The organism is Pseudanabaena sp. PCC 6802 (assembly GCF_000332175.1).
GTDB lineage: Bacteria > Cyanobacteriota > Cyanobacteriia > Pseudanabaenales > Pseudanabaenaceae > PCC-6802.
The window spans coordinates 69966-184947 of the sequence record NZ_KB235914.1; the positions used below are offsets into that span (position 1 = coordinate 69966).

A 114982-nucleotide genomic window follows, 5' to 3' on the forward strand; every position below is an offset into this window, starting at 1 on the left:
CGGGCTGAGATCTGATACTTGCAACCTGTTCGACAGCTGATTTCAGCCAGCGCTGCTTGCGATGAATTAGATCTGGAACTCGATCGAGATCGTAACCCACTGGTACTACGACTTCGATCGCGCCCAAGGTGTTTACATTCAGGCTGACATTTTTGGCTCTATGGCTAACGCGAACTGAATAATTTGGTAAAGACATAAGTCAATCGTGTCATATTCCTGGTTGCCCCAATTAAATCTGAAATTCCGCAGGAACTTCTGCCATTGCCATTTGATGCATGACCTTAGCTAGTTCGGCTGCTACTTCGGGGCGAGAAAACTCGGGTGGCGGACATTCGCCGCGGCGGAGCATTTCGCGAACTTTTGTCCCCGATAAGTGAATCCGCTCTTCTGGAAGGCTAGGACTGGTTTTGGTTGTCGCCATGCCTTTGGTACGGGTGCAGTAAAAAGCGTGCTCGAACATGAGCGGTGTAATGCCTAGTTCGCCAGGTTCAAATTCGTCGAAAATATACTGGGCATCGTAGGTGCCGTAGTAGTCGCCCACCCCCGCATGATCGCGCCCTACAATAAAGTGGGTGCAGCCGTAGTTTTTGCGGAGAATGGCGTGGAATATGGCTTCGCGGGGGCCAGCATAACGCATGGCAGCGGGGTTAATTGCCAGGATCACCCGATCCTGGGGATAGTAATGCTCCAGCATGATTTCATAGCAGCGCATCCTGACATCGGCGGGGACATCGTCGCTTTTAGTGGCTCCGACGAGGGGATGAAGAAATAGACCATCGACTATTTCTAGGGCGCATTTCTGGATGTACTCGTGGGCGCGGTGGATGGGGTTGCGGGTTTGGAAGCCCACGATCGTGCGCCAACCTTTTTCGGCGAATAGTTCGCGCGACTCGGCGGGATCGATTTGGTAAGTGGGGAAATTGGGATGGGGGCGGCGTTCCAGCAACCAGATATCTCCGGCCAGGTAGGTATTGCCTTGGGTATAGACCACTTTGACACCTGGGTGGCGGTCTTCGTTAGTGCGATAGACGTGCAGCGCTTCTTTGAGTTTGTCGTAGGTATATTTTTGGCTCAGTTCCAGCACGCCGATGAAGAGGCCGTTGGGGTCGTCGAGCCTGACTAAACTACCAATTTGCAGGGGGGCAGCGATCGCTTCATCCACGGGCAAGGTAATTGGAATTGCCCAGGGTAGCCCGTTAGCCAGTCGCATATTCATTACGACTGACTCGTAGTCCTCTTGATTCATAAATCCGGTGAGGGGACTAAAGCCGCCGATCGCAATGAGTTCGAGGTCGGATAGCGATCGCTCTGTGAGTTGGACTCTGGGCAAGAATTCAGCTTTGCTGAGGAATTCTTGCCGCTGGGCCTCCGATACCAAGCGGTTAACGAGATGTCCACCATGTGGTGCAATTGCTTTAGATGAGCGAACCATAAATTTTTATTAACTAGCTACCTTTTAGTATTTAAACCTAATAAGCGATCGCCAACTCAATTTAGTGCGAGTTTGTTAGTTCGTTCGCTCTAGCCGCTAAGGTAGCTTCTACAATTTCCACTACATTTTGGCTGGTCAGATCTGGACGATTTAAAATTTGTTTGAGTTCTTCTAGGGCTAGATCGTACTCTTTCTCAAATTTTGCCAGTGGCAGGGGAGGTTTGGCATGTTTAGGCGATCTCCCTACCTTGAGAATTGCTTGGCGTACCTGTGCTGTAATTTCTTTAGTAAGTTCAACCTGGGCGCGTTGCCGCAGTAATTGATAACCGCGAGCGCTAGTTGCGTACATGGGTGGTAGTCGATTTAGTGCATAGGCAGCAATTTCTGTCATATCAATCTGGCTGCTTACCTCTGGTGGAACATCACGCATTAAGTGTTGAGCGACCAGGACAACTAACTTTTCTAAAACGTTACTAAAGCCAAGTTGCGCTTTCAAAACGTATGACCCAAGTTCTTCATATTCAATTGCAGTACTGTCAACTGCTTTGATGGCATCCGTCCAACTGGCATCGCGAAGTTGGATCAGTCCCATTCGACGCTTGGATCTTTGTAGGTAGCCCTTAATATCGATTACTGCGCTGCGCTTGCCCCTGCTAAGATGTTTGATACTTTCTTGCAGAGTAGTTTCGTCCTCGATTACAGGTTCTTCCTTTTCTGTCTGCATAACTGCGAGCAAAGCACTGGGAACATCTCGCCAACGTAGTTGCTCTCGCTCTAGAATTTTGCCCAATTTAACTAGAGATCTAGCTTTACAGAACAACTCGTCTTCGGGCAGTGGGGTATGGTCATGTAAAGGATCTCCTATTTGTAAGACCGCGATCGCACGACGCACATTATTAAAGATCTCCTCTTCTAAGTCATTCAGGGCACGATTGTGCTGGTGCGCCCACCCAATTTCAGTGGTGACATATAGGGGTGGCAGGCGATTCAGTGCAAATGCTGCTATTTCGCTAATGCTTATCTGCTGCTTGATGTCTGCACGCAAATTATCAAGTTGCGCAGTTGCATTTTTGACAACTATATCCTCTATGACATTTTTAAAGCCTGACATATACCCACCAACCTCAGTCTAATCAGGTAATTACAGTCTACAATCTGGGCATAAGCATTGTGCAGATGGAAAAGCTCGGAAAAAGCAAGTAGTTTTATAGCTGTATACAGATTCTGATAGTTCAGGAGGGTGTGACGGCTGTGCCCCCACCCAGGGGTTTCCCCCCTGCACCCATTCTGAGCCTGTCAGCTATAGCCATGACCTAGATATGCAAAGTTAATGACAGCTCATCTTTAATTTGTCTGTATCTTACCCAGGCGGGGAACAAATATATCACTTATGGGCGTGGCGCAAAGGGATTGCTAAGATTAGCACGAAAAGGGGTTGCATCTAAGTTAGCAGGCTCCATTGCCCAAGTGCCAGACTCGTTGGAAAATTCAGCTAGTGTCCTTTGCCTGCGATCTTTCAGGACAATACCGTAATTACGATCTATTGCGCTATTACCAAGCCTTTGCATGAACGAGTAGCGCTTTATGTAATCAGCCGCATCCCAAACACTAAGATTGACGACGATCCTCACTACCCGCAGATTAGGATCGATGGTGAGGCCCTCAACTAAACCTTCATCAACTCGCTCGCTCGCCCACCACAGGCTGGGTTGAACTGGCTCTATGGGAACTGTAACTGACTTAACTTGAGCCTGCGCGCCAAAGGCAATTATTGGCGATAGCAATAAGCATACAAATAACCCCAGAGGATATCTGTGCTTCTGCCCCGATTGCCGATCGCTTGTTGTTTCTAAACCTCGATCTATTCCCATAATCGCTTGCCCTCTTGGGTATATAAACGTTGATGCGTATCGCGCAATAGTGTGGGGATATCTAACTTTTCCGGACAGCGGGGTAAACAATCGCCGCAGTCGGTACATTTAATAGCTTTGCTACCTGGAAACCAGTGCCCAGCGTTTTCAAACATTTTATAGCGATATTTGCCAAATTCTTGCATATCGAAGGCGATCGCCATATTCCGCAGTCGCAACACCTCTGGAATATTAATATTTTCAGGACAGGGCAAGCACTCGAAACACTGGGAGCAGCGATCGCTACCCAATCGATCGTACTGACGATCTAGTTTCGCTAGTAGGGATGCTTCCAAGTCGGATAGCGGCTCGTCGCAATCCCAAGCAACTCGATGAGCCTCGAATTCTTGGGGATTGGCCGCACCGAGACTGAGCGTGTGCACGCGCGGATCGGCAAGCAAAAAGCGATCGTTTAGCTGCACGGGCGTGTAGGGATGGCACAGTTGCCGCAGTTTATTTGAGGGGTTGTACAGCATACCGCCTTTATCAGAGGGGGAGATGATAAATACGCCCATATCTTTTGCGTGCGCTAGTTGCACGGCGGGCTGATTGCGCTGGTTGAAATAGTAGTAATGCAGGTTAACAGACTCGAATAGATCGGTATCGATCGCTGCCAGGATTACTTCTAGGGGTCCATGGGTGGAAAAACCGACGTGACGAATAATTTTCCGATCTAAGGCTTCTCGTACAGCTTGCATGCAACCGTTGGGACGCTGCACCATCTCCAGGTGCTCCCAGGTATTGATGCCGTGCAGATCGAAGTTGTCGATGTAGTCCAGATGCATTTTTTGCAGGGACTGCTGGATATACTGGCGCATCGTATCGGCATCCGGCATGGGTGGAATTTTAGTGGTGACATAGAGGCGATCGCGCTGCTCGTGCAATCCAGTCCGAAATGCGGCACCAATAAATTGCTCGCTTTTGCCATATCCCTTAGCGGTTTCAATGTGGTTAATGCCCAGTTCAACAGCCTTGAAAGTGGTAGCGACGGCATTTGACTCCGATTGCAAGTAACGCATGGTGCCAAAGGAAAACACCGACAGGAGCATCTCAGTTTTGCCAAAGCGTCGATAGCGCATAGTTGATTTAACAGTTAATATTTGTAAGCATCATCCAGATTGTCAAATTCCTGAATTATTACCTCTACTTTTATGTTTATGCGCTGGGGTTATGTTTCTACGATCGCTATCCTGGTGGCGATCGCACTGCCTGTAACTAATGTAGCTTGGGGCAAGCCTGATGATTCAAGCATTGCGCAAAAAGCACAAAAACTTGACTGCTCTAAGGCGATAACTCAGCAAGACTTGAACGAATGCGCGGCACGAGACGCTAAAGTTGCGGATCGCAAGCTCAACCAAGTCTATCAAAGGTTAATTGCCAAGCAGAGCGGATCGCAAAAAGCAAAGCTCGTAGAGGCACAGCTAGCCTGGATTAAATTTAGAGATAAAGCCTGCGACTTTGCTTACGGTAGGTCTGGCGGCGGCTCGATCGCTCCTCTCCATTACTCTGGTTGCCTGCGCAGCCTGACCATACAACGCACCAAAGATTTGGAAAGCTATTTGGAAGATTAGCTAGGAATTAGCTTGCAGATAAAAATCAAATCCAAGATTGCGCTATTTTCCAGCTAATTTGGGTAGGCTAATGAAACAAGTCTAGATACGCAAGTCTGGGCAAAAGCAATGCTAGTCATACTTAAATTAGGGGAATTAAAATAAATTAGGGGAATTAAAATGTTCAAGAAAAATCATGTCTTTGCGTCTATTGCACTGCTGGCGCTGAGTACCGTAGCGCTGCCCAATGCTGCTTCAGCAGAACAATGGTATTTCTACGTCCGTAATAATTCGAGTGCTGCCATTAAACAACTTCTGGTTTCTGAAAATGGTAGTAGCTGGGGCTACTTTGACATTGGTTCGGGGGTTGGAGTCGGTGCCCAAGCAAAAATGATTTGGGATAGCTCGACAAACAATCAAGGTTGCAGCCAATTGATTAAAGCTGTATTTAGCGACGGCAGCGAAAGTCAGCCAAGTCGGATCGATTTTTGTAAAAATCTAGACGATCCGATCGTGTTCCAATAAAACCGCTGATACCCACAAGCAACTTTTCAAGAAATAAAATGGGGACTGTCGCTGAAATGGCAGCCCCCATTTTTTGATGCGAGTTGCCAATTCGCACAGATCGCAACCCCGAGCGATTGCTTAAAATTGTGATGCGATCGCTAATTTATTTTGAGAGGAAATATCTATGGCTAATTGGGACACAGACAACGGTAACGGCAAGCGCAAATCTTTTCAGATGCCCGGAGCCAAGCCCCACTACAATCCCGATCGCCCAGGGCAAGTAGAACATATCAGTCTGGATCTCAGCGTCGATATTCCGAATAAAACATTGCGGGGAGTTTGCCAAATTCGCCTGAACCCCGTGCGCAATGGCATTACCGATCTCGAACTCGACGCGGTCAATCTGGAAATTGCATCGGTGCAGGTTGGTAATATCGCCCAGCAATTTGACTACGATGGTGAATGCTTAAAAGTAAAGCTGGCTAAGCCGACGGCGATCGGCGATCGCGTCGCGCTAGAAATTAACTATGCTGCCGTGCAACCGCAACGGGGGATCTATTTTGTCACGCCCACGGAGCATTACCCCAAGAAACCCACGCAAGTATGGACGCAGGGAGAAGATGAGGATTCCCGCTATTGGTTCCCCTGCTTTGACTATCCCGGCCAGCTTGCCACCTCCGAAATTAAAGTGCGCGTGCCCGGTCATCTCATGGCAATTTCCAACGGCGAGCTAGTCAGTACCTCTCAAGATGGTAATGACAAGATTTACCATTGGGTGCAGCGCGAAGTACATCCTAGCTATCTGGTGACCTTAGCGATCGGGGATTTTATCGAGGTCAAAGATAATTGGCGCGGCATCCCTGTTACCTACTATGTCGATCGCTCGCGCACGGCAGCCGAAGCCGTCTTGAGCATGGGCAAAACGCCGCGCATGATCGAGTTTTTCAGCCAGAAATACGGCTACGACTATGCTTTCCCCAAATACGCGCAGGTATGCGTAGCCGACTTTATCTTTGGTGGCATGGAGAATACCTCCACCACATTGCTAACCGATCGCTGCGTTTTAGACGAACGCGCCGCTCTGGACAATCGCGGTACGGAAAGTCTGGTGGCGCACGAACTGGCGCACCAGTGGTTTGGCGATCTGGTTGTAATCAAACATTGGTCCCATGCCTGGGTAAAAGAAGGTGCTGCTACTTACGCTGAGGTGCTGTGGACGGAGCACGAATATGGTGCCGAAGAAGCCGCCTATTATCGCCTGGGCGAAGCGAGTCGCTACTTCACCGAAGATGCCGAGCGCTATCGCCGTCCGATGGTTACCCATGTCTATCGCGAAGCGATCGAGCTATACGATCGCCACATTTACGAAAAGGGCGGCTGCGTCTATCACATGCTGCGCACCGAGTTGGGCGACGACTTGTTTTGGCAATCCATCCATACTTTCGTGCGGCAGAACGCCCACAAAACCGTGGAGACGATTGACTTGATCAGAGCGATCGAGCAAACGACTGGGAGAAACGTTCTCTTTCTTTTCGATCAATATGTCTTCCGGGGCGGACATCCCGAATATAAAGTTGGCTACAGTTGGGATGAGGATAACAAGCTAGCCAAAGTCACGGTCGCGCAAACCCAAGAGGAACTATTCGACCTCAAAATTCCGATCGCTTTCGGATTTGAAGTACAGAACGGACAGCAAGCAGTGACTCAAAAGACATTTACGGTGAGAGTATTTGAGAAAGAACAGGCTTTCTACTTCCCATTGGAGACTAAGCCCAGCTTTATCAGCTTCGATCGCGGCAACAACTATCTCAAACAAGTGACTTTGGAGTATGGACTTGCAGAGTTGAAAGCAGGATTGCAGTTCGATCCCGATCCGCTGGCAAAGATTCAGTGCGCGCAGGCATTGGCAAAGAAAGGCAACCTGGAAGCCGTGAAAGCGCTGGAGAAAGCCCTGCTGGAGGAGTCATTCTGGGGCGTGCGCGTGGAGGTAGCTGACGCTCTCGCTGCGATTAATTTAGATCAAGCCTGTGCCGCTCTGGTTAAGGGATTGGGAGATAAAGATGCCAGGGTGCGCAAGGCGGTAATTAGCGGCCTGAGCAAGTTCAAAACCGAATCCAGCTTGCAAGCGATTAAGCCCTTCGTGCGCAAAGGCGATCCCAGCTATTTAGTGGAGGCAGCCGCTGCTACCAGTATCGGCGAAATTGCTGCCGCGCTGCCTGACTACGAACCGGATAAGGTCATCAAATGGCTGCGCGAAGTTCTCAAAGAGGAGGAAGGATGGAACGAAGTGGTTCGTTCCGGCGCGATCGCGGGTTTAGCCAAGTTAAAAGAATCCGACGAAGCCCTGGATATCGTCATGAAATATACGGCACCCGACGTACCGCAACCGCTGCGTTTGGCATCGATTCGCGCCCTAGGAGCGATGGGTAAGTCTCAGACGAAACCCAAAACCGACAAAATCTTGAACCGCTTGCAGGTATTGGCGAGCGAAACCTTCTTTCTCACCCAAGTTTCCGTCGTCAGTGCTTTGGGACAGGTGGACAGTCCGGCGGCGATTGGGATATTGCAGGCTCTAGCCGATGGCACGCCAGACGGTCGAGTGCGCCGCATGGCGGATGAAGCGATCGCAAAAGTACAGAAAGCGATCGGAGCCGATGCAGGTATCAAGCAATTGCGCGAGGAAATGGATAAGTTAAAGAAAGAGAATCAGGAGTTAAAGAGTCGGTTGGAAGCGATCGAGGCAAAGACGGTTAAGGGCTGACGAGTAATCTTATGCTGCAAGTCCTCGATGGGGAAAGCACTAGCATCAAGTCGATTTGAAGATGCCAGTTAGACAAGCCTCATCGACAAGCGATCGCGGGCAGATCGTTAAATTTACACGACTTGGAAGGTTATTTTGAAAACCTTGCCAAATAAGGGACTTAGAGGATGAGCATTTTAGCCTTTTCAACGAGGATACTGGGTTTCAGCCCTGTAACTGAGTGCTAACCTTCCAAGTCGTGAAATTTACCCTATTCGGTGGAGAACGAGCGATCGCTTGGATAAGCCAGCAATTTGAAATTGCGCCAACCTTCAACCAAAACCTACGGAGAACAGAAAAATGACGAACAGAGAGTTTTATGTTGTGATTGAAAGAGATGAAGATGGAATATATGTTGGTGAAGTCCCCCAACTCAAAGCTTGCTATAGCCAGGGAGAAACTATTGATGAGCTAATGCAAAATATCCGCGAAGTCATTGAAATGTGCCTTGAGGAACTTGAAGAACGATCGACTACTGAATTCATTGGCATTCAGAGGGTGGTGGTCTAGTGGCAAAACTCCCAAACCTAACCGGAGAAGAACTGATTGCTGCACTTCAAAAGATTGGTTTCTATATAGTGAGGCAAAAGGGTAGCCATGTTCGGATGAAGCACGAAGATAATAGAGTTGTCTCTATTCCCGTTCACGTCGGTAAGACAATTGGTAAGGGGCTACTTTTGAAGATTCTTCGAGACAGCGATTTAACTAAAGATGAATTGCTAAATTTGCTAGAATAATCCAACATTTGCTGGAAATTCCCAAAAGCCAGAGTAGAACGTGCGATCGCCCAGATAAACCAACAACTTGCAGCGATCGAGCGTAAATTAATCTCATGGAGGCACAATGTCTGAAATTACCCTCAACCCAGAGCAACTGAAGGAAATTTTAAAAAGTGCGATCGTGGAACGGCTGCACGAGAACCGAGAAGAAGTTTCCGATTTTCTGGCAGAAATTATCGAAGACGTGGCGATGGAACGAGCGAGCGCCGAAGGTGAAACAATCGAAATTTTTAGCCGCGAGCCGATATTTTGCGATCGCTGCAGCAATTTAAAAATTTACCAAAGAGCGATCGCAACTCTTCACCCCAAGCAGAATGACTATAATCTAAAAAAATGCAAACGTTGAAATAAGAGATGAAAGAAATTCGCTTTAGCGAACATGCTCAATTAAAAATGGAGGTTTTAGCGAGTCATGAAATAATCATCGATACAAACTTTGTAATGGAAACGGTGCGATCGCCAGACAAACTGGAAACAGGGGGAAGCGGATAAAACAATCGCACAAAAACGTTTAGACGAAAATTTAGTGCTTCGAGTCATTTATCGAGAATTCAATGCTTTTATTTTAATCGTCACCCTTTATCCTGGCAGGAGGTCTAGATATGAAAAAGATTAGTTATAGCAAAGATGTTGATGCTCTCTTAATTGAACTTTCCAACGAGCCAATTGCCTATGCTGAAGATGAAGGACAAGTGATTTTGCATTATTCTCAAGATGACAAGCTAGTTCTGGTTGAAATCCTGGATTTTCGACGCTTTATGTCAAATGAAACTGTGACTGCATTATTAGCCTCCTGACAAAATTGCTAAAACAGATATAGCGGTTTTCACTTGAGAACGGGTTTTATTTTTGGGGTGAAGGGGTTCCACCCCTTCTTGGGGGCAACGCCCCCAAACCCCCTACTTTTTCTGATCTGAAAACCGCTATATGTAACGACAATAGAAACCGATCGAGCAACGGCAACTGCTTGGATAGATCGGCAACTCGAAGCTTTAGGGTTAAAACTGACATGACTATTGCGGCGATCGATTAGATATTTACCTGGTGACATCGGGGCTGCACAAACTAAAGTCTAGCAGCGCGGACTCCGAGAAAAGCAATGAATAAATCAGGATTTGGCATAACCCAGAACCACTTAAGTTTCAAGAGGATGGCTGCAAGCTCCTGCTCAGGCAAAAATTCACAACAATTAACAAAGTCGCTTTTCGGTTGCAGTTTGCAAGCTGGGATCGCTAACCAATCAACGAAAAAGCGTCACCAGACAATCGCCTGTATATTATTAAAACCCTTACATTACAAGAGATAAGGTTAATTTGTCTTTTGTTTTTATTTTATTAAAATTAAATACACAAAACCAATTAAAGTGATATTAAAGATTTCTAGAGGGGGTTTGAAACCTATGGGGACTTAATAAAAAAATATATTGACTAATTAAGCTGATTTAGAGCCACATATCTTTTGCGATGCTCTTTTAATTGGGTCTGCGATCGTCAATAATGCTGACAAGTGCATATCAAATTTTTTTGACTGTTTTGGATTAATTGGAGAATATAAAGTGAAACTAGCAGTATATGGAAAGGGTGGCATTGGTAAGTCCACCACTAGTTGCAATATCTCGGTTGCTCTAGCCAAGCGTGGCAAAAAGGTTTTACAAATTGGCTGCGATCCAAAACACGACAGTACCTTTACCCTCACTGGTTACCTAATTCCAACGATCATCGACACCCTGGCTGAAAAGGACTATCACTACGAAGATGTGTGGCCGGAAGATGTAATCTACAAAGGATATGGTGGTGTGGATTGCGTCGAAGCAGGCGGGCCGCCAGCAGGGGCAGGTTGCGGCGGCTATGTTGTTGGAGAAACCGTCAAGCTCTTAAAGGAATTAAATGCCTTCGATGAATATGACGTAATTTTGTTTGACGTATTGGGTGACGTAGTTTGCGGTGGATTTGCCGCACCGCTCAACTATGCTGACTACTGCTTGATCGTAACCGACAACGGTTTTGATGCTCTATTCGCTGCCAATCGCATTGCTGCTTCTGTCCGCGAAAAATCTCGCACGCACTCTTTGCGGCTGGCTGGCTTAATTGGCAATCGCACCAGCAAACGCGATCTAATTGATAAGTACATCAACCACGTACCCATGCCAGTTCTGGAAATTTTGCCCCTGATTGAAGATATCCGCGTATCGCGGGTTAAAGGCAAGACTTTGTTTGAAATGGCAGAGACCGATCCGGATCTCAACTACGTTTGCGATTACTATCTCAATATTGCCGATCAGCTATTATCGCTACCTGAAGGCGTAATTCCCAAGGATGCTGCCGATCGCGATCTATTTACCCTACTCTCTGACTTCTACCTCAATCCCACCACTCCCAAGGTAGAAGAATTAGATCTAATGATGGTTTAGGTCGAGAGCATTTGATTGGCGATCGGTTGATGGATTTTTGATGGGCGATTCGGTAGGGGCAGGTTTGGCTAGAGTTCTTTGATTTTCATCAATAAATCTCGCGCAAAACCTGCCCCCTACATTAAATCTACCCCTACATCAATGGATTATTCTCAGAAACAATTTCAGCAACAATTAACTTAAAAAATAGATAAAGACTATGACAATGACTGCTGAACCTCAAGCTTTGAGCTTTGAGTGCGAAACTGGTAACTATCACACCTTTTGTCCGATTAGCTGCGTGGCCTGGCTGTATCAGAAGATTGAAGATAGCTTCTTCTTAGTGATCGGCACTAAGACCTGCGGTTACTTCCTCCAAAACGCTATGGGCGTGATGATTTTTGCCGAACCACGCTATGCTATGGCAGAACTCGAAGAGGGCGATATCTCTGCCCAATTGAACGATTACGAAGAGCTGAAGCGTCTGTGCTTGCAGATTAAGCGCGATCGCAACCCCAGCGTAATTGTCTGGATCGGCACCTGCACTACTGAAATTATCAAGATGGATCTAGAAGGTCTGGCTCCCAAGCTGGAAGCTGAAATTGGCATTCCCATCGTGGTTGCTCGCGCCAACGGATTGGACTATGCCTTTACGCAAGGTGAAGACACCGTGTTGGCCGCAATGGCAGCGCGTTGCCCAGATAAAGCCCCCGAAGAAGAAAAGAAAGAGCGCAATGCCATCACTTCGTTGCTTAACTTCGGTAAGAAAAAAGAAGAAGTAGAAGCAGAAGAGGAAGGCTATGCCAATCATCCACCACTCGTAATGTTTGGTTCGCTCCCAGATCCAGTCGTGACAAATCTCACGATGGAGCTAAAGAAACAGGGAATTAAGGTGTCTGGCTGGTTGCCAGCCAAGCGTTTTACGGAATTGCCTGTAATTGCCGAGGGCTACTACGTTTGCGGCGTGAACCCTTTCCTCAGTCGGACGGCGACCACACTGATGCGCCGCCGCAAGTGCAAGCTAATTGGCGCTCCCTTTCCGATCGGCCCCGATGGAACTCGCGCCTGGATTGAGAAGATCTGTTCGGTGATGGGAGTCACGCCTAAAGGTTTGGCAGAAAGGGAACAACAAATCTGGGAAAGCATGGAAGACTATCTGAAACTGATTCGGGGCAAATCAGTGTTCTTCATGGGCGATAACCTGTTGGAAGTTTCGCTCGCTCGCTTCCTGGTACGCTGCGGCATGACCGTGCAGGAAATTGGGATTCCCTATATGGATCAGCGCTATCAAGCGGCTGAGTTAGAGTTACTAAAGCAAACCTGCATCGACATGGGAGTGCCACTGCCCAAGATTATCGAGAAGCCCGACAACTACAATCAGGTGGAACGCATTTACGAGCTAAATCCCGATCTAGTGATTACGGGTATGGCTCATGCCAATCCCTTAGAAGCGCGTGGCATCAATACCAAGTGGTCGGTGGAATTCACCTTCGCTCAAATGCATGGGTTCTCCAACGCTCGCGACATTTTGGAATTGGTTACTCGTCCGCTGCGCCGCAACGACAATCTCAAAAACCTGGGCTGGGATAAACTCGTGCGCGAGGAAGCTAAAGTCTAGCGTTGCTCGCAAAATAACCCTAAATCATGAGGGCATTCTCAGTGGGGGATGTCCTTTTTTTATTAATGTGGTGAGGAGATTTCGGCAAACAGGAACTATCGCCGCCTATGCACAAGGAGGGTGCCGTTGATGCAAAGTGTCCTCTTTTAAGTGAAAAACGCAATAGCGCAACGGAGCCGTGAGAGTACGTCAAAAAATAGGCAAACCATAGACCGTAGGCGTTAACATAATAATTAAGTAATTTTAACTTCTGTAACCCTTTGCCATGTCTAGCTTTCCTGCTCTCACTGGTGCTGAAATTCGCGATCGCTTCCTCAAGTTCTTTGCCAAGCGCGACCACAAAGTTTTGCCTAGTGCATCTCTAGTACCCGAAGATCCGACGGTGCTGCTGACGATCGCGGGGATGCTACCATTCAAGCCCATATTTCTAGGACAAAAGGAGGCAGAGGTTCCGCGCGCTACCACTTCACAGAAATGCGTGCGTACCAATGACATCGAGAATGTCGGGCGCACGGCGCGGCACCATACCTTTTTTGAAATGCTCGGTAACTTTAGCTTTGGCGATTATTTCAAAAAAGAAGCGATCGCCTGGGGCTGGGAGTTAGTTACTAAGGTTTACAAGTTGCCTAGCGATCGCCTGGTGGTGAGCGTCTTTTACGAAGACGACGATGCCTTTGCCATTTGGCGCGATGTTATTGGCATTCCCGCCCACCGCATTCAGCGCATGGGCGAGGATAACTTCTGGGCATCAGGCCCAACTGGCCCCTGCGGGCCGTGTTCTGAAATCTTCTTTGATTTCAAGCCCGAGGAAGGCGATGACAAGATCGATCTAGAAGACGATTCGCGCTTTCTGGAAATCTACAATCTCGTATTTATGGAATTAAATCGAGATGCTAACGGTCATCTCACACCGCTCAAAAAGCAGAATATCGATACGGGTATGGGCTTAGAGCGCATGGCGCAAGTATTGCAGCGCGTTCCCAATAACTACGAAACCGATCTGATTTTCCCCATCATCAAAACCGCTGCTGATATTGCTGGCATCGACTATCACAAGAGTAATGAGAAAGTTAAAACTTCGCTGAAGGTGATTGGCGATCACGTTCGCGCTGTCGTGCACATGGTTGCCGATGGTATTACTGCCTCGAATGTTGGCAGAGGTTACGTACTGCGTCGCCTCCTGCGGCGGGTCGTGCGGCACGGTCGTCTAATCGGCATCGAACGGGAATTTACCACCGAGGTAGCCGAAACCGCGATCGCTCTATCCGAGGCAATCTATCCTAACGTCCGCGATCGCGAAACTGCGATTAAAGCAGAGTTGCAGCGAGAAGAAAACCGCTTCCTCCAAACCCTGGAACGCGGTGAGAAGTTATTGGCAGAAATCCTGGAGCGCCCTGACACCCAGAGCAGCAAGACGATCGGCGGTCAAGATGCATTTACGCTCTACGACACCTATGGATTTCCATTAGAGCTGACCCAAGAGATAGCCGAAGAGCAAGGTTTAACTGTGGATACCGAGGGCTTTGATGCGGCAATGCTAGAGCAGCAAGAGCGTTCTAAAGAAGCTCACGTCGATATCGATCTGATGACGCAGGTAAATTGGTCAGATCTGGTTAAGGAAGTAGGTAAGACAGAATTTCTGGGCTATACCCACCTCAGCAGCGATGCCCAGATTAAACTGATGCTAGTGAATGGCATCAGGGCTGAGTCTGCCCATCCTGGCGATCGCGTTCGCCTGATTCTGGATCGCACGCCTTTCTATGCCGAATCAGGCGGACAAGTAGGCGATCGCGGGTTTATTTCCAGCGAGAACGCCATTATTCGCGTTGACGACGTGCAAAAAGAGTCGGATTTATTCTTGCACGTCGGGCATGTCGAACGCGGTACGGTTTGTGTTGGCGAGCAGATAAACGCCCAGGTGGGAGTTTCCCAGCGCCGCCGCATCCAGTCTCATCACACAGCAACACATTTGCTGCAAGCGGCACTCAAAAAAATTGTCGATCCTAACGTCTCGCAAGCAGGTTCGTTAGTGGCGGCAGATCGGCTGCGCTTTGACTTCAATCTACCGCGTCCCGTCACCGCCGACGAACTGCAACAGATCGAGGCTCAAATCAACAATTGGATTGCCGAAGCCCATACTTCCCACATTGCCGTGATGCCGATCGCCGAAGCCAAAGCCAAGGGTGCGATCGCCATGTTCGGCGAAAAATACGGCGCAGAGGTGCGCGTAATCGACATCCCAGATGTGTCGATGGAACTATGCGGCGGCACGCACGTTACAAATACGGCGGAAATCGGTTTGTTTAAAATAATGTCTGAAGCTGGAGTTGCTTCTGGTATCAGGCGCATTGAGGCGGTGGCAGGACAGGCCGTACTCGATTACCTGGCAGTGCGCGATAGCGTCACGCGGGATCTAAGCGATCGCTTCAAGGTCAAGCCAGAAGAAATCTCGGATCGCATTACCAACTTACAGAACGATCTAAAAACTGCCCAAAAACAAATCGAGAGCTTGCAGCAGGAACTCGCTTTAACTAAAGCTGAAAGCCTACTAGCCCAGGCAGAACCGATTGGCAAGCATAAAATCCTCGTGGCTCAGCTAGATAATGTCGATGCCGAATCCCTCAAAACCGCTGCTGAAAATCTCCTGGCTAAGATCGGCAGTGGCGGTGTAGTACTCGGCTCCGTTCCCGAATCGGGCAAAGTTAGTTTAGTCGCGGCATTCAGTGGCGAGTTAAACAAGCAGGGCTTGCAGGCCGGAAAGTTTATCGGCGCGATCGCCAAAATCTGCGGTGGTGGCGGCGGCGGTCGTCCCAACCTGGCACAAGCAGGTGGCAAAGAGCCTGATAAACTGCCAGAGGCTTTAAAAGTCGCGCTCGAACAACTAAAAAAAGCCTTAACCAGTTAGGAAATACCAAGATACAGACTCAAGGGTGGGCAATGCCCACCCTACTATAACTGCTAGCGATAGTTGGTAAATTGCAAGGCGACTGGGAAATCCTCGGATTTTAGGGCTTGAATTACGGCTTGCAAGTCGTCTTTGGATTTAGCTGAAACCCGCAGAGCGTCGCCCTGGATCGATACCTGTACCTTACTAAAGCGATCGCGCACTAATTTTGATATTTTTTTGGCGAGATCCTGCTCGATACCTTTCCTGAGTTTAATTGATTGCGTTACGCGGTTACCGCTGACAGAATTTACCTCACCGTAGTCGAAAATTTTGAGCGACAGGTTGCGCTTGAGCGCTTTCGTTTGCATGACATCAACTACAGATGTCAGCGTAAATTCGCTGTCGGTGTTAATAGAGATCGCGTCTGCTTCAAGTGAAATTTCGGTGTCAGTACTTTTTAGATCGTATCTGCTGGCAACTTCACGCCTTGTTTGGTCTAAGGCATTGACCAATTCCTGACGGTCAAATTCACTTACGATGTCAAAGGAAAAACTAGATGCCATAGTTATTGTTTTTTAGTGCTATAAGAGCCAAGCACCCGAGTGGGTCAAAACTCAGTTGAGTTATTCAAAATCCAGTTGATAGATTTTAAAGGTTTTTGGGTATACTCTTGACTAAACTAGAAGTAATGTAGCCTTTGAATTTTAATAATTGAAGCATACTACAATATCAAACTACCCCCTAATCTGTAAGTTTTAATGCTTGAGATATCTACGAATGCGCCATAATCTTAATCAATAGCTAGGTGAGCGCGCAGTAAGGATTTCTGAGTCAAAGCTCCAATGTAGTAGCGATCGCAGCTTGATTTTTTACCAAGATTACTCGTACTTTGAATTTAATTGATGAACACAAACACAACTGATACTAGTAAAGCCTTTGCTAGCCAGAGTTTGGCAATGGGTTCGCCCATCGAAGTCTTAGAACAGTTTTGCGGTCGTCAAGTCACCGGTCGTCTGTTTTTTAAAACCGATCGAATTAGCTGGATCGTGCGACTTGAGTCAGGGAAGGTGACCTATGCCAGCCACTCAGTAGAGCCATTCGATCGATTGGTTTGTCATATGCGTTACATGAGTCAAAATGTACCAGCTTTGACCAAAGAGTTTCGGTCTCAGGTCTGCGTTATGTTTGAGGATGCCAAAGATCCTGCTGATAGCGACACTGGTGGGTTTGCCGAAGATGACCCCTTTAGAGCAAATGAATATGCAGCTCTGTGCTGGCTAGTAAATCAGCAACACCTTAACTACGAGCAAGCTGCCAAGATGGTAGAAGATATGACCAAAGAGGCGATCGAACCTCTGTTCTGGTTAGATGAGGTGGATTACACGTTTACTAAGAGTATTGGCAATCCAGTGACACTGTGCAGGCTGGAGTTTGAAAATGTTGCCAACCACTGCTTGCAAAGGCTCAGGCTTTGGCAATTGTTTGCACCGCAAACCTGGTCGCCATATCAGCGCCCCTACTTTTTTGGTCAAACCGATCAGCAAAAAAAGCTTTTGCCCGAGTTACAACTACATCAGAAATTTGCCACTATCCTTAAGGGGTTTAGCTTCAGGCATCTAGCCGTTTTATTAAACAAAGACGAACTAAAAGTCGTTGGTAGTTTAATGCCATACGTATGCGAAGAGGTTGTGATGCTTAGAGATCCACAACCACCCTTCGATCTCCTGCCCAAGATACCGACAACCATACCAACGGCTTTTCAGCGCCTAGCCCCGCAAAATAGCCCTGCCGCAGTCGAGTCAACTACTGACGATACGGCGGGTATGAGTGGAGCGCTGGAAGCTCCTATCAATCAAACGGTATATAAAATTGCCTGCGTCGATGATAGCCCCACAGTTTTGAGCGAGATTGGTAGATTCTTGGATGATGGCAGTTTTGAGGTGTTTGCCATTAACGATCCCTTAAAGGCGTTAGTTCAAATGCTCAAGATCAAACCCGATCTGATTTTGCTAGATGTCACCATGCCGAAAGTGAGTGGATACGATCTTTGTAAACTGTTACGCAACAGCGCTGCTTTTAAACAAACTCCTATCATTATGGTCACTGGTAATACGGGCTTAATCGATCGCGCCAAAGCCAAACTCTCAGGTTCTACTGACTATCTGACCAAGCCGTTTACCCAAGATGGATTGTTAAAAATGATCTTCCGCTATCTTTCCTAAAGATAGCAGTAGAAGGCTCGGTTAATGCAGGGGGTGTGAGGACTGCATCCCACGCAGAAGTTTTATCCCTCCGCCCCCTCCTCAGCCTTATGGTAGGCGTACTTTATCTTTGAATTTTGGTCATCAAGCACAATGGGAACCCGCGATCGAAGCAGCTCTCTCTCTGCTGCTAAATCTACCAAAGTAGCCGATCCTCCCACCGATCGCTACCTAGAGATTCAAGCCAACTCTGATACCACGCTTGCTCTCCCAATGGCAAGCGTGCAGGAGGTACTGACTATTGAGGCAACCAACATCGTCCCAATCCCTAATATGCCCGCATGTATTTTAGGGATATTGAACCGCCATAGCCGAGTTTATTGGGCGATCGATCTGGCAACACTACTGGCATGTCAGTCTGTGGATATGGTTACTCATAATTTCAATGTGGTCATCGCGATCGCAGGAGGTATGCCGATCGCGATCGTCGTGCATAAAGTAATCGGGATGGTTACTGCCGATCGCCTGGAATCTACTGTCAGTCATTTCCCCGCACATCTGCAACCATACCTGCAAGGTCGCGCCCTACAGGCCAACCGCGAGTTGGCTGTAATCAAGGTAGAAGCAATTTTGCAAACACCAGGCTTATTTTAGCCACCGCGCACTAAAATCTTGTCTCAAATTCGATTGAAGCACCGTTGTTACCCTTGAAGTCGCTGTTGGTGCGCACTAGAGTATTGGGGTTGATGCGGTAGCGCAGGGTATAGCTCGTGGGCTGGCTGGGATCGTTGAGCACGCCCCGCACGGATACAGAAAAACTGCGGCTGATATCTATGGCTGCCTCCGCCGCTAAGCCCAGGGTACTACCCCGATTGCCCACTGGGGTTGTGGTGGTAGGGCTGAGGTTGAATTCAGAGAGGTTGAGGGCATCCCCGATCGCATCCTGGAGGAAGGTAATTACCGTGCCACCTGCTAGATTGGCTAAGGCTGCTGCCGGATCGCCACCTACCTGCTGGAGCAAGCCGCCGCCAATTAAAGCCAGCAACTCGGCTCGGGTACGAGGCGGGCTGCTGCGCAGGTCGAGATCTTCTGGTCTGATATTGAGCGCAAAGCCAGTCAAGGTTGCCTGCACCTGTAAAGTGCGCTGCGATCCAAAAATACTAACTGGCGTGCTGGCGGGATTGGCAAAGGCATCGAGGGGTGTATTAGCGGCGGAAATGGGGGCGCGGGTAATCTCAGAAATAGAACCGAGCATGCGGACGTTGAGTTTGGGGTTGAGTCCTTGATCGGGAATGAACTCAGCGTAGTTGTCAAAGGCGCGATCTAAGCGAAAGCGAGCGGCGATCGCGTTCAGTTGACCGCGCAGAATGTTGATTTTGCCCGACGGTTGAATATTCGCCAGAGTACCATTCACGCGGACATCGCCTTCCACCAAAAAGTTCATGAGTGGGGCGCGGGTAATCTGGACGTTATCCCTTAGTTTGACAATTAATTGGTTGAAGCCAACATCAAAGTTGCTATCGCCATTAGTTTTTGGTGCTTCATCTGTGGGGCTAGTACCAGCTAAGTTATCGCCTCCTCCAATCGTAATGCGTCCGTTCGAGAGCGCGATTTCACCGCTCAGCACTGGCGCAAGGGCTGCACCTCGTACCACTACAAATCCATTGGTAGCTCCAGCATACAGATCTTTAAGTTCCAGATTTAAGCGCTCCGCATAGAGAGTGAGGGGATTATTAAACTCCGGCTTATCCTCGGTAAAGAGATCGGGATTGGAAATCGCTAAAATGCCCTTAGCGGTTAATTTACCATCGCTAAAGTTACCAGTGATGTTAGATTCCAGTCGATCCAACCCAAAATCAATAGTTCCTTTTAAGTCCGTGACGTTACCTGGCAGACCGGCTACCTGCACAGAAGCTCCCTCCAGGACGATCTGTCCCGTTACCTGCGGTCGGCGGGTGGTGCCGCTAATCGCTAGCATCGCCTTCCCTTTCCCATCTAACCAGCGCACGGGTTGGTTGAGGATGTTGATAAATGCTAAACCTTCATTTTTGACATCAATATCTAACTTGAGAGAATTTCCACCACTGACCAGGGCGAATGGGAGTCGATAGGGAATATCACCGGAGATATTTAAAGGTTCGGTACCGTCAACCTGCATCAAACTCTTAAACTTAAACCGACCGTTGCTATAGTCAAAGGTGCTGCTCACGGATTTGAGCGCCTGACGATTGATCGTCGGATCGCTCAGAGCGATCTTGCCTTCAGCTTTCGGATTGAAGAGACTGCCGCCGATTGTAGCCGTCCCGTTGGCATTACCAGTTACGTCTACGGGAATGTTCGTAAAGATGGGCAGCGATCGCAGCGATTCAATTGGGAAATTCGACAGTTCGATCTTACCAGTTTGCTCTAACAGACCTAGCCTTGCGTCAACAATTTGACCAAAACTGTCACCGGACTGGAGGCGCAACCGATCTAGCTTGAGCGTGTTATTGCGGAATTGCCCCTTACCGCTGACATCATCCACTGCCAGTTTGCCATACTCCCATTGTTTTCCGCTGATGTCAAAACTGAGTCCAAAACCACTGCTTTTCGTGCTGGTGAAGTTAATCGTGCCATCGAGCGAGCCCTTAATTTCGGATAATGGCGGCATGGGATTATTGGCGGCAGCGATCTCTTCCTGCTGTGCGATGCGAGCGTCGATCTGCGAGAAATACTCCAGTTGCCTGTACAGTGGCGAATCGCTCAGTCCAATTGTTTTTAGTGGTTGCAGAGAAGCCGCTTTACCCAGCTTGGGTGCCTCTAAGCCCTGTGCCAGGCTATTGAAATCGAACCACTGTAGTGCCGTAAAGATATCCTGAATTTTGCCATTCGTAGCTTTGACCTGACCCTGGATCTGAGTTTCCGCGCTTGGGGTATAGGCAAGTCTAAACGTATATTCCCCCTGGCTGCTAAGTTCGTCGTTGGTAAGCAGCACCCTACCATTCGTAATATTGGCATTACCATTGGCATAGGACACTTTCGCTACGAGGCGATCGGCCTGGGCGCGACCGAAGCGGGGGCGATCGATCGCTACGTCGCCCACCGCACTAGGATTCTTACCCAGACTCACAGCTAGTCGGCTAGATAATTTGCCATCCAAATTGGACTGGCCTGTAAAACTGCCCAGCACCGCCAGTGGGAAGTTCGCGATCGCCACATCCAGTAAATCGCTGCGTCCGCCGGAGCGCTTGCCCGTCGCCGTTGCCTCCGCCAGTTTCACGTCGAAGTCAATCGGTTGAAAGCGGCTGTCCAGTCTGGCCGCAATGCGATCGCTATTACCCTGCAAGTCCATTTTTAGACCTTGCTTGAGATCGAAAGTTAACGGCCCCGCCAAACGGGATTCAAATGCCACGCGATCGAGCTTGAGATCGTCTAATTGCAAATTGCCTTCGAGACGCGGCGATGTTACGGCACCGCGCACGCTACCGTTAAAATTCGCCACGCCAGTCGGTAATTTCGCGTTACCTGGGGCAAGACCAGCCGCTAACTGGGCAATCTGGACATCGCGAACACCAAGTTTGCCTGAAACATTAAGCTGTTCGGGTGCTCCAGACAGGTTGCCATCGAAATTGAGAATGCCTGCCGTACTGGCTGAAAGTGCTGGCACAAAAGCTCGCAACTGACTGAGGCGCAGATCGCGGGAAGTCAGATCGAGATCGATGTTACTGACCCCAGTGGGCAGCTTTTGCTCGTTAAAAGCCAGATCCACCCTACCCTTAGCCGAGAGGTAGTCACCCACCTGCACGCTAGGCACGAATAAGCTTTTGCCGTCCCACCGCAAGCGCGTTGTAATGGCATCGGGGACGGCAGCAATGGCATTGTCAAAATTCAGATCCGCCTCAGCCACAATCCGATCTAGATCGAAGCTGCCGGAAGCACTATCGAGGAGCACTATGCCAGAAACCCGCCCTCTTTGGTCGGGGGCGAGGGCGGCGAGCGGGATGTTATCGCCAGCTAATCGTGCTTGCCATGCCCGATTCCCCGTAAGGTTAAGACTACCAGATGCTGCCACCAGACCTGCGGGGAATTGAACGGTGGTATTGCGCACCGTCAAGACATTGTTGGCAAGCAGCAATTCACCCGTGGCGGGATAGGCGGCATTGGGCGCGTCAAACTGCGTCAACACCTGAAGGTTGTCCGTTGAACCGTAAACCTGCACGGCGGCATTCACGATCCCGATCGCGGCGGGTAATTTCGCCTCGTAGAGTTGCGCTACCTTTTCGGCATTTATCCCAGTTACGTTAAAGGCAAACAAGGTGGAGGTAGGCTGTTTACCTGTGGGTAATTTGAGTTGCCCTTCGCCCTGAATCTTGGCATCGACCGCCGATGTTGCCTCAATGCGACTAAACTCTATGGTAGTGAAGTCTTTGGTGCCGATCCTGCCTTTTACCTGGTTCAAAGTGAGGCGATCGACCGTAACGGGCTTAGTCGAGGCAAATGTGGCATTCATCACGGGCTGCTTGCCCGTAACCTTGATATTGGCTTTCATTTCACCCGCGATCGCAACAGGAGTTTTGACTCCAAAAGACTGGATCGCTTTAGCAATGTCAGTTGGCATCAGATCCGCATCCAGGTTAAAGCCCTTCTTGCCGATCGTGCCATTGGCGCGTGCCTCTAAGGCTCCATAGTGAGCTGATATGGCTTGTAAAGTTGTGGTACCGCCATCAAACTGAACGGTACCAGACAATTTAGTTACTAACTGCGGCAAGTTGGCGATTTTCAGGCTGAGATCTTTGAGCTTTACCGTGCCCTGCAAGGCGATCGCATCCTCTGGCTTGCCTCCAGGACGAACGATCGCGTTGAGATTGCTATCGATCCTGCCCTGTACGGGCTTAACCGGGATATTAGGTAATATTCCTTTCAGGGATGTGGCGATCAAATCTTGCGATCGCAGTTGCACGTTCCCCTCACTATTGGAAAGGTTCCAATCGGTGGATACGTTAATATCGCCGCCATTTTCGCGCTGCGACTCAATCGCTCTGGCTAGCTGGGCGGGATCGGGCGTGGCATTGCCAACGGTAAGTTGTGGTAGTACTACCCTGCCGCCACCATTAGCCCGCACGGTTTGATTATTAGGATTGGTAATTTGCCAGTTACTCTGGATCTGCAACCGATCTAGCGTCACCAGGCGATCGGCATGGCTAGGCTGGAGCGTAATTCTGCCGTCTTCGATCTTGACCGTTTTGAGGTCGATCGGCGACTCTGCGGGTTTTCCATCGGTTTCTGGCGGAGAAAAATATAGACCCGTCGCTATATCCTGTTTTAGAAATACCTGTGGCTTTTTTACCGTGACATCAACACCGAGCTTTGATGTCTGGATATACCGCAGCGCGTCAATTTGAACGTCTATGGCATCAACGGTCAGGAAATTCTGAAATTTATCTGTAGCGGGGATTTCAGAACGACCGAACTGCACGCCACTCAGACTAACCCGTTCCACCTTACCTAACTTAACGGGGCGTTTTAGCGTCTTTTGTAATTCCGCTTCGACCAGGGGCGACAGGCGCTCGTTGAGGAAATGCCTCCCGTACCAAAATGTACCCAGGCTTGCAGCAGTCAGACCAAGGGTTACACCCACTCCAACGCGACCAAGAGTTTTAGTGCGCGTACTTGATGGCGTTGATGGCGGCAGCATTGGTGCTTGTCCCACAACTTTTCTCCTGCAACTCCCACATAGATTGCTATTTCGATCGGATTCGGTGCCAAATTAAAACTATTGGCTCTGCTGTATCGATGTACTGTAAGACATAAAGCCCAAGTGCCCAGCTAACTGAATCTTGCTATAAATAGCGTTCTCACCTGACCCACTGTAACATTGTTGAAGCTAGAGTTAAAGGAAAAAAACAATGAATCGAGAGCAGCGGCGCAAAGCTATGAAAAAACAATCGGTGTCACCTCTCGGTAATTTAGTACCCGATCCGGCTACAGATCCAGCCACAGATCGCGGCGATCCCCTGGAGGCTGCCCTGTCTCTGCACAAAAGCGGTCAACTCCAGCAGGCTCAGGTACTCTACGAGAAAATTTTGAAATCTCAACCCCGTAATTCCAAATTATTAAATTATTTGGGCGTGCTCAAAACCCAAATTGGCGATCGCGCTGGGGCAATAGATTTATTGGAAAAAGCCGTTAGTCTAGAGCCTCAGAATTTTGGCTACCTGAATAATTTAGGTAATGTCTATCGTGCGGCAGATCGCCTTACGGATGCGATTGACTGCTACCAAAAAGCACTGCTAATAAATCCCCAATCGTCAGACTCCCATTTGAATTTAGGCATTGCCTTAACCGAACGAGGAGAGGTAGCCGCCGCCATTCAAGCCTTTGAAACCGCACTCGCTGCCAATCCCTACCATCCTCGCGCCCACATTACCCTGGGCGATCTATTACAGTCTCAAGGCGAGTTGGATCGGGCGATCGCCTCTTACCAAAAAGCGATCGCGCTGCAACCCAACAATTTTGACGCTTTAACATCCCTGGGCATGGCTTTCTATCGTAAGGGCTATCTCCAGGAATCTCAGCGCACCTACGAACACGCGCTAGCGATCGAGCCTTTCTCCACATCAGCGCTCGCCAATATTGCCGCTACTTTCTACGAGCAGGGCAGAATGGATATGGCTGTTGCCTGCTACCGCGAAGCGATCAATATCGAGCCGCAAAATGCCGACGCTCGGATCAATCTGGGATTTCTTATGGGGCAGCAGGGTAACTACACCGAGGCCGAGGCGTATTATCGCAAAGCCATTGAGTTAGCACCAAATGCCCCCAAAGCAATTATGGGCTTAGCTGAATTGCTCGGCTCGCAAGAGCAGTGGAGATCGGCTATTCCCTTATACGAACAGATTGTCGCAGATGACGAAGATCGTAGCGATCTGCAATTGGAGGCACGAGCGCAGTTTGGGATTGCTTTGCGGGCGATGGGGGATCTGACGGGAGCGATCGCTCAGTTCGAGCAAGTACTGCACACAAATCCCCAACACATTAAAGCTAATGCCCATCTAGGTTTAACCCTACAATTGCAGGAGAATTGCACTACCCAATTCTCCCCACAGACAATTTTTAACTACGAGCAGTCAGTCAAACGATATCAACTCGAAATACCTCAGGGATTTAAGGATTTGCAGGAGTTTAACGCTCAATTGCGAGACTACATCTATCAACATCCAACATTATTAGCCGATCGCGCTGGCAAGCCGATTAATAAAGGGAAACAGACCTACGAGATATTTACCGATAGCACGGCGGTTATGCAGGCTCTCAGTCAAAGCATCAACGTCTGCTTGCAGGATTATTTCTCTCAATGTGCTGCCACTAACCATCCTTTTTTTCAAGCGATCCCAACGAAATGGAATTTGAGTGGTTGGGCAGTAGTACTTTCCCCCCAAGGCTTCCAAACCGCACATATCCATCCTGAAAGTTTTTGTAGCGGCGTTTATTACATCCAAGTCCCAGACAGCATCTCTCACAGCGATACTCATGAGGGATATCTCAGCTTTAGCAACCTTTTCCCAAATGAACCTGAAAATCAGAGATTGCAAAAATATACAATCGCACCGCAGGAAGGGCTATTAGTTCTATTCCCTTCCTATTTCTGGCATTCTACGATTCCATTTAGCGGCGATTCCCTTCAGGATGCGCTCCGCCGCGATCGCATCTGCATCTCTTTTAACGTCATTCCTAATGACTGAGCATCCAGGGGCGGCCTTTGGCGCTGCGAGGGCTGTTGTTCCTCTCGCGATCGCTAGTATTCACGACGCGCGGTTCGGAATTCACGCCAATTTGACTGCGGAGGGAAGGGGAAAGCGAAACTAGTCCAGCGGTTGAATAAATTCTACGCGCTGGCACCTCGCAAGTCGGACAGGCTAGAGGGTTGCTAGCTTCGCTAATCGGACGAAAGCAGTCGAATACGCCGCAGGTATCGCACTTAAATTCGTAAAGTGGCATAACAGGTTGAGATTCAATCAGGTTGGCAGGATATTACGTTCGAAGATGGCAGTAGGAACTGCGATCGTGCAGCAAGCATTGGGAATATCGACAATGCCGCTAATGCGACCTTCACAGGGGGCTGCACCCAGCAGCAGATAAATCTGCTCGCCCGTATAGCCAAATTTCTTGAAATACTCAATAGCATTTAGACAGGCACGGCGGTAAGCCACATGCGCGTCCAGATAATATTGCTTGCCTGTAAACTCATCGACAGAGATACCTTCAAAGACAAGGTATTCGGAATAACGCGGTTCGACCGGACCTGGTTTAAAAATTGGATTTGTCAATCCATATTTTTCTACGCCACCCTTGATTAAATCTACATGCAGATCTATATACCCAGCCATCTCGATCGCGCCGCAGAAGGAGATCTCTCCATCGCCCTGAGAAAAGTGAATATCTCCCATTGACAGCTTGGCTCCTTCCACGTAGACGGGGAAGTAGATGCGCGAACCCTTGGACAGATTCTTGATGTCGCAATTGCCGCCATGCTCGCGTGGTGGTACTGTACGAGCAGCTTCCCGAGCAACTCTCTCATACTCCGCACCCGTGAGGGAACCTAAAATCGCGTTTTTAGGATTTGGCAAAGCGGCCAAGGGTGGAACTCGCTCTGGATTAGTGGCAAATAGTTCTGCTTCTCGTTTATTCCACGTTGCCAGTAACTCGTGTGAAGGCGCGCAGCCAATTAAGCCTGGGTGTGGAATCCCCGCAAATTTAACATCCGGGATGTGGCGCGATGACGCATAAATACCTTGAATGTCCCAAATCGCTTTTTGGGCAATGGGGAAGTGGTCGGTGAGAAATCCCCCACCATTCTCTCTTGCGAACAAACCTGTAAAGCCCCATTCATAGTCAGAGAGAGTACCAACATCAAGAAGATCGACAACCAATATATCACCTGGTTCAGCCCCGTTGACATAAATTGGGCCGCTCAAAACGTGCACGACGCTCAGATCGACATCTCGTACGTCATCCGCACTATCATTATTACTAATTTGTCCATCTGTCCAATCCTTACATTCAATCCGAAATACAGCTCCAGGATTCACAGAAACAATTGCTGGAATATCGGGATGCCAGCGATTGTGTCCGACTAGCTCCTGCTCCGTAAGTGGTTTATTCAAGTCAACCTTAAATAAAGTCTCAGGCATAATTATTTTTCTCCTACATGGATATTTTTTCAGTCACAAGATAGGAATAAAAAGCAAACTAGATCCCTTTCTCTTTACTACAAGAAGATCCCACCTGTAAATTTTCGTTGATGTCTGCATGTAGGGGCAGTTTTTGTCAGATACAGGCACTTACGAACGATAGGATTGAGATTTTTAGTTGTGTATATTCAATCGATAGTTGGTACTTTCAAAAGTCATCCTAGAATTTTAAACTGCCAACAAACTGTATTGTTTACTACATTTAACCCAAGATTACTGTGAAATCAATATGCGATTTTAATTTGCAGTAATGATGAATTAAATAATGATTATTATTATCATTTTTAATTGCTTGACTCTCCGGTTAGAGGAGGGTGTTTACTTATTGCAAGCACGAGATTAACAGTTAGTTCTATAGCGGTTTTCATCTGAAAACCGCTATAGAACAATAAATCAGGACAATAAATTATGGAACTTGGTAGCATCAACCACCTTGCTTTGACAGTATCTAATCTCCAGTATTCTGAAGATTTCTATAACTTCTTTCTAGGCTTTATGGGCTACGAGCAAGGAGAGAAAACAGAGCATCTAATTCTTTGGTTTAGTCACAATGGCGTTGTGACAATTTCTCCTGCTAATCCATCCTCTCCAAACCAAAATCACGATCGCTACTCGCCAGGGTTGCATCATTTAGCATTCAGTGCTGACAGCCGCGAGCAGGTAGACGAACTGTATCAAAAGCTTGTAGATAGAGGAGTTGAAATTCTAGATACACCAGCGGAGTACGACTACTTGCCAGGCTACTATGCCGTTTACTGGCTGGATCCAGATGGCATTAAGCTAGAATTTGTCCATACACCAAATTGGCCGCCAACAGAACACCCTGACTCGTGCTGAATACCGTTACTTAAGAGGTTGAGAGAATGCTCAAAATTGGAGATTTCTCCAAATTAGGAGAGATATCAATTAAAACTCTACATCACTACGACCAAATGGGTCTGTTGACACCGATCGCGATCGATCCAGATTCGGGCTATCGCTATTATTCTGTCAAGCAGTTGCCTCGGCTAAATCGCATCCTCGCGCTTAAAGATTTGGGGCTTTCGCTAGAGCAAATTCGCATTCTACTCAATGAAAATGTCTCTTTTGAGCAGATGCAGGGAATGCTGCGCCTCAAGCAAGCTGAGTTGCAGCAGAACATCCAGGAGCAGCAGCAAAAACTAATGCGCGTTTCCATGCGCCTCAATCAAATTGAAAAGGAAGGAATTATGCCAAACTACGATGTCATTATCAAGAAAGTCGAGCCAATTTGGGTTGTCTCAATCAGAGAGATGCTGCCGAGCTACTATGCGATTGGTTCCTTATATGACGAACTAGAACAATTTCTTCGATCTGCTGGTGTAAAGAAGTGGGGTTATTCTCTAGGGATCTGGCACGACCCTGGGTATAAAGAGAGCGAGGTTGACAGTGAAGCCGCGATCGCGATCGATGCACCAATAGCGGGAAGCGATCGCATTAAAGTATACGAACTACCAGGCTGCGATCTCGCGGCAAGTCTCGTCCACCACGGTAGCTATAAGGGTTTCCGCGAGGCTTATCAGAATTTGATTAGTTGGATTGAAAATAACGGCTATCAAATTATTGGTGCGAACCGAGAGATCTACCTAGAATCCGGCCCCGATCCTGACAATGAATCCTACGTTACGGAAATAATGTTTCCGGTTCAGAAAGTTTAAACTGCAATCAGTACAAAATGCATAGCGATCGCACCTCAAGCTTCCTCAAAAGGCAATCGCGATCGCTATGCCTTAAAGATAACTTGCGTCTAAGAAGCCATTTAGGAAGTAAAAGGCGCACCAAAAGCAGGTATAAATACTGATGAAGTCTAGTATAAACCTGAAGAGATGCGCCGATCCTATAATACCGATTTATCCAACCAAGAATGGGAAATTATCGCACCCATGCTACCCAAACCATCAAAATGGGGTAGGCCACCCAAAACAAATATGCGAGAGTTACTGAATGCCATTTTCTATATACTCAAAAATGGTTGTACATGGCAGAATCTACCCCATGACTTTCCGCCTTACTCAACGGTCTATTTCTACTGGCAAAGGTGGGAAAGAACTGGGCTACTGGAGGAGATTAATCGCAAATTGAGCCAACAATTTAGGGAAAAGGTTAGTAAAGAGGCGACCCCAAGCTTGGTGAGTATCGATAGCCAGAGTGTGAAGACAACAGAAAGTGCGGGCAGTCGAGGTTTTGATGGCGGTAAGCAAATCAAGGGCAGAAAACGCTTCGCTATGGTTGACACCTTGGGCTTAGTTGTAAAGGTGTTGGTGTGTGCAGCTAACATCGGTGAAAGAGCAGGAGCTAAGCAGTTGTTACAGAATCTCACATCTCCATTACCACGATTAGAGAAAATTCTGGTTGATGCTGGATTCTCTGGTGATGAAATCACACAATGGGTCAACGACAACTTCGGATGGCTTTGGGAAGTTAGCAAACGGGCAGACAATCAGAAAGGTTTTGTAGTGGAGTCAAAGCGTTGGGTGGTAGAGCGAACCTTTGCTTGGTTAGGTAATTGTCGTAGACTAAGCAAGGATTATGAATTTTATGAGCAAATGTCTGAATCGTTTATTTACTTGGCTTTAATCCGCAAAATGCTAAGAAATCTGGCAACTGCGACTTCCTAAATGGGTTCTAAAAGTAGTTCCATGAATCTAGATGACAGAACTGATAGGGACTGAGTACTGCCTCACCATGATTTGGAATCCAGACGCTCCAGTTACCATCGTCATATTCGCACATCAGTAAAGCTTCATCAAAGCTATAAGGGTTGGGCAACTCTAGCAGTTTTACCCATGTCGAAGGCTCGTATTGCTGTTGCGGTTGCTTAGGTGAGAGCAAAAACTTACACTCTGGGCGATCTAGCGTTGAAACTGGTGGCAAAGTACCGTTTTTCATATGCAACTACCTAAAACAATTATGTGAACAAATTAAAATATTAAGCTCTCGGCAAGAAAATCTTAAAAGTTTCTGTAACAAAAACTACCAAACTCCTAACTATAAATACAAGTATTTGTTGTGTAAATTTACAACGGTTTGCAAACCTTGACATGATGCCAAGTCCTGTTTAGTTACCCCCTTTTGCTTGAAGTCAGCCTTCGCGGCTGGTTGACTGACAAAACGGGTGCGATCGGAATTTTGTGTATCGAGCCTCTGAAACAGCGTAAATACGTACTTCAGGACTCAATAGACCTCTTGCAAATTAGCCAACTGAGGAGCCTTGAGAGCGTTCAAAATTGTAGAGACCAGCAATTAGATTGCAACGCAAACCAAAGCGGTGACGACGATTGCGATAGCGTCCAGATAAGATGCGGAAGATCTTCAAGCGGCGATTAACATGCTCAATGCCAACCCGTTGGCGCGCAAGTTGGCGGTTGAACGCTTTCTGCTCAGGCGTAAGCTGACCACCTTTCGGTTTCTTGTGGGGTAAGCGGCAGTAGAGATGCAGTTTCTGGATGCCTTGATAACCCTTGTCCTGCAAACTCTCGGTTTGAGGATGGAAATGGATGCCAGAAGCTTTGAACAGCTTGAAATCATGCCGTCGCCCCTTGCCGAAAAACGTACAGATAATCTGCCCAGTAAGAGCGTCAATTATGAGTTGACATTTGAGCGTGTGCCCTTTCTGTTTGCCGCTATAAAAGGCACGTTGGTGCCGCTTAGGACGCTCAATGCGAGTTTCAGTCACATCAACGTCGCGACTGTAGGTATCCCAAAGCCCCGCACCAACTGGCGCTTCCCAGGTAGTCGAAAGCGACGTGAGCGGATTAAAGTCTCCTCTACCCAATGCACTATTCGACAAACTGTAGACTCGCTGATGCCCCAACTAGTGGCGATGTGAAAGTAGGTGCGATATTCCCGCCAATACTCGAAGGCAACCAATATGCGGTCTTCTAGTCCGAGTTTAGGCTTGGCTCCAGGTGTTGGCGTTGCTCGCCACTCTGGTTTAAGCACTTTCACAATTGCTTTGAACGTATTAGTCTCGATACCAAATCGACGCTTAAAGTGTGCAGCAGGTAGGGTTTGCGCTATTATATAGTTCATCATCAGGACGCTTTTTCGTTATTGCTATGTCCTGATATTTTCCTATCTTGGGGTTCTTTGGCAACTCAACCTCAACCTAATCTGCAAGAGGTCTAATTTACACAAAAATCTGAACACTCTCTTGTAGACGCGAAGTGGCTTCTCGCAGCATAGCTGCAGCTACAAGGACGAAATCCGCTTGCGCGGATTGTCAGAACCCTCGGTAGATATAGTCTGCGTAGGCAGACTTTGTTTGTGTAGGCGCGAATTTATTCGCCAGCCATTAGCTTCTTTAGGACTACCTTTTTGCTGATGAGCTAAAAGCGATAGTTACGATCGCCTGCCCATAGCTGAGTAGCAACAGCACGACCGTTCGCATCGACTTTAATCTCCACAGCACCAGATTGCTTGCGATTGGATTCAGTTACAGCATTGTTTACCTCCTTTCGCAACTCCTCTGGCATGTAATAGGTTTCTAAACCGTATTCAATGCGTCCGTAATTGACAGTACCTTTGAGTGCTACTCGATTGGCAGGTAAATTCATAGGAAGAGATGTTTGAATTTGCACTGGTTTCCAGGGTTGTGGGATCTTGCTACTCCCTTGTGGGGCTTCTAGAATCAAGTAAAACCCGGTTTGATTAGGGATAGAAAGTGAGCTGTGGTTGTAATCTAGTCGCCTGGGTAGAGTTTCCCAACCTGGTAATTTTTTGATATTCTCAACAAGAGAAATCTCATAAGTCAAAGTTTGCGAATACCCGCGTAGGAGATCGTAAGGATCTATGGGAATAGTTTTAAGCACTACTGTCCGCCCTGATATCTCGGTATATAAAGGCGGAATGGCGATCGATAACAATAGTAGAGCTTGAAAGCCCAGGGGCAGTAATAGTCGCCAGAGTCGCAATGGTTTATTTGCAGTTATAGTTGCAGTCATGGTTAGTCTTCCGTAGTGCTGGGTAGATCGATATTAGATGTGTGAGGGCTGGATAGTCGCATATGGCGCTCGAACCAAATTCCGGCGACGCTTACACCAATGCCGCAAAGCACAAAAACAAATGCTTTCAATAGTAGAGCGGTATCGTATTCAAACAAGCGAGAGAGAATTTGCATTATTAAAAGGATAACGCCAGCCCAAAAAGGTATTCGTTGCGATTTTTCAAGAGATTCGCGAATAAGTCCAACAGCAATGAGAAAAAGCAGTACGTTATAGATAAAAGTGGCAACTTCAGGAATTTGCCCCAATCCTCCATGCCACAGGATCGGTAAAGCCGCGATCGCGCAGAGTACGCCAATCGCAATCTGTCCCTTCTTCGCATCACCTTCGCCCGAATTCCTTGGCAATCGGAATAGCCGCAGATAACTAACGATTGCGCAGCCAGTAAACAGAACGATATTAACCAAACTCGGCCATCGATCGAAGGTTGGAATATTTCCCAGAGGTGATGCATCACCGCGCCAGTTCCAGGCTCCATAAAATGAGAACGCATAACATGCGATACTCAAAATTACCAGACCCAGTCCCCGTGCTAAAGGTGTAAAGTTGGGCAGATCGATTCCACTACCTGCCCGTTCGTGCCCGAATAAACGACTGAATAAGCGACCAAATAAAGCATTATCGTAGGCCCAAGGTAACAATGGGATGAGAAAGATCGCGATCGCTCCTAAAAAATATGATGGCAAGTTGAATTCTCTAAGATACGCAATACTAGGTACTAAGCCTGCCAAAATCAGCAATCCTGACAGGATGAAGACTGCTCGCGATCTCAAGTAATAAGCGAGCGGCAGAAATAGCAATGCCGCAACCATTGGTAAGTATTGCACTAGGAACCACGCCACAAAATTTCTCTCGCTTAAGGTGGGATAGATAATGTGATTGCTGTACGCCAGAGCCACGATTGCGAGCGCCAGAATGCTAATACTGCGAGATCGACACCAGTAGGCTAAAGGGACAAAGAGTAGTGCAGCGATCGCCAGCATATTCTCAGCGATTGCCAACGCCAGCGTATCGGCTGCAGTGGCGAGCCAGGACTCAGTAAAGTGATACCAGTAGCCCAAACCGATTAAGATCAGCGCCATAACGCCGAGAGGTATGTAGCGCAAGCTATACGCCATTGCCAGCACGGCAAATCCCCACATAAACAGCAGGGCATAAAGCGAGCCAGTGACGTGGAAAATCTGTCCCATCAGGGCAATATTGGCACCCATAACAAAAGCACCCAGCAGCAAAAGTGCCTGCCCCAGGCGCTGCCAGCGTTGGGCGTGCTGCCAGAGTCTGAATCCCAACCAATTAGCAGCAAGCAAGACGGTGAAAAGCAACCCTGCTCTCAGTTCGCGGGACATACCTTGCCAGTTTGCTGCCACGAAGGTGATGGTACCTAGCCCGACAAGTATGCCACCCAGGCCAATTAGAATAATGGCAAAGTTACTACGAGCATTGACATCCAGAGTATTGAAACTGTATCGCGCCGCCAGTTGCTCGTACTGACTGCGATCGATTAGCGATTCTGAAAGCCAGCGATCGGCTTCCTGGCGAAGCTGGCGGCGAAACTCTTCTAATTTCACAATATATCCTCATTATTATAGCTATAGCCAATAGGCTTAGGACGGGGTGCAGGGGTTCCACACGGCAGTGGCTCTAGCGGGGAACCCCCAAGACTGCCCTGCCTCCCCTGCGTGGGGGCGCAGCCCCCAAACCCCCTGTCCTAACAGATCTGTCTGCGGCTATACATCTCTAAAATCTCCCGATCGAGAGTATGGCACTGAGGAAAGCTATGCGGACGGGTTAATGTGACACAACCGCGATCGGCACAAACATAACTGCGTTGGTGTGGATGGTGCAGAGGTTATCAGCAGGAGTCCGAGGTTATCTGCCGCAGAAAATGTTCGCTCATCTGGGGAAGCAGGTGAAATGGCAAAATAAGAGTGGGCCGATTGCATGAATTGTCAAACTAGCCATGATAAAGTTTCCCCTGACAGAGTTGTTAGACGAGCAAGCCTGCTACGACTGGTTACTAAAGATCCTACATCCTGGGGGTTTGCATTGTCCAAACGGGCACGCTCTACCGGACAGACAAGCACCACACGACCGCAAACGCACCCCCATTGTGAAATACAAGTGTCGGGAATGCGGCAAAGTGTTCCATATATTTACAGGCACAGACCTGTGCGGTAGCCATTACAACTGTGGCACGATTGTGCTGCTGTTGCGGGGATTCTTACAAGGGCAAACAACACAACACATAGCAGAGGAGTTAGGACTTGACTATAGGACGGTATTGGCCTGGCGGCATCGCATCCAAGGCCGAGGATTTGCACATTTGATTAACACAGCCATTCCCGATCAAGAGTCAGAGATGGACGAGATGTTTCAGAATGCGGGGGAAAAGGAGCCAAACACGACCCGATTACCGACCCACCGCGACGACGAGGCAATCAACGCAAAGGCAAGGGCACGATGGCAAATGACCGTCCACCCGTTGTCGGCACCGTTGGACGCAGCAGTGGTCAGATCCGTCTGAAGGTTTGTGACAATACCCAACAAGTAACCATCCAACCGCAGGTGGAGGCAACCACTTTACCTACCGCGACTGTCTATACCGATGAATCCGATGCCTATAACCGCGTACCTGCTTCAGGTCGTGGGCATCAAACTGTATGTCACTCGCTAGGGGAATATGCCCGAGATGCGGATGGGGATGGCTTTTGCGAAGTGCATTGCAATACTATGGAGGGAATTTGGGTTGGGTTGCGCAATTTCCTGCGTCCGTTATGTAGGCATATTCGAGTGGTCATACAATCTACGTTGGATTGATTCTGACTTCCTCCGTCGTCTTCTCATGCCTCCTTCCACCTATTTACCTAGATGAGCGAATTTGCCATATCCACCCTATGCTTTAGAAGCCAAAACAGTCAAACTAAATGCTCGATTCTCCAGCTAGTCTACCGAGATGCTTTAAGATACTCACAACGGCGTACAGATCGTTGCCCCGTTTAATTGAGAACAAATCCGATTCCGCATATCTTGGTTGTTCTTGTTTGTTTAGTTTCAGGAAAATAAACTCACTCCCATTCGTGACAAAGCCAAATGCTGGTTTAGTTGCTTCTGGATTAGCCATCATGTAAGTCAATGCCTGCGGTATGCCAACCTCTAAGGAATAGGCAGCTTTTTTGGCTTCAATTGCCACAATCCAAAATTGCGGCTTGAATACTAAAATATCAATTCGCCCGCGAATTACAGTACCACTATCCTCCGAGACAATTTCTACAACCTCCTCAGCTTTTAGATAAAAAGGCGATCGATAAAAACCTGCTAGCCGCAGTAATGGACCTAAGATGACAAGTTTGACAATAGGCTCCAGCATAGTGTAACGAGACAAATGCCAATAGTCAGCTTTGACATCATCCAGGGCTTGCTTTTCGGCATTATTAAGTTCAGGCACGCTCTCTTGCCATTCTCTAAAGAACTGCGGATCGTCACTGCGCTCCAACCCAAATAAGTTGCTTAGTTGAGCTAGATCGATATCCGTTGCTGGAATTGTCTGCACCATTTACATATACCTCCTGGATTTAAATATACCTGAATGGGATTGAGATATTTGCCATCCACTGCTCCTGTAATTATTGACATATTCTCTCGCGGGCACCATCTAAAATCGCTAAACGCTTTGTTGACTCAGTTCGTAAACGGGCGCGATCGCTTTGAGTCTCAGTTTGGGATGGTCTGACTCCACTTGATTGAGATTCCATTGATTCTTAAATAGTAAGACTGGTCTATCCCAGCTATCTTTGACGACAAACGTGTTAAATAGCCTGCCAGCGGCATCGAGAGCTTCCCAGCCGTCTTCTACCCAACGGGCAACGGAATAGGGTAGGAGTTCCAGCATGGATTCTACGCCATATTCATTTTGGAGGCGGAACTGCACTACCTCAAATTGAAGCTGCCCCACTGCGCCCAGGATGGGGTCGCGTTTGGCTTCATCGACGGAATACATAATCTGAATTGCTCCCTCTTCCTGGAGTTCCATCACGCCCTTGCGAAATTGCTTGAACTTAGAGGGGTTGGGATTGCGCAGGTAAGCAAATAGCTCTGGCGAGAAACAGGGAATGCCTTCATACTGGAGTTTCCTGCCCGCGCAAATCGTATCGCCGATCGCAAACGCGCCCGGATTATTTAAGCCAATTACATCCCCCGCATATGCCTCAGCCAAGATCTCGCGATCCTGCCCGAATAGTTTCTGGGCGTGGGATAGCCGTATTGTTTTCCCAGTGCGCACGTGCGTTACAGTCATGTCCTTCTCAAACTTGCCGGAGCACACCCGCACGAAGGCAATGCGATCGCGATGCTTAGGATCCATATTGGCCTGCAACTTAAACACAAACGCGGAAAATTCCTCATCGATAGGGGAAACTTCACCAATACTGCTGTCATGTACGCCGGGTTTAAGCGCGTGTTCCAAAAAGGCTTTGAGAAAAAGCTCCACGCCGAAGTTGGTCATGGCGCTCCCAAAAAAGATGGGAGTCATGGCACCGCGATGTAGAGCCTTCTCATCCCACTCGGCACCCAAACTCTCCAGAACTTCCAATTCTTCCTTAAATTGCGCCAGCAAATCGCTGTCAATTGATACCTCCCAACTGGGATCGTCGAAGGGTAAAATCTGCACGTCCGCTTCCCTTTGTCCGTGCCCGCTGCGACGGAAGAGATGCACGGTATGGCTGCTGCGATCGTACACGCCTTTAAAGCGATCGCCCGTCCCGATCGGCCAATTCATGGCATAGGGGGCTAAGCCTAATTCTTTCTCAATTTCGTCGAGTAGTTCTAATGGCTCGCGGGTAGGGCGATCCAGCTTATTAATGAAGGTAAAGATGGGTAGCGATCGCATTTTGCACACCTCAAACAGCTTGCGCGTCTGAGTTTCCAAGCCCTTCGCGGCATCGATCAGCATCACAGCATTATCCGCCGCTGCCAGGGTGCGGTAGGTATCTTCGCTAAAGTCTTTGTGGCCAGGTGTATCCAGTAGATTGACGCAGCAATCGTTATAGTTAAATTGCAAAACCGTGGAGGTAATCGAAATCCCCCTTTGTTGTTCTAACTCCATCCAGTCAGATGTAACGTGGCGCTGCGATGCCCGCGCCTTCACCGCGCCGGCCAGGTGAATTGCGCCTCCATACAGCAATAGTTTCTCAGTCAGGGTAGTTTTACCCGCATCCGGGTGAGAGATAATCGCAAACGTGCGGCGGCGATCTACTTCTTTTTCTAACTCTTGCTGTAATTGACTCATAAATATTTCGGCGATTCAGATGCTAGATCATAGCGTAACTGAAATTCTTATGGCGTTGTTATCTATCGTTTTTTCGTGAATAGTTGTCTATGGAGGCAATTCCCTGCAATCGGCTGCGGCTTAGGGCAGGCACAGAGGCACTGCCCCTACATCGTTGGTTTACCGTCTTGCGAGGTTTGCCTGAATCGTTCTTTCATTTGCGGGCACAGCAGCGATCGCAAGCACCGCATCGCAAATTCCTGGCTTCGCGATCGAAGCCAAAAGCCTGCATTAAAAAAGCCCAGCGACAAGTACGGGTGCGGATGTATGCTTGCATTTCTTCTAGGGGCGCTTCATCAAATTCAATCTGGATTTGCTTGTCGCCATGCAGTTCGTAGTCAAACGGGCTGTGCCAGGTCAGCTTTCCCGCACTGTGCAATAAGCCCAAAGCGATCGCGGCATCGGTATGGGTATGCGTCACGGTCTCATAATTGCCGCGATTTGGTAGTTTTGAGATGAGTGATTGGGCGCGACGTTGCAGGTTTTGCTGCTGTTGGACGAAGAAGGATTGGCGATCGCGATCGCTGGCATCCAGCCAGCCCGTCGGCTCGCTCACCAGCATTAATGCCTGCGCTGGTTTGCCGTCCCGTCCTGCCCGTCCCACCTCCTGAATGTATTCTGCCAAAGTCAGTGGCGCTTGATAGTGCAGCACCCAGCGCGTTTTGGGGTTGTTAATCCCTAGCCCAAAGGCGGAGGTGCAAACGATAAATTGATATTTGCCTACGAGCCATTCCTGCTCGATGCGGCGGCGTTCTTCTGTAGGCAGCCCAGCATGGTAGGCGGTGGTATACAAAGATTGACCGTGAAGCGACTGGCTTTGCAGCCAGGTGGCAAGAGCCTCGGTTTCGCGGCGACTGCGCATATAGATAATCCCTGGTTCATCGCGATGAGCTTCGATAAACTTGAGGCACTGGCGTTTGCGTCCGGCGACCGTCCAGGCGATCGCCACGTTTAAGCTCAGATTGGGACGATAGGGACTGGTACGAATAATCTGGGGGTTTTGCAGTTGCAGGCAGGCTTGCAGTTCCTGTTGGGTATGCGGATCGGCAGTGGCGGTAAATGCGGCGACTGCGATATTGCTGCGATCGGGGGATTTCTGCCGGAGTAGCGCGGCGCGAACTGCGCCCAAACGTCGATAGGCAGGGCGAAACGAGTCTCCCCACTGCACCAAACAATGAGCTTCATCCAACATCAATCCAGCGATTTCGATCTCTGGCTCGCACAAACGCTTCCATACGGGCTGGCTCAGTAGAGTTTCTGGCGAAACGTACAGCAAGCGCAATTTGCTCAAGTTTTGTAAAACCTGTCGGCGCTCTGGAGTACTGAGAGTGCTATTGAGCATGGCAACTGGAAGTCCACGCGCCTGTAAATCCTGGACTTGATCCGCCATTAGCGATAGCAGAGGGGAAATCGCAACGGTCAACCCTTCCTGGAGCAGCGCTGGCAACTGGAAGCAAATCGACTTACCGCTACCTGTGGCGAGGATAACCAGGCTATCTCGACGTTGCATCAAAGCCTCAATTACTTCTCTTTGCGGATAGCGAAAATCATCGTATCCCCAAATTCGCTGGAATGCATCCTGGATCGCCTCCCAATTTACCTCTTCCATCTCTACCTGCTACAATTTGTCTATAGCCATCTAAGGAAATAGCGATGACTGCTCTAACCATAGATCTTAGTCCTATTGTGCAACTTACCCGCACTGAGTTTTATAAACTCTGTGCGGCCAACCCCGATCTGAATCTAGAGCGTTCAGTCCAAGGAGAATTAATATTGCCTTGGCAATAAAATAGAATGCAATCTATAGCGCAGCATAAATAATAGATGGATGCTTAAAGTAACTCCTAATGTGGGCAGGCAATCTCTGCAATTTCTGCAGTTGAGATAGCACTCTATGTTTTAATTGACTCAGGTTTCGCGTCAAAGGTTTGGCATGAACTCGCTGTTTAACATCACCATTGAGGTACTCTACTGGATTCAACTGCGGTGAATAGGAAGGTAAATAAAATAACTCGATCTCCTGGGAGTGCTGCTCTAACCATTGCTGGACGGGGCGCTCTCGGTGGACGGGATGACGATCCACGATCCAAAACAGTTTGGCTGAGCGCTTGTCAATCAACCGTTGCAGAAATTCAATAAATACTGGAGCCGTCAAGGTACAGGTGTAAAGCATAAATTGAATCGTACCTTGATGGCTGATGCTAGCAATGAAATTCAACCTTGTCCGTTCGCGTTTACTGGGACGAAGAGACTGATCAGAATTTTGTGTAAGCGGTCTAGAATCACAAAAACCAAGGAGACCGCAACATGTTAAGAGGCAAACAAGCAACTAATCGTACAGATGAACTACTAGACGAGTTGGTGTCAGAGTGCCATAGCCCCGAGGACATTCTAGGAGAATCGGGCTTACTGAAGCAACTGAGTCAACGACTAATCGAGCGAGCGCTCACGGGAGAGCTGAGCCATCACCTCAAATCAAGCACGCCTAAGGGAGAGGAAGCGGTAGAAGACGAAGTTGTGCGACGCAACAGCCGCAATGGCTACTCGCAGAAGACGGTGCAGTCGCAACAGGGCGAAATGGAGTTGTCGATACCGCGAGACCGTAACGGCGAGTTTGACCCCGTGCTGGTACCGAAACACCAAAGGCGAATAGCAGGACTCGATGAGAAAATCCTGGCTATGTATGCACGGGGATTAAGCACCCGAGACATTAGTGCTCAACTCGAAGAACTCTATGGTGCCAAGATCTCCGCCGCACTCATCAGTGAGGTCACTGATGCAGTTAGCGACGAGGTCAAGGCTTGGCAGTGCCGTCCCCTGGAACCTGTATATCCCATCATTTACCTCGATGCCCTCTACGTGAATATCAAGGTGTCGGGTCGGGTGAGCAAGCGAGCGGTCTATGTCGTCTTGGGTATTACGGTTGAGGGCAACAAAGAATTGCTTGGGCTGTGGATTGGGGAGGTGGAATCCGAAGGCGCTAAGTTCTGGCTCAAGGTGCTGACTGACCTCAAAAACCGTGGGGTCAAGGACATTCTGATTGCCTGTTGCGATGGCTTAGTGGGATTCCCCCAGGCGATTGAGGCTGTTTTCCCGCAAACCCAGGTGCAACTATGTATTGTGCATCTGATCCGCAACTGTTTGCGTCATGTGCCCTGGAAAGACGCTAAAGCTGTTGTGGCTGACCTCAAGCCCATTTATCATGCTGCCACTTTGGCAGAAGCCGAAGCTGCGCTTGAGGCTTTTGCCGCCAAGTGGGATCGCCTATACCCCGCGATTAGCCAAATCTGGCTGCGCCATTGGCAGAACATTATCCCCATCTTTGACTATCCCATGGACATCCGCAAAGTCATCTACACTACCAATGCCATTGAATCCCTCAATCGCTCCCTGCGCAAGGTGATTAAAACCAAGGCTGTCTTCCCCGATGAGGAATCTGTCTTCAAGCTCATGTTCTTGGCCATGCATAACATTGCCAAGCGTTGGACTCGCCCCCTTAAAGATTGGAAGGCAGCGTTGTCATATTTTGCTATCCTATTCCCAGGACGTTTAAATTACTGACCTTATTTCTCGCTTACACAAAAATCTGAGCACTCTCGGGACGAATTTCAGGCGGATGTCCCTTGGGGGCGTAGCCTCGCCCCCCATACTCATCAGAACTGAGTCCCGATTCATCTCCCCACTCGATGTCGGCACCTTCTGCTTGCGCTTGGCGCTCAATCGCGGGATATTCTTCCTGTAACCAGCGTTTCACGGCGGCGGGGTCTTGCTCGTAAGCACGTTCGATGGGCTTCTGAGGGCTGTAGCCCCATCGTTGGAGATATTCCCCCACTGTGCGTATCGGCATCTCCACTCCTAATTCTTGCTCGATTAGTGTTTGCACGGCTCGTCTAGTCCACAAGGCGCTCTCGATCTGGTAATCCTCTGGACTATGCCCCTGCAGCATCGCCGCAATGGTTGCTTCCTCTGCCGCACTTAAAGTTCGCCCTTCCCCCACCTCTCGTCCTCGTCTCTGCTGAAACAGGGCTGCTTCTCCATAATCTTGATACGCCCACCACCACTCGCTAATCGTGTTACGATGAATCCCCAGGTACTCACTGATATCACATACTCGTTTCCCTTGCTCTCGCAGTCGGATCGCTTGCTGACGAAGGTAATTTTGCGTCTCTATCGATAGGTGTCGGCCATCGGGTTTATTCATGTCAAACCTCCTTGTGCCTTTACTTCTATTATCCTATGCTTTCTTTTTCATTGCCGAAGCAATAGTTGTGCCACCCGCTGGCGGTGAAACAGGTAGTCAGAACTCAGATATTACAACCGATTTAAATCTTTGGAACCGTCAGGCTAAGATAGGTAAATGCTTCGATTCATCAACGGGCTTTAGCTTGCCGAACGGGGGCGATCGCTCTCTTGATGCGGCATGGATTCCCATTGAGAAATGGCAGGCACTCACATCCAAAGAGCGGCAAGGCTTTTTACCCTTCAGTCCTGATTTCGCGATCGAACTACTCTCTCCTTCAGATTCGTGGAAACTGGGACAACAAAAAATGGAGAAATATATGGAGAATGGTTGTCGGCTGGGCTGGTTAATCGATTCAAAACATCGGCGTGTTGCTATAGCAGTTTTCATCTGAAAACCGCCATACACTCAGGCCAGGCAGGCGGAAAACTGGACATAGATCTATCAATTAGGCTTTCTTTGTCTTCCTATCCTTACATATTTATGACTACCAACTATTGATTGCTGAAGGCGGCAAATTTTAGAAGCACTCTGTAAATATTTCCGCCCTGCTGCAGAGTCCATGCTTCGCGATCGGTAGGGATATGTTCGGGATAGATGTCGCGATCGGCAAACTGCCCCCTACCCGCAAGGTTGACAAATCGCGGATCTGCTTCAAAATGCTTTAGCATCTCCTGTGCCACCATCAGGATATCTGATTGCAGTAGGACTTGTGCCCCAGGCACGAGCAACGCGCTCAAATCCTGGACTAACTGCGGCTGTACTACGCGCCGTTTATGCTGGCGGCGCTTAAACCAGGGATCGGGAAACTGAATCGTTAACTGTTGGATTTTATGGCGCGGTAATAGACCTGCCAGCGAAGTGTTGGCATTGCAAAATATGTAATGCAGGTTGTGCAGATTTAGCGATCGCTGTGCGGCGATCGCGCTATGCACTAATGGTTCGCGAATCTCCAATCCCAACCAATTCCAATCTGGCTTGAGTTGCGCCATCTGCAAAATATACTCACCCCTGCCACAACCGATATCCAGACTGAGGGGTTTTGACCAATCAGCATAGACCGCTTCCCAATCCGGCGGCTGTGTGGCAGATTGATACCTTTGTCCCAGCGGATTGACATGCTCTCTAACCCGTACCCGCTTGATCGGGCCTAGATTTGAGCTTGGTATATTCCCCGCTGGAATTGAAATCGACTGTGAACTCATAAATATATTTGGAACACTTGTTGATGCAGAATTTGAGATCTATATTGGGCTTGTAATTTGGGATGGGCAATATCGCGAGATTTACATCAATGAGGCGGAGACAATTCCTCTGATTGGGATGCGACTATTGCGGGGCTACGATTTGCGGATTCAAACAATTGAGGGTGACATTGTTACAATTAAAGCCTTGGACTAAAGCAAGGGGATGTCCCCCTTTCTTATAAGTTAAAGGCTAGCTGGTATACCAACTAGGTAGAAGCAAAATTGGTGGGTCGTCGCTAGATAGACCAGTGCTAGAATTTTTGAGCAACCTCGGTGCCACTGCATCTATAAGCGAATTTAAAGGTGAAGCTAGTTGTAGATTAGTAGAAGCCCCAGAGAAAAGCTGATCCAGAAACCGCTCGAACGAGCTGGAGCCGCGCTCGATTGGCAAATCGGTACTTTCAGGAAGATTAAATTTCGCTCTAACTTGTTTGCGCAGATCCGCAACTGCATCATCGTAGGTACCGATCGCATCTACCAGACCGTTCTCCTTAGCTTGAGTCCCCGTATAGATGCGCCCATCTGCCAGCTTGCGTACCGCTGCCACATCCATTTTGCGACCTTTGGCCACATCAGCCACAAATTCTTCATAGGTACTTGTTAACAGTCCTTGTAATAATTCCTTTTCTGGGTCGGAAATTGGTCGAAAAGGCGAAAAAATATCTTTATATGGTCCAGTTTTAATAGTTTGTGGCTCTACACCAATCCGGGTGAATAATTCCTTGACATTCAACCCGCTTAGAATTACGCCAATACTGCCAGTGAGCGTACCCGCATTGGCGTAGATCTTATTAGCCGCACTAGCAATGTAATAACCGCCGCTGGTAGCTTGATCCAGCATACTTACCACTACTGGCTTCTTTTCTGTTAATTTCTTAACCGCTTCATACACTTCCTTACTAGCGCCCACCGTACCGCCAGGACTGTTAATCGTCAGTAAAACGCCTTTGATACCGCTTACATCCTCAATCTCCATGAGGCGGTTGCGCACGGCGATCGCGCTATTCAACCCAGTACGCGCGCCTGTAATTGCACCGTCGATACTAATTAATTCCAAGCGATCGCGACCTTTCTCTATACTTTTGAGACTAAATGCCTCGTCTGCCTGACGGCGTTGAATGCCAAAAGCTGTTGCCACAAAGCAAACGGCTACGAGTACTAAAGCGATAATCCGGTTGAGTTGCATAGGACTGAGCTAGAAAATTTAAGCGAGAAAAATACTCCCCTCTAATAAAGCATAGCTTTATTGGAGAGGAGCCAAAAATTAGATAAATTGTGGAATTAGGCTGTAGCTACGAAAGTTTTCTTAAAATCAGCGATCGCTTCTTTCAGGAGTGCTTCAGCTTCATCGCCCAGTTTCTTCTCTGCTTTGATCAACTCGCCATACTTGGGTTTGCTGGTTGACAGGTAGGAACGGAACTCTTTGGTAAACTTAGTTACCTTATCCGCAGGGACATCATCAAGGTGGCCGTTGATCGCTGTATAGATAATTGCGACTTGATCGCTTACGGGTAGAGGCGAATACTGCGGTTGTTTGAGAATTTCGCGCAGGCGCTGACCGCGCTGTAGCTGTGCTTGCGTAGCTTTGTCGAGATCGGAGGCGAATTGGGCAAATGCGGCCAGATCGTCGAACTGAGCCAGTTCTAGCTTGATCTTACCAGCTACCTGTTTCATTGCCTTAACCTGAGCGGCGGAACCTACGCGGGATACGGAAATACCGGGGTTGATTGCAGGACGTACGCCGGAGTTAAACAGGTCAGCCGTGAGGAAGATTTGACCGTCAGTAATCGAAATTACGTTGGTGGGAATGTATGCCGAAACGTCACCAGCCTGGGTTTCGATAATTGGCAGAGCGGTCATAGAGCCACCACCGAGCTTGTCGCTTAACTTAGCGGCGCGCTCCAGGAGACGAGAGTGGAGGTAGAATACATCGCCAGGATAGGCTTCGCGTCCGGGCGGGCGACGGAGTAACAAGGACATTTGGCGATATGCCTGTGCTTGCTTGGACAGGTCGTCGTAAATAATCAGCGTGTGCTTGCCGTTGTACATGAAGTACTCAGCCAGCGCCGCACCGGTGTAGGGAGCGAGATATTGCAAGGTGGCAGGATCGTTGGCGTTGGCGGTAACTACGATCGTGTAGTCCATTGCGCCTCTTTCTTGCAGTACGCCCACAACTTGAGCCACCGTAGAAGCTTTTTGCCCGATCGCCACGTAAACGCAGATGACATCCTCTTCCTTTTGGTTGAGGATAGTATCTACTGCCACAGCGGTCTTACCAGTTTGACGGTCGCCGATAATCAGTTCGCGTTGACCGCGTCCGATCGGCACCATAGCGTCGATGGAAGTGATCCCAGTTTGCAGCGGTTCAAATACTGACTTACGAGCGATAATGCCGGGGGCTGGCGATTCGATCAAGCGAGAATCGTTGGTTTTGATCTCACCTTTACCATCAATTGGTCTTGCCAATGCGTCAACTACACGACCAATGAATGCTTCACCCACTGGGATTTGAGCGATCTTACCCGTGGACTTTACAGAGCTACCTTCGGCGATCTCGCGCCCTGAACCCATCAGCACCACACCCACGTTGTCTTCTTCCAGGTTTAGTGCGATACCAACTGTGCCATCTTCAAACTCTAGCAGCTCGCCAGACATGGCTTTTTCTAGGCCAAAAACGCGGGCAATACCATCACCCACCTGCAATACCGTACCAACGTTAGAGACCTGTAGCTCCTGGTTGTATTGCTCGATCTGCTGCTTGATAATGTTACTTATTTCGTCTGGTCTGATACTAACCATATTGTTATTTCTCTAATTGATAGTTTGGGATAGTTTGGGTAGATGAAAAACCTGGATAATTAACGATTAATAATTACTAAATTATTAATAGCTACTAACAACAAGGTTGCTGGTGAAGCGTCGCAGTTGTCCGCGAATACTGGCATCAACAATTTGAGAGCCAACCTTAACGATCAAACCGCCGATTAATTCGGGATCGACTTTGATTTGCAATTCTACGCCCTGGGCATTGGTCATCTCTCTGACTCTATGACGCAAAGTATTTTGCTGATCGTCGCTCAATGGAACAGCTGATGTCACTTCTGCAAAGGCAATCTGGTTCATCTGGCGCAGTAATGCCTGAAACTTCAAACATACTGGTTCTAAGAAAAGAATGCGACTGCGATCTACTAATAACAGTAGAAAATTTAAAGTCAAGGGATTAACTTGCGAACCAAATACACTGTTAATCGTTGCTTTCTTTGCTTCATCTTTAATCAAAGGCACTGACAAAAAGCGCTTGAGATCGTCCGAGCTTGAAAGTGCAGCTAAAATCAACTCCACATCATTGCCGATATCTCCAACTAAGCCCTGTTCCTTTGCTAAAGACATCAGCGCTTCGGCATAAGGTTCTACTATTGTTTGACTAAGAGAACTTGATTTCACTATTTTGCTCCTAGCAATTCAATACTGCGATTTACCAACTGCTGCTGCACGGAATCGCTGAGACCGCGATCGAAATGAGCTCTGACTCCAGCCAATGCTTTCTCGGCAACTTGCTGTCTGAGTTGAACGATCGCTCTTTCTTGTTCCGTCGCAATCTCGCGTGCGGAGGCTTCTCTCAAGCGCTCGATGTCGGCGGCAACAGTGGCAAGAATCGCATCGCTAGCTACTTTGGCATCTGCCTGCGCGGCGGCTTTAATGCGATCGCATTCCGACCGAGCCTGTGCCAGCTTCTCCTGCTGGTCTGCCAATTGCTCGACCGCCTCGCGCTTGCGTTTTTCAGCGTCAGCGATCGCCGTTTCGATTACCTCAAGACGCTGGGATAAAATCTTACCCACAAAACCGCGACCTGCGTAGACTACCCCGCCTAAAAGAATCAAAATGTTGATCAGGTTAGTCCCAAAGATATCAAAATTGATACCAAATCCAGATGCCTCACCTGCTTCACTTGCAAGTAGGAATAAACCAATACTCATAAGTCAGTCATTTGTCGTTTATCTTTTGTCTTCGTCCGATCGCTGGCACCTAGCTATGCACTAGATCGCCCAGAATCTTCTCCAAAATTTGTCTGCTGAGTGCTTCAACTTGAGCGTTCAAGGAGGCTTCAGCGGCTTGCTTTTGCGCTTCCACTTCCGCTTTGGCACTTGCTAATTGCGCCTGACCTTCCTCCATAGCTCTGGCGATTTGCGCAGCGCGATTCTTAGCTGCCTCATCTGTCGCTGCTAACACCATCGCTTGAGCAGATTTACGAGCTGTAGCTAGCTCTTGCTCGTATTGCTGTGCCAGTGCGGTTGCTTTCTCCAAGCGCTCTTTGGCATCAGAGATATTGTTGCGTACGTAATCGTTGCGATCGTCAATAGCCTTAGTTAAAGGCTTAAAGAAAAACACATTGAGAACGGCAACCAGAATTAAAAATTGCACAACCATTAGCGGCAAAGTTGCGCCGATATCAAACAGCCCACCGCTCTTTTCCGCAGCTTCTACAGCTTCGGTCGCGATCGGCAACGTCCAATGCAATGTCCAGAATGTCATGAGAATCTAAGCCTAGGTAGCGAAAAGTTAGCCCAACTGCTATTTAACAATCCAATTGTGCTATTAGCTGTTAGCCAGTAAGGCTAATAGCCAATAGCTTAAGTAAGAGCCTTAACCTGCAAAAGGATTGGCAAATAGAAGCACTAGAGCTACAACCAGGCCGTAAATGGTCAGAGATTCCATGAACGCAAAGCTTAACAGTAATGCGCCGCGAATTTTGCCTTCAGCTTCTGGCTGACGCGCAATACCTGATACAGCTTGACCTGCCGCAGTTCCTTGACCGATACCAGAACCGATAGCCCCCAAACCAATTGCGAGACCAGCGCCCAAAACTGAAGCAGCAGCGATGATTGGATTCATAATGATTTTCCTTATTTCCTTGAGGTAAGTTTACTTTGACATCTATCGTATGTTTCATGCATTCAGGCACTGCCTGAATCAACTGAGCCCTTAATTAATGTCAGTGCTCATGCTCTTCTCCACCGTGACCTTCCATTGCTTCACCAATGTATGCCGCCGCTAATGTCGAAAAAATCAAAGCCTGGATGGCACTAGTAAATAGTCCCAGAGCCATTACAGGTAGCGGTACAAACAAGGGAATCAATAGAACGAATACCGCAACCACCAACTCATCTGCCAAAATATTGCCAAACAGACGGAAGCTGAGTGAGAGGGGGCGAGTGAAATCTTCTAGAACCCAGATTGGCAAAAGGAATGGCGAACCTTCAATGTACCTACTAAAGTAGCCCAAGCCTCTCCTGCTTAATCCTGCGTAAAAGTACAGCACGGATACCAAAAGAGCCAACCCCACTGTAGTATTCAGGTCAGCAGTAGGTGCCGCCAACTCCCCTTCTGGTAATTTAATTAGCTTCCAAGGAACGAGCGCTCCCAGCCAATTGGAAACGAATATAAATAGAAAGAAAGTACCGATGAAAGGAACCCAATTGCGATATTCCTTCTCACCCATCTGATCTTTGGCAATGCCCTGCACGAATTCCAGCACATATTCCATAAAGTTCTGCAATTTGGCTGGAACGCGTTGGATATTCCGAGTAGCTATAGCAGACGCTATAACCAGCACGGCAATTACAATCCAGGTCATAATCATAACTTGACCGTGGATTGACAGGTTGCCAATTTGCCAATAGAAGTGTTGGCCCACTTCTAAAGTGGCAAAGTCTGTTATTTGAGCGTAAGAAAACAATCGTTCGATCATGATTTATTCAGTTGAAACCTTTTGACAGGCCAAATTCTAGGTAGAACGAGTACGCATTAGATCCTGGAACGTATATACCAAGATTGCGACTTTGTAGGTCATAAATCCTAGGAACACAGGCAGAATATGTAGCTGCTGTGCACGAGCTGCTGCAACGATCGCGACAGAGACCAGGACAAACCGGGAAAACTTAGAGTAAATAAGCTGTTTCCGTTCTTTCCCTACTCGATCAATATCCTTCGCCAGCATTCTTAAGTACACCACACCAACGATCGCACCCAACAAATAATTCAAGGCTAGATTCGATCCGCAAATACCCCATACTGCCAGGCCAATTACCCCAGTCAGCAATAGCGTAATTGCGTATAGCTTGAACTTAAGGTCACCGTACTCATCGACGCGATCGCCTGAGTTATTTAGGTCTGCCTCTGAGCGTTCGATGCTTTTCTTCGCGGGGATAACTTTCACTTGCAGGCTAAACTAACTCGCTGTTGTTTACACAACAAAAATAATTGTTAAAACAAAAATAATTGTTAAGCAAACCGTTGATAAGCATAACACGATGAGTGTCACACTTCTTTTCATATTGGGAACTTTGTGGCAGGCCAAAATTGTGTCAATCTTAAAATTCTCTGATGGGGAACTTTAGTGGCGCGCTCGTACGTCTGCACGTTCGCGATTAAAGCTAGATCTAAAGATTGTGTTAGGTTTAATCCGAAAAGTAATATACTGTCACTAAATTTTTTGCGCTCGACCCAATATGCTCACTTCGGCTGTAAATCCCCGCAATGTTAAGTCACTGCTCGCCTCTGCGATCGTAGTTGGCGCTTTATTCCCTGGTGTTTCAGTAGCTCAGAACCCACAGGCACTCGATACATCACCCAGACCCAACTCCCTCAACAGCAGCGTTTTTAGCCTGCAAGGCGGCGAGCGCTTAATGGCGGAGGCGATGTCGGCTGTGGATAAGCAAAACTATGACTTAGCCGTGACCAAATTGCAGGATGCTCGCCAAGTCTACAATCAGTTATCTAATTTCTATCAAGAGCTAACCACTAGCTTTGCTGGCATCGATAATCGGATTTCTGAAAGTCATCGCCAGAAAGCTTTGCAAGCAGCGCAATTACGAGATAAGTCCACCTATCAGCTTGCAGTTGTCTATCGTGCCAAGAATCAACCCGAGCTAGCCGTACCGCTTTTAGTGCAGCTAATTCGCAGTCAAGCCCCGACCCGCGAGCTTGGCCAGCAAGCCTATCAGCAACTTTACGAACTTGGCTTTGTGGACATGGCTTATCCCAACAGTCCTGCTCCTGCTACTCCCCAGAAATAGCCCATACTTAAGTAGCTGGGAGGATGTGCGATCGCGATCGCCTTAACGCATCAACTTACATTATTTATGTATGCCAGAGCTAAATTCGCGCATCCGAGACTTTTATGATGCCTCTTCAGGTTTGTGGGAGCAGATCTGGGGAGAGCACATGCACCACGGTTATTATGCCCCCGGCGAAACCAGCCAGAAGGATCGCAGGCTGGCTCAAATCGACCTGATCGATCGCCTTTTAGCATGGGCATTACCATCAGACTATACGCCCACATCTATTCTGGATGTGGGCTGCGGTATTGGTGGCAGCGCTTTGTATTTAGCCGATCGCTACGACTTCAGAACCTACGAAGATCGGCAGGTTACCGGGATTACGCTCAGCCCCGTACAGGCAGAGCGAGCCTCAGCTAGAGCTATAGAACTGGGACTGCAATCGCGATCGCAATTTTTAGTAGCCGACGCGATGGCAATGCCTTTTCCCGATCGCAGCTTCGATCTGGTGTGGTCCTTGGAAAGTGGCGAGCACATGCCAGATAAGGCAAAATTTTTACAGGAATGCGATCGCGTTTTGAAACCGGGTGGCAGGCTCATTTTGGCCACCTGGTGTCATCGAGATACCTCTAAACGCGCGCTTAGTAATGACGAACTTCAACATTTACAGCGTATATATAATGTCTACTGCTTGCCCTATGTAATTTCGCTGTCCGAGTATGAAGCGATCGCCCGCCGCATGAATTTTCGACAGATTAAAACCGCAGATTGGTCGGAGGCAGTGTCTCCATTTTGGGATGAGGTAATCGAATCGGCGATCTCGCCCGCAGCTATTTGGGGTGTCTGGCGATCGGGACTCAATACATTGATAGCAGCATTATCTCTGCGCCAAATGGCAAAGGGCTATGCACGGGGTTTAATTAGGTTTGGCATTTTGGCAGCTACTAAATAGCTTGTTATAGCTATAGCCAATAGGCTTAGGACGGGGTGCAGGGGTTCCACCCCTGCGTGGGGGCGCAGCCCCCACACCCCCTGTCCTAACAGATCTGTCTACGGCTATAAAAGTATGCAGGGGATCTGAAGTTTTAGCGATTGCGTAAAATAAAGCATTAAAATACTGAATGCTTTGTTAGCATTCACTAGAATCTACACAGCATCAATGCCTCATAAGGAATGATGGTTGTGCGTAACGTTTAGTCTGGCTTTACCCATAAGGGTTCTGAACCAAAGTTCTGAAATCAAATGCTCGTGTAGTTTGCCCATATCTCAGTAAATTATGCCCAAAATTCTTGTTTCTGACCCAATTGACCAAGTAGGGATTGATATCCTGTCTCAAGTCGCTACTGTCGATGTTAAAACAACGCTTAGTCCCGCAGAAATTATCCAGGTTATTCCGGAATACGATGCGATCATGATTCGCTCGGGGACTAAGTTAACCAAAGAGATCGTTGAAGCTGGCAAAAACCTCAAAATCATCGGTCGTGCTGGCGTTGGGGTAGATAACGTTGATGTTCCAACCGCCACGCGCCAAGGGATCGTTGTAGTTAATTCACCGGAAGGAAATACGATCGCTGCCGCCGAGCACACCCTGGCAATGATGCTTTCTCTGTCTCGGTTTATTCCCGAAGCAAATACCTCGCTCAAGTCTGGCAAGTGGGATCGCAAGAGCTTTACCGGGGTTGAGGTATACAAGAAAACTTTGGGAGTAATTGGCCTGGGTAAAATCGGCTCCCATGTTGCTACCGTAGCGCGGGCTATGGATATGAAACTCCTGGCATACGACCCGTTTTTAACGGCTGAACGGGCTGAAAAGTTGGGAGTTAACTTAGTAGATTTGGAAATATTACTGCGTGAATCCGACTACATTACATTGCATCTACCGAAAACCAAGGAAACCTATCACCTGATCGATGCTGAAAAAATTGCGATTATGAAGCCAGGCGTGCGGATTGTTAACTGTGCCCGTGGAGGCATTATCGACGAAGCCGCGCTCGCAGCAGCGCTCCAGAACGGCCAGATCGCAGGTGCAGCCCTGGATGTATTTGAAAACGAACCTTTAGAGCCAGATTCTCCTCTGCGGCAGATTGGCTCGCAGTTGATTTTAACCCCTCATTTGGGAGCCTCGACAGAAGAAGCACAGGCAAATGTCGCGATCGACGTAGCCGAACAAATCCGGGATGTCCTACTCGGTCTGCCTGCTCGCGCCGCTGTAAATATCCCTGGCTTGGGCCCCGATGTGTGGCAAAAACTGAAGCCATACCTACAGCTAGCAGAAATGTTGGGTAACCTGGTGGGGCAGTTGGCTGGCGGGCGCGTCGATACGCTTGACGTGCGCTTGCAAGGTGAAATTGCCAGCAGCGAAAGTCAACCAATTGTGGTAGCAGCCCTGAAGGGATTGCTCTCCCCTGCTCTGCGCGAACGGGTCAATTTTGTCAATGCGAGTCTGGAAGCTAAAGAGCGCGGTATCCGAGTCACTGAAACCCGCGATGCTACGGTCGAAGACTACACTGGTTCGCTGCACCTGACTGCCAATGGTCTGCAAGGGCAGCAATCGGTCACCGGAGCTTTGCTGGGTAAATCGGAGTTACGCATTACCAACATCAATGGCTTTCCCATTAATGTGGCACCAACCAACTACATGCTACTGACCTTGCATCGGGATATGCCGGGGATCATTGGTGGTATTGGCTCTTTGTTAGGTAATTTCAATGTCAATATTGCCAGCATGCAGGTTGGTCGTCGCATTGTACGCGGTGAAGCTGTAATGGTACTAAATATCGACGATCCTCTGCCTCCTGGTCTTTTGGAAGAGATTATGCGAATTCAGGGCGTAAAAGATGCTTATGTTGTGAATTTGTAAGTGCCGTAGGGGCAATCCCTTGTGTTGCCCTGGGATGATTTTTAGGACAGGCACAGAGGGGCAGGCGCAGAGGCACTGCCCCTACTTTGTAATTGGCCTTGCGGGAATAGGCGCGCTCTCGTTACCTGGCACAACTTTGCTGGTTGGCGTAAGTAGTGGTAAAGCCAGCGTTAATATAGCGATCGCCGCTAAACTCAACGCGAAGGAACGACCAAAGTGAGCGTTTGGTAAGTAATTCTTTTCAACTTTTTGAGGTGACATGGGAGTACCGTCTAATAATTATTTGACCTTAGTCAAGGATTTACTGGAATCTGATACGGAAATATACAAGATTAATTCCCAGAGGAGAATCTAGCTGAAGTGATGTCTAAATGAAGGTATTAATCGCTACAAAGACTTATGCATTTAGTCTTATGTATGGCGAGTTAGGTAATTGCTACTAGCGTTGCAAATCATAAACTTTACAACATGGGGAGTAGGGGGTGAACCCCCGGCCAAATATTTGTTTTGACTTAGGAATGGTAATGACGGATTTTGCGATATTGCTAAGATTTTAACCAGATGATAGTTTAACAGCTTTTGTCTTAACTCGGTGCAGGATGGATCGGATTTGGGGTACTCTCAATACAGTTTCCTCCTTAGCCCCAAGCATATTTCGCTATAATCGCGCTAGCTCGTATCATGAAAATTCTATTGGTAGAAGATGATGAAGCTACAGTCAATTTATTGCAACTAGCCTTTTCCCGGCAACAATACACGATTGATGTTGCCCTAGATGGGAACACGGGTTGGCAGTTTGCCGAAAGTAAGGACTACGATCTGATCCTGCTAGATGTAATGCTGCCCAAGCTAGATGGAATTAGTTTTTGTCGTCGTCTGCGATCGCAGCAAAAATACGTGCCAGTGTTGATGATGACAGCCAGAGATGCTGTCAGCGATCGGGTGCTGGGTTTGGATGCTGGGGCTGACGATTACCTGGTCAAGCCCTTTGAGTTGAGCGAATTAGCTGCTAGAGTGCGATCGCTGCTCAGGCGGGGCAAGGATACAGCCGTATCCAAATTGACATGGGGCGATATTCATATCGATACGGTGCGCGGAGAAGCATATTACCGCGACAGCCCCCTTCAACTATCTCGCAAAGAGTATGCCATTTTAGAACTATTCCTGCGGCACCCCAAACAAATATTTGCCCCACCTAAAATTATCGACTTGCTCTGGTCTCTTGATAGTACCCCTGGCGACGAGACAGTCAAGGCACATATTAAGGGGCTGCGTAGAAAATTAAAAAAATTAGGAGCGCCTCCCGATGCAATTGAAACTGTTTACGCTCAGGGCTATCGCCTCAACCCAGCTTTGTTGGCCGAGACAACTACAACTCAGTCATCCTACGCTAAGCCGAAAGGGGAGAGAAAAACCGATGTCGACCTGCCGGAGTCAGCCGAACAGCGGATGATGGCCAAGGTGGCTCAGATCTGGCAAGCTAATAGGCTCAATAGCGTTGCCTATGTCACGCTGCTAGAGCAGTCCGCAAATTCACTAGCTTTAGGCAACTTTGCCAACGAACAGGTGCAGGAAGCAGCCCAGGTGGCACATAAATTAGCTGGTTCCCTAGGCATGTTTGGGTTTCAAGACGGCTCTGGGTTAGCCAAGCAGATAGAGCAACTATTACAAACGCCTGACTCGCTAGATCGCCAGCAAATCGAGCAAATTAGCAATTTTGTGTCCGAAATACGACATGTAATTGAAACGGCTGCCGTCCCAAATGCACCTTCTCCTCCTCCCCAGGCTCAACCTTTAGAGGAAGAGCAAAGACCTTTATTATTGGTTGTAGATAGCGATCGCGAATTTGCCCAACGACTGGCAGCAGAGGCGGTGGCGCGCGGCTATAGAAGTGAAATCGTATCTACTCCCAATGCAGGGAGGGAGTGGATTGCCCGCGAACCCCCGGTTTGTGTAATTACGGAGCTATGCTTTCCTGGCGAGTCAGAACAGCCCGGGCAGGTCTGGCAATTTTTGAGGGAGTTACAGTCTGCTCCCTTTGACATTCCAACAGTCACGCTGACTGCTAACGATAGTTTTTCCGATCGCTTAGAAGCAGCTAGGTGTGGCAGCCGAATTTTCTTACAAAAAACTTCTGCTCTATCTGCGATCGTAGAGTCGGTAACTCAGTTACTCAATCGCGACTCCAGTAGCACGGTTAGGGTTTTAGCGGTAGATGACGATCCGCAAATATTGGAGCTATTACACAGCCTGCTGGAGCCGCACGGCATTCAGGTAATCTCCCTCAACGATCCATCGCGATTTTGGCCTGTTTTTGAAGAAACAGTGCCAGATATGATAATTCTCGATATCAAAATGTCAGACATCAATGGAATCGAACTCTGTCAAATCATCCGCAGCGACCCCACCTGGCATCTGATGCCGATAATTTTTCTCACTGCCCATACCGACGAACCGACCATCCAAAGTCTGTTTGCCGCTGGTGCCGATGACTGGATCGCTAAGCCCGCCACCACTTCGATGCTGGTGACTCGGATTTTCAATCGTCTAGAACGCATCCATAGATTGCGCTTGCAAGCAGAAGTCGATCCCCTTACAGGTGTATCGAATCGCCGCAAGTCTGGAGAGGAAGTCAAACGCTTGATCGGTCTGGCAAAGCGCTACGAACAGCCATTCTGTCTGGGCGTTCTGGACTTGGATAAGTTGAAGTTGATGAACGAGCGATATGGTAAGAACTGCGGCGATCGCGTACTGCATACCATAGGCAACCTGTTACCCCGCCAGTTTCGCAATGAAGATGTGGTCGCCTGTTGGGGCGGCGGCGAATTTATCGTTGGCATGTACGGCATCACCAAAGCCGATAGCGTAGAGCGTTTAGCAGAAACCCTGGAGAACATCCGCCAAATTGAATTCTGCGATCCTAAAGGTCATAGGTTTAATGTCACGCTCAGTGCTGGTGTAGCCCAGTATCTAGTCGATGGGGCAGATCTCGATATGTTATATAAATCTGCCAGTGGAGCCTTATACCAAGCAAAATCTACCGGACGCGATCGCGTTCTCCCTGTTGGTTGGCAACCACCCCATCCAGAACATCAGTTTACTACTGATGTCGTATTAGTTTCAGATGAAACAATAATTCCCTATCAACTCATCCGCGATCTAGGGAGAAGGGGATTTCACGCCCACTGGCGATCGGACTATCATGGAGCAGTCGATAACCTTTGCGACGCTAGTCTCAGACCCAGGGTAATTATTTTAGGAGCAGCTCCACCGGATCTAAGTCATCTGGAGTTGCTCAAGCGCCTCAAGCGTAAGAAGGTACTGCAACCCATTCGTGTCATCTTACTGAGCGATGATTCTAGCGAAGCTCAACAAGCAATGGGCTTGGGAGCTTTTGACTACGTAGTTCGACCCTGGACAGTCTCTGTTTTATTGCAAAGGCTACGTCGTGCTTTAAAACCTTGAGCGGCTTATCTAAATACAGCATAGCTATGATCGACAACCAGCCACAAACCCAAACCAGCCCTTCTCTGCTGCAAGCCATTTTCGAGCGTAACCCAGATGGCATCATCGTTACCGACGATAATTGTACTTGTGTAGAGGCAAATGCGGCTGCATGCAATTTACTAGGCATATCTAGAGCCGAATTAATTGGTCGTAGCGTGACGTATTTTCTGGAATTGCGGTGCATTTTAGCCCAAAGTGGCTGCAATTTAGTGTCAACTGAAATTTCCAGAGCGGGATGTCGCCTGCATCGCACGGATGGGAGCCTGCGAGAGGTAGAGTATGCAGTAGCCATAAACTGTTTGCCCGGTCTCCACCTGATTACGCTAAGAGATAGCAGTTATACCCAAACTATGGGGGCTGAACTGCTCCATCAGAGTGAAGAACGTTTCCTCACCCTGGTTGAGACCTCAAGCGATTGGGTGTGGGAAATTAATGAGAACATGACTTATACTTACTCAAGTCCTAAGGTAACGGATATCGCGGGCTACAAACCAAGCGAGATTATTGGTAAAACTCCTTTTGAGTTGTTACCAGAGCGCCAGGCGCAACGTATGGCTAGAGCATTCGATGTTATTACCAGTCGGCGCGAGCCTTTCTATAATCTGGAAAGTTTGCACGTTCATAAGAACGGTCATCTCATTGTTGTAGAGACTAATGCTGCTCCCATTTTCGATCTAGATGGAGAATTTCGAGGCTATCGTGGCATCAGCCGGGATATCACCGATCGCAAGCGTGTCGAGAAATCCCTCCGAGAAAGAGAACTGCAAATTGCCGCGATCGCCAATAATATCTCCTGTTCGATCTACCGTCTGGTCGTGCGCGCAGATAAAACAATGGAGATGGTATTTATCAGTACGGGTTTGTATGAGATTACCGGTATATTACCAGAGACGGTAATGGCCGAGCCGCAGAAATTCTTCGATCTAATTCACCCTGAAGATCGCGATCGATGCAAGTGCGTACTCCAGGATGCAGTAAACTCTTTACAACCGTTTACCCAGGAGTTTCGCTTGATCTCCACTACGGGCAAGGTGAAATGGGTGCGTAATAGCGCTCACCTATCATCGCTGGATGTAGATATTGCGATTGATGGCGTGCTTATAGACATTAGCGATCGCAAGCAAGCAGAAGAAGCTTTACGCCAAAGTGAAAATAACTTAGCTGAGGCGCAAAGGCTAGCTCACCTGGGCAGTTGGCAGTTCGATTTAGCTACGCAGACTCTAGTGTGGTCTGATGAAGCATTTCGCATCTTTGGCTTAGAAGTGGGGCAACCAATTCCAACCTATCGAGAATTGCTGAAGAATTACGGCTTGCGAGATGCGAAGAAGATCGCCGCATCCCTGAGGCAGGCGATCGCCCATAATAAGCCATTCGAGATCGAAGCTGAAATCACCAGATTGGATGGGAGCTTGCGCTATCTATTAGTGAGGGGCAATCCTCTATTTAACGCTCAGGGAGAAGTTTCGCAGCTATTTGGAATGATGCTGGATATTACCGAGCGCAAGCAGGCAGAAGTGGCAATGGCCGACCTCGCAGCGATCGTGAAATTCTCGGATGAAGCCATTATTGGCATGACACTCAGCGGCACGATCACGAGCTGGAATTTGGGCGCTCATCTGATCTACGGTTATACTGAGGAAGAAGCTGTTGGTCAAAACATCATCAACTTACTGGTGCCTCGCGGTGAGATAATCGGTATCTCAGGACCAGATTCTAGAGCTGCTCAAGATATCATTAGCTACTACACCACGCCACACATGCGCAAAGATGGCAAGATTATTGAGGTACTGATGACGATATCACCAGTCAAAGATGCATTTGGCAATATTACTGGTAGTTCCGTGATCTCTAGAGATATCAGCGATCGCCGAGCTGTAGAAAGGCTGAAAGATGAATTTATCTCGATTGTCAGCCACGAACTCAGAACTCCATTAACTGCTATGCATGGAGCGTTAGGGCTTTTGCTTACGGGCAATCTTGGCAAGTTAGAACCAAAGGGGCAGCGCATGTTAGAAATTGCTGTTGATAATACCAGCCGTCTGGTGCGACTCACCAACGACATTCTCACACTGGAAAGCCTGGAGTCAGGCAGAGTGCAGCTATCTCAGAAAATTTGTAATATTACCGATCTACTCGAACAAGCGGTACGTAGTATGCAGCCAATTGCTGATAAAGCAGGAGTTACGCTGTCTATATCTCCTTTATCAGCCAAGATAGTTGTGGATGGAGATCGCATCATTCAGGTTCTCACTAATTTACTCAGTAATGCCATCAAGTTCTCTCCCCCCAATGAGTCGGTTGAATTGAAGGCTACTATAGAGAGCGATCGCCACCTCCTCCAGCCCAGTGGGTGGGAGTTTCAATCGGATGACTCGCGGCAACAAGTTCTACTAATTACCGTACGGGATTATGGCAGAGGAATTCCATCTGATAAGTTAAATGTCATTTTTGAGCGATTTCAACAGGTTGATGCCTCCGACAGTCGGCAAAAAGGAGGAACGGGACTGGGTTTAGCGATTTGTCGCAGTATCGTCCAACAGCACGGCGGTCGGATCTGGGTAGAAAGCATTGTCGATCGAGGCAGCACTTTTTTCATCAGTCTGCCAATCTCAGTGCCACGAGCGATGCGGGGGCGATCGCTCCCCAGCCGAGATATGCGTGTAATTCTGTAGGAACGATAGCGATGGATACGAAGTGCGTGCTAATTGTTGATGATGAACCTGACATCCGCGAAGTCGCGCAGGTCAGCCTGGAGATGATGGGAGGATGGCAAGTGTTGACCTCCGATTCTGGTCGAGATGGTCTTGCCAAGGCTAAATCCGCACAACCCAATGCTATCTTGTTAGATGTGATGCTACCAGATATGGATGGGCCGACAACATTTCAAAATTTGCAAGCCGATCCGTTGACTGCTCATATTCCTGTAATTTTCCTGACAGCCAAAATCCAGCCAGTCGATCGCGCCCGCTTTACTAATTTGGGAGTTACGGCAGTTATTGCTAAACCTTTCGATCCGTTAACCTTAGCTAAGCAGGTAGCTGAGGTATTGGGTTGGTAAGACTTTCAGGCTATTTTGTTTGACTATAAGGATAAGCCGATGATGAGATTTGAACTCACGACCTGCTGATTACGAATCAGCTGCACTACCGCTGTGCTACATCGGCACATACACATAATTTGTATATTAATTTGTAAATTTGTATAAATTCACAAATTGTGGAACAAATTATAGCATTTTGTGACTTTATAACTGATTCATTTCTTGCGGGATCGAGTAATATACTTCATTGACTTAGTGGTTTAGACGGACTTAAAAATATGGAATTTCAAGCCTTTGTTCACGGTGTTTTTGCTAGCACGCAATCTGCCGCCAGTGATGATGCTAGCCGTACGCAAGATCTAAACTTTGTCAACGCAGCATTCAAGTCAGCCCTGACTGCAAAGGTGGCCTTTTACACCGCGATCGCGGTAGCTGCCTCGATCGGTAGTTCCCTCACAAGTTTACCCATATTTGCGGCTGAGTACAGTGCCAGTACGTCCGATCTACAGAGCTTACTGGCGAGTAGGGGCTTCTATGGTGGCGAAGTTGACGGCATTGCAGGAGAAAAGACCAAACAAGCTATTATCAAGGCTCAGCAATTCTACGGTTTAAATACTGATGGTATTGTGGGTGAAGTAACTTTAGTCGCTTTGCAAGAAGATAAAGCGGAATCATCAACGGATGCAGCGATCGCCACAAATATCTCGGTATCCGATTTGCAGAATTTATTGGCCAAGCGTGGTTTTTATAAAGGTGATATTGATGGCGTCTTTGGCACCAGTACCAAAGACGCAGTGATTCAAGCTCAAAAATTTTATGGCCTGACTCCCGATGGGATTGTGGGTAGCAAGACTGTTGCAGCCTTAGAGGCAGATACGGATGCGGCTCAAACTGCCTCCAGCCTAACGGGCGATGATGTTGTCAGGCTGCAAAAACTTTTGACCTCAAGAGGATTTTACAGTGGGCCAATTAGTGGCTTTATCGGCAACCTGACTAAAGAAGCAATTCTCAAGGCACAAAAGTTTTATGGGTTGACTGAGGATGGCGTACCTGGTAAAGCAACATTTGCAGCTCTAGAAGCCGATAGCGAGTACAACAAATCAGCGAAGACAGAAGATATCAAGCACGTACAGAGTTTGCTAGCAGAGCGGGGATTTTACAAAGGAGAGATCGATGGTGTCCTGGGTGAAGGCACCAAAGAAGCCATCCGTACGGCTCAAAGGTTCTATGGTTTAACAGTTGATGGTGTAGCAGGAGCTGGGACTATTTCCGCTTTGAGTGGGAACAAGGCCAGACGAGTATCAACCCACTCCACACCGCCTGCTAAATCGGTTACAGCATCGAGCGATCGCACCGCAACCAGGACGACTACTGCAACGCGGACTCCATCTGCGCCAGAAAAGATCGCTAGCAAGCAACCTCCTGCCAAAACTGCGTCAAAGCCCAACTCTCCCGCTAAAATCGCAGCTAAACCAGCCCCTGCAAAGCCAGAGGTTCCAAAAGCTGCTACTAAGCCTGCACCGACTCCCTCTAAAGTAGAGAAGCCAGCCGCAAGCCAGGTGACAGTGAAGCCCAATCCTACTAAACCAGTTGCTACTAAAACTACACCTGCGCAAGAGACGACCAAAGTCACAGCAACTAAACCCGCACCCACAGCAGAGAAACCAGTGGCTTCTAAGCCCGCAGTTACCAAATCGGCTCCTAGTAAGGAAGCAGCCAAACCCGATCTAGCCACCAAGCCCACTCCCGCAGATATGCCTAAGGTTGAGGATCCTGCGCCCGCACAGCCAACAGCCGTCAAACCAACACCTGCTGCTAGTCCTGAAGTGGCGAACCCTCTTACTGCCCCACCACAGCCAACCCCAGAAACAACTGCATCGATTGAGCCATCCAATCCTACCAGCACTAAGCCTGGAACAAACAATAAAAACGTGCAGGTATCGGATTTGCAGAAACTGCTCGCTACGCGTGGTTTTTTCACTGGTTCCACCACGGGAGTAATGGATAATGAAACCAAGAATGCGATTATGAGAGCTCAAAGTTTCTATGGTCTGACTCCTGCGGATGGCGATCCATCCTCGGCATTAGTCGAGAGTCTAAATCGCGATCCTTTTGTAGCTAAAGATAATTAATTAGCGATCGGCGGTCAGCAGCCAGCAGTCAGCTTTTGGCTGATATAATTAGGATTCATGGAGATCGAGATCTCAGTGGTAGGGTGGGCAATGACCTTACTGGACGTGCGGTATGATTTAGGTATGAAACTATTGAAGCTGGCTGTTAATCTCGGTGCGATCGCAGGGTTCATAGGTATTGCTTTAGCACTTCAGTTGCCCCGACTCAACCAAAAGCTAGCGGGGCAAACGCCTGAAGCAGATCGTCAGCTTGTAGAGCAGGAGAGGGCGCGGCTGCAACTGTTCAAAAATTTGCCAGCTAGCGGACTGGGCTTAAATAACGTAATTTCAAATTTGACGTTTTTAAATTTTTTGCAATACTTTGGCGATGAAAAAGCCAGGGTAGAAAGTAAGACTGGTTACACTCTAAGTCCCTATTACTTTGAGATTATCGTAGATCGCGATCCGCGTTTTCTTTACAGCTATCTGTTTCTCTCTACCAGTGTTTCGATCTATGCCGGTCAGGCTCAACGAGCCATTGAAATGTACAGTAAGGGATTAAAGTCGCTGTCCCCAGAGCAAATGGCCTATGCCTATACTGTCTGGCGGCGCAAAGGGGTAGATCAGTTGCTATTTCTAGGCGATGTGAAAGGGGCAATGGAGTCTAACTTTAAGGCGGCAGACTGGGCAAAGCGCGGCAAATTCGGTCCCGATCTAAACTTTGGGTCTCAAGGTCTGTCAGAAGCTAAGGGCGACCTTGCTCGACAATTCCGCGAGACAGCAGAGTTTTTGCGCGACAGCCTTAACAGCAACGATGCCAAGAAAGTTGCAGAAAATATTAAAAGAGCCAGAATTGCTTCCTGGAGCGATGTTTTACAGTATGGCGTTGACAAAAGAACGCGGGAGATCGCTGCAATTGAGCTGAGCAAATTAGATGTTGATGTCGAATTTAAAGAAGACGGCACTTTCAAACTCACACCGCGTCAATTTCCCTGAATTTCGCCATAGGGTGTAGCTAAGTGCGGTATTTCTCACTCAAGAAATTATTATGGGCAGCGATCGCCACCAGTGCGATCGCTACAAATTCCCGTCCTATTTATTCACGGCACCAAGGATGATGTGGTGCCGATGACTATGAGCCAGCGGCTCTATGATGCCGCGCCGGAACCCAAGCAACTGCTGCTCGTACCAGGAGCAGGACATTACCGCATTTATCAGCCAGGGGCAAACTCGTATTTACGGGAGATCGAGAAATTTGTCAAAAACACCGAATCTGTCAGAATGGCAAAGCACGGCGATATAGTCGATCCAGCGTTGCTGAATTAATAACCTAATGGCGAATCGAATTTTAATCGGTGTTAGCGGTGGCATTGCCTCTTACAAGGTTTGCGAAGTCGTATCGACACTGGCTAAACAGGGCGATCGAAATAACCAAAGCTCTTCAGAAGTCAGAGTAATTTTGACTCAGGCAGCGACTGAATTCGTCACGCCTCTAACTTTTGCTACCCTATCTCGTCACGCCGCCTATACCGACTCCGATTTTTGGCATCCAGGTCATGGCAGACCGCTACACATTGAGTTAGGAGAATGGGCAGATTTATTACTCCTGGCACCCGTAACTGCCAATACTTTGGCCAAACTTGCCTATGGCATGGCGGATAATCTGCTGACGAATACGGTTTTGGCATCCAGGTGTCCGGTGTTAATGGCTCCAGCCATGAACGCGACTATGTGGGAACAGTCAACCGTGCAGCAAAATTGGTGCCATCTATTGGCTAACGAGAGATATTTTGCGATCGCCCCAGGTAGCGGTATCCTCGCCTGCGATGCCGTGGGAGCAGGGCGGATGGCAGAGCCAGCCGAGATTTTAACTTATATCGAGTCGCTGTTATGGACGCGGGGCAAGCGCGATTTAGTCGGAAAGCGCGTCCTGGTAAGTGCGGGTGGCACGCGGGAATTTCTCGATCCGGTGCGGTTTATTGGCAACCCCGCTACGGGCAAACAGGGCATTGCGATCGCCCATGCTGCCCTACATCGCGGTGCCGATGTCACGCTCGTGTTGGGAAATGCCGAGGCAAATAAACAGGTACTGCCTACTAGTGCCAATTGTCGAGTTGTTGGCGTGGTGTCATCCGCACAAATGCACCAGACAATGCGACAGGAATTTGGCAACGCCGATCTTACGATTATGTCCGCAGCGGTGGGCGACGTGCGCCCCGCTCATTACAACGATCGCAAAACCCCAAAATCTCAACTACCGACCTCATTACCGCTCGATCCGATCGCTGATATTCTGGCGGATTTGAGCGCGCGCAAGCGCTCCGAGCAGATCCTGGTTGGGTTTGCGGCTCAGACTGGTACTGAAGCAGAAGTGGTGGCGATCGCCCAGCAAAAGCTAGAGGCGAAAGGTATAGATGCGATCGCGGTCAACCAGGTGGATCGCCCCCAGACAGGATTTGCCTCGGATACAAATCAAGCAACTTTCTTAGCAACCAATGGCAAGCAGACGACCACACCACTATGTTCCAAGTTGGAGTTAGCACATCGTTTGCTAGATTTCCTGACGGAACATTTAAATCCCGAGCAATGTCAGTCTGTAAAGTTATGATGTTCGTAGTTTCGCCAACTATACTCAATTGCAAATTTCCTCTATGAGCATCAGCATGACGGATAACAACCTAGGTGAAAAGATCTACGAAGGTAAGGCAAAAATTCTGTATCGCACCGACGACCCCAACGTTTTGCTCGCCTACTTTAAAGACGATGCTACTGCCTTCAATGCTCAGAAAAAAGGACAAATCGAGCATAAAGGGGAAATGAACTGCGCGATCGCAACCTACCTGTTTCAGTACCTCGCCTCCCAAGGCATGCCCACCCACTTTATCGCTCAAACCGCGCCGGATTGGATGCAAGTGGTAGCAGTGAAAATTCTGCCTTTAGAGGTAGTCGTGCGAAATATTGCGGCTGGCAGTCTATGTCAGCGTACGGGTTTAGACTTGGGCACGGAGTTGCGATCGCCTTTGGTGGAGTTCTATTACAAAAATGACCGATTGGGCGATCCGCTCTTCACTGAGGATCATATTGAATTGTTAGAGCTTGCCACGCCAGAACAAGTGCAACAACTCAAGCAAATGGCGCTCCTGATCGATCGGCATCTACGCAGCTTTTTCGAGCAGTGCCGCCTCATTTTGGTTGATTTCAAGTTGGAATTTGGGCTGGATGCAAGCGGGCAACTACTTCTGAGCGACGAAATTAGTCCTGATACCTGCCGTTTATGGGATCGCGATGTTGCCGACCCCAAGGCTCGCATTCTGGACAAAGATCGATTCCGTCAAGATCTTGGTAATGTCTCCGCTGCTTACCACGAAGTCATGGCGCGCATTCAGACCGTGGTTTCTCAAAATTCCCGCGATCGGTGATACTGGTAGAATTGAAAACTAAAAGTTAAGTTAATATAAACTCTGCTTGACTTTTCTGCAAAATCTGGTCTCTTAGCATTTGGGTGTGTGGTGTAATTAATATGCGTTTAACAAAGTTTGCTTTGATTGCCTTGGTCTCCTCCAGCTCTCTGTTGGCAAAGCCTGCATGGTCAGAGAGCGCCGCTCCTCAAACAAACCCAACGCCAGAAGTAACCCAATCAATTACCCCTACACCAGTTACTGTGAAGACAGCAAACCAGGGTGTTGATGCCGGAGTGATTCCCGTCGAAACAGCCCCAGTCGAAACTTTAGACCAACCCCAGTCTAGGCCGACTGCAACCAAAGCAGATAGAGCGGCGCTTAATCCTAAGAAATCAGTTGCTTCAGCTAGCAAGCGATCGCCTCAGGCGACTCCAACCGTAGCTGAAGCTCAGACGACTAGTAACGATACTACCCAGAATCTCAAACCAATTTCAGGTCAACCTGAAGATCCAGTTAAACAAGATCGGGTTAAATATGTAATCCCGCCTCTCAATCAGCCTAAAAGCGTAAAGCCAAGAATTACAAAGCCAAATCTAGCTAAGAAATCGGGTCGAAAATTAGCAGGCAAAGAAGTACTAATCAGTACTAAACCTGCTGTCAAACCCGCTGCTAAAAAGCGGCCAAGCCTGCTAAAAACAGCACAGACTCCCGCAACTACAGAAACTCCGGCTAAGCCCAGCTCCACAGAGCAGCCCAAGCCTGCCACTACTCCGGCTGACACTACTACCCCTGCCACGCCTACACCCAGTTCGCCCCTGGATACGCCCACCACGCCCACCACGCCGGATATCCCCTCTCCTCCAGATACGCCTGCTACCACAACACCCGAACCACAGGTGCTTGTGGGTGAGGTATTGCTCAAAACACCAAGCGGCCAGCCCGTACCGCCTGATATTGAAAGGCAGGCATACGACGCGATCGCCACTAAACCAGGGCGTACTACTAGCCGTACCCAACTGCAATCCGATATCAACGCTATTTTCTCAACTGGCTACTTTGCCGATGTCAAAGGCGATCTCGAAGACACAGATATTGGTGTCAGAGTGACGTTTGTGGTAGAAGTTAACCCCGTTCTTAAGGTGGTTCAGACTGAAGGGGCGAGCGTACTGGAAGAAGGTACGATTGATAAAATCTTCAGCTCGCAGTACGGCAAAGTTATTAACCTGCGCGACCTGCAAACCGGGGTTAAGGCATTAGAAAAGTATTATCAGGATAAGGGCTATGTCCTGGCTCAGGTAGCTGATGTTAAATCCCAGCCAGACGGTACCGTTACCATTGTCGTTGCTGAAGGTGTAGTGGAAGATGTCAAAGTAGGCTTCTTAAATGAAGAAGGTAAGACACAAGATAAGGATGGTAAGCCCATTACTGGTAACACGCGAGACTTTATCATTACGCGCGAACTAAATCTCAAGCCCGGCCAGGTGTTTAACCGCAATACGGTACAGTCAGACCTCCAGCGAGTATTTGGTTTGGGCATTTTCGATGACGTTAACGTGGCGCTAAACCCTGGCACAGATCCTAAGAAAGTAGTGGTCACGGTTAACGTCAAAGAACGCAGTACTGGTTCGATCGCCGTAGGGGCTGGGATCAGTTCCGCTACTGGGTTATTTGGTACGGTTAGCTTCCAGCAAGCAAACCTGGGTGGGAATAACCAAAAGCTGGGCTTAGATATCCAGGTGGGCGAGCGAGATTTACTCTTCGATCTCAACTTTACCGATCCTTGGTTAGCGGGCGATCCTTACCGTACCTCTTTTACAGCGAATATATTCAGCCGCCGTCTGTTTAGCTATATCTTTGATAATCCTCCCGGTGCTCCAGCTGACATTGGTGTTGGTCCCGACAAAAACGATACTCCACGCGAAAATCGTCTCGGGTTTGGATTTAGTTTCTCGCGCCCCCTTGGTAACGGCATCACTGCTTCCCTGGGCTTCCGCTACGAGCGGGTTACAATCACTGACTCCAATGGTACTGTGACCCCCTTTGATGGACGTGGTAACCAGCTTGCGATTAATCCCGATGGTCGAGATGACTTATTCCTATTGCAGTTTGCGGCTGCCCAAGACCTGCGCGACGACCCTCTCAAAACTACTAAAGGATCGGTGTTGCGCTTTGTGACCGAGCAGTCCTTACCATTTGGTAGCGGTTCTATTTTCTTCAATCGCTTGCGTGCTAGCTACAGCTTCTATATCCCAGTCAAGTTTACAAACTTCACGGAAGGTCCTCAAACTCTAGCTTTCAACATCCAGGCTGGTACTATTATCGGCACTCTTCCCCCCTATGAAGCATTCCGCATAGGTGGCAGCAACTCCGTTCGCGGTTGGGATGAAGGTAGAATCGGTAGCGGTCGCAGCTATGCCCTCGTATCGGCGGAATATCGCTTCCCCGTATTTTCAATCGTCAACGGGGTCTTGTTTGCCGACTACGGTACAGATCTAGGCACTGGCTCGTCTGTACCAGGTAATCCGGCTGGCGTGCGCGGCAAGCCCGGTAGCGGTGGCGGCTACGGTGTGGGCGTGCGGATTCAATCGCCCTTGGGTGCAATTCGGATTGACTATGGGTTTGCTACTAACGGTGGCACGCAGTTCAGCTTTGGACTCGGCGAGAAATTTTAGCTAGGATCCCAACATATCGTTCAGGTGATTCCCACGTAAAAATATACCGATAATTGTAGGGGCAGCGCCTCTGTGCCTGCCCCAAATCATCGGGGCGATCGCGAGGGAATTATCCCTACAGGTCTTTTATTTACGCAAAATCTCCTTACAAATGATCAGCCAACAGACGATCGCTTCGCCCTTTGCCCTCAGTGGAGTGGGGCTGCACAGCGGCAACCCCATCACCGTGAGAGTTGCGCCTGCCGCACCTGATTCCGGACGCTACTTTGTGTACGGGGATAACGTGATTCCCGCTCGACTATCGACCGTGGGCGAAACGATGCTTTCGACCCAATTGCAAACCGAGATGGCCTCAGTGCGTACGGTGGAGCATTTACTCGCCGCCCTGTGGGGGATGGGCATTGATAATGCTGAGATTGCGATTAATAATGCTGAGATCCCGATTTTAGATGGATCGGCACGTCCTTGGGCTGAAGCGATCGCTGATGCTGGGATTGCTAGCCAGTCGGAGCCGCGCCAGGTACTGGCAATCCGCGAGGTAATTTCCGTGCAGCAAGGCGACGCTTTTGCGATCGCCGTTCCTTCGGATGCATTGCGATTTACCTACGGGATTGAGTTTCCTACCAAAGCGATTGGGACACAGTGGTTTAGCTGGATGCCAAGTATGGGTAATTTTGCCAGCGAGATTGCGCCCGCGCGTACTTTTACAATGGCAAGTCAGGTGGAACAGCTACAAGCAATGGGGTTGATTAAAGGGGGTAGTTTAGATAATGCGATCGTTTGCGACGAGCAGGGCTGGTTAAATCCACCCCTGCGGTTTGACAACGAACCATGTCGCCATAAACTTTTAGACTTAATCGGCGATCTGAGCTTATTGGGGCGATCGCTGCAAGCGCATATCGTAGCATTTAAGGCCAGCCATGCCCTACACGCACAGCTCGCCCAGGCACTTTTAGCAGTTTCTGATAATTAGGACGCGCAAATTGACCGTTGGTAAGTTTAAATGGTTGATAGCAAAAAATTAACGCCTAACTATAAGATTTAAATAGTTCATTTATTAAAAATAGGTGCGATTAGACTCGTAACTAAAACAGCAAAAAAATGCCTACCTTGACTGAAACTCCACCCGTTCCCGTTGCTACCAAAATGACGATTGAGGAGATTCAAAAACTCCTGCCGCATCGCTATCCATTTCTACTTGTCGATCGCATAATTGATTACGTGCCTGGGCATTCCGCTACAGGCATTAAAAATGTCACCATAAACGAGCAGTTTTTCCAAGGGCATTTCCCAGGGCACCCAATTATGCCAGGCGTGTTAATTGTAGAGGCAATGGCACAGGTAGGTGGCGTGGTTTTGAAACAGATGCCCGGCTCTGAAGGTCAGCTATTCCTGTTTGCAGGGATTGATAAAGTACGGTTCCGCCGTCCCGTTGTCCCAGGCGATCGATTGGTCATAACTACAGAGTTACTGGCAGCCCGCAAACGCTTTGGCAAAATGCAAGCACGCGCCGAAGTAGATGGACAACTAGCCTGTGAGGGCGAACTAATGTTTTCTCTGGTCGATCTTTAGTTATTTAGCGATCGCCCGTCGAATTTGCGATCGAATTCGTCATTAATTTAAGTGGTAGCAGCAATTGACAATTAGCAACCAGCAACTAGCAACTAGCAACTAGCAACTAACAACTAATCATGCCTGTATCTCATGTGCCTCTACCTCAATTGATTCATCCTACCGCCATCGTTCACCCTGGTGCTGAGGTGCATCCGACCGTTCAAATTGGAGCGTACTCCGTAATTGGAGAGAAGGTTAAAATTGGTGCTCACACGGTAGTTGGTGCTCACGTCGTTATTGATGGCTGGACTGAAATTGGCGATCGCAATCATATTTTCCCTGGTGCAGCGATCGGACTAGAGCCACAGGATTTGAAGTACAACGGTGCTGCCAGTCTGGTCAAAATTGGTAATAATAATCGAATTCGCGAATACGTCACGATTAACCGTGCTACTGGCGATGGCGAAGTTACTAGTATTGGCAGCTCCAATTTATTAATGGCATACGTGCATGTAGCTCATAACTGCGCGATCGCTGACAACGTGATTATAACTAATTCAGTTGCTTTAGCAGGGCATATAGTCATTGAATCTGGCGCGCGGATTGGGGGTATAGTCGGCATCCACCAATTCGTCCACGTAGGTCAAATGGCTATGATCGGCGGGATGAGTCGCATTGAACGGGACGTTCCTCCTTTTATGGTTGTAGAGGGCAACCCGTCGAGAGTGCGGGCAATTAATCGTATTGGTTTGGAAAGAGCAGGGCTGGAGCCAGAAGACCTGCAGCTAATCAAGCAAGCATATCGCATTCTCTATCGACAGGATTTTACATTGCCGGAAGCATTGGAAAAGCTGGCATCTTTGCCCGAGAATTCCCATGTCATGCACTTGCAGAAGTTTTTAAAAGCGTCGCTATCTGAGGGCAGGCGCGGCCCAATTCCAGGGCGCAACTAGTCCGGACGGGATGGCTGTGTGCCATAATCCATAATTATGTCTAGCAAACCGAAAACGCTTCTAGCGACCAAAGGTCGTTAGAGTAAAGGGGAAAGGGTGGTGCAAATCCAACGCTGTCCCGCAACTGTAATTTCAGCTTAACTGAAAAAGCCAGAATGCCCGCCGTTTTCGCTCTATAACCATGCAGCTCTGCGAGGTACAGATGTTTCAGCATCCATACGTGCATTTAGCAATGCACATCCCAGACGGCTTTTTGAGTCCCTCTATAAGTATTTTTACTTGGGCTCTGGCTATTGGCTTAATTGCCCTATCTCTTACAAAAGTGCAATCTGCATACAAAGATCGAGCCGTACCCCTGATGGGAGTTTGTGCGGCTTTTATTTTTGCCGCCCAGATGGTTAACTTTCCCATTCCCAATGGTACTTCCGGCCACCTGCTCGGCGGTACGCTGGCAGGTGCTCTACTGGGGCCTTGGGCTGGTTCGCTGGTCATGACGGTAGTATTTATCGTGCAGGCGGTCATGTTTCAAGATGGTGGATTAGTAGCGCTCGGTGCGAATGTAGTTAATATGGGTTTGATTGGTACGTTGGGTGGCTACTGGCTCTATCGAGCGGTGCGATCGCTACTTGGAAATAACTCCTGGCGCAGCATGAATATTGCAGTAATGGTGGCTGCCTGGACTAGCGTAGTAGCAGGGTCTGCTTTAGCAGCTATTCAGTTAGCTTTATCAGACACAGTGCCTCTAAATATTGCTCTAGCAGCAATGTTGTCGTGGCATATATTTATTGGCATTGGTGAAGCTCTTATTACCTCGATATCTCTCAGCTTCGTGTGGCGTAACCGTCCTGACTTATTATTCGATCCGCCTTTGTCGGCAACATCCTCAACTACATCCAGGTGATTCTCCAAAATATCTCAACAATTGTATAGTCGTAGGGGCAGTGCCCCCGTGCCTGCCCCCCGTGCCTGCCCCCCATGCCTGCCCTCATGTCCGTCTCAGGCTGCCATAGATATTGCAAATTCGCACAAAGTTATGAGTCAAAAAAGTTCCTCAGCCAAGAATCGTGTTGTTGTATTAGTAGGTTTGGGTACGGCACTAGTAATTGCTATCTTTCTCTCACCTTTTGCTAGTAAAAATCCCGATGGTCTAGATCGCGTCGCGCAGGATCTAAAATTTGAAGAAAAAGCATTAGAAGAGCTGCCCGCAAAGCAGTTGCCTTTTGCCAAAATATTTGACGAGTATGCGCTCAAAGGTATTCAAGATGAAAAAGTGGCAACAGCACTGGCAGGGCTGGTTGGTACGTTGGTAACTTTTAGTTTGGCTTGGGGCGTTGGTAAACTCACCGTGCGGCAAAGTCACGATCGCGACGCATCCTCAGATCGCGATCGCAATGGGTAAACAAGGCTCCCCAGCTTGTAGCTAAGAAAAGAAGGATTTATGCTGCTGCACGTTGTGCTACATATTGGAGCGCTCGACCTTATGTGGGAGAGCGATCGCCAGCCCCATACAATTTGGCATAGCCTGGCTCCACAAACGCGCCTTCTTTGTGTATTCCTATCTGTATTTGCGATCGCGATCGTCCCTAATGGTCAATGGTTGACCTGGATGTTTTATGGCGCTGTGTTACTTGTGGTTTTATATCTCAGTCAAGTGAGCTTGGGGATGCTGGCTAAGCGCATGGCCGTAGAGTCAGCCTTCATCAGTGTCATTTTGCTGGGAACGCTCTTTCGTGGCGGCGGCCATGTGTTGTGGTCGTGGGGCTGGTTGCAAATTACCACTAACGGTTTGACAATTCTGGGCAGCGTGGCACTTAAGGCTCTGCTGTCACTCTTAATTTTGAACGTTCTCACCCTCAGTACCTCATTGCCTCTACTGTTATATGCCCTCTCTAGTTTGAGAACTCCCCCTCTACTGGTAGCAATTTTAGCTTCTACGTGTCGCTATCTTGGTGTCCTGGTGGATGAGTTTCAGTCCATGCGGCGGGCAGCGGCGGCGCGTAACTTTAGAGGCGATCGCTGGTGGCAACAGTCTCAAAGTAGTACGTGGCAGCGGCGTGCGATTGGCAATATGATCGGAGCGATGTTTATTCGTACCTTCGATCGGGGCGAACGCATCCACCAGGCCATGCTATCGCGGGGATATCAGGGCAACCCACCGATCTTAGAGCCGCCAAAATGGCAAAAAAAAGACGCTTGGGCGATCGCAACTGCGATTGTCATAGCGATCGCGGGTCAAGCAATTTACCTACTCCAGTAGTCAACGGTTCACGAGCTGCCCAACCAGCCGAAGAAGCCGCTACCTTTTTGATACCGATTCGGTACGTGAGATAACATTTTGGCGTATTGCGAGATGTGCTCCTGAACTAGCGGCTCCCTGGGGTTGAGTTTGAGCGCTTGTTGAAAGCTCAGCCTTGCCATGCCCAGTAGCCTTTGATTGAGATAAACTACACCTAGCAAGGCATGACATTTGCTATTGGTGCGATCGATTTGTAGAGCAGTACGCAAGTCGCCCAACGCCATCGTCCACTGTTTTGCTATGATGTAGGCCTCAGCAGAGCGAATATAGGCTTGAGATCTAGGCAAGAGTGGGTTAGAAAATTCTTTAGCTCTGTGCGTAGCAAGTTGATTAATATGACCGAGCGATAAGCAAACCTGCTGTTTGGAACTGTCTTGGGAGCTAGCTTCAGAGGAATCGCATAGAGCAGGATGGAAACCTTCTTGATATAAGGCGTAAACTACATTCAGCTCGCTCAGTTGCTCTGTATATTCTGAAACTTTATCTAAGGACTTGTACTGCAAGCTGGCGATCGCTTCGACAGCCTGTACGTAGTGCGCGTCGCTGGGCGATCTAAATAACCTTTTGGCAGCTTCTGATTTCGGTACGAGTACGACCAGGCGTTTTAACAAGCGCCTGGCAATGATTTTGATCAGGGCATTATATTCTGCTCTCTCCCTCGCCTGCATCAAGTTGTCATAGGCAGGATTGACAAGCTTAGCAAGATACTCGCAGGCTTTGTCTTTATTGCGGGGCACTTCAACTGGCACATCTGGGTGCAGAGTTTTGGCCAGGCTCAAGTAACGCTGACGGATTTGATAGGCATCCGCAGTTACTGGTAACCCCAGAACTGCAAAATAGTCGTGGGAGTTATGCTGAACGACATCTCTTTGCAGCCAAACTGTTTTAGAATTGCGATCCATACTCTCTACCCTTACAACAAAGAGGCTATCTTTAGCTATGCTGGGGATAGATACTCTTCATGTATTAGAAATAATTATGAGACAGACACCCCACTTTATCTGAATCCTCAAAGTTATTATTACACGATCGCTGAGATTTTTACTGTTAAATCTAGAACAACATAAAGCATCATCTCATGTCTAATAATTTGACATTGCAAACTATGGCAATCCTGGAGGAAATCGATCTCGCAACTGCGACATTTCAGACTGCTACGGGGCTGCAATGCCCTCCCGGTTGCGGTGCGTGTTGCCAAAATCCTGAAGTTGAGACAACACCACTAGAGATGTTACCAATCGCATGGGAACTCCATCAACGCGGGGAATTAGGTGAATGGATACAACAAATGAGAGCAATTAGTGGTATAGGAGTTTGCATATTCTATCGCAGCGATCCTGCGATCCCCGGCAACGGACGCTGCAGCATCTATCCCTGGCGGCCATCTCTGTGTCGCTTGTTTGGTTTTGCCGCAGTTGTCAACAAACAGGGCAATCCCGAGCTAGCTGCCTGTAAAAAACACAAAGAAGAAATGCCTGAAGTCGTGGCGAAATCCCAAGCAGCGATCGCCGGTGGATTGCCCATACCCCAATTTGCCGATTTTGCCATGCGCTTCCGTACCCTGGATCCTAATTTGGGGCAAGAGCGTCTACCGATTAACCAAGCATTAAAGGTGGCACTGGAGCGGGTGGGATTAATCGTGCAGTTATCTATTGCCCCTATATTGCCTGGTGACTGAAGTCGCGGCTACACGAACAAAGTCCGCCTGCGCGGACTAAAAGTAAAGGGGGGAATCTAACAGGATTTAGAATAAGTCCTACTTTACATAAACCTGGGTTCTAAGCAGGCTCGGAAGCTTTTGCCATAACTTCTCTGACCATCGGCTCTAATTCGCCGCGCTGGTGCATTTCCATGACAATGTCGCAGCCTCCGATAAACTCGCCATCAAGGTAGACTTGTGGGAAGGTCGGCCAGTTAGAAAACTCTTTCATGCCCTGGCGGATCTCGGGATCTTCGAGAATATCTACCGTATCAAAGGGGTAGCCGAGCGAGGAAAATACCTGCACGGTAGCAGCGGAGAACCCACACTGCGGCATGGCAGCATTTCCTTTCATGTAGATCAGAATTTTGCTATTTTTGATTTGCCCTTCAATTTTGGTTTGCAGAATAGGATTCATTGCAACTAGACCTGGTGTAAATATTTAAATGTGTACTAGTAGCTATTCTACTAGGTATTTTTAGCCTATCCTTAACTAAGCTATCTCCTCATGTTACGGCATCACCATATTTCAATTCGCACGGCTGACATTTTCGCAGCGATCGCCTTTTACGAGGAGCTGGGCTTTGCGATCGAGACAAGGTTTACGGCTGGGATCACGCTGGCTTGCTGGATGGCTGGGGCTGGTACGCACCTGGAACTAATCCAAATTCCAGAACCGAACCCCGCACCCGATTGCTTCGGAGACGAACACTATGTCGGCTATTATCATCTGTCTTTTCAGGTAGAGGATCTGGATCTGGCACTGGCAAACCTGGTAAAGGAATTAGGCAAACTAAAATTACTTCTTCCACCTCAAGTGCAAGAGATCGGGGATCGAACTTACAAAGTCGCATTCATTAGCGATCCCGATGGCTTACCGATTGAGTTGATGCAGCTATTAAGCTAGAAATGACGTGTTAAAAATTTGCAGATTAAAAATTGCGTCAAGCTCAAGCTAAACTGAGCTGAACGGCATTAACGTCCTTTTTTTTTGCTGCGAGCAACCCTTCGTGACTGTCGTAAATTTCAAACAGTCGATGCATAGATGTAATTTCAAATAAAACTTTAACTTGCGGGCTAAGCGAACATAATGCGATTTTAATACCGTGGGGTTTTAGCATTTTAAGCAGGCAAACCAGAATTCTTAGACCCTGGCTGTCCATGAACGCTACATCGTGCATATTGAGCAATAAAGTGCCTACTTCATCCTTAATAGCCTCTGCGGCTGCGCGATCGATAAGACTGCTGCAGCGTAGATCGAATATACCGGAAAGCCTCAGCTCCCTGATAGTCAAACTCATAAGTACCTCTCATCATCAAGATCCATCGGGGAATAACAACTTGAGTACGAGTACTTAGAAGGTTTTTGCTTGGGGTTCTCCCTTCCATCGCGATTACTAACTCAAAGTTCTGGTTTAATTCTATAAACACTGATGCAGGCTGGCAGTGAGTAAAAGTGATAAAAAGTGCGATCTTTGTCACACCCACCACAAACATTGCCAATCCCAATACTTTGTAAATCAAAATTAAGAAACCGGAACTTTGATGACAGCAGATCCACACATCAAGCTACATTGGGCAAGAGAAGAAAACTGAAGTTAGCAATATGGTTGCCCAAATTTTTAATACAACTAAGTCACAACAAGTATTTGCTCAGGCCAAAGAGTTAATGCCCGGTGGTGTCAGCTCGCCAGTACGAGCGTTCAAATCTGTCGGTGGCGAACCCATAGTATTCGATCGCGTTGAGGGTGCCTATGCTTGGGATATCGATGGGAATAAGTACGTTGACTACATTGGCAGTTGGGGGCCTGCGATCGTCGGGCACAATCACCCCGAAGTCCTGGCAGCGCTGCAACAAGCCCTGACTAAAGGCACCAGCTTTGGCGCTCCCTGCGTATTAGAAAATGTTTTGGCAGAAATGGTGATCGAAGCCGTGCCGAGCATAGAAATGGTACGCTTTGTCAACTCCGGCACCGAAGCTTGTATGTCCGTGCTGCGTCTGATGCGAGCATTTACGGGACGCGAGAAAATCGTCAAATTTGAGGGCTGCTATCACGGCCATGCCGATATGTTCCTCGTGCAAGCGGGATCGGGCGTGGCAACTCTAGGCTTACCCGACTCTCCCGGCGTACCCAAATCTACGACGGCAAATACACTCACCGCACCCTACAACGATTTAGAGGCAGTTAAAGCTTTATTCGCAGCAAATCCCGGTCAAATTGCTGGTATTATTCTGGAACCTGTGGTGGGCAATGCGGGTTGCATTCTCCCCAAACCCGGATTTTTAGAAGGACTGAAAGAAGTCGCCCATGCTGATGGAGCCTTGTTGGTCTTCGACGAAGTAATGACCGGATTCCGCCTGGCCTATGGCGGCGCGCAAGCCAGATTTGGCATCACTCCCGACCTGACGACGCTAGGCAAGGTAATTGGTGGCGGCTTACCTGTTGGTGCCTATGGTGGCAGGCGCGAAATTATGGAGATGGTGGCTCCGGCTGGCCCCATGTATCAGGCTGGAACGCTGTCTGGCAATCCCCTCGCCATGACCGCAGGCATCAAAACTCTGGAAATTTTGAAGCGTCCTGGGTCCTACGAATATCTCGAAAAAGTTACCAAGCAACTGGCAGATGGGATGCTGGCGATCGCTCGCGAAACCGGACACGAAGCAACAGGGAATCAACTCGGTGCCATGTTCGGTCTCTTTTTCACGAACGTGCAGGTCTATAACTATGCCGATGCGAAGACTAGCGATCTGCAAAAATTCAGTCGATTCCATCGCGGCATGTTGGAGCGCGGCATTTATCTCGCTCCATCGCAGTTTGAAGCTGGCTTCACTTCGCTCGCCCACGACGATACCGAGATTAACGCCACTTTGGAAGCAGCTCGCGCTGTTTTATCTGCGATCTCGTAATCCCTAATTGCCTCGGCATTAAAAACGTACAGATATAGCGTTTTTCAATTGAGAACAGGTTTTATTGACGGGGTGAAGGGGTTCCACCCCTGCGTGGGGGCGCAGCCCCCACACCGCCTGTCCTAACAGATCTGTCTACGGCTATACAAACTTGTAGCAGACTTGGGGGAGAAACGATCGCTCGCTCTCGGTAACTTAACGGTGAAAATGCTGCCTTTGCCGAGTTCGCTCTGTATCTGGATGCTGCCTTGATGTGCCTGGGCGATTGCTTTGGCAATTGCTAAACCCAATCCCGCTCCTCCTGTCGTTCTAGAGCGATCGCTAGAAACGCGATAAAAGCGATCGAAGATATGTGATTGGTCTTGAGGTGCAATACCAATACCCGTATCCTGTACTTGGATAACTGCGTAGCAATCGTCATGTTTTAGAATCACTGTCACTTTTTCCTCTGGGGGGGTGTACTGAATGGCGTTAGTAATCAGATTTGCGACAAGTCGATAGAGCCGCTCCTCATTACCTAAGACCGATAAAGGATAATCTACCTGAATATCTTGCTCAAGACTAATTTTCGCTGCGATCGCGATATCCATCAGTTCTTCCACCAGATCCCCGATTAAATCGTTGAGACAGCAAGGTTGGAATTTAATCGCTAGAGATTGTCGATCTTGCCGATCCAGGCGCGATAGCAGCAATAGATCCTGGACTAATTGGGATAAGCGCATACTCTGACGCTCGACCGTGCGTAAAGTATCCAATCCAGTCTCATTAGAGGCAGATGTGGAAAGTGCTAACTCAACCGCCGCAATAATAACAGCAATGGGAGTGCGTAGCTCGTGAGCGGCATCAGCCGTGAATTGTTGAATTTGTCGATAGGAATGGTAAACAGGGCGCATGGCTACGCCAGCTAGCCACCAACTGGCAATACCCACTAACAACATTGCTATTGGTAATCCCAATACTAGAGTCAACTGGAGTGTAGCCAAATAGCGATCGCTAGCTCTGAGGGAGTGCCCTATCTGCATGTATCCCCAAGGTTGCCCTCGATTGTTCTTTAAGAGAATAGATATCTGGTGGTAGCGATCGCCATTATCAGCTTGGAGAGTTTGCCATGTAGTCGTGTCTAGCGTGTTGGAGATTCCTTGCGGTGGATTTCCGGCAACAGCCACAGCGCGACCCGATCGATCCCAAAAGCGAGCGTAGTAGCGATCTTCCTGAATTACACCCAGAACGTGCCGTTCCGGTTTGCTCGCAGGTTTGCGATCGCAGGTTTCTTGGGTTTTAGGATCTAATACACAGAGATTCGGTAACACTCTCTGGACGCTTGATTCTAGCTGTCCTGGCTGTTTGAGAATTGGTTCGAGGCTATCGTGCAAAACGCCTGAAAAAACTTCTAACTCCCGATCCTGCGACTGCAAGTGAGCATGTCTTACCATTTGATAAAGTGCTATGCTGCACGCGCTAAGAATTAAGCCCATCACCGCAACGTAAGAACCTGCTAACCTCCAGCGCGTTGAGGTGAATAGATGATTCTGATTCATGATGGTGGGTTGAGGCGGTAGCCCATACCTGGAATAGTTTCAATTAGCTTGTCATAACCATATTCTCCTAGCTTACGCCGCAATAAACGCACTTGGGCGGCAACGACGTTACTAATCGGTTCGGCATCGATTTCCCACAATTGATTCATGAGGCGATCGCGACTGAGAATTTGATTTGGATGCCGCATGAAGTATTCAAGTAGCTGAAATTCTTTGTTGGTCAGGAATAAAGACTGAGGGTGACCGCGATCGTCTTGTACGGTCACGGTTGAAGTGCTGAAGTCCAGTTTCAGGTTTCCCACTTGTAATTGCTGCGGTTGCATCTGCGGCGATCGCCGCTGTAAGGCTCTCAGCCTTGCCAGAAGTTCCGCAATTTTAAATGGTTTGACCAAATAGTCATCGGCTCCAGCATCGAGTCCTGCGACCTTATCTTCCATGCCGTCTTTAGCAGTCAGCATCAGGATGGGCAAGGGATTACCCTGAGCGCGGAGGCGTTGACATAGTTCGATGCCCGATAAACCAGGTAATAGCCAGTCAAGGATGGCAAGCGTATACTGAGTAGATTGACTTTCCAGATATTGCCAAGCGCGATCGCCATCCTGGAACCAGTCAACGATGTACTTCTCCTGGTTTAAACTTTTTTGAATTACTTGTCCCAGGTCTAGTTCGTCTTCGACTAATAGGATTTTCATTCAATCTTGTATTTATTTCCCTGCTTACTTGCTAGCATACCAACTGCTGTACCACTGGCGCATTTGCTCGATTTCTGCACTTTGAGATTGGACAATCGCATTGGCAAGTTTCCTCATTTCAGGGCGATCGCTAGCTGCGATCGTATGAGTCATCATTAACGCCATCTGGTGATGGGGAACCATCTCCTCAATAAAGGCTTTATCGAAATCAGGTGAGGTTTCGAGGGCTTTGAGATCGGCATCCGTCATGTCCGCCATAGCCATCATGCGAGAGTGCATTCCCCTCATTCCCGTACGTTCGATTGCAGATAGAGGTGGAACGTTGGTGCCATACCACTGTTTGTACCAAGACCTCATTTGGTCGATTTCCCGAGTCTGATCGCGCTTGATGGACTCTGCCAATTTCCTAATTTCCGATCGCTTGGAGAGTTTGAGCGCTAAATCTGCCATCTTGACTGCACCTTCATGGTGAGGAATCATCATTTCAATGAAATGGCGATCGGCTTGTTGTCCCATCATCATACCTTGACGATAGGGCAGAGCTTGACTGACAGAATCAGGCAAACCTCGAACAAGTGGCTTTGCTTGCAAGATACCCAAAACGAGTATGCCCGTTACCGTACTACCTGCGAACAGACTTGCGACCAATAGCAATGACTTGTGCATTTTCCCTGGATGCCTAGAGTTTCTAGATTGTGTCGGTCTCATACGGTTTCTCCTGAACTTTATTTCCACCATATAGCTACAGCCAATAGGCTTAGGACGGGGTGCAGGGGTGGAACCCCTGCGTGGGGGCGCAGCCCCCACACCCCCTGTCCTAACAGATCTGTCTACGGCTATAAATCCAGCATAGCTCCGGGTGATGAAACCAGGATGAAAACCATAGCGGTTTTCAGATCGGAAAGAGCAGGGGGTTTGGGGGTGTTGTCCCCAAGAGGGGGAGGCAGGGCAGTCTTGGGGGGGCCACACTAGAGCCACTGCCGTGTGGCCCCCCTTCACCCCGTCAATAAAACCCGTTCTCAAGTGAAAACCGCTATAGCCTTGAGTTTTTAGAGGTGCTTTTAAGTCAAATTTATTTTGAAGGGCTATAAGTTCCTCAAAATAAATTTGACAAACACTAGCGTTAGATTTCTTCTAAGTCGAGGACAGGGATAGCTGGGGCTTCTTGCCTGCTCATGCCTGTGTGAATGCGATGTTCCACTTCATCGAATTTAGCACTTGATGCAGGATCGTTTTCCATTAATGAAACGATAATTCCTACGGCAAAGGAGAGAGGAATTGAAACTAACCCAGGATTCTTCAAGGGGAAGAAAGCGGTGGTTTGCTTGAAAATATCGATCTGAATTGTGGGGGATAGGTAGATCAGCACCAAGGATGACACCGTGCCAACCACAATACTTGTCACCGCACCATTTGTGGTGAATCTACGCCAAATCATCGACAGAAAAAGCGATGGGAAGTTAGCACTCGCAGCAATCGCAAACGCCAGTCCCACCATATAGGCAACATTCTGTCCTTTGAACACAATGCCCAAAATAATGGCGACTACACCGAGTGCCATCGTTGCTGCTCTCGCTACCCTGAATTGCTCGTTTTCGTTTGCCTTACCCTGGCGCACCACATTCACCCAGAGATCGTGGGAAAGCGATGCTGCCCCTGAGAGCGTCAGACCTGCCACTACCGCTAAAATTGTGGCAAAAGAAACCGCAGCGATAAACCCTAAAAAGGCATTGCCACCAAGGGCTTCCGCCAATAAGGGAGCTGCCATGTTTCCACCTTTGTCAATGTTGGCAATCAAATCCTGTCCCACCAAGACCATCGAACCAAAACCAAGAATGAAGGTGAGCAGGTAGAAAAATCCTATAAACACAGTGGCATACATCACCGAAGTGCGGGCAGCTTTGGCATCGGGTACGGTGTAAAAGCGCATGAGAATGTGGGGTAGACCTGCGGTTCCTAACATCAGTGCCATGCCTAGAGAGATGGCATCTAGAGGATCGGAAATCAGTTTGCCCGGTGCGAGTACCCCTGCACCATATTTGTCCGCAGCAGCAGTAAACAAATTGAGCGGATTAAAGCCAAACTTGGAGAGCACCAGTACGGACAGCAAAATCGTGCCGCCCAGCAAAAGCACAGCTTTAATAATCTGTACCCATGTGGTGGCGATCATGCCACCAAAAATTACATAGGCAAGCATGACACCGCCAACCAACAACACGGCGATTTCGTAGTTCAAGCCAAACAGCAGTTTGATCAGGTTGCCTGCGCCTACCATTTGCGCGATTAGATAGAAGCTAACCACTGCTAGCGTACCGATCGCTGCGGCAATCCGTACAGGGGTCTGACGCAAACGAAAGGCAACCACATCGACAAAGGTGTATTTACCAAGGTTCCGCAGGGGTTCGGCAATCAGAAACAGAACCAGGGGCCAACCTACAAGAAACCCGATGGAGTAAATCAAGCCATCAAAACCCTTGAGCGCAACCAGTCCAGCAATCCCCAAAAAGCTGGCGGCGCTCATGTAGTCACCTGCCAGTGCCAAGCCGTTTTGAAAGCCACTGATACTTTGCCCTGCGGTATAAAAATGGGATGTATTTTTCGTTTTGCCCGCTGCCCAGTAGGTAACGCCAAGGGAAGAGAGGACAAAAATTACAAAAAACACGATCGCGAGTGGATTAAATTGACCGACTGTTGTTGAGCTATTCATCCTTCCCCTCCATGGTCTGTTTCATTAATTGCTTCGTCTTGCGTGAGTTCTGGAGCATCGGTTGTGAGATGCCCGGCTGTACCTCCACTCCGATTTGAGGTATTACCCATATTGCGTAACCCTTCCTGTAGTTTGGCAACGTGGACATCGTAGACATTGTTTGCCCAATTTACATAAACGTAAGTAAGCAACCATACTGCCGCAATCGTTAAGGCACCAAGTAAAATCCCTAAAGACAGTCCGGGGGTAATAGGCGTGGCTAATAGTGGCTTATCATAGGCAATCAGAAGGATAACCCCGAAGTAAATAACCATCATGATGGCTGTGAGCCACATAGAGATGCGCCAGCGATCGGCGGCGACATCATCTAGCGTTTTTGCGCGATTTTTCATGAATTTTGTAGTAGCAATTTTTATAAAAATTTGTTTTATCCAGCCATAAATCGAATGTGGGTTCTAGCGCCTCTATTGACACTAAAAAGATCCAAGACAAAGAATTTAAGTCGCTTTGCAATCGCAGGCTTATTTCAGTGCATAGCAGCGCACACCACGTTCAGCCGTTTGCAGGGGGCAACGATCCCCCACTTGCTTATCTAACTACAAGAGCGCTTAAATATCTTCAAACCTTAACAATATTTACAAATATTAAGGCTTTGTCCGAATCGAAACAAAAATGCCTAAGAAATCGCAACGCGGAAGCCGTAATTATTATCTTTGCGATCGGGTTGCAGTCGATTGCGAAACGACGAACGGCAGTTATATTGATGGTTGCGCCAGGAGCAGCCCCTCGATAGTCGATAGCGATCGTTACCGCTCTCTTCCCACGCGCTGCCATCATCCGGCGCGCCCTGATAGCTCTCGTGCCAGTTGTCAGCACACCACTCCCACACGTTGCCGTGCATGTCGTGCAGGCCAAATGCATTGGCAGGGAATATCCCTACTTCCGAAGTTTGAGGGCGATAGTAGTTCTTGCGATATCCATCGGAGTAAACATCATCATAATTGGCTAGATTAGAACTGAGATGTTTGCCAAAATAAAATGGCGTATCTGTTCCCGCTCGACAGGCATATTCCCACTGCGCTTCGCTGGGAAGTTGATAGTTGCGTCCTGTTTGGCAGTAGAGGCGATCGCAAAATTCAACCGCATCGTACCAAGAGACGCATTCCACCGGGCGATTGCTACCTTTAAAGTAGGATGGATCGAGATCGAGGGTGCGATTTACAGGTGGAAGCATCGCCACCGCCATCCATTGTGCTTGCGTAATCGGATATTTGCCCATATAGAAAGGTAAAATGGAAACAGGATGCTGAATGGATTCAAAACCAGAATGTCGCCCCTCTTGCGGTGAAGCTCCCATTAAGAAAGTGCCCGCAGGGATATATATCATTTCCAGGACTATGCCGCCGCCCAGATTTTCCAATATATTAGGCTTTTTGACTTGTGGAAATGGCGATGACGCAGCGATCGCAGGTTGAATCGGTTTCGCGATGCGATTGGCTACTATCTGCACCGCCGATCTTCCCATTGCTGCTGGCATAGGGGGGCGGTTGGGATGGTGAGTGGGAGAGCTAAGGGAATGCCGCAATGCCTCAATTTCAGCTAGATGTTTGGCTGTCCGGTTACCATTCTGCATAATGTTGTTGGACACTGCGGGCGATGTAACATTCCTAGCAGTCGTTTGAGCCAGAGATTTTTGTCCGATTGGGCGCGATCTATTAATCGCGATCGCGGGATCGAGATCGGCTAAGACTTGTTCCACTGATTGGTAGCGATAGTTTACAGCGTGGGCGATCAAGCGATCCAGGGTTTTAGCCAGGTTGCCATTCACCGGATTGCCTTTGAGATGCGATCGCCAGATCCAGTCATTATTGCCATCAATGAGATCGAAGGGAGATATACCCGTCAGCAAGTAAATGCAAGTAACGCCCAAACTATACAGATCGCTGGCAAAGACGGCTTTGCCCCTTGCCTGTTCGGGAGCCATAAATTCGGCGCTGCCAATACTGGTTCCGGTTTTTAATAAAGCCGTACTGGTGGCATACTTGGCAGCCCCAAAGTCAACTAACACGAGCTGGCGATCGCTGTTGCGGCGAATGATATTTTCGGGTTTGATATCGCGGTGAATTACGCCACCCGCATGGATAAATTGCAGGACGGGCAATAAATTGCAGAGGAAATGACGTACTTTAGCCTGGTCAAAGGTTCCCTGTTGGGCGATCTCGCTACCGAGATCGCGACCGTCAACGAACTCCTGGATCAGGTACTGCTGACCCTCTTGCTCGCAGTATGCCAGTAGCTCTGGAATGCGATCGTGCTTGCCTAACTCCTCCAGGCGCATGGCTTCCTGCTTAAATAGCTCGGCAGCTTTATCCAGATTGCCCTGACCCTGGGGTGCAAACTGTTTGATCGCACATTTGGGTTGCGAGGGCTTATATGCATCTATACCCAAAAAAGTCCTGCCAAAGCCACCCTGGGCAATTAACCGCTCGGCTCGGTAGCGATCGCCGATCGAGAGCTTGGCACCACAATTTTGACAAAATCTGGATTTGGCAGAATTTTGACGCTTATAGCAACTGGGGTTGAGGCAGTAGCTCATAGCAAAATAAGGCTGTAAGCAGAATGGCTAAAAGCCAGTTTATACGCACCTCTGATAAATTTAAAGGAGATCCAGCGAGTGGGGCATCGGGATCCGCATTAAGAAATCCTGAAATTTTAGATATTCGATCGCCCTGATATACTGGCAAAGGTGGCAATCATCTTAATAATGCTGGAACTTAACACTTTCTTTCACAATACTTTTCATCACATTGGTGACTTTTCCCGCAATAACTGCGTTTCCATCTGTGCCTTTCTGGTTCCGGCCAACATGCTGGCTACCCTGCAAACTATGATTCTGGTTGCCCTGTCTCGTCCCGCCACCGAACTACGGTGGACGATTTCGGCCTCTATTCTTTATGCTGCGATCATGGTGCTACATGTCTTTAGCTGGTTTATCGCCGGTGTAGTCATGGCACCCACATTTATCTTGCTATTTTTGGGTAGCGTTTGTCTGGGGTTAAATGTTTGGGCGATCGCCCACCCTGAAAGTATGGCTCGCCTGCTCAGGTCGCTAGTAACTTTGGTGCTGCCAAGTCAATTTAATACCAATTTGAACTAAACGCGACAGATCGAACGGGGTGAAGGGGTGGAACCCCTGCGTGGGGGCTGCGCCCCCACACCCCCTGTCCTAACAGATCTGTCTATGGCTATAAATTGGCATAAGCTATTTAAGCGTGCGTCAGGATAGAGATGCCATTTTGGATTGGAGTGACAGCGGCATCAAATGGCGCACCTTACCCCACGACTTTCTCGCTTGACAAACAGTCTATATGGATTAGATGGGTAGATGGGCGGGTAAAAGAGACATCGCTACGATCGCTAAAAATAATAGTGCTGAAACGGTTTCCAAGATAGCAACGTTTTGGATGGGAGTAGTGCGATACCATTCTTGTCGTATTAAAATCAAACCAAACTTGAGCAACGCTATGCCAAAGGCGATCGCTGCGATTGGGTTGAGCCAGCCACAGTACCAGAGAATTCCGATCGTACAAAGAGCGATCGCGTGATAAATCGCGCCTGGAACCAGCGATGCGGTTTTGGGTTTGCGCAGTTTCACGGTAAAAATGGCACTGCTAAAAAACAAGGCGTTCAAGAGCCACAAACCGAGTACGGAAACCGACCAGGTGCCAGTGGTGGCAATGTAGGCAAACGGTGTTGTGAGGCAAACCGCCGCAAAGGTCAGCAGTTCGTTTGCTACCGATTTTTGCTGCCGATAAAAGACGGAAACCGCATCGATTGACAGAGCGGCGATCGCGCCCAAATACAGCCACAGCAAAAGCGGCGTTTGCAGGTAAAGATAAACCGCGAGACTCAATGATATCCCGGTATAAATTCCACCCCAGACCAAAAATCGAGGCTTCCAACTGCGACGCTGTTTAATTTGCAATACCAGTGGATGCTCTGCCTGAAATCCCGCAAAAGCACATATCAGTGCCAGAGTAGTGGCTACAGTCCATTGCTGCGCTGCGGCTGCGCCTGTCAGAAATGATACGAACAGCATGACATAGACCCCATGCTCTGGCGAAAATGTAGGGCGATACCAGACTGGAGTTCGAGCAGTAGAATTTTCTGGGATGGAATTAGTTTGAGAAAATGTCATAGCCATATCTCCTTAAATGCACGGGTATTCAGATAATTCAACGGGTTAGTATCTAACCTAATCCACCGAGACGAATTCCCGCTCCTAAGATTACAAACAACACCGCCAGCAATGTCACGCCCACAATGTGATATGCTAGGGAGTCTAGGGTTTCTTTGGTTAGATTTGGAATGATGAAAAAGCGGGCGTGTACTGCCAGCGCTAACGTTCCCACTAGCAAGCCTAACTTGATGCCGATATAGGTTGATAGATACGACTCAAACGATAGTAAACTTTGGAAGCCAGGAAAGTATATCCAGGTGAGCCACAGCCCCGTGATGACCTGGAGCAACAAAGACGCTAGTCCAAATCCCTCAAAATGTTCTTCAAATTGGTGAATGCGATCGGGATCGCGACTTTTCAGAGCTGAGGGCAAGACGGTAATGGCAAGCACTAAATGCCCGCCCGTCCAGACGGTAGCTCCTAGAGTATGCAGAATAACCAGAATTTTAAACAGCATTGGCATCTTGCTATATCTATATACGGGCAATAGATTTGGATTTGGTATAACCGAGCGATCTCCATCCCATTACCCGTTTTACCCTTGCGAATTACGACTTCTTGTCGATCAGAACGTTCCTTTCAGCATTCCATTCCAGTACAGGATGGGAAATCCATACTTTTTCAGCAAATACATGGAAAGTCTTTCTTTGCCTTGATCGAAGGGAAAAGTCTCTGTGGGTTTGAGATCGTAGTCGAACTCTGCCATGATCGTTTTGCCATAGCCAGTCACCAACGGGCAGCAGGTGTAGCCGTTGTATGTCGTTTGAGATGTTTGCCGATCGATCTCTGCGAAGAGGCGATCGACCAGAACAGGTGCCTGTTTGCGAACGGCGGCGGCAGTCTTAGATGTCGGCAAGCTACTGGCATCCCCCAGGCTAAAAACGTTTTTAAACCGCACGTGCTGGGTTGTGAATTTGTCAACATCAACCCATCCAGCCTGATTGGCCAGGGGACTATTCTTAATAAAGTCGGGGGCGCTCATGGGCGGACCGACATGCAGCAAGTCAAACTCCATTGCCAGCAACTCGTTGGTTGCGAGATTTCTAAACCAGGCTTTCTTATTTTCACCATCTACCTTTTCCAGGTTGTAGCCGAACATGGTTTTGATGTTGCGCTCTGCAATAATCTTGCTCAGGGCATTAGCATATTTCTCTACGCTGAATATTTTGCCAACCGCAGAGACAAATACGATCTGGGCTTTGTCCCGTACCCCTTGCTTGCGAAAGAAATTTTCGGCTAAGTACATGATCTTTTGCGGTGCGCCAGCGCATTTAATCGGCGTACTGGGAAAGGTGAAAATCGCCGTTCCCCCTTTAAAGTCTTTGATAAAATCCCAGGTACGCTCGACGGTGTCCTTCGAGTAATTGGAGCAAACCCCATTTTTGCCTAGCGACTCTGGCAAACCTTCGATTTTGCCCCAGTCAATCTGAATACCGGGACAAACAACTAAGTACTTGTACTTAACAGCTCCCGTTGACTGGGTAAGCACCTGGTTAGCATCTGGATCGAAGCCGGTAGCAAAATCTTTAATCCACTTCACCCCCTTGGGGATCTGGGATGCTTCGTCTCTTTCAGTTTCGCTGAAGCGAGTAACGCCGCCACCAACCAGAGTCCACAGGGGTTGATAGTAGTGCTTGTCCGATGGTTCGATAATGGCGATCGCTAAACTGTCGTTCCGGTTTCTAATTCGCGCCGCAACGGAGATGCCCGCCGCACCACCCCCAACTATGACAATATCGTAGGTGTTGGTTTCAGTCATATTTTTGTTATTTTTATTTTTTGCGACAACTGTCAAATTATGCCAGCATTTCCAGCGCTTTCTACATCAGTGCAAACTCCCGCAACACTGTCAAATTGCGATCGCAAATAGATCGCAAATCATTTATACGGAAACCTGACTTGCTTTTTCCTGTTCTAGGGCGATCGCGCGGGGAAATAGCACGTTGTTTTCTTTGTGAATGTGCTGGTGCATATCCTGCTCGAAGGTATGCAAAGCATCCAGCATAGCTCGATAGGTATTGCACGCCCAATCCGGCGGCGTGAAGTCATCGGTGAGTTGATGCAGTTGTGCTAGCGCAGTTCCGGTTTCTTCATGTTCAAATTCCATCTGCCGTATTGGATTCGCTACACTACCGCAATGGAACGCGGGTAGGGTATCGCTAGAATCCAGCAGCCGAATTGTTGGGAATAAAATTTGTTCCTCTTTCATCAGGTGCGTTGACAGTTCTGCCGACAGGAACAGAAAAATGTCTTTGACATGGGAAAGGCGTGGTTCTTTGTCGCCATGCACCGCAGCAACCTTCGTTACCATTTTTTCTAAACGGGGAAGTTCTGCATGTAGGTAGGCATGGTGAGTCCGCTCGATGTTATCTGCTAATTCGCTCAAAGACAGTGCTGTTAAACTTACTTCCGAGACAGATTCCCTGGCTGCATAGTCTTCCAATTGTGCCAAAAACGCTTGAGGATCTATGCCTTGCTGGCAACAGGCTTCTGCTAGAGTCTTTTTGCCGCCGCAGCAGTAGTCTACATTCGCCTGCTCGAACAAGCGAGCAAGAGAGGGGCGATCGCGCACGATCGCGCCGACGGTATCGTCAATTTGAAAGGTTGTCATGGTCTCGATCTCCGGCTTACAAATTTTTGGGAATTGCGTTCCGTTGAGAATAGGCACTTAGGACTGTCAACCAGTCGGGAGGTTGGGACATGCCCCAGACTCAAATTTTTCTGAGGCATGTTCTCCTCTGTCTTACTGGTTCAAGACCTCTTTCCGGTGTTCCGGTGCTGCCGCAATCGCCGCGACTTCTGCTCGGAGTTCTTCAGAAACCCCCAGTTCTTTTAAGGTTTCCATCAGATCTTCAGCAACGGCATCAAAGTGTTCGCCACTCAAACCATGCTGTTCTACTAATGCTTCATGGGCTTCACGCATATAGCGACCGTTGTACTTATCCGTTCCGCCAAAGGCATAGGTGAGAAAATCTTTCTGATGTTGTCGTTGCTTAGTCATATCGACATTGGCAAAGAAGTGCTTGATGCGATCATCCTGCAAGACTCGCTCGTAGAACTTGTCAACGGCGAGGTCAACTGCCGCCACACCACCCAGTTTGTCAAACAAAGTCGTCATAATTCTCCTGCTCAAAGTTAGACATAATGCTTTGGAGACCATGCATAAATGGTTTTCCAATTAATGGACAGACGTTACTTCAAGACGTTACTTCACAATCGGTTCTTCTGTCGGCTGTGCTTGCGTCGGTTGCTGGAAAATGGCAATCACCGCTTTTCCTACACAGTACACCAGCATCACTGCTCCAACGGTAAAGATAATATCACCTGGAATCCGCAACCACACCGTCCACTGCATCCACGGCGAACTCACTACTTCAGCACTGCGAGCGTACCAGGTACCGCGATTCACCGACTGCACTAGTTGATAGAAACCATTGGGAATTAATCCGCAGGCCATCATTACCACTAAGCCGATGTTAATCCACCAGAAAGAGAAATTGAGATTCCTCTCATCCCAGGCGCGATCTGGGGTGATTTCCCGCAGAGCAAATAGCATCAAAGCGATCGCCAGCGAACCATACACGCCATACAGTGCCGCGTGAGCGTGAATGGGAGTGGTATTGAGTCCCTGAGAGTAATAGAGAACGATGGGTGGATTGATCAAAAATCCAAACACGCCAGCGCCCACTAGATTCCAGAAACAGGTGGCAATAAAGAACTTGAGCGGCATCCGATAAAATCCCTGAGCTTCTTGGGACAACTTCAGCGACTTCACCACTTCAAACCCAATCAGGGTCAGGGGCACTACTTCCAGCGCCGAGGCGACGGAACCCATTGCCGTGATAAACACGGGCGTTCCAGTGAAGTAAAGATGGTGCAGAGTGCCAATCACGCCGCTCCCCAGGTAGAGAATGGTTGTGAGATAGGTGGCCCGCAATGCTGAGGAACGCTTGAGGAAACCAAGTTCGCTGCACAGATAGGCGATCGCAACGGTAGCAAATACCTCAAAGAAGCCCTCTACCCAGAGATGCACCACCCACCAGCGCCAGTATTCCGCCACGCTCAAGGGCGTGTGATTGGTATACATCAAGCCGGAGGCATAGAACAGGGGGATGGTAATTGCACTATAGAGGAAAAAGTGATTCAGTCCGGTTTTACTGCCTTCCGCCTGCAAAGCAGGTTTGAGGGCGCGGAACATCAGCCACAGCCAGAATACCATACCGCCAATCAGCAACAGTTGCCAGAGGCGACCCAGTTCCACATATTCGTAGCCCTGGTGACCGAACCAGAAGCTTTTCTCTCCCAGCCACCCTTGAATGCCAGCCCAGGTACCCACCAGAGAACCAACGACAACGACGGTCAATGCTGCTAGTAAGCCGCCATTGCCCCAAGCTTGGAACTTAGGTTCGTGCTTGCCAAACCGAGGACCGAAATAAAGTCCCGCCGCCAGCCAGCAGGTGGCAATCCAAAACACCGCCAGTTGCAAGTGCCAGGTGCGCGATGCCGCATAGGGTAAGTATTGCTGGATAGGTATGCCGTAAAAGCCCTCACCCTCAACCGCATAGTGCGCTGTTACCATACCCATCACAATTTGCACGAAAAACAGCGCCATCGCCACGCCAAAGAATAGGGTAGTGGCTTTTTGACTGGGAGTGGCGATGCGAATTGCCGGACGAGCTGCGACCGCCTGAATTTCTTCGGCATCCTCTTGGGTCAGGTAAACGAACAAGAAGGCGGCGATCGCTGCGATCAAAACAATTACCGATAAGATCGACCAGATCACAAACTGGCCTGGAGCCTGGTTGCCGATAAGATCGTCGTGCGGCCAGTTGGCGGTGTAAGACAGCGGTGACCCAGGACGATTGGCCGATGCCGTCCAGGCCGTCCAGCTAAAAAACGCTGTTACATTGCGGATTTGCGTCGGATCGGTAAACCAACCGCTGGGAATAGAATGCACTGACGATCCTTGAGACAGCAGAGTTTGATAGTCTCGAAAGACTTTTGCCAATCCCTTGGTTTGAGCCGCTGTCAGACTTAAAGCTCCAGTTTCCGATTCATAACGATTGGTTTTAAATTCCTGCTGTACTCTCGCCTGTAGCGCAGCGCGATCGACCGCTGACAAGGCATCTAAATCGGCTTGACTGAAGTCGGGGTTGTCGTCGTACAAAACTCCCGCCGTTGCCAATCCCCAACGATGCAACACATCCGCCGTCCAGTCAGGGGCGAGATAGCTCCCATGTCCCCAAATGCTGCCAATGTGCTGACCACCACGCGCCAGGTAGGTTTCCTGACCGGATTGAATATCTGCTTGAGTCAGAATAATTTCCTGTTGTGGCGACACCACAGTTGCCGGAATCGGTGGCGCGTTTTTGTAAATTGCCGCGCCTGCTGAGATCAAAACGGTGAAAGTAACGATGCAGATCGTCACCAGCCAGACCGGAAGCCTGAATGGCTTGAGGCGATCGCGCCCTGCCACCGCTAGATCGCCTAGATTAAAGGTTGGATTTGCCATAATCGCATTTGTAAATTTGCAAATTGCCTGCTAATGACAGCGTTTACAGGATAGATAAGCAAACATCAAACGGTATTTGACTTAAGTCAAAACAAACCTTGAAAGATTGTGAATTTTGGAACGAGCCGATCGGTTTGGAAATTAACGTCAGTTCCATGACTTATCCGCCCTCACCGCCTGATCCCTTCTCCTAGATCCTGCTATCCATTACGCAAAAGCGGTCAGGATGGTTACAGGGAAATGTTGCCGAATTCAAGCTTGGCTTAGACGAAGTAAAGTACGGGTTACTTTAGTTATGATTCTGCTTCGGATGTTGCTAGTTCGCGTAGCATCTCCTGTTGATCCTGGGAAATACAGCTTTGAATGACATCCTCAATATCGCCGTCGAGTACTGGAGGCAGAGCAAAGTTTACACCTAAGCGGTGATCGGTGAGGCGGCTGTCTTTGTAGTTGTAGGTGCGGATTTTTTCGGAGCGCGAACCCGTGCCGACCTGCGATCGCCGCATACTAGTCACTGCATCCTGCTGTTCGCGTAACTTTATCTCGTAGAGTTTGGCCCGCAGAATTTGCATGGCGCGTTCTTTGTTTTTGAGTTGCGATCGCTCCTCAGTGCAGAATACCCGAATGCCCGTCGGTTTGTGCAACAAGTCTACCGCCGTTTCCACCTTGTTGACGTTTTGTCCGCCTGCGCCGCCGGATCTAGCCGTGGACATCTCAATATCCTTAGGATCGATATTCACCTCGACGGCATCGACTTCGGGCATCACTGCCACTGTGGCGGTAGAGGTGTGTACGCGCCCCGAAGCTTCCGTAGCCGGTACGCGCTGGACGCGATGCACGCCTGACTCGAATTTGAGTTTGCTATAGACGCGATCGCCTTGAATTTCTAAGACGGCTTCTTTAAATCCACCCAGATCGGCAAGCGACTCGCTCACGAGTTTAATGCGCCAACCTTGCCGTTCCGCATAGCGCGTGTATAAGCGCACCAGATCGGCTGCCCAAATACTAGCCTCTTCGCCACCAGTACCTGCTCTGATTTCCAGCATGATGTTCTTATCATCGTTGGGATCTTGAGGCAGCAACAAAATTTTCATGCGCTCTTCTAGATGCTCCAGCTTCTCGTTTAGCTCCTGCACCTCTAGTTCCGCCATTTCCTTTAGTTCGGGATCGTCACCAGATTCCTTCAGGATTTGCTGTGCTTCCTGAGCATCCGTCTGTGCCTTACGCCAAGCTTCGTAGGTATGTACCGTTTCCTCTAACGACGACCTGGCCTTAGCAATCCGCTGAAACTCAGTTGGATCGGTTGCCACGTCAGGGTCAGCCATGCGGCGGGTTAGTTCGTTAAAGGTTTGCTCTACGGAGTCGAGCTTGTTAAGTAAGTACTGGGCAGGCATACAAGTTGATGAGCTTGAGTCAGGGTGAGATTAGAGATCTTTATATACCTATACAGTGCTACTTTTTAGTTTTATTACCCTTAGCGCCGCCTTTATCCCCAGACTCTTCCAACATGCCATACTTGCGCAGGAAACGTTCTACGCGTCCTTCGGTATCGATAATCTTTTGCGTACCAGTGTAGAAGGGATGATTGCCCGACCACACATCTACATGCAGTTCTGGCTGGGTAGAGCCAACAGTCGCAACTACTTCACCGTTGCATATAACTTTGGCTTCAGGATACCATTTAGGGTGAATGTTAGGCTTGGGCATATTCTTCAGCGTCCGAGATAACAAAGATAAAAATTATAATTTCAGCTTTTCTAGCCTAGCACAGGCGCACGGTTTTCGCGCTAATTAAATGCTAGTGCTGCTAGAGCGCTAAGGTGGATACCAAAACATGCCCTTAATACCTTCAGGATCGGCATTAAACCCAAGTTGGCGGTAGAAATCTACCACGTGGGCATCGGCAAATAAGCTGATATTGCTGATGTCAGCTCGCCTCAGCTCTTTTACTACTTCCTGCATCAAAGCTTTGCCAAGTCCCCTACCTTGAAATTCAGGATGCACGACCACATCCCAGATCGTGGCATTAAAGGCACGATCGGAGGTGGCACGGGCAAAACCGATCAAGCGATTAAAACTCCCCCGTTGTTCCCGAATAGTAATAACTACAAAACTGTGCTCGATCGCCTTACGGACTTTACGAATAGGGCGACGCGCCCAACCTACAGAGTCACATAATTCTTCAAGTTCATAGAGATCGATATTGCGATCCGTGCTGAAAAATATTTGACTAGTAGGTGTTTTAACTTGACGCAGTCTCGTCTTTTGAGCAGTTTCAACGGAATCCGTGACACTAAATAAGCTTTTCCAGAAACCCATGGAGATCTGTAATTGTAATTATTTTAATTTTAAAGGTGCGATCGACTAAATTTAATTAATATAGCGATGCTAAATCATTTATGAATGGGGCGCAGGGCTAGAATCCCCGCGTGGGGCGCAACCCCACAACTCCTTTTTCACAAACCATTTGCGATCGCTATAGCAATCAACTAATTAATAATTGTAGGGCTAGATCGGGGCTGTGGGCGTGGCCTACGATCGCGCAGCGATCGCCGTCACTGTATGCATGCGATCGCGATCGCTTTAGAAGTATTGGGATCTGAACTACGATCTAAATCATCAACTTTTCCCATCCTTAAGGAACCCAGTGGAAACCCCAGTGTCTAGACCTAATCCTATAGTTGAACGCTTCCCGCAGTTGTTTGGGGGGCTACTTTCGTTGTCGCTAGCTTTAGTTGTGGGGGCTTATCTTGGTAGCTCCGCGATTCGTACGCTCAGTCGCGGCAAAGATGCTCTGACGGTGATTGGCTCTGCCAAGAGGCCAATCCGTTCGGACTACATTATCTGGCGCAGTTCTGTAACCAGCCAGCAAAACACCCTACAGCAGGCATACCAAGAAATTAAACGCCACACCGAACGGGTACAGGCCTACTTAAAATCCAAGAACGTGCCAGCAGATGCAATTACACTGAACGCAATTGATACGCAACCCGTACCAGAAGTCAACGCCAATGGCGTGCAAACTGGTAGGACTCTAGCGTATCGGCTGACCCAACGTTTCGAAATCCGTTCTAACGATGTAGATGGGATTGGAGCTATCTCTCGCTCCAGTACTGAACTGATAAATGAAGGCATTCCATTTACATCGGAAGCACCCGAATATCTCTATACCCAACTCAGTCAACTGCGGGTTGAGATGATTGCAGAAGCAGCTAAAGATGCAAAAGCTCGGGCTGAAGCTATTACGCGCCAGACTGGTGGACGGATTGGAGTCGTGCGCAGTGCAGAGACCGATGTATTTCAAATTACATCCCGTAATTCAACCGAAGTGAGCAATTCTGGCAGCTATAATACTTCTTCTCTAGAGAAAGATATCACTGCTGTTGTCTCGATTACTTTTGCAATGGAACAGTAGTAATACGAGGATAGGGAACTCGAATCCCTGACCTCTGCGGTGCGATCGTATAGCTCAATTGCGTTAAAACCCACATTCAGCAGGTGAGCAGTAAGATGAAATAATTTTATGCATAAGTAAGCCTTTCATGGTTGAGTTAGGATATCTGTGGTATGGGGTGACGTTTTCTACTTGTCGCGTGGGGAAATAGGTATAGCAGTTTTCAGATGAAAACGAGAAGGGGGTTTGGGGGCGTTGCCCCCAAGAAGGGGTTCCACCCCTTCACCCCGTCAATAAAACCTGTTCTCAATTGAAAAACGCTATAGAAGCATCTCCAATGTGGCATCTTGGAGCCACCATTCCTATGATGAGCGCAATACCTTCGCAAGAGTTTCATTGCTTGCAGCCCTCAAGCCTGCTGTTTTGTAAGTACTCGCAGGCTTGTTCTAGTAATTCGGCAAAGGAGTACAAACGCCAGCGAAAAATTCCATCAGCAGAAGCAGTGAATAAATATTTGCCATCGGGAGTAAAACTGATACTAATTACAGGTTCATCACCTACTTTAAACTCTTCTAAACGCTTACCTTGTAAGTCCCAAAAGCGCACTTTCCCATCGCTATCAGCAACTGCAATTTTTTCACCATCTGGACTAAAATGAACGTCGTAGGAATCACCGTTCTTACCTATAATAGGGAAACCAGGGAGAGATTGACATTGATAGGGATACGGGGTGAAATCGGGATTTTTCAAGATTTCCCAGATAATTACATTCCCCCCAGCGTCAGAAGTCACCAGTCGATTCCCTGCGGGGTTAAAATCCGCACCTTCGACATACATTTGATGTCCCTTACATTCAGCTATAGGTTGACGAATAGCTGTCACATCCCATAGCGTTACTGTTTTATTTTCCTGTGTGATTACTAAATGATTGGAATTAGTAGGACTAAACTTCAATCGCCATAACTTACCCCCTGGCACTTGAAAAGAACGAACATTATCTAAATCCAATTCACCTGACGGATGGCGGTGCCATACATAGACTGTACCATCCCTTTGAGCCGCAGCTAAAGAACTTCCATCTCTATTAAAGGCGACTGAACGAAACTCTCGATCTGAATCTCTATCTTTATTTTTGTTTTTCTGTAGTGGTTCTAAAGGTTTGATAAGTTCCTTATAGGGAATAGGTTCATTGCGTTGCATAGCTTGTAAATCCCAAAGCAAAACCCTGGCATCTTCTCCCACTGCAGTAGCTAGCTGTTTGCCATCGGGACTAAAACTGAGGCTGTAAATTGTTTCATCGGTTTTTGAAGAACCAACAGTAATTGGCTTTATTTGATTATTTGCTATTTGAAACAGTTTGATGATGCCAAATCCACCAGTAGTTCCAAAAAGAAGTTGACCGTTGTTAGTTTGAGAAAAGCTAGTATCTCTGAATAAAGTCTCAGGTAACTTATCTAAAGGATCTTTGTTTTGAGCTTTGAGTTTCTTATTATATTTGCCAAGCTGGTTTTTAATGTCAGCATTATCTTTACTCAATACTTCTTCATATCTAGGTAAATCTTCTAAACTCCATAGGCGAATAGTACCATCACCAGAGACAGAAGCTATTTTTCTAGCATTACGGCTGAAGTCAGCACCATGAATTCCAAATTCTTGAAGGCTATTAAATTTTCTTTTGTTCTCCCATTTTTCTCGATTCTTTTCCCATACAAAAAGTTGATTATTTCCCATTGTAATCATAAAATTATCATTGGGACTAAATTGAATGTTGTTTACATTTCTATGCTCTAATACGGGCAACTTGGAGAAATTAGGACATCTTTGTAGTGTTTTAAGATCGATGACGATTAAATTATTTGCTAAAGTAATTGCTATTTGTTTGCCATCATGACTAACCTTAACCACGCTATTTTTTAGTTCTTTTGGTAGTTCACAGGATACATGCTCAACAAGTTTTTTCTCTTGTATAAGAGCCCATAATCGTAGATATTTATCTTCGCCTACAGAAACCAGAAAATCTTTATTCCCATCATTAATAAAAACTCCACGAATCTTATTTGCCGTTTCTTCTTTATTATTTTCTGTTTTTTCTTTATTGATTCCATGAGCTTTAGGAGCTTCATGAACTAGTTCGCCCTTTAAATTCCATACTCTAATGGATCCGTCATCCCCAGCAGTTGCAAACAAAGTGCGATCGGAGTTAAAGGAAATATCCTTAATAGGTTTTTCTTGATCTTGTGGTATTTTTCGACGATACTCTAATTTGCTATTTTTATCTGTTAACTCAAGAATAAATAAGTTGCCAGTAGCATCTCCTGTTACTAAATAATGCTTTTTTGGATCGTAGGCAGATGAAATTAATTGATTTGCATCGTGGGTTTTCTCTAAATCCAAGCTAAATAGTTCATTTAATCCCCAACCATTTAACGACCAAAGTTTAACCTTGCCGTCATAACCCGTTGTAATTAGCTTGTCTTCTGAGTCTGGCAAAAAGATGATGGTAAACACATTAAATTGATGAGCCTGAAAAACATTTTTTTCCTGAACTTGGTAGAGAGATTTTTGCAATATTCCAGCTACTCGATTTTTAAGATCGTTGTTGAATATTAGTTTGTTATTTTTTAAAGACAAACTAGCATTAACGCTGGTTTTCAAAGCTTCCCATTTTTTTCCTGAAAGTAGCTGTGATTCTGCTAAGGTTATTTTTGCGGAAATTTCACTTTCTGAAGTTTTTACAAATGCCCACCAACCTGTTACCAAGAGTATAAATATGAATAAACATCCGGCTCCCCACAACTTTATTCTTCCGAAAATTCTTTCTTTGATACTTTCCTGGATAAATTTAGATTCTACTTTATTCAGCCAATACGGCTGCTCTTTTCTAAGTTTATTTGCCCGATCTAAACGTGTATCTTCTGCCCAAAGTGCTCCTTCACCATTCTTCCATGTATTAGCTGCCTCTGCTAATTGTCCTTGTAAGGAAATAGCATCTCGATCTTTTTTAATCCAGTCTCGAAATGTCTGCCATTCACGGATTAAAGAGTCATGAGCGATTTCATAAAAGACTCGATCTTCCTTTTGTCCTTCAAGAAGAAGATTAGCTTCTATTAATTCCTCAAGCACATCATCTTTTTGCTTATTTTCTCGATCGCTAGAATAATCTAATTCATCCGCATAAACTCTTTTCCTTGTTAGCTGTTCTAAGGAAACCATACGCAATAAAACCCATTTAAGAGCCTGCTTGAGAGGCTCGTCAAAGCTTTGACAAACCTTATCAGCTTTTGCAGCTAAGGCCCCAGAAACCCCACCTATTGCTTGATAATCTTCTTTTAGCAACTCTCGATTGCCATCACCTTTTTGCCAGCGTTGATAGAGTTTAAGATAAAGTTCACTTAGAGTAAAAGAAAGTAAAGAAAGATGATCTCTAGCATCATCAATAATTAGATCGATTAAACTGGGAGATTCAAAGTAAATTTCCTTTTCCCTAGCTGATTCTTCAATTGCTTCTCTTAATTCTTCTTTAGACATGGGACTAATGTCAAATATTACATTGCTCCTCCAATATTTAAAATTACGAAAATACACTTCAAAGTCAGATCGAAGGGTAACGAGAAGATGGAAAGAATGAGAATTTTTCAGGGCAATTTCCAATGAATTTAAGTATATATCTCTTGCTTCTGAATTTCCTTGGTTTCTAGTGTATATTTCCTCCATTTGATCGATAATTAATAGAAGCTTTTTTTCTCCTCCAGTGCGTTGAGTCCAGCTTTGAATTCCTTTTGATAAAAACTCCTTGCTTTTCGATAAATTACTGCTTATTTCATCTAAATTTTTTTTCGCCCTATCATAAAGCTTTGATAACTTCTCTTGCTCTTCTGGGTAATTAGCTAATAAACTTTCTAGCTGCTCATAATAGTCTAAGATTAATAATAACTGAGACTCTGGCACGGACTTGCCATTATTATTCCAAGTATCAATAAGCAGTGGTTTGACATTTTCAGGATTAGACTTAAGAAGTTTATCTAAGTCAGTTAATGCTCTAACATCCGTTATCAATGTTGGATTAGTAGCAGGTAAAAAAGCCCTCGCTAAGGAAGCAAAAGGATCGCTACCGGGACTGATAGGGTGAAGAATATACCATGCTTTATCGTCACGAAGTTTCGGCAATAACCCAGCCTTCACTAAACTAGATTTACCAGAGCCTGCAGAACCAACAACAAGTGTAAGGTTAGTTGCCTCTTGGGGTTGCTTAGGATTAAGGCGTTCTAGTAGCTTTTGAGTTAGAGACTCTCTGCCAAAGAAACAGTTAGCATGTCTTTCCTCATAGGGTTCTAAACCCCGATAAGGATTATTTTCTGGGTCTAGTTTTGGCGCATTTTTTAGTTTATTCTTACTAAAATCTTGAGTAACAAATATGAATTTCCCTTTATCATATTTTTTGTCAAACGGAAATAAATCTGGATGTTGATTTGACTTGTTTAATTCATTGCTGACATATAAACAAAGTTCGTCAGATGTAATGATTTTATCTCCTGTATAGTCAGCCTTTGGATGCTCGGGATTTAAGCCATCGAGGAGTGCTTTAGCAAAAGGTGAGTGTTCTAATGTTCCATCGGATGCTTCTTCATCGTGTGCCACAGCAGTCATAATCTCCCACGATGGGTACTGGACAAAATGCTGATAACCCTCTTGGGTAATTGGAAGAGATTTCCTTGTAACTTTTCTAGTTTCCCAACGAAAAGCCCCAGCATGACAGCAATCTAGAATAATTAGTAGATCGTGGATCCGAGACTGTTGTTTTTCTAGACTCTTTTCCGCATTTTCTAGTTCTTGTTTTAGTTTTTCCATCGCCAGATAGCTAGTTTCATCATCAATTTTCGCATCTATAGGAATTAAAAATCCTTTAGGCCCCTTGACATCTTTGCTAAAAGATAGTCCATGCCCAGCAAAGTAGAAGAGGAGGCAATTAGGCATCTCAAGTGAGAGATGGTTAGGCAAATTTTCTAAAGTGGCTTTGATATTATCTAGCGTAGGTCGTTTGTTTTCGGCGTGCCCATCACCGTCAATCAGCCTGATAACTTTGTATTGGTAACTCTTTTCTAAGATCTCAGCGATCTTTACTGCATCTCTACTGGCATTTTTGAGTGGATGAAATTTTTGTTGGTTTTCATAATTATCAATGCCAATAACTATCGCTAAATTGTAAAATTTACTCGCATCCATCATAATTCTCCTTTATTTTCCTGATTTTTGATTTCCAGAAAGTTAGTTACTTTGAGATAGGAAAATTATCAAATTACAGAACAATCCCTAAAATTAATGGTTATTGGAAACTAAATTCAATGGTTTTAGTCATCCAATCCGCATTAGGAGTCAGCTTGCGCGTTACAGAACGACTTGTCTTGGGCGGGTCAATATCTCCAATTTGCTCAATCAACTGATTGAGTGTCGCTGTTGTATCTCCTTTAGTTATGGATTTTGTAGGGAGTTCCTCATCCAAGGAAGGTAATGTTAACCAGTTAAAATTAGCTATACCTTTTGTGGCAAATAGCTTGATTTTTTCTGTTTTATCTTGATAATATTTGCCTTGAGGACTATCAAATTGTGCGAGTTCTTCTAAAATTTGTCCTCCATCGAGCGCGTAATAATTTACATGTAGGCCTTGAATATCAAACTGGCTAATTGCCCAAGTAGTCTCTAGATCCAGAATGGCAATATTGAGAGGCTGATTACCTATATTCTTAATACGAAGCCAAATATCACCTGACCTTAATTTAATGTTTTTAGGATCGGGAAATGATTGCTTCTTTTCATCAAGTAATTCAAACTCAACTGGTATCTTTGACTCGGGATTATCGAGAGCTTCAACAGATTGATATTTCGCTAAATGTACTAAGCGTTTAACTACCTTGGCAGGGGCGTCAGGATCGTCAATGCTTAACGCAGGAGTTAAATTTGTGATAGGAGTCAAGCGAGAAATTTCGTACTCTCCCGCTCTCCCAACACTAACTTGGTAATGTCCCTCTTCATTACCTTGTACTTCTGTCACCCAACCGTTACCCTGTATCGCCTCCCGCACTTTATCTAAGGCTACTGCCTGTTTGTCAGCTAACTTCTGTGGCAATTGATATTCCTTGTTTCCCACTTCTTTAAGATGCAAACGGACTCGATGTTTGAGATCGACTGGGGCAGATTCTATCACCGCAGGTAATCCCGGCTCAATCTTCTCGATTGCTGCTGAAATCCCGCTTTCTTCAACCGATAAGATTGTTGCAGTAGCTGTAGAAGCTTGCAAATCGGTAATCTCAACTATAGCAAGGCGTTTCTGCCTATCGGTCAAGTCACTCCCCACAGAATAAAGGGCAAATCGCGTTCCTCGGCTCAATCCTTGCGCTAATCCCCCATCTAGTGTTACTTTTCCTGGAGCAGTTTCAATAACAGTCAGAGCATATTGCACTGCTTTGATTTCGCTACCAAATACCTGGCGATCTCCTTCCCCTAACAGCATGGGTAATTGATTGGGGAATTTGCTTTGGATCTGACCTTTCACGCGATCGTACAGAGCTTGATAGGTTAACCCAGTAGGTACAGCGTTAAGCGTATCGATTGTCCAGTAAGTCAATGCCCCATTGCGATCTCTTCCATCAAATGCCGATTCATAGGCATACTCAGACGGGCGGCAAGCTCCCAAGAAAACATAGTTTCTCTGGTTCGGCAACCATCCTTCGTTTTTGTTGTTTTGGGTCAGAGTCAGCCAATTTTGCACTAATATACTTCGTTCAGCAACTAAACTATCTTGTGGCCTAGTGTCTATATCTATCTTTCCATCTTCATTTCCCCGAATCTGAGCGTCGCCTCGTGTAGCTCCCCCCGAATGACAGCTATCAAAGATAACTGTCACGATTAACCCTTTATCGGTCATTCGTTTCAGGAGTGTAGTCATTTCCACATCCCGCAGATAATAACCATCATTACCCACATCCATCGGCACTAAGCCTTCATCAAACTGTCCCTCGCCCTTCAAGTCAGGGAAAATTGTTTTTACCCGTCCACCATGCCCTGAATAATGAATATAGACAAGATCCTTTTCTTTTGCCGTTTCAGTGATGCTGTTAAAAGCATTAACAATATTTTGATAGGTTGGGGGCATTTCCTTACGTTCCGCCCTGACATCCGCCAAAGAATTGGTATTCGGCAAAGGCGAGGTCAACCGAGTAATCTGTTTAGAAGGAATTTGCAGAGATGTTTCAAGATAATGTGCTACTTTATCAATATCTCGCACAGCTCCTTGTAGGCTTTTGTAGTAGGGGTTGGGTTCGTAATAATTGATGCCGATTAGTAAAGCGTAGAAGTCAGACATAATTGTCTACTCTCCTAAGTCTGCAACTTCAAAAAGATTGTGGACGGGGCTAGGGGCATCTTCGCTGTTATTATCGGTTTGCACCTTCACCTGATATATTCCTGCCTCCAAGTTATCTGCTGTCATTACCAAATTTCCATTTTCGGCAGTAAAGTTCCGAACGTTCGTAGGGCGTTCATGAGAAACACAGGTAATCTCAGCCGTGATGGAGTTAAATGCAGTACTTTCCGCCACTTTTGCCCGCATGGTAATGGGCTCATTCACCAGGTATAGATCGTCAAGCGATAAACCAATGCCTTTCAGCCCACGGATTCCTCCTCTTGTCACGATTTCAAGAGAGCCTCGAACATCATCCAGAGAAGCCGTTTGCGCTGTTTGAATGCCTTTGAGCAAATTCAGTAAAACGTTTGGTTGGTTTTGCAAAGCTCCGTGACTCTCGGCAATATAATCAACAATGGCAAGAGCCTCCAGATCTCTCATCTGAACGGGGGTAGCCGAAACTTGGGGAACCGTGCCATCCCCATCACTGAGATGGGAGCGATCGCTCAACCAAGAGGGTAAAACTTCACTGACAGTAATTACTCCGTCTACCAATTCAGCCGATTGTAGAGTTGGTTGCTGTACCCCAACGATCGGACAAGTAACAAATGAGTTGCGATATGTTAAATTCTCTTTATTAGCGTCCGCAGCATTGTCAATCTCGTCATAAAACTTTAGAGCATCTGCTGCTTTTGTGCGATCGATATTAGGAAGGTCATTTGGAGATTCACCGATGCGATAAAAGTCATTGCCAATTTTAAGGGCTTTATATCTGGGAAGCAACTGATAAATAGAAGTCAGCGAAGGAATAACTTCCTTCAGCTTCATCACATTAATTAGATCGATGCCACCTTTTTTAAATCCATTGGCAAGGATATTAACCGCATTTAACGAGCCGCGATAAGGAGTCCCGAAGGTAAATAACGCTTTGCATTCCTGCCATCCCCCCAATACCTCTAGGTAATAACGAGAGATTAAACCTCCCATACTGTGCGCCAAAAGAATTACCTTGGCATCATTATGGCCACTATACTCACGCCATCGTTTTAATCTTTTATCTAATAGGCTTTTCAGGATATGTGCATTAGCACGATTATCCCGTCGCCAGTCGTAGGGGAAATGATAAAAATTAGCTGCTTTATCCTCCAGATCGTCGTAGATATTCCCCTCAATTACCTCGAAGTTCTTGGTAATTTGATCGGAAGTCCTATTGTAACCATCAACAATCTTCCAAAATCCTCCAAATCCAGGAATCATGTAAGTATCTGAAATCAAACGAGTTGGTTTAATCCCATCTCCTATATCTCCGCCATTGGGGTCATCTCCCTCTAGTTTCAAGTCCTTTAGCCTGTTACCTAAACTTTTTACGATCTGCCACATTACTTGGCCAGATACATTCCAAAGGTCTGTACCATCTTTTTGCAAAACACTACCCATGATGCCAGGAAGAATGACGATTATGTCCTTAAGTGGGGTTTTAACTGCCATAACTGAAACATCTCCAACAAAGGTAAGGATATTGAGAAAAAAGTCTTCAAATTCAAAAATCCGACCATCACCAATAACTTCTTTCTTATCGCAGAGAAGAATTGGCAGCATGTATTAAACAGCAACACCCTACATGTCCTCATAGATTTCCAAACAAATCTCGGACAAAACGCAACTAGATGCCAGTAAGATTTGATACATTTCGTGTGAGTATAGACACACCCCCTTATTCGTTCCAAACTACTTCTAGTTATGAAAACCTAGACACCTATTTAGAGGCAAGATATCCACCCTTCAATACTGCTTTTGAGACTTCTAATTATTCTGCAAAAAATATCTGTTTCTTCCCCATGTAAACCTTATCGAAACTATATTTTATGATAGTAGTTTACGATAAGAACTGTATAAATCACTAGAATGTCTAAATAACTTTACATTGGTTGCTGCCTAAGTACCCACGGTTCGGGGATCTTCATCAATCTCACAACCGTTGCAGCAATCTCGCTGTAGTCTACCTCAAACTCGCGGAAAATCTCTGTAATTGTTTGTAGTATGATTCCGTTGCTGCTTTGCCTATGAATCATACCGCTATTTCGCTCAGGTTGACTGTTCTGACTCCAAATAAGGAAATTAGATAATGTTGCCACAAATGCTAATCTGGCTCTATACCATCCGTAACGATTCTCTGAGTAGGATAATTGCTTTCATGGGGTTTCTGCGTTATGTGCTTATTTTCATGAAACTCCCTTCCTTCATACTTTGTAACTTTATTGTCCTGTACTTATCCAAAAACATAGCAAAACGTGACACCCTTATTGACAAAGGCGACACCAATGGTTGGTATCAATAAGCGATACAAGCATAACTGAGAGCAGGTTTTGGGATATGGAGGATAGGGAACTCGAATCCCTGGCCTCTGCGGTGCGATCGCAGCGCTCTACCAACTGAGCTAATCCCCCAAGTGGGTGCTTCACCACATTACGCGGCAATGGGAAGCAGTGTCAATATGTTTTAATGCCCGCCAGGATACAGGAGAGTTGTATGCTTAACTGGATTGCTGTTGAAATATTTGCATGGCTAGAGATCGCGAACCCAGAGTCAGTTTACTGCTATATCACCTGTTCAAGTGGTCGGTGGTCAGTCCCGTCCTGCATGTATGCTTTCGCGGTCGCATCTATGGTGCGGAAAATGTACCAAAAACTGGCGCGATCGTAGTCGTTAGCAACCATGCTAGCGATTTCGATCCCCCCATTGTTTCTAACTGCGTAGGACGACCCGTGGCATTTATGGCAAAGGAAGAGTTGTTTGCCATACCCGTACTCAGTCAGGCAATTAGTTTGTACGGAGCCTATCCTGTCAAGCGGGGATCTGGCGATCGCGGTGCGATTCGAGCTGCGATCGCGTCGCTAGAGAATGGATGGGCGACAGGGGTATTTTTACAGGGGACGCGGACTGCGGACGGACGCATCAGCGATCCCAAGCTAGGTGCGGCTTTAATTGCCGCTAAAACTAATGCGCCACTGTTACCAGTGAGTTTATGGGGCACTCAAGCCATCTTGCCCAAAGGCGCTAAGTTTCCCCATTGCTACCCTGTAACCATTAGGATTGGGCAGGTTATTCCACCGCCGGAAAATAGCGATCGCGCTACCCTGGAAGCCCTAACCGCAAAATGCGCGGCTGAGATTAACGCGCTCCACGATCTGGGTCGCTGATTGCCCAATCTGTTGAGGGCAGAGACATAGGGCAGGCACGGAGGCACTGCCCCTACAATTATTGGGTACGTTTTCGTGCGGAAATCGCCTTAGCAGGCTAACTATCGCCGAGGATTTTTGACTTAAATCCCTTTACACTGTCTACCAACTCCTGACGACTCTTGGCAAAAATTAGGTAGCGGTACACAAACCAGATCGTGTAGCCAAGTCCCACCAACTTCAGTACTGGCTCTAATAAAGGCAGACTGTCGATAAAGTTGAGAACTTTGGTAGCCAGAATAACTAAGGGAATAGAGGCTAATACAATTACCCCAATCAGCACAAAGGGCTTTTGTTCGCCACTAAAGCTAGTTTGCAACTGTTTGAGTAACTTATTGGCAAAGTCTTTAGCTTGTTGGGCAATTTGCTCGGAGGCACTAGCACCTGGCTCCGCCGACGGAGTAGCAGATGCACTGGCTTCCGTCCCTTCAGTTTCAATAGCTACTGGTGCAGTTGTGGCCTGGTCAGCCTCTACTGTTTCAGGTGAAGTAGTAGGAGCCTTGGGTTCCTGCTCCACCTTAGCTTCAGGGCTATTCGATACTTCATCGTTTGCATTCATGGCTTCGCGCTCACACTCAATATTATGTTTGGCAAATTCATTCTAGTAGTTTTTATAGACCTGTAAAGGCGATCGCACTAGTGGAGAGCGATCGCCTTTATACTGGAGTTTAGACTAAAAAGTGGTAAAAAGCAGCCAGCCATTGCAGACTGACCGCTTGATGATGGAAGCTGAAAAGACTATAAAATCAACAGCTTCATCATGATTAGTTTGGATAAACTTGAGCAATTTCGCAAGTACACGTACGAAATTATAGGGAACGGGAGAGATGCGCTGTTCGACTTGATGGATGCGGTACTGACGAGTCGGAGTGTTTCATCGTTTGTGGAACTTTCGTTAAGCCCATTATTTCGGAGGGAGTGGTCGAGTATCTATGAAGCACTGCAAGATAGTCATCCTCCACGTGAAGACTTGATGAAGCAATACATACAGCAAATGCCGGCAGCAGAGGTGACGATATTGGCGGGCGACCATACAGCCTGGTCGCGTCCCTATGCGGTGACATTACAAGAACGCACCTACGAACATCAACCTCAACCGGGAGTAGGAAGCAAACCTGTTACGGTGGGGCAAGGATACAGCACAATTGCCTGGATTCCAGAGTCAGAAGGGAGTTTTGCCTTACCGTTGCGGCATGAGCGGATCACCAGTTTCGAGAACCCGATTCAGAAAGCCGCTAGTCAGTTACGCTTGGTTTGTGCGGAAATTCCTGGGACTGTGCTTTTCCTGGGGGATGGCGAGTATGGGTGCGCACCATTTTTGCAGCAAACAGCAGACATCCCGTGTATCAAGCTGCTCAGGCTACGCCCCAACCGGGTTCTGTATCATGCCCCAAAGGATTACGAGGGGCATGGGCGACCCCATAAGCATGGAGAGAAATTTAGCCTCAAAGACTCTGACACTTGGTCTATTCCCCAAGCAGACATCACAATTGCAGAGCCTAAACTGGGACGATTGCAAATTCGTCGATGGCCAAACCTGCACTTAAAGCAAGCCGCAGACCATCCCTTTACACTCATTCTGGTCGAACGTCTTGATATGCCTGAATCGAAACCCCTGTGGTTGATTTGGGTCGCTAAAGACGAGCCAATCTTGAGTGAGGTATGGCAAAAATATCTGCGCAGATTTGCCATTGAGCATTGGTATCGCTTGGTGCGTCAACGTCTCCATTGGACAATCCCTCAGCTTTCTACCCCTGCTCAGATGGAGACTTGGTCGGACTTGATGCCTTTACTTACTTGGCAATTGTGGCTCGCTCGTGAACTTGTCCAAGACTCTCCTCTGCCTTGGCAGAAACCGATGACTAAATTGTCTCCTGGTCGAGTTGCAAATGCTTTTGCTTTAGTTTTGGTCAGGATTGGCTCTCCTTCCCCTGACCCTAAACCTCGCGGTAAGTCTCCAGGTTGGCCTCTTGGGAAAAAACGAACCCAACGGATTCGTTATCCTACTGTCAAAAAACGCTATGCCAAGCCCCTCAAAAAAGCTTCCGCTGCAACTGCTTAGCTCAACTTCTTCCCTTTTATCCTCTCTCTCGCTAGTTTCTATCTAGCGAGATGCTTCTTGTTGCCTTTTAGTCTAAACTCCAGTTTATACTTAGCCAACTTCTTTTAAAAGTTCATTTTCCCGCTTGAGTTCATTGAACAGCAGACGAGTAACCTTGAACAAAATCCGGATAATCTTCTGTTTACCACTGATTTTGCTTTCTCTGAGCTTATCTAGAGTCCAGCCATCACCGGACTTTTCGTTAAGTTTCTGGTTGAGCCAAGTTGAGTCATAGCGTTTCGGCAGAATGCTAGTCATTACCCAGGCATATAGCTGAGATCGACACACATCAGAACCACCTAATGCTTTCGTAGACTTGTCCCCAGACTGTTTCTCTACATAGCCAAGCCCCAGGAACAACTGAAACGATCGCAGCGAACGATGACGCTTTTGCATCTTGGGATTACCTGACCTGTTGCAGCCTACCTCATAGTCGATCCACGGCTTGCCATCTATCAGGAATCGCTCGAATGGGTAGCACTGGCAGAGCATTAATGCTTGGTTACGAATGCCGAATCGAAAGCGCTTAAAGACCCTGAGATAAGGCTTAAACTCGCTCAGTGATAGAATTTGCTTGAGTTGAGTCTCCTTGTCAAGCAGGCGTTTTTCCAGCATACAGATCTGCTCCGCATGGAGCTTTGTATATTCAGTAAGGTCTAGCCCTACAGATTTAGCCACGCTCTTGTCATGCAGCTTAGTCATGGCGGCGTAAGTGTGTTTACCTGCCAGGTATCCCCACATTGGACTATGCCCTAATTTCTCGCTCACGTTCGATTTCCGCTGGCATAATTCAGGAAACTCGGTAGCCAGCCGCTGGCGCGTTTGGTTGGTCAGTGCGTTTAACAGCTTGTCGATCTGCTCCGCTTCAAAGAAAGCATCTCGGACAGCAGTTATGGTGCCTGTGGCAAAGTCCAGATATCGTGGCTTTCCATGCACATTGACAAAGCGATCGTCAAAGTAGGTAAGTGCCAGGGCAAAGGCATCTTCATCGTCGCGTTTATTCCTAAAGCCATAGCTTTTACGCTGTGCCGCTAGATCGCCATGCCCAATCCAGAAGATCGGGATGTTGTGGAATGTAGCCAGGTGTCGCCAGAAGTTGCTATACCAAATGCCTGTAGGCTCCATCACGATGCCAATTGGTTTGAGTTCTAAGATTTTGGCGATCGCATCCTCATCGGCTTTAAGTTTGATGATTTCCTGGCGATGGGTTTGGAAGTAGCGTAAAGGCTGCTCTGGATATTCATGCAATGCACAAACAGTAGCGCTATTGCGCCCGATATCAATTCCGAGGATATTCATGATGTCGTTAGAGATATGTGGATATAGACCTATGAATCTCCCAGAAGCCGCGCGACTGTGGCTTAATTCATTCTGTAGGTATAAAGGGCCTCGGTCTGCGAATTAGCAAAGCCTAACGGCTGCCTTCTAGCAGTAGACCTAAAGCCCTTACCGTGTGGTTTTGGAAGCCACACAGCAGACCGCCCACTTTGAAATAGTGAAGGTTGAAGAGTGAAGAGTGAAGATCGAAGAAATTCTTTCTTCCGCCTTCTTTCTTCCGCCCTGCGCCTTTGTTAGCAGGTCGGGTGCTATGCGATTAATCGACTGTTTAGGAATGGGGGCAAGTTCTCCAATGTGGTCAAGGGTGCCAGCACCAAGGGGGCATTTTCTTGCCTGCATTGGTAGTAGCCCGGAAGATCCGAGCGTTGCAGCCTGCACCGTGCATGCCGCGTTCTTTAATAGTCTTGATGTAACTTGGTTTCATTGCATACCTCACATATTTCCTCGTGTATCCAGTCCATGCGGTTGTAGATGCCGGCTGATAGGTCACTCATTTCAAACTGATTCAGTCCCAGCTCGTCAATTAAAAACAGCAGGTTGGTGACGCGGGTGCTTACTTGTACGAAGGCAATAGCCTCTTCATCGCAGTCGTCACGGTCGTTACACATGGGTTTTACCTCGTGGGATGATGGGCTTAATTAATCCAGCGATTGCCACCCAATGCGATCGCTGTTTTAGTTTGCTGATTTTAGGTTAAATCAATTTGACCTTTAGGTCAATAGATAGAAGCTAAAGTACAATTAAATTAACCCATAATGAATACAGATACAGATCTAGAGTCACCACTTATGAGACTGAGAACCCTAAGAAGAATTACGCAGCGCGAGTTAGCCGACGCTTTAAATGTTTCGGTCACAACGATCAAAAACTGGGAGTCAGGGCGCTCTGTGCCTACTCTATCGATCGGCCAATTCAAAACTTTGATGAAAACACTGCGCATCAAAAACATTGAGGAACTCCCCGATAGCTTCGCACCTCAGCCTATTGAAGATCCGCCAGATGATGATTGACTGCGGGCGCGTTAGTTTACGGAGCGCTATTCTCATCGCCTCACATGTCAGTCCACCTCGTCCCTGGTGACTTTAAACTGTATCTAACCTAGCCGTATGCCCAAAACCTACGAGCAGCTAGATCTATTAGCAGCATCGATGCCAGGATCGGGGGTAAAACAAGCCGTAAAGAACCTGTTCTCTCCTGGTGCTGCCCCAGAACAAAAAACCGCTCAGGTGTGGCATCCTGGCGGCTGGCTAGAGCCTTATGCAGTGATTCGGTGCAAGCGCGAGTACTGGTACTGGCGCTACTGCTGGAGGGATGATACGGGCAAGGTGAAGCACAAGCATGTAACGCATTGCAAGGTGCCTGGCGTGAGGTACCTGTTAGGTCAGCGATCGCCTGTAGAGAGTATCCTGCTATTTTTAAAACGCGCTCCAGGCTTATAACTGTGTTCTGGAGCAGGGGGCTGCAACGCAGTTCAGCCCCCACCTGTCCCGACAGCGGCGAGACATCTTTTGGTTTTATCAAGGGGTTAATGCGAAGCTTAACTGAATGCATCAAGGCGGACTGGTAGGGCTTACGCCCACACACTGCGTGTGAGTGAGCGTAGCGGAAAGTGCGGTCTTGGGGTTTCCCCAAGTAGAGCAACTTTCCAAGAGAAACGATTTGAAACTAGAGACCAAACTTGCGCTGAGCTGCAATGTACAAAGACGCGGCGGCACATCTGATGCTTTCCTCTTCGGCAGCGAGGTTATCCAGTTTTTCGCTGGCAGTTATCCAGCAAAACTTGAGTAGATCTGCCTGTTCTGTGACGTAGTGGGCGATCGCTATTTTTTGCTCCGGTGTGAGCGCGAGCTGCTGTTTAACCTGAGTAGGTTGCTCTGCTACTAGCTTGTAGCTCTTACCGTCGTACAGCAGCGTGACTTGCTGCCCTTTGGTTAGAGAAGCGATCGCGTCATCAGGTTTGCCCCAGACTTTGATATCGTCGCCCCCGTCGATAGGCGTAACTACAACGTTGATGCGCTCTCCATGTCCGTAGTCCTTGGGAGTAGACGCAGTGTATTTAACTTTGCCTGCAATTAATGTCGCGCTACTCATCGTCTTCGTCCTCTTCTTCTGTATTTTCCCAGGTCTCGTATGCAAGTTCAGCCTCTTCCAGGTGAAAGATCGCCGCGTCAAGTTCGTCGCAAACGTCATCAATACTGCAATCGCTTCTAAGTTTTTCCGTTTTTTCCAGTAGTCGTCGTAATGCTGCTTTCATTTTGGTTTGGTGTAAATGTGTGGTGAAGTGGGCAGATAGGCTCTGCCCGTGCCTATTAGTTAGAAACTGCTGCTAGAGGCTCTTAAATCTTCCCGATCCGCTTGCCAGTCCTCATAGGAGTAGCACTCAAACGCCTCTTCATCAACACCAACCCACTGTCCATCCTCACTGTAGAAAGGCTTCGACCAAGTGTCGTTTGCATCATAAAAGCAGTCTTGCTGCAAACTTTCTCTGGCTTCTTGCAGTGTTACTTCTGCTTTCTGGGCTTTCTCCCAGCAGAGCGCTTCTAGTCCATCAAAATCTCTGACTTTGGCTTCCAGCAACACACCACTCAGGCGCTGTGGTGTACGGATCGTCACATCCACGCCAAAGCGCTCGTTGACTGCCTCGGCAAAAGTATTAGCCGCTTCGCGACTGGCAAACCCAAAGTAACCAGCCTGAACCCGTGCCATCCTGCCACCTTTGCCCTTACGCTTGAGCGCTTTGGTAATCAGTGCCACGCGATCGCATAGTTTTACTAGCGAGTAGTTGTTTTGCAGTGGTTGCACTGCAACGTGTTGTTTTTGAGCGTACATGTTAGGATTTCCTTAAGAAAACTTGATTTTTCTCAAGCCCCTTGCCTGCTATCCGCCAAGAAAACCAGGTGAGGGGCTAGTCATTTCTGACATGTCTTCATTATAGTATGTATACATATTATAGCAAGACTAACTTGCTTATCTGGTGGCATATTTAGATAAGCAAAACTAATGCTATTTAAATGTGTATACGTGCTAATTTGAAATAATCAGTCGAGGTTCGATTATGGCTGGCACGAAAAGTAGTGGTAGACCGGGCGGCAATCCTGACATTGCGAGCTATGGGTTTACAACCGATAGACCTGAGCCACTGGAAGCGCACTTGCAACTCAGAATCCCAGCGTCTATGAAAGAGGGATTAGATGTTTTGTCAGACAAGAACGAATTTGTCCGACAAGCGATCGCTGCGTGGTTGAGTTTGCCAGCGGATACGATCGCGGCGCTAGAAAAGTTAGGCGATCGCCGCAATGAATTTATTAGGCAAGCGATTAGCGACGCGCTATGCCTATCGGCTGCTGATGCACTTGCCGCAGAGGAGTAATTTAGGGCTTACTCGCCGTAGGCGTATAACTCCGGCACGAGTGATTTTTGCAGATCGAGAGCATTATCCATTGGGGTAACCCCTTGATAAAACCACAAAAAATGTAGCGAGAAGTGTTGCTCCTACTGAGGTGTTTTGTTCTGGAGCAGTACATTATGATTGCTGAATATCTGATTTACGCGAACCCACCGCGCCTTTTTCCTTGCCAGGACTGGCTAGACCAGCAGCGGCGGCGAGTGAATTGGAAGCAACCCCAGCACCTATAGCACGAGTCGCAGGGTCAAGGTTCGGCAGTGCGATCGAAGCGATACCGATTACTGCGCCAGCAATTACGAAAGCAATGGGGGTTAGTGCCCTAATAATTTCAGCGTTCAATGCTGCACTCCTTGATTTTGAGAGCGATCGCTTCTACATCTTTGATGCGATTAAATATCCGTCGTGCTAATGCTGCATTCTCTCGACGGCGATGCTCGGCTGTGGTTTGAATGAGATTTAGTCTCTCGCCGATGGCTTCGTTGCTATTCAAGAAATGTCCGTAGGTTTGCTCTAGTCGATCCAGACGCTTATCTATCTCCCTGTAATCGGCTTGGGCGCGATCGCGCAGGGTATCAAGCTGGGTTTCCAGCGATCGCAAGATTTCCATCAAATCTCGATCGGCAAAGCCGAGACCTAACCAGTGACGAATATTACGTGCGATCGCTCTGCTTAGAACTTCCATAGTCAAAACTCCCCAAGCTGGGGAGTCATAAAGTTTATTCGTCGTCCTCAATGCACTCGTAATCCTCTTCATCACTGCTGTCTTGCTTGCCAAATAAGGCACTACCAACAGAATCTAGAAGGATTTGCGAGAGTTTGAGTTGGTCGGCGATCGATAACTGTGCGATCGCGTCTCCATTCCTAGCCAGAAAGTCATCAAGTAGCGTCATGGGCATCACCTATGTTTCAACCAGTTTGATAAAGCCATTAGATGCCCGTTGGGGGATCTTGCCAGGTGCCTGAGACATTGCAGACAAAAGAGGTAATCGGGCCGGGCGGCAGAATATTACCCTGAGCATCTTTAATTTGCCCTGGCAGCAACTCAATCGTGTAACGACCATCACTGCTAGCATCCCACATGCCACCAGGTGCGCCAATCATGTATGTCACCGCCACAGTCGATCCGGCCTTCTTTGTCTTGGTGGCTTTCGCCATCTGGCTGTAGTTGCCAGTGGGACTGGTAACGCGAATGTCCAGATTCTCTGGCTTCATCTCGTCTTTTCCAATGGAACTAGTCAAAATCCCAACGCCCTCATCGTTGTAGCTCACCGTAAAGGTGTATGGCTTGTCGCTAGCCGCCATGATATTAGGCGCGGTGAATCCAGCCACAAAAGGTAGAGTCCGATCTAACGGCACTTGATCCACCACAGCTTTGAACGCCTTATCGATCTTAAAAGACGCAGACCACCGTGCTGGAATATCCAGCGGTTCCCCAGTCGCAGGGTTACGCCCTACCCTTGGAGCCTGAGGTCGAATCGAAAATGTACCAAAGCCTTGCAGCTCGACGGGTACCTTTGCTGTCACAGTCGTCTTGATTCGGTTGAGCGCCGCCGTCAAAAAACGATCCGCATCGTAGCCGCCGATCTGGAGTTCCTGGGCGATCGCCTGGGCTAGTTCGAGTTGATTCATGGTTGTCTCCTGAATTTTGAAACAAAAAACACATCACCATTGATTAAACTCAATGATTTAGCTTCAGACCATGACATCTGTTCAATAAAAGTAGAGATCCAGTAAGTCCTGACCGCGATCGCCCATTAGTTCTATGCGCTGCTGTAGTAGCTTCAGTGCCATCGGTGATGGTTGCACCTTGCAATTCTCCCAGCGATTAACTGATGCCGAAGTAACCCCCAGTTCCGCAGCAAATTGTTCTTGAGTCAGACCCAAACGAAAGCGTAATGCACGAACTACATGATGCCTCTGCGCCACTGCCATGGGAGTATACTCGATCCGCTCCATACATTTAGCTTAGCTGATGCTGCTATCTCCTTCGCTATTTACTCTCCCACATACTACAATCTGGCTTATCTTTAGGCTCTGGAGCCTTGTCGAGTTCGGCACGGAAGTCATCAGAGAATTTGGCATCTTGCCAGAAACAAGTAGATTGAATGTCCTCGACAGTGATGTTACTCACATCGATGAGTTTGGCACCGCTGAGGTCTGCACCGCTGAGATTGGCACTGCTGAGGTTGGCACTGCTGAGGTTGGCACTGCTGAGGTCGGCAC

The 114982-nt window shown here is 47.8% G+C and carries 109 protein-coding genes, 2 tRNA genes, 2 pseudogenes and 1 riboswitch (2 of these 114 only partly in view); of the genes and pseudogenes, 50 read left to right on the forward strand and 63 right to left on the reverse strand.

Going from position 1 to position 114982, the window contains the following annotated elements; all coding sequences use genetic code 11:
* The 5 genes from PSE6802_RS0105560 to PSE6802_RS0105580 form a co-directional block, all read right to left on the reverse strand.
* Positions 1-196, reverse strand: partial view of a M48 family metallopeptidase gene (locus PSE6802_RS0105560; RefSeq protein ID WP_019499060.1) — the beginning only. 518 nt of this gene lie to the left of the window's left edge; only the first 196 of its 714 coding nucleotides appear in the window; its start codon is at positions 194-196; the stop codon falls past the left edge of the window.
* A gap of 33 nt (positions 197-229) precedes the next feature.
* On the reverse strand, positions 230-1432 hold the full coding sequence (sat, locus tag PSE6802_RS0105565; RefSeq protein WP_019499061.1) for a sulfate adenylyltransferase: 1203 nt from the start codon (positions 1430-1432) through the stop codon (positions 230-232).
* A gap of 61 nt (positions 1433-1493) precedes the next feature.
* Positions 1494-2543 (reverse strand): late competence development ComFB family protein, encoded by a 1050-nt coding sequence (locus PSE6802_RS27925; protein WP_019499062.1) that lies wholly within the window; start codon positions 2541-2543, stop codon positions 1494-1496.
* Positions 2544-2820: 277 nt separating this feature from the next.
* Positions 2821-3303: a hypothetical protein gene (locus tag PSE6802_RS30820; protein WP_019499063.1), complete on the reverse strand. Its 483-nt coding sequence runs from the start codon at positions 3301-3303 to the stop codon at positions 2821-2823.
* Entirely contained in the window at positions 3294-4421 is a 1128-nt protein-coding gene (locus PSE6802_RS0105580) for an aldo/keto reductase (protein WP_019499064.1), read from the reverse strand. Before PSE6802_RS0105580 ends, PSE6802_RS30820 begins: the two co-directional genes overlap by 10 nt.
* 72 nt (positions 4422-4493) lie before the next feature.
* On the opposite strand from PSE6802_RS0105580, the gene PSE6802_RS0105585 reads away from it, so the two are divergent.
* From PSE6802_RS0105585 to alaS, 11 genes are all read left to right on the forward strand, one after another.
* Positions 4494-4913, forward strand: coding sequence for a lysozyme inhibitor LprI family protein (locus PSE6802_RS0105585; protein WP_019499065.1), 420 nt, complete (start codon positions 4494-4496; stop codon positions 4911-4913).
* Positions 4914-5072: 159 nt separating this feature from the next.
* Entirely contained in the window at positions 5073-5417 is a 345-nt protein-coding gene (locus PSE6802_RS0105590; protein ID WP_019499066.1) for a hypothetical protein, read from the forward strand.
* Between the two features lie 166 nt (positions 5418-5583).
* The gene (locus PSE6802_RS0105595) at positions 5584-8160 is read left to right on the forward strand and encodes a M1 family metallopeptidase (RefSeq protein WP_019499067.1); all 2577 of its coding nucleotides are present in this window, start codon (positions 5584-5586) and stop codon (positions 8158-8160) included.
* A 339-nt stretch (positions 8161-8499) separates the two neighbouring features.
* On the forward strand, positions 8500-8709 hold the full coding sequence (locus tag PSE6802_RS0105600; RefSeq protein ID WP_019499068.1) for a type II toxin-antitoxin system HicB family antitoxin: 210 nt from the start codon (positions 8500-8502) through the stop codon (positions 8707-8709).
* Complete coding sequence (locus PSE6802_RS0105605; protein ID WP_019499069.1) at positions 8709-8936, forward strand: type II toxin-antitoxin system HicA family toxin; 228 nt, start codon at positions 8709-8711, stop codon at positions 8934-8936. The genes PSE6802_RS0105600 and PSE6802_RS0105605 overlap by 1 nt, the downstream gene beginning before the upstream one ends.
* Positions 8937-9042: 106 nt before the next feature.
* Positions 9043-9324, forward strand: coding sequence for a hypothetical protein (locus PSE6802_RS27935; RefSeq protein ID WP_019499070.1), 282 nt, complete (start codon positions 9043-9045; stop codon positions 9322-9324).
* A gap of 8 nt (positions 9325-9332) precedes the next feature.
* Positions 9333-9470: a hypothetical protein gene (locus PSE6802_RS34420; RefSeq protein WP_019499071.1), complete on the forward strand. Its 138-nt coding sequence runs from the start codon at positions 9333-9335 to the stop codon at positions 9468-9470.
* Between the two features lie 110 nt (positions 9471-9580).
* Positions 9581-9775, forward strand: a complete 195-nt coding sequence (locus PSE6802_RS0105620; protein ID WP_019499072.1) for a DUF2283 domain-containing protein — start codon at positions 9581-9583, stop codon at positions 9773-9775.
* Between the two features lie 758 nt (positions 9776-10533).
* Positions 10534-11388, forward strand: coding sequence for a ferredoxin:protochlorophyllide reductase (ATP-dependent) iron-sulfur ATP-binding protein (gene bchL / locus PSE6802_RS0105625; protein ID WP_019499073.1), 855 nt, complete (start codon positions 10534-10536; stop codon positions 11386-11388).
* 199 nt (positions 11389-11587) lie between these two features.
* On the forward strand, positions 11588-12985 hold the full coding sequence (locus PSE6802_RS0105630) for a ferredoxin:protochlorophyllide reductase (ATP-dependent) subunit N (protein ID WP_026103089.1): 1398 nt from the start codon (positions 11588-11590) through the stop codon (positions 12983-12985).
* 265 nt (positions 12986-13250) lie between these two features.
* The gene (alaS, locus tag PSE6802_RS0105635) at positions 13251-15890 is read left to right on the forward strand and encodes an alanine--tRNA ligase (RefSeq protein ID WP_019499075.1); all 2640 of its coding nucleotides are present in this window, start codon (positions 13251-13253) and stop codon (positions 15888-15890) included.
* 53 nt (positions 15891-15943) lie between these two features.
* Here the strand turns inward: alaS and PSE6802_RS0105640 are convergent, their stop codons facing one another.
* Positions 15944-16435, reverse strand: coding sequence for a YajQ family cyclic di-GMP-binding protein (locus tag PSE6802_RS0105640; protein WP_019499076.1), 492 nt, complete (start codon positions 16433-16435; stop codon positions 15944-15946).
* Between the two features lie 339 nt (positions 16436-16774).
* Here PSE6802_RS0105640 and PSE6802_RS0105645 point away from each other — a divergent pair, with 339 nt between their 5' ends.
* Together PSE6802_RS0105645 and PSE6802_RS0105650 are read left to right on the forward strand one after the other, a co-directional pair.
* Positions 16775-18094 (forward strand): response regulator, encoded by a 1320-nt coding sequence (locus PSE6802_RS0105645; RefSeq protein WP_019499077.1) that lies wholly within the window; start codon positions 16775-16777, stop codon positions 18092-18094.
* Positions 18095-18226: 132 nt separating this feature from the next.
* Entirely contained in the window at positions 18227-18727 is a 501-nt protein-coding gene (locus PSE6802_RS0105650; protein WP_019499078.1) for a chemotaxis protein CheW, read from the forward strand.
* A gap of 10 nt (positions 18728-18737) precedes the next feature.
* Here PSE6802_RS0105650 and PSE6802_RS0105655 read toward each other — a convergent pair whose 3' ends face one another.
* On the reverse strand, positions 18738-23762 hold the full coding sequence (locus tag PSE6802_RS0105655; RefSeq protein ID WP_156815440.1) for a translocation/assembly module TamB domain-containing protein: 5025 nt from the start codon (positions 23760-23762) through the stop codon (positions 18738-18740).
* 196 nt (positions 23763-23958) lie between these two features.
* Here PSE6802_RS0105655 and PSE6802_RS0105660 point away from each other — a divergent pair, with 196 nt between their 5' ends.
* On the forward strand, positions 23959-25794 hold the full coding sequence (locus tag PSE6802_RS0105660; protein WP_019499080.1) for a tetratricopeptide repeat protein: 1836 nt from the start codon (positions 23959-23961) through the stop codon (positions 25792-25794).
* Here the strand turns inward: PSE6802_RS0105660 and PSE6802_RS31725 are convergent.
* Together PSE6802_RS31725 and fmdA are read right to left on the reverse strand one after the other, a co-directional pair.
* The gene (locus tag PSE6802_RS31725; protein ID WP_019499081.1) at positions 25784-26050 is read right to left on the reverse strand and encodes an FmdB family zinc ribbon protein; all 267 of its coding nucleotides are present in this window, start codon (positions 26048-26050) and stop codon (positions 25784-25786) included. The genes PSE6802_RS0105660 and PSE6802_RS31725 overlap by 11 nt on opposite strands.
* Positions 26051-26067: 17 nt before the next feature.
* Positions 26068-27243: a formamidase gene (fmdA, locus tag PSE6802_RS0105665; RefSeq protein ID WP_019499082.1), complete on the reverse strand. Its 1176-nt coding sequence runs from the start codon at positions 27241-27243 to the stop codon at positions 26068-26070.
* A 468-nt stretch (positions 27244-27711) separates the two neighbouring features.
* Between fmdA and PSE6802_RS0105670 the strand changes: the two genes are divergently transcribed.
* From PSE6802_RS0105670 to PSE6802_RS0105680, 3 genes are all read left to right on the forward strand, one after another.
* Positions 27712-28140: a VOC family protein gene (locus tag PSE6802_RS0105670; RefSeq protein ID WP_019499083.1), complete on the forward strand. Its 429-nt coding sequence runs from the start codon at positions 27712-27714 to the stop codon at positions 28138-28140.
* 26 nt (positions 28141-28166) lie between these two features.
* Positions 28167-28979, forward strand: coding sequence for a MerR family transcriptional regulator (locus PSE6802_RS0105675; protein WP_019499084.1), 813 nt, complete (start codon positions 28167-28169; stop codon positions 28977-28979).
* A 168-nt stretch (positions 28980-29147) separates the two neighbouring features.
* The gene (locus tag PSE6802_RS0105680) at positions 29148-29939 is read left to right on the forward strand and encodes an IS5 family transposase (protein WP_019498649.1); all 792 of its coding nucleotides are present in this window, start codon (positions 29148-29150) and stop codon (positions 29937-29939) included.
* Between the two features lie 7 nt (positions 29940-29946).
* On the opposite strand, the gene PSE6802_RS0105685 is transcribed toward PSE6802_RS0105680, so the two are convergent.
* The 4 genes from PSE6802_RS0105685 to PSE6802_RS27950 all read right to left on the reverse strand — a co-directional run bounded on the left by PSE6802_RS0105685 (position 29947) and on the right by PSE6802_RS27950 (position 33892).
* Positions 29947-30210, reverse strand: coding sequence for a hypothetical protein (locus tag PSE6802_RS0105685; RefSeq protein WP_019499085.1), 264 nt, complete (start codon positions 30208-30210; stop codon positions 29947-29949).
* Positions 30211-30514: 304 nt separating this feature from the next.
* Positions 30515-31353, reverse strand: a protein-coding gene (locus PSE6802_RS27945; RefSeq protein ID WP_156815411.1) for an IS5 family transposase whose coding sequence is annotated in 2 segments (ribosomal slippage) — positions 30515-31005 and positions 31005-31353 — 840 coding nt in all. Because the reading frame shifts where the segments join, the coding sequence is not laid out codon by codon here.
* 296 nt (positions 31354-31649) lie between these two features.
* Entirely contained in the window at positions 31650-32264 is a 615-nt protein-coding gene (locus tag PSE6802_RS0105695; protein ID WP_019499086.1) for a GDYXXLXY domain-containing protein, read from the reverse strand.
* Between the two features lie 2 nt (positions 32265-32266).
* Positions 32267-33892, reverse strand: coding sequence for a DUF2157 domain-containing protein (locus tag PSE6802_RS27950; protein ID WP_019499087.1), 1626 nt, complete (start codon positions 33890-33892; stop codon positions 32267-32269).
* A 392-nt stretch (positions 33893-34284) separates the two neighbouring features.
* Between PSE6802_RS27950 and PSE6802_RS33180 the strand changes: the two genes are divergently transcribed.
* Entirely contained in the window at positions 34285-34848 is a 564-nt protein-coding gene (locus PSE6802_RS33180) for a helix-turn-helix domain-containing protein (RefSeq protein WP_026103090.1), read from the forward strand.
* Positions 34785-35141: a transposase gene (locus PSE6802_RS31730; RefSeq protein ID WP_083901664.1), complete on the forward strand. Its 357-nt coding sequence runs from the start codon at positions 34785-34787 to the stop codon at positions 35139-35141. The genes PSE6802_RS33180 and PSE6802_RS31730 overlap by 64 nt, the downstream gene beginning before the upstream one ends.
* Before the next feature lie 103 nt (positions 35142-35244).
* On the opposite strand, the gene PSE6802_RS0105710 is transcribed toward PSE6802_RS31730, so the two are convergent.
* The 4 genes from PSE6802_RS0105710 to PSE6802_RS27955 all read right to left on the reverse strand — a co-directional run bounded on the left by PSE6802_RS0105710 (position 35245) and on the right by PSE6802_RS27955 (position 39976).
* Positions 35245-35877: a type I restriction endonuclease gene (locus PSE6802_RS0105710; RefSeq protein ID WP_019499088.1), complete on the reverse strand. Its 633-nt coding sequence runs from the start codon at positions 35875-35877 to the stop codon at positions 35245-35247.
* A gap of 108 nt (positions 35878-35985) precedes the next feature.
* Positions 35986-37608, reverse strand: a complete 1623-nt coding sequence (prfC, locus tag PSE6802_RS0105715) for a peptide chain release factor 3 (protein WP_019499089.1) — start codon at positions 37606-37608, stop codon at positions 35986-35988.
* A 193-nt stretch (positions 37609-37801) separates the two neighbouring features.
* Complete coding sequence (locus PSE6802_RS0105720) at positions 37802-39256, reverse strand: RecQ family ATP-dependent DNA helicase (protein ID WP_019499090.1); 1455 nt, start codon at positions 39254-39256, stop codon at positions 37802-37804.
* Positions 39257-39448: 192 nt separating this feature from the next.
* Positions 39449-39976 carry a transposase gene (locus PSE6802_RS27955; protein ID WP_225902633.1) on the reverse strand — a complete coding sequence of 176 codons (528 nt, stop codon included), beginning with the start codon at positions 39974-39976 and terminating at the stop codon, positions 39449-39451.
* On the opposite strand from PSE6802_RS27955, the gene PSE6802_RS0105735 reads away from it, so the two are divergent.
* On the forward strand, positions 39955-41208 hold the full coding sequence (locus tag PSE6802_RS0105735; protein WP_019498360.1) for an IS256 family transposase: 1254 nt from the start codon (positions 39955-39957) through the stop codon (positions 41206-41208). The two genes, PSE6802_RS27955 and PSE6802_RS0105735, sit on opposite strands and share 22 nt — an antisense overlap.
* 13 nt (positions 41209-41221) lie before the next feature.
* Here PSE6802_RS0105735 and PSE6802_RS27960 read toward each other — a convergent pair whose 3' ends face one another.
* Positions 41222-41848, reverse strand: coding sequence for an IS630 family transposase (locus PSE6802_RS27960; protein ID WP_019499092.1), 627 nt, complete (start codon positions 41846-41848; stop codon positions 41222-41224).
* A 55-nt stretch (positions 41849-41903) separates the two neighbouring features.
* Between PSE6802_RS27960 and PSE6802_RS0105745 the strand changes: the two are divergent.
* Positions 41904-42266, forward strand: a pseudogene (locus PSE6802_RS0105745) (Uma2 family endonuclease); the annotation flags it as partial.
* Positions 42267-42381: 115 nt separating this feature from the next.
* Here PSE6802_RS0105745 and trmB read toward each other — a convergent pair.
* A complete protein-coding gene (gene trmB / locus PSE6802_RS0105750) occupies positions 42382-43092 on the reverse strand; it encodes a tRNA (guanosine(46)-N7)-methyltransferase TrmB (protein ID WP_202950691.1) in 711 nt (236 codons plus the stop codon).
* Between the two features lie 31 nt (positions 43093-43123).
* Here trmB and PSE6802_RS35750 point away from each other — a divergent pair.
* A pseudogene (locus PSE6802_RS35750) lies at positions 43124-43288 on the forward strand (clan AA aspartic protease); the annotation flags it as partial.
* 36 nt (positions 43289-43324) lie between these two features.
* Here the strand turns inward: PSE6802_RS35750 and sppA are convergent.
* The 8 genes from sppA to PSE6802_RS0105795 form a co-directional block, all read right to left on the reverse strand.
* Positions 43325-44320 carry a signal peptide peptidase SppA gene (gene sppA / locus PSE6802_RS0105760; RefSeq protein WP_019499096.1) on the reverse strand — a complete coding sequence of 332 codons (996 nt, stop codon included), beginning with the start codon at positions 44318-44320 and terminating at the stop codon, positions 43325-43327.
* A gap of 95 nt (positions 44321-44415) precedes the next feature.
* Positions 44416-45933, reverse strand: a complete 1518-nt coding sequence (gene atpA / locus PSE6802_RS0105765; protein WP_019499097.1) for a F0F1 ATP synthase subunit alpha — start codon at positions 45931-45933, stop codon at positions 44416-44418.
* A gap of 84 nt (positions 45934-46017) precedes the next feature.
* Complete coding sequence (gene atpH / locus PSE6802_RS0105770; protein WP_019499098.1) at positions 46018-46578, reverse strand: ATP synthase F1 subunit delta; 561 nt, start codon at positions 46576-46578, stop codon at positions 46018-46020.
* Complete coding sequence (locus PSE6802_RS0105775; RefSeq protein WP_019499099.1) at positions 46578-47111, reverse strand: F0F1 ATP synthase subunit B; 534 nt, start codon at positions 47109-47111, stop codon at positions 46578-46580. The genes atpH and PSE6802_RS0105775 overlap by 1 nt, the downstream gene beginning before the upstream one ends.
* A gap of 49 nt (positions 47112-47160) precedes the next feature.
* Positions 47161-47667 (reverse strand): F0F1 ATP synthase subunit B', encoded by a 507-nt coding sequence (locus tag PSE6802_RS0105780; RefSeq protein ID WP_019499100.1) that lies wholly within the window; start codon positions 47665-47667, stop codon positions 47161-47163.
* Between the two features lie 111 nt (positions 47668-47778).
* Positions 47779-48027 carry an ATP synthase F0 subunit C gene (gene atpE, locus PSE6802_RS0105785; RefSeq protein ID WP_019499101.1) on the reverse strand — a complete coding sequence of 83 codons (249 nt, stop codon included), beginning with the start codon at positions 48025-48027 and terminating at the stop codon, positions 47779-47781.
* Positions 48028-48127: 100 nt separating this feature from the next.
* A complete protein-coding gene (gene atpB, locus PSE6802_RS0105790; RefSeq protein ID WP_019499102.1) occupies positions 48128-48883 on the reverse strand; it encodes a F0F1 ATP synthase subunit A in 756 nt (251 codons plus the stop codon).
* 36 nt (positions 48884-48919) lie between these two features.
* Positions 48920-49351, reverse strand: coding sequence for an ATP synthase subunit I (locus PSE6802_RS0105795; RefSeq protein WP_019499103.1), 432 nt, complete (start codon positions 49349-49351; stop codon positions 48920-48922).
* Between the two features lie 292 nt (positions 49352-49643).
* On the opposite strand from PSE6802_RS0105795, the gene PSE6802_RS0105800 reads away from it, so the two are divergent.
* The 3 genes from PSE6802_RS0105800 (at position 49644) to serA (ending at position 53052) form a co-directional block, all read left to right on the forward strand.
* The gene (locus PSE6802_RS0105800; protein ID WP_019499104.1) at positions 49644-50210 is read left to right on the forward strand and encodes a hypothetical protein; all 567 of its coding nucleotides are present in this window, start codon (positions 49644-49646) and stop codon (positions 50208-50210) included.
* Positions 50211-50280: 70 nt separating this feature from the next.
* The gene (locus tag PSE6802_RS0105805) at positions 50281-51144 is read left to right on the forward strand and encodes a methyltransferase domain-containing protein (RefSeq protein ID WP_019499105.1); all 864 of its coding nucleotides are present in this window, start codon (positions 50281-50283) and stop codon (positions 51142-51144) included.
* 324 nt (positions 51145-51468) lie between these two features.
* The gene (serA, locus tag PSE6802_RS0105810; protein WP_019499106.1) at positions 51469-53052 is read left to right on the forward strand and encodes a phosphoglycerate dehydrogenase; all 1584 of its coding nucleotides are present in this window, start codon (positions 51469-51471) and stop codon (positions 53050-53052) included.
* Positions 53053-53133: 81 nt separating this feature from the next.
* On the opposite strand, the gene PSE6802_RS33185 is transcribed toward serA, so the two are convergent.
* Positions 53134-53313, reverse strand: coding sequence for a hypothetical protein (locus tag PSE6802_RS33185; protein ID WP_156815441.1), 180 nt, complete (start codon positions 53311-53313; stop codon positions 53134-53136).
* A 420-nt stretch (positions 53314-53733) separates the two neighbouring features.
* Between PSE6802_RS33185 and PSE6802_RS27970 the strand changes: the two genes are divergently transcribed.
* Genes PSE6802_RS27970 through PSE6802_RS0105830 form a run of 3 tightly spaced genes read left to right on the forward strand, consistent with a single transcriptional unit; the run spans position 53734 to position 59617 of the window.
* Complete coding sequence (locus tag PSE6802_RS27970) at positions 53734-56517, forward strand: response regulator (RefSeq protein WP_019499108.1); 2784 nt, start codon at positions 53734-53736, stop codon at positions 56515-56517.
* Between the two features lie 26 nt (positions 56518-56543).
* Entirely contained in the window at positions 56544-59231 is a 2688-nt protein-coding gene (locus PSE6802_RS30825; protein ID WP_019499109.1) for a PAS domain S-box protein, read from the forward strand.
* An 11-nt stretch (positions 59232-59242) separates the two neighbouring features.
* Entirely contained in the window at positions 59243-59617 is a 375-nt protein-coding gene (locus PSE6802_RS0105830) for a response regulator (RefSeq protein ID WP_019499110.1), read from the forward strand.
* A gap of 34 nt (positions 59618-59651) precedes the next feature.
* Here PSE6802_RS0105830 and PSE6802_RS0105835 read toward each other — a convergent pair.
* Positions 59652-59723 (reverse strand) — tRNA-Thr (locus PSE6802_RS0105835).
* Between the two features lie 154 nt (positions 59724-59877).
* Here PSE6802_RS0105835 and PSE6802_RS35620 point away from each other — a divergent pair.
* From PSE6802_RS35620 to cbiQ, 12 genes are all read left to right on the forward strand, one after another.
* Positions 59878-61731: a peptidoglycan-binding domain-containing protein gene (locus PSE6802_RS35620; RefSeq protein WP_019499111.1), complete on the forward strand. Its 1854-nt coding sequence runs from the start codon at positions 59878-59880 to the stop codon at positions 61729-61731.
* A 57-nt stretch (positions 61732-61788) separates the two neighbouring features.
* The gene (locus PSE6802_RS0105845) at positions 61789-62706 is read left to right on the forward strand and encodes a hypothetical protein (RefSeq protein WP_019499112.1); all 918 of its coding nucleotides are present in this window, start codon (positions 61789-61791) and stop codon (positions 62704-62706) included.
* Positions 62707-62778: 72 nt separating this feature from the next.
* Positions 62779-63036, forward strand: a complete 258-nt coding sequence (locus PSE6802_RS0105850; RefSeq protein ID WP_019499113.1) for an alpha/beta hydrolase — start codon at positions 62779-62781, stop codon at positions 63034-63036.
* Between the two features lie 7 nt (positions 63037-63043).
* Positions 63044-64318 (forward strand): bifunctional phosphopantothenoylcysteine decarboxylase/phosphopantothenate--cysteine ligase CoaBC, encoded by a 1275-nt coding sequence (coaBC, locus tag PSE6802_RS27980; RefSeq protein ID WP_019499114.1) that lies wholly within the window; start codon positions 63044-63046, stop codon positions 64316-64318.
* Between the two features lie 55 nt (positions 64319-64373).
* Positions 64374-65129 (forward strand): phosphoribosylaminoimidazolesuccinocarboxamide synthase, encoded by a 756-nt coding sequence (gene purC / locus PSE6802_RS0105860; RefSeq protein WP_026103093.1) that lies wholly within the window; start codon positions 64374-64376, stop codon positions 65127-65129.
* Positions 65130-65230: 101 nt separating this feature from the next.
* The gene (locus tag PSE6802_RS0105865) at positions 65231-67783 is read left to right on the forward strand and encodes a BamA/TamA family outer membrane protein (protein ID WP_019499116.1); all 2553 of its coding nucleotides are present in this window, start codon (positions 65231-65233) and stop codon (positions 67781-67783) included.
* A gap of 151 nt (positions 67784-67934) precedes the next feature.
* Entirely contained in the window at positions 67935-68756 is an 822-nt protein-coding gene (gene lpxC, locus PSE6802_RS0105870; protein ID WP_019499117.1) for a UDP-3-O-acyl-N-acetylglucosamine deacetylase, read from the forward strand.
* Positions 68757-68884: 128 nt separating this feature from the next.
* Positions 68885-69355, forward strand: coding sequence for a 3-hydroxyacyl-ACP dehydratase FabZ (fabZ, locus tag PSE6802_RS0105875; RefSeq protein WP_019499118.1), 471 nt, complete (start codon positions 68885-68887; stop codon positions 69353-69355).
* Between the two features lie 119 nt (positions 69356-69474).
* Positions 69475-70290, forward strand: coding sequence for an acyl-ACP--UDP-N-acetylglucosamine O-acyltransferase (gene lpxA / locus PSE6802_RS0105880; protein WP_019499119.1), 816 nt, complete (start codon positions 69475-69477; stop codon positions 70288-70290).
* A gap of 38 nt (positions 70291-70328) precedes the next feature.
* Positions 70329-70471: riboswitch (cobalamin riboswitch) on the forward strand.
* Positions 70472-71191 carry an energy-coupling factor ABC transporter permease gene (locus tag PSE6802_RS0105885; protein ID WP_036945568.1) on the forward strand — a complete coding sequence of 240 codons (720 nt, stop codon included), beginning with the start codon at positions 70472-70474 and terminating at the stop codon, positions 71189-71191.
* Positions 71192-71323: 132 nt separating this feature from the next.
* Positions 71324-71689 (forward strand): PDGLE domain-containing protein, encoded by a 366-nt coding sequence (locus PSE6802_RS0105890; protein ID WP_019499122.1) that lies wholly within the window; start codon positions 71324-71326, stop codon positions 71687-71689.
* A gap of 39 nt (positions 71690-71728) precedes the next feature.
* Positions 71729-72547 (forward strand): cobalt ECF transporter T component CbiQ, encoded by an 819-nt coding sequence (cbiQ, locus tag PSE6802_RS0105895; protein WP_019499123.1) that lies wholly within the window; start codon positions 71729-71731, stop codon positions 72545-72547.
* A gap of 8 nt (positions 72548-72555) precedes the next feature.
* On the opposite strand, the gene PSE6802_RS0105900 is transcribed toward cbiQ, so the two are convergent.
* Positions 72556-73488 (reverse strand): J domain-containing protein, encoded by a 933-nt coding sequence (locus PSE6802_RS0105900; protein WP_019499124.1) that lies wholly within the window; start codon positions 73486-73488, stop codon positions 72556-72558.
* A gap of 176 nt (positions 73489-73664) precedes the next feature.
* On the opposite strand from PSE6802_RS0105900, the gene PSE6802_RS0105905 reads away from it, so the two are divergent.
* Positions 73665-74264, forward strand: coding sequence for a YkgJ family cysteine cluster protein (locus PSE6802_RS0105905; protein ID WP_026103095.1), 600 nt, complete (start codon positions 73665-73667; stop codon positions 74262-74264).
* A 100-nt stretch (positions 74265-74364) separates the two neighbouring features.
* On the opposite strand, the gene grxD is transcribed toward PSE6802_RS0105905, so the two are convergent.
* Complete coding sequence (gene grxD, locus PSE6802_RS0105910) at positions 74365-74703, reverse strand: Grx4 family monothiol glutaredoxin (RefSeq protein ID WP_019499126.1); 339 nt, start codon at positions 74701-74703, stop codon at positions 74365-74367.
* Positions 74704-74793: 90 nt separating this feature from the next.
* Between grxD and PSE6802_RS0105915 the strand changes: the two genes are divergently transcribed.
* Positions 74794-75192 (forward strand): VOC family protein, encoded by a 399-nt coding sequence (locus PSE6802_RS0105915; protein ID WP_019499127.1) that lies wholly within the window; start codon positions 74794-74796, stop codon positions 75190-75192.
* Positions 75193-75235: 43 nt separating this feature from the next.
* Here PSE6802_RS0105915 and PSE6802_RS27985 read toward each other — a convergent pair whose 3' ends face one another.
* Complete coding sequence (locus tag PSE6802_RS27985; protein WP_019499128.1) at positions 75236-75586, reverse strand: STAS domain-containing protein; 351 nt, start codon at positions 75584-75586, stop codon at positions 75236-75238.
* Positions 75587-75891: 305 nt separating this feature from the next.
* On the opposite strand from PSE6802_RS27985, the gene hemL reads away from it, so the two are divergent.
* Entirely contained in the window at positions 75892-77193 is a 1302-nt protein-coding gene (gene hemL, locus PSE6802_RS0105925) for a glutamate-1-semialdehyde 2,1-aminomutase (protein WP_019499129.1), read from the forward strand.
* 122 nt (positions 77194-77315) lie between these two features.
* Here hemL and rppB read toward each other — a convergent pair whose 3' ends face one another.
* The 6 genes from rppB to PSE6802_RS0105955 all read right to left on the reverse strand — a co-directional run bounded on the left by rppB (position 77316) and on the right by PSE6802_RS0105955 (position 84726).
* Complete coding sequence (rppB, locus tag PSE6802_RS0105930) at positions 77316-78731, reverse strand: two-component system sensor histidine kinase RppB (RefSeq protein WP_019499130.1); 1416 nt, start codon at positions 78729-78731, stop codon at positions 77316-77318.
* Entirely contained in the window at positions 78728-79423 is a 696-nt protein-coding gene (gene rppA / locus PSE6802_RS33190; protein WP_019499131.1) for a two-component system response regulator RppA, read from the reverse strand. The genes rppB and rppA overlap by 4 nt, the downstream gene beginning before the upstream one ends.
* Before the next feature lie 24 nt (positions 79424-79447).
* Positions 79448-80131, reverse strand: a complete 684-nt coding sequence (locus tag PSE6802_RS33195; protein WP_051050562.1) for a DUF305 domain-containing protein — start codon at positions 80129-80131, stop codon at positions 79448-79450.
* 415 nt (positions 80132-80546) lie between these two features.
* Positions 80547-82130: a sodium:solute symporter family transporter gene (locus tag PSE6802_RS0105945; RefSeq protein WP_019499133.1), complete on the reverse strand. Its 1584-nt coding sequence runs from the start codon at positions 82128-82130 to the stop codon at positions 80547-80549.
* Positions 82127-82522 (reverse strand): DUF485 domain-containing protein, encoded by a 396-nt coding sequence (locus tag PSE6802_RS27990; protein WP_019499134.1) that lies wholly within the window; start codon positions 82520-82522, stop codon positions 82127-82129. The genes PSE6802_RS0105945 and PSE6802_RS27990 overlap by 4 nt, the downstream gene beginning before the upstream one ends.
* 284 nt (positions 82523-82806) lie before the next feature.
* On the reverse strand, positions 82807-84726 hold the full coding sequence (locus tag PSE6802_RS0105955; RefSeq protein WP_019499135.1) for a bifunctional serine/threonine-protein kinase/formylglycine-generating enzyme family protein: 1920 nt from the start codon (positions 84724-84726) through the stop codon (positions 82807-82809).
* 168 nt (positions 84727-84894) lie between these two features.
* Here PSE6802_RS0105955 and PSE6802_RS0105965 point away from each other — a divergent pair, with 168 nt between their 5' ends.
* Positions 84895-85287, forward strand: coding sequence for a hypothetical protein (locus PSE6802_RS0105965; RefSeq protein WP_019499136.1), 393 nt, complete (start codon positions 84895-84897; stop codon positions 85285-85287).
* 216 nt (positions 85288-85503) lie between these two features.
* Here the strand turns inward: PSE6802_RS0105965 and PSE6802_RS0105970 are convergent, their stop codons facing one another.
* The 9 genes from PSE6802_RS0105970 to PSE6802_RS0106010 form a co-directional block, all read right to left on the reverse strand.
* Positions 85504-86328, reverse strand: coding sequence for a YwiC-like family protein (locus tag PSE6802_RS0105970; RefSeq protein WP_019499137.1), 825 nt, complete (start codon positions 86326-86328; stop codon positions 85504-85506).
* 52 nt (positions 86329-86380) lie between these two features.
* Positions 86381-86827 (reverse strand): CopD family protein, encoded by a 447-nt coding sequence (locus PSE6802_RS0105975; RefSeq protein ID WP_019499138.1) that lies wholly within the window; start codon positions 86825-86827, stop codon positions 86381-86383.
* A gap of 108 nt (positions 86828-86935) precedes the next feature.
* Entirely contained in the window at positions 86936-88129 is a 1194-nt protein-coding gene (locus PSE6802_RS0105980) for an NAD(P)/FAD-dependent oxidoreductase (RefSeq protein WP_019499139.1), read from the reverse strand.
* A gap of 123 nt (positions 88130-88252) precedes the next feature.
* Positions 88253-88981, reverse strand: coding sequence for an iron-sulfur cluster repair di-iron protein (ric, locus tag PSE6802_RS0105985; RefSeq protein ID WP_019499140.1), 729 nt, complete (start codon positions 88979-88981; stop codon positions 88253-88255).
* 132 nt (positions 88982-89113) lie between these two features.
* Positions 89114-89488 (reverse strand): group I truncated hemoglobin, encoded by a 375-nt coding sequence (locus PSE6802_RS0105990; RefSeq protein ID WP_019499141.1) that lies wholly within the window; start codon positions 89486-89488, stop codon positions 89114-89116.
* An 87-nt stretch (positions 89489-89575) separates the two neighbouring features.
* Positions 89576-91882 carry a nitric-oxide reductase large subunit gene (locus PSE6802_RS0105995; RefSeq protein ID WP_019499142.1) on the reverse strand — a complete coding sequence of 769 codons (2307 nt, stop codon included), beginning with the start codon at positions 91880-91882 and terminating at the stop codon, positions 89576-89578.
* Between the two features lie 293 nt (positions 91883-92175).
* Entirely contained in the window at positions 92176-93276 is a 1101-nt protein-coding gene (prfA, locus tag PSE6802_RS0106000) for a peptide chain release factor 1 (RefSeq protein WP_019499143.1), read from the reverse strand.
* A 58-nt stretch (positions 93277-93334) separates the two neighbouring features.
* A complete protein-coding gene (gene rpmE, locus PSE6802_RS0106005; protein WP_019499144.1) occupies positions 93335-93589 on the reverse strand; it encodes a 50S ribosomal protein L31 in 255 nt (84 codons plus the stop codon).
* A gap of 108 nt (positions 93590-93697) precedes the next feature.
* Entirely contained in the window at positions 93698-94201 is a 504-nt protein-coding gene (locus PSE6802_RS0106010; protein ID WP_019499145.1) for a GNAT family N-acetyltransferase, read from the reverse strand.
* A 340-nt stretch (positions 94202-94541) separates the two neighbouring features.
* Here PSE6802_RS0106010 and PSE6802_RS0106015 point away from each other — a divergent pair, with 340 nt between their 5' ends.
* Positions 94542-95297, forward strand: a complete 756-nt coding sequence (locus PSE6802_RS0106015; protein WP_026103096.1) for an SIMPL domain-containing protein — start codon at positions 94542-94544, stop codon at positions 95295-95297.
* A 372-nt stretch (positions 95298-95669) separates the two neighbouring features.
* Here the strand turns inward: PSE6802_RS0106015 and PSE6802_RS0106020 are convergent, their stop codons facing one another.
* The 4 genes from PSE6802_RS0106020 to PSE6802_RS0106045 all read right to left on the reverse strand — a co-directional run bounded on the left by PSE6802_RS0106020 (position 95670) and on the right by PSE6802_RS0106045 (position 105122).
* A complete protein-coding gene (locus PSE6802_RS0106020; RefSeq protein ID WP_019499147.1) occupies positions 95670-100499 on the reverse strand; it encodes an nSTAND1 domain-containing NTPase in 4830 nt (1609 codons plus the stop codon).
* Positions 100500-100599: 100 nt separating this feature from the next.
* On the reverse strand, positions 100600-102636 hold the full coding sequence (locus tag PSE6802_RS0106025; protein WP_019499148.1) for a caspase family protein: 2037 nt from the start codon (positions 102634-102636) through the stop codon (positions 100600-100602).
* Between the two features lie 6 nt (positions 102637-102642).
* Positions 102643-104274 carry a lipase/acyltransferase domain-containing protein gene (locus PSE6802_RS0106030; RefSeq protein ID WP_019499149.1) on the reverse strand — a complete coding sequence of 544 codons (1632 nt, stop codon included), beginning with the start codon at positions 104272-104274 and terminating at the stop codon, positions 102643-102645.
* Positions 104275-105049: 775 nt separating this feature from the next.
* Positions 105050-105122 (reverse strand) — tRNA-Ala (locus PSE6802_RS0106045).
* Between the two features lie 114 nt (positions 105123-105236).
* On the opposite strand from PSE6802_RS0106045, the gene PSE6802_RS0106050 reads away from it, so the two are divergent.
* Positions 105237-105875: a lysophospholipid acyltransferase family protein gene (locus PSE6802_RS0106050; protein WP_019499152.1), complete on the forward strand. Its 639-nt coding sequence runs from the start codon at positions 105237-105239 to the stop codon at positions 105873-105875.
* A 97-nt stretch (positions 105876-105972) separates the two neighbouring features.
* Here PSE6802_RS0106050 and PSE6802_RS30830 read toward each other — a convergent pair whose 3' ends face one another.
* The gene (locus PSE6802_RS30830; protein WP_019499153.1) at positions 105973-106473 is read right to left on the reverse strand and encodes a CAAD domain-containing protein; all 501 of its coding nucleotides are present in this window, start codon (positions 106471-106473) and stop codon (positions 105973-105975) included.
* A 201-nt stretch (positions 106474-106674) separates the two neighbouring features.
* On the opposite strand from PSE6802_RS30830, the gene PSE6802_RS0106060 reads away from it, so the two are divergent.
* Positions 106675-107976 carry an NF041680 family putative transposase gene (locus PSE6802_RS0106060; protein WP_019498766.1) on the forward strand — a complete coding sequence of 434 codons (1302 nt, stop codon included), beginning with the start codon at positions 106675-106677 and terminating at the stop codon, positions 107974-107976.
* A gap of 90 nt (positions 107977-108066) precedes the next feature.
* On the opposite strand, the gene PSE6802_RS0106065 is transcribed toward PSE6802_RS0106060, so the two are convergent.
* Positions 108067-109314, reverse strand: a complete 1248-nt coding sequence (locus tag PSE6802_RS0106065) for an IS110 family transposase (protein ID WP_019499154.1) — start codon at positions 109312-109314, stop codon at positions 108067-108069.
* 434 nt (positions 109315-109748) lie between these two features.
* The gene (locus PSE6802_RS0106070; RefSeq protein ID WP_019499155.1) at positions 109749-109961 is read right to left on the reverse strand and encodes a hypothetical protein; all 213 of its coding nucleotides are present in this window, start codon (positions 109959-109961) and stop codon (positions 109749-109751) included.
* 147 nt (positions 109962-110108) lie between these two features.
* Between PSE6802_RS0106070 and PSE6802_RS0106075 the strand changes: the two genes are divergently transcribed.
* Positions 110109-110363, forward strand: coding sequence for a helix-turn-helix domain-containing protein (locus tag PSE6802_RS0106075; RefSeq protein WP_019499156.1), 255 nt, complete (start codon positions 110109-110111; stop codon positions 110361-110363).
* 96 nt (positions 110364-110459) lie between these two features.
* Positions 110460-110792: a hypothetical protein gene (locus PSE6802_RS0106080; RefSeq protein WP_019499157.1), complete on the forward strand. Its 333-nt coding sequence runs from the start codon at positions 110460-110462 to the stop codon at positions 110790-110792.
* Positions 110793-111018: 226 nt separating this feature from the next.
* On the opposite strand, the gene PSE6802_RS28000 is transcribed toward PSE6802_RS0106080, so the two are convergent.
* Genes PSE6802_RS28000 through PSE6802_RS0106095 form a run of 3 tightly spaced genes read right to left on the reverse strand, consistent with a single transcriptional unit; the run spans position 111019 to position 112182 of the window.
* Positions 111019-111444 carry a hypothetical protein gene (locus tag PSE6802_RS28000; protein ID WP_019499158.1) on the reverse strand — a complete coding sequence of 142 codons (426 nt, stop codon included), beginning with the start codon at positions 111442-111444 and terminating at the stop codon, positions 111019-111021.
* Entirely contained in the window at positions 111437-111607 is a 171-nt protein-coding gene (locus tag PSE6802_RS33205; RefSeq protein ID WP_019499159.1) for a hypothetical protein, read from the reverse strand. The genes PSE6802_RS28000 and PSE6802_RS33205 overlap by 8 nt, the downstream gene beginning before the upstream one ends.
* A gap of 59 nt (positions 111608-111666) precedes the next feature.
* Positions 111667-112182 carry a hypothetical protein gene (locus PSE6802_RS0106095; protein ID WP_019499160.1) on the reverse strand — a complete coding sequence of 172 codons (516 nt, stop codon included), beginning with the start codon at positions 112180-112182 and terminating at the stop codon, positions 111667-111669.
* 226 nt (positions 112183-112408) lie between these two features.
* Between PSE6802_RS0106095 and PSE6802_RS31735 the strand changes: the two genes are divergently transcribed.
* Positions 112409-112723: a hypothetical protein gene (locus PSE6802_RS31735; RefSeq protein WP_019499161.1), complete on the forward strand. Its 315-nt coding sequence runs from the start codon at positions 112409-112411 to the stop codon at positions 112721-112723.
* 153 nt (positions 112724-112876) lie between these two features.
* Here the strand turns inward: PSE6802_RS31735 and PSE6802_RS0106105 are convergent, their stop codons facing one another.
* The 6 genes from PSE6802_RS0106105 to PSE6802_RS30840 all read right to left on the reverse strand — a co-directional run.
* The gene (locus PSE6802_RS0106105; protein ID WP_019499162.1) at positions 112877-113098 is read right to left on the reverse strand and encodes a hypothetical protein; all 222 of its coding nucleotides are present in this window, start codon (positions 113096-113098) and stop codon (positions 112877-112879) included.
* Entirely contained in the window at positions 113088-113441 is a 354-nt protein-coding gene (locus tag PSE6802_RS0106110) for a hypothetical protein (protein WP_019499163.1), read from the reverse strand. Before PSE6802_RS0106110 ends, PSE6802_RS0106105 begins: the two co-directional genes overlap by 11 nt.
* Before the next feature lie 34 nt (positions 113442-113475).
* Entirely contained in the window at positions 113476-113649 is a 174-nt protein-coding gene (locus PSE6802_RS34220; protein WP_019499164.1) for a hypothetical protein, read from the reverse strand.
* A 37-nt stretch (positions 113650-113686) separates the two neighbouring features.
* On the reverse strand, positions 113687-114388 hold the full coding sequence (locus PSE6802_RS30835; RefSeq protein ID WP_019499165.1) for an HU family DNA-binding protein: 702 nt from the start codon (positions 114386-114388) through the stop codon (positions 113687-113689).
* An 81-nt stretch (positions 114389-114469) separates the two neighbouring features.
* The gene (locus PSE6802_RS0106125) at positions 114470-114691 is read right to left on the reverse strand and encodes a helix-turn-helix domain-containing protein (RefSeq protein ID WP_026103098.1); all 222 of its coding nucleotides are present in this window, start codon (positions 114689-114691) and stop codon (positions 114470-114472) included.
* Between the two features lie 58 nt (positions 114692-114749).
* Positions 114750-114982 carry the final stretch of a pentapeptide repeat-containing protein gene (locus tag PSE6802_RS30840; RefSeq protein ID WP_019499167.1) on the reverse strand. Its footprint extends 937 nt past the window's final position, so 233 of the gene's 1170 nt are visible here — the last part of the coding sequence; the start codon falls outside the window, past its right edge — the gene reads right to left on this strand; its stop codon occupies positions 114750-114752.

What these genes read in the sequence shown, in the direction of transcription:
- sat (WP_019499061.1), bottom strand. Translation starts at nt 1,432, where the DNA reads ATGGTTCGCTCATCTAAAGCAATTGCACCACATGGTGGACATCTCGTT.
- PSE6802_RS27925 (WP_019499062.1), bottom strand. Translation starts at nt 2,543, where the DNA reads ATGTCAGGCTTTAAAAATGTCATAGAGGATATAGTTGTCAAAAATGCA.
- PSE6802_RS30820 (WP_019499063.1), bottom strand. Translation starts at nt 3,303, where the DNA reads ATGGGAATAGATCGAGGTTTAGAAACAACAAGCGATCGGCAATCGGGG.
- PSE6802_RS0105580 (WP_019499064.1), bottom strand. Translation starts at nt 4,421, where the DNA reads ATGCGCTATCGACGCTTTGGCAAAACTGAGATGCTCCTGTCGGTGTTT.
- PSE6802_RS0105585 (WP_019499065.1), top strand. Translation starts at nt 4,494, where the DNA reads ATGTTTATGCGCTGGGGTTATGTTTCTACGATCGCTATCCTGGTGGCG.
- PSE6802_RS0105590 (WP_019499066.1), top strand. Translation starts at nt 5,073, where the DNA reads ATGTTCAAGAAAAATCATGTCTTTGCGTCTATTGCACTGCTGGCGCTG.
- PSE6802_RS0105595 (WP_019499067.1), top strand. Translation starts at nt 5,584, where the DNA reads ATGGCTAATTGGGACACAGACAACGGTAACGGCAAGCGCAAATCTTTT.
- PSE6802_RS0105600 (WP_019499068.1), top strand. Translation starts at nt 8,500, where the DNA reads ATGACGAACAGAGAGTTTTATGTTGTGATTGAAAGAGATGAAGATGGA.
- PSE6802_RS27935 (WP_019499070.1), top strand. Translation starts at nt 9,043, where the DNA reads ATGTCTGAAATTACCCTCAACCCAGAGCAACTGAAGGAAATTTTAAAA.
- PSE6802_RS34420 (WP_019499071.1), top strand. Translation starts at nt 9,333, where the DNA reads ATGAAAGAAATTCGCTTTAGCGAACATGCTCAATTAAAAATGGAGGTT.
- PSE6802_RS0105620 (WP_019499072.1), top strand. Translation starts at nt 9,581, where the DNA reads ATGAAAAAGATTAGTTATAGCAAAGATGTTGATGCTCTCTTAATTGAA.
- PSE6802_RS0105630 (WP_026103089.1), top strand. Translation starts at nt 11,588, where the DNA reads ATGACAATGACTGCTGAACCTCAAGCTTTGAGCTTTGAGTGCGAAACT.
- alaS (WP_019499075.1), top strand. Translation starts at nt 13,251, where the DNA reads ATGTCTAGCTTTCCTGCTCTCACTGGTGCTGAAATTCGCGATCGCTTC.
- PSE6802_RS0105640 (WP_019499076.1), bottom strand. Translation starts at nt 16,435, where the DNA reads ATGGCATCTAGTTTTTCCTTTGACATCGTAAGTGAATTTGACCGTCAG.
- PSE6802_RS0105645 (WP_019499077.1), top strand. Translation starts at nt 16,775, where the DNA reads ATGAACACAAACACAACTGATACTAGTAAAGCCTTTGCTAGCCAGAGT.
- PSE6802_RS0105650 (WP_019499078.1), top strand. Translation starts at nt 18,227, where the DNA reads ATGGGAACCCGCGATCGAAGCAGCTCTCTCTCTGCTGCTAAATCTACC.
- PSE6802_RS0105660 (WP_019499080.1), top strand. Translation starts at nt 23,959, where the DNA reads ATGAATCGAGAGCAGCGGCGCAAAGCTATGAAAAAACAATCGGTGTCA.
- PSE6802_RS31725 (WP_019499081.1), bottom strand. Translation starts at nt 26,050, where the DNA reads ATGCCACTTTACGAATTTAAGTGCGATACCTGCGGCGTATTCGACTGC.
- fmdA (WP_019499082.1), bottom strand. Translation starts at nt 27,243, where the DNA reads ATGCCTGAGACTTTATTTAAGGTTGACTTGAATAAACCACTTACGGAG.
- PSE6802_RS0105670 (WP_019499083.1), top strand. Translation starts at nt 27,712, where the DNA reads ATGGAACTTGGTAGCATCAACCACCTTGCTTTGACAGTATCTAATCTC.
- PSE6802_RS0105675 (WP_019499084.1), top strand. Translation starts at nt 28,167, where the DNA reads ATGCTCAAAATTGGAGATTTCTCCAAATTAGGAGAGATATCAATTAAA.
- PSE6802_RS0105680 (WP_019498649.1), top strand. Translation starts at nt 29,148, where the DNA reads ATGCGCCGATCCTATAATACCGATTTATCCAACCAAGAATGGGAAATT.
- PSE6802_RS0105685 (WP_019499085.1), bottom strand. Translation starts at nt 30,210, where the DNA reads ATGAAAAACGGTACTTTGCCACCAGTTTCAACGCTAGATCGCCCAGAG.
- PSE6802_RS0105695 (WP_019499086.1), bottom strand. Translation starts at nt 32,264, where the DNA reads ATGACTGCAACTATAACTGCAAATAAACCATTGCGACTCTGGCGACTA.
- PSE6802_RS33180 (WP_026103090.1), top strand. Translation starts at nt 34,285, where the DNA reads ATGATAAAGTTTCCCCTGACAGAGTTGTTAGACGAGCAAGCCTGCTAC.
- PSE6802_RS31730 (WP_083901664.1), top strand. Translation starts at nt 34,785, where the DNA reads ATGGCAAATGACCGTCCACCCGTTGTCGGCACCGTTGGACGCAGCAGT.
- PSE6802_RS0105710 (WP_019499088.1), bottom strand. Translation starts at nt 35,877, where the DNA reads ATGGTGCAGACAATTCCAGCAACGGATATCGATCTAGCTCAACTAAGC.
- prfC (WP_019499089.1), bottom strand. Translation starts at nt 37,608, where the DNA reads ATGAGTCAATTACAGCAAGAGTTAGAAAAAGAAGTAGATCGCCGCCGC.
- PSE6802_RS0105720 (WP_019499090.1), bottom strand. Translation starts at nt 39,256, where the DNA reads ATGGAAGAGGTAAATTGGGAGGCGATCCAGGATGCATTCCAGCGAATT.
- PSE6802_RS0105735 (WP_019498360.1), top strand. Translation starts at nt 39,955, where the DNA reads ATGTTAAGAGGCAAACAAGCAACTAATCGTACAGATGAACTACTAGAC.
- PSE6802_RS27960 (WP_019499092.1), bottom strand. Translation starts at nt 41,848, where the DNA reads ATGAATAAACCCGATGGCCGACACCTATCGATAGAGACGCAAAATTAC.
- trmB (WP_202950691.1), bottom strand. Translation starts at nt 43,092, where the DNA reads ATGAGTTCACAGTCGATTTCAATTCCAGCGGGGAATATACCAAGCTCA.
- sppA (WP_019499096.1), bottom strand. Translation starts at nt 44,320, where the DNA reads ATGCAACTCAACCGGATTATCGCTTTAGTACTCGTAGCCGTTTGCTTT.
- atpA (WP_019499097.1), bottom strand. Translation starts at nt 45,933, where the DNA reads ATGGTTAGTATCAGACCAGACGAAATAAGTAACATTATCAAGCAGCAG.
- PSE6802_RS0105775 (WP_019499099.1), bottom strand. Translation starts at nt 47,111, where the DNA reads ATGAGTATTGGTTTATTCCTACTTGCAAGTGAAGCAGGTGAGGCATCT.
- PSE6802_RS0105780 (WP_019499100.1), bottom strand. Translation starts at nt 47,667, where the DNA reads ATGACATTCTGGACATTGCATTGGACGTTGCCGATCGCGACCGAAGCT.
- atpE (WP_019499101.1), bottom strand. Translation starts at nt 48,027, where the DNA reads ATGAATCCAATCATCGCTGCTGCTTCAGTTTTGGGCGCTGGTCTCGCA.
- atpB (WP_019499102.1), bottom strand. Translation starts at nt 48,883, where the DNA reads ATGATCGAACGATTGTTTTCTTACGCTCAAATAACAGACTTTGCCACT.
- PSE6802_RS0105800 (WP_019499104.1), top strand. Translation starts at nt 49,644, where the DNA reads ATGCTCACTTCGGCTGTAAATCCCCGCAATGTTAAGTCACTGCTCGCC.
- PSE6802_RS0105805 (WP_019499105.1), top strand. Translation starts at nt 50,281, where the DNA reads ATGCCAGAGCTAAATTCGCGCATCCGAGACTTTTATGATGCCTCTTCA.
- serA (WP_019499106.1), top strand. Translation starts at nt 51,469, where the DNA reads ATGCCCAAAATTCTTGTTTCTGACCCAATTGACCAAGTAGGGATTGAT.
- PSE6802_RS33185 (WP_156815441.1), bottom strand. Translation starts at nt 53,313, where the DNA reads ATGTCACCTCAAAAAGTTGAAAAGAATTACTTACCAAACGCTCACTTT.
- PSE6802_RS27970 (WP_019499108.1), top strand. Translation starts at nt 53,734, where the DNA reads ATGAAAATTCTATTGGTAGAAGATGATGAAGCTACAGTCAATTTATTG.
- PSE6802_RS30825 (WP_019499109.1), top strand. Translation starts at nt 56,544, where the DNA reads ATGATCGACAACCAGCCACAAACCCAAACCAGCCCTTCTCTGCTGCAA.
- PSE6802_RS0105830 (WP_019499110.1), top strand. Translation starts at nt 59,243, where the DNA reads ATGGATACGAAGTGCGTGCTAATTGTTGATGATGAACCTGACATCCGC.
- PSE6802_RS35620 (WP_019499111.1), top strand. Translation starts at nt 59,878, where the DNA reads ATGGAATTTCAAGCCTTTGTTCACGGTGTTTTTGCTAGCACGCAATCT.
- PSE6802_RS0105845 (WP_019499112.1), top strand. Translation starts at nt 61,789, where the DNA reads ATGGAGATCGAGATCTCAGTGGTAGGGTGGGCAATGACCTTACTGGAC.
- coaBC (WP_019499114.1), top strand. Translation starts at nt 63,044, where the DNA reads ATGGCGAATCGAATTTTAATCGGTGTTAGCGGTGGCATTGCCTCTTAC.
- purC (WP_026103093.1), top strand. Translation starts at nt 64,374, where the DNA reads ATGACGGATAACAACCTAGGTGAAAAGATCTACGAAGGTAAGGCAAAA.
- PSE6802_RS0105865 (WP_019499116.1), top strand. Translation starts at nt 65,231, where the DNA reads ATGCGTTTAACAAAGTTTGCTTTGATTGCCTTGGTCTCCTCCAGCTCT.
- lpxC (WP_019499117.1), top strand. Translation starts at nt 67,935, where the DNA reads ATGATCAGCCAACAGACGATCGCTTCGCCCTTTGCCCTCAGTGGAGTG.
- fabZ (WP_019499118.1), top strand. Translation starts at nt 68,885, where the DNA reads ATGCCTACCTTGACTGAAACTCCACCCGTTCCCGTTGCTACCAAAATG.
- lpxA (WP_019499119.1), top strand. Translation starts at nt 69,475, where the DNA reads ATGCCTGTATCTCATGTGCCTCTACCTCAATTGATTCATCCTACCGCC.
- PSE6802_RS0105885 (WP_036945568.1), top strand. Translation starts at nt 70,472, where the DNA reads ATGCAGCTCTGCGAGGTACAGATGTTTCAGCATCCATACGTGCATTTA.
- PSE6802_RS0105890 (WP_019499122.1), top strand. Translation starts at nt 71,324, where the DNA reads ATGAGTCAAAAAAGTTCCTCAGCCAAGAATCGTGTTGTTGTATTAGTA.
- cbiQ (WP_019499123.1), top strand. Translation starts at nt 71,729, where the DNA reads ATGCTGCTGCACGTTGTGCTACATATTGGAGCGCTCGACCTTATGTGG.
- PSE6802_RS0105900 (WP_019499124.1), bottom strand. Translation starts at nt 73,488, where the DNA reads ATGGATCGCAATTCTAAAACAGTTTGGCTGCAAAGAGATGTCGTTCAG.
- PSE6802_RS0105905 (WP_026103095.1), top strand. Translation starts at nt 73,665, where the DNA reads ATGTCTAATAATTTGACATTGCAAACTATGGCAATCCTGGAGGAAATC.
- grxD (WP_019499126.1), bottom strand. Translation starts at nt 74,703, where the DNA reads ATGAATCCTATTCTGCAAACCAAAATTGAAGGGCAAATCAAAAATAGC.
- PSE6802_RS0105915 (WP_019499127.1), top strand. Translation starts at nt 74,794, where the DNA reads ATGTTACGGCATCACCATATTTCAATTCGCACGGCTGACATTTTCGCA.
- PSE6802_RS27985 (WP_019499128.1), bottom strand. Translation starts at nt 75,586, where the DNA reads ATGAGTTTGACTATCAGGGAGCTGAGGCTTTCCGGTATATTCGATCTA.
- hemL (WP_019499129.1), top strand. Translation starts at nt 75,892, where the DNA reads ATGGTTGCCCAAATTTTTAATACAACTAAGTCACAACAAGTATTTGCT.
- rppB (WP_019499130.1), bottom strand. Translation starts at nt 78,731, where the DNA reads ATGAATCAGAATCATCTATTCACCTCAACGCGCTGGAGGTTAGCAGGT.
- rppA (WP_019499131.1), bottom strand. Translation starts at nt 79,423, where the DNA reads ATGAAAATCCTATTAGTCGAAGACGAACTAGACCTGGGACAAGTAATT.
- PSE6802_RS33195 (WP_051050562.1), bottom strand. Translation starts at nt 80,131, where the DNA reads ATGAGACCGACACAATCTAGAAACTCTAGGCATCCAGGGAAAATGCAC.
- PSE6802_RS0105945 (WP_019499133.1), bottom strand. Translation starts at nt 82,130, where the DNA reads ATGAATAGCTCAACAACAGTCGGTCAATTTAATCCACTCGCGATCGTG.
- PSE6802_RS27990 (WP_019499134.1), bottom strand. Translation starts at nt 82,522, where the DNA reads ATGAAAAATCGCGCAAAAACGCTAGATGATGTCGCCGCCGATCGCTGG.
- PSE6802_RS0105955 (WP_019499135.1), bottom strand. Translation starts at nt 84,726, where the DNA reads ATGAGCTACTGCCTCAACCCCAGTTGCTATAAGCGTCAAAATTCTGCC.
- PSE6802_RS0105965 (WP_019499136.1), top strand. Translation starts at nt 84,895, where the DNA reads ATGCTGGAACTTAACACTTTCTTTCACAATACTTTTCATCACATTGGT.
- PSE6802_RS0105970 (WP_019499137.1), bottom strand. Translation starts at nt 86,328, where the DNA reads ATGACATTTTCTCAAACTAATTCCATCCCAGAAAATTCTACTGCTCGA.
- PSE6802_RS0105975 (WP_019499138.1), bottom strand. Translation starts at nt 86,827, where the DNA reads ATGCTGTTTAAAATTCTGGTTATTCTGCATACTCTAGGAGCTACCGTC.
- PSE6802_RS0105980 (WP_019499139.1), bottom strand. Translation starts at nt 88,129, where the DNA reads ATGACTGAAACCAACACCTACGATATTGTCATAGTTGGGGGTGGTGCG.
- ric (WP_019499140.1), bottom strand. Translation starts at nt 88,981, where the DNA reads ATGACAACCTTTCAAATTGACGATACCGTCGGCGCGATCGTGCGCGAT.
- PSE6802_RS0105990 (WP_019499141.1), bottom strand. Translation starts at nt 89,488, where the DNA reads ATGACGACTTTGTTTGACAAACTGGGTGGTGTGGCGGCAGTTGACCTC.
- PSE6802_RS0105995 (WP_019499142.1), bottom strand. Translation starts at nt 91,882, where the DNA reads ATGGCAAATCCAACCTTTAATCTAGGCGATCTAGCGGTGGCAGGGCGC.
- prfA (WP_019499143.1), bottom strand. Translation starts at nt 93,276, where the DNA reads ATGCCTGCCCAGTACTTACTTAACAAGCTCGACTCCGTAGAGCAAACC.
- rpmE (WP_019499144.1), bottom strand. Translation starts at nt 93,589, where the DNA reads ATGCCCAAGCCTAACATTCACCCTAAATGGTATCCTGAAGCCAAAGTT.
- PSE6802_RS0106010 (WP_019499145.1), bottom strand. Translation starts at nt 94,201, where the DNA reads ATGGGTTTCTGGAAAAGCTTATTTAGTGTCACGGATTCCGTTGAAACT.
- PSE6802_RS0106020 (WP_019499147.1), bottom strand. Translation starts at nt 100,499, where the DNA reads ATGGATGCGAGTAAATTTTACAATTTAGCGATAGTTATTGGCATTGAT.
- PSE6802_RS0106025 (WP_019499148.1), bottom strand. Translation starts at nt 102,636, where the DNA reads ATGTCTGACTTCTACGCTTTACTAATCGGCATCAATTATTACGAACCC.
- PSE6802_RS0106030 (WP_019499149.1), bottom strand. Translation starts at nt 104,274, where the DNA reads ATGCTGCCAATTCTTCTCTGCGATAAGAAAGAAGTTATTGGTGATGGT.
- PSE6802_RS0106050 (WP_019499152.1), top strand. Translation starts at nt 105,237, where the DNA reads ATGGCTAGAGATCGCGAACCCAGAGTCAGTTTACTGCTATATCACCTG.
- PSE6802_RS30830 (WP_019499153.1), bottom strand. Translation starts at nt 106,473, where the DNA reads ATGAATGCAAACGATGAAGTATCGAATAGCCCTGAAGCTAAGGTGGAG.
- PSE6802_RS0106060 (WP_019498766.1), top strand. Translation starts at nt 106,675, where the DNA reads ATGATTAGTTTGGATAAACTTGAGCAATTTCGCAAGTACACGTACGAA.
- PSE6802_RS0106065 (WP_019499154.1), bottom strand. Translation starts at nt 109,314, where the DNA reads ATGAATATCCTCGGAATTGATATCGGGCGCAATAGCGCTACTGTTTGT.
- PSE6802_RS0106070 (WP_019499155.1), bottom strand. Translation starts at nt 109,961, where the DNA reads ATGTGTAACGACCGTGACGACTGCGATGAAGAGGCTATTGCCTTCGTA.
- PSE6802_RS0106075 (WP_019499156.1), top strand. Translation starts at nt 110,109, where the DNA reads ATGAATACAGATACAGATCTAGAGTCACCACTTATGAGACTGAGAACC.
- PSE6802_RS0106080 (WP_019499157.1), top strand. Translation starts at nt 110,460, where the DNA reads ATGCCCAAAACCTACGAGCAGCTAGATCTATTAGCAGCATCGATGCCA.
- PSE6802_RS28000 (WP_019499158.1), bottom strand. Translation starts at nt 111,444, where the DNA reads ATGAGTAGCGCGACATTAATTGCAGGCAAAGTTAAATACACTGCGTCT.
- PSE6802_RS33205 (WP_019499159.1), bottom strand. Translation starts at nt 111,607, where the DNA reads ATGAAAGCAGCATTACGACGACTACTGGAAAAAACGGAAAAACTTAGA.
- PSE6802_RS0106095 (WP_019499160.1), bottom strand. Translation starts at nt 112,182, where the DNA reads ATGTACGCTCAAAAACAACACGTTGCAGTGCAACCACTGCAAAACAAC.
- PSE6802_RS31735 (WP_019499161.1), top strand. Translation starts at nt 112,409, where the DNA reads ATGGCTGGCACGAAAAGTAGTGGTAGACCGGGCGGCAATCCTGACATT.
- PSE6802_RS0106110 (WP_019499163.1), bottom strand. Translation starts at nt 113,441, where the DNA reads ATGGAAGTTCTAAGCAGAGCGATCGCACGTAATATTCGTCACTGGTTA.
- PSE6802_RS34220 (WP_019499164.1), bottom strand. Translation starts at nt 113,649, where the DNA reads ATGACGCTACTTGATGACTTTCTGGCTAGGAATGGAGACGCGATCGCA.
- PSE6802_RS30835 (WP_019499165.1), bottom strand. Translation starts at nt 114,388, where the DNA reads ATGAATCAACTCGAACTAGCCCAGGCGATCGCCCAGGAACTCCAGATC.
- PSE6802_RS0106125 (WP_026103098.1), bottom strand. Translation starts at nt 114,691, where the DNA reads ATGGCAGTGGCGCAGAGGCATCATGTAGTTCGTGCATTACGCTTTCGT.